This window comes from Flavobacterium reichenbachii, assembly GCF_002217435.1.
Taxonomy (GTDB): domain Bacteria; phylum Bacteroidota; class Bacteroidia; order Flavobacteriales; family Flavobacteriaceae; genus Flavobacterium; species Flavobacterium reichenbachii.
This window is the reverse complement of sequence record NZ_MUHF01000012.1, coordinates 1-115343: the sequence shown is the minus strand read 5'-3', so window position 1 is coordinate 115343 and position 115343 is coordinate 1. Positions and strand designations below refer to the sequence as shown.

Sequence of the window (115343 nt, the reverse complement as noted above, 5' to 3'; positions counted from 1 at the left end):
CAAAAGACAATTTATTGTACTCGTATTTGTACTTCAAACTATAAAAATGTTTGGCATCTCTATTAATTTTCATTAAATACTGTTCGCCAAAGCCATCAAAAAGATTGAAGGCAAAAGTTCCTGATGGTTTAGAAATTTTAATAGAATCTGTTGGCTTTTTTAGCTTAGCAATATAATCATCGCTTAAAATGGGATCTACTGTTTGATCATTTTTTTGAATATTTTGACTGGTGATTCTAATAATTGTTGATTCCAATCCTATAGCAGAAATTTTTAACTGATCACCAATTTTAACTTCAATAGTATAATTTCCATCAAAATCTGAAGTGGTGCATCTTTGCGTGTTGACTACACAAATTCTGGCGCCGGGAATTGGTGAGCCGTCTTCGCTGACATTTCCGTAATAAAAGTTTTGAGAGAATCCTGAGGCGGTTAAAAAAAGAAAAGTCAATAGTAATAATTTTTTCATAAACGAGGCTTTTATATATAGAGTACGATTCTCTGTAAAAGGTTGGAAAGGAATTGAAAATTATTAAGATTATCGCTAAAATTTTATTTTGTTATAAATTATTTTTATTTTCACGGTGTAACAAAATCCCGTTACGGTGTACTAATACCATATGAGCGAAAATCTAGAACAGTCATTTGTTGCGCAATTGCAGGCAAATCAGAATATAATCCACAAGATTTGTAGATTATATACTGCTGGCGAAGACGCTCACAAAGACTTGTTTCAGGAAATCACCATTCAGTTATGGAAAGCGTATCCTAAATTTAGAGGCGATAGTAAATTTTCGACCTGGACGTATCGCGTTGCCCTAAATACCGCCATTACCCTATACCGAAAAACCAAAAGGACCATATCTACCGTAGATTATGAAAGTCATCAGCATTTTGTAAAAGACGTTGATTACAATTATGAAGAAGAGGAACAAATTAAATTGATGTATAAAGCAGTATATCAGCTTAATGACATCGAAAAAGCATTAGTTTTTATGTATTTAGAAGACAAAGATTATCAAGAAATAGCAATAACCTTAGGAATAAGCGAAGTGAATGCACGTGTGAAAATGAACAGAATTAAAGGGAAACTTAAAAAAATATTAAATCCTTAAAGATTATTATGAAAGAACTGGATTTACTAAAAAAAGACTGGAAAAAGAACTCGGATTCTTTTGAACAAATTTCTGAGAAAGAGATCTACAAAATGATTCATAAAAAATCATCTTCCATCGTGAAGTGGATTTTGATTATCAGTATTTTGGAAGTATCTTTTTGGACTATAACAAACTACTATTCAAATATTGATGATATGATTCAAAAGATCAATCATCCTGAAATTATACTTTATATGCAGGTTTTAATGTGCTTTAATTACGCTGTAACTTTAGTTTTCATTTACTTTTTTTATAAAAATTACAAAACTATATCCACAACAGTTTCTACCAAATTATTAATGGGCAGTATTTTAAGAACCAGAAAAACAGTTCAATATTATGTATGGTATAATCTGGGAATAGTTGTAGTTTCGTGCGTGGTGAGCTTTTTTATTGGGTATGTTTATAACCCTGATATGGAGTTTATCCGCCAGAAATTAGCAGCAAACGGTATTGCTATGTTATTTTCTATTGGCGCATTTGTCCTGCTGACACTGATACTTTTAGGACTGTTCTGGTGTATTTACAGACTACTTTACGGAACACTGCTTCGCAGATTATATTCAAACTATAAAGAGCTGAAGAAGATTGATTTTTAATTGAGGTTCAAAGGCTCAGAGCGACAAAGGTTCAAAGGTTTTTAAGATACCAGCCCAACTTGAAACATGAAACTTGAAACAAAAAACTCTAAATCGTTAATAATCCCATCTTCTCATTTGATTGAGTTCTTCTTGTATTTTTAATTCTTCTGCAGGAATAACTTTCAAAAATGAAGGATGCTGCTCTATTGCATATTCTACTTTTTCAACGATTTCATCGATTGTATCATTTTCATAATCAATATCAAGAGGTTCTTTGATAATGAAAGATTGTAGAATTCCTTTCTTTTTCATGCGTAATCCTTTCTTATCAAACGAACGGCGAAAACCGTCTATCACGATCGGAATTACAATAGGTTTATGCTGTTTTATAATATGAGCTGTTCCTTTACGAACGGGTTTAAACGATTTTGTAGTTCCTTGCGGAAAAGTAATAACCCAGCCGTCTTCAAGAGCTATTCGAATATTTTCGGTGTCATTTGGGTTAACATCACGCTTTTCTGTTACATCAACACCTTTTGCGCGCCATGTTCTCTCTACAGTGATTGCTCCTACATATGCTAATATTCTTGGCAGCAACCCCGACTGCATGGTTTCTTTGGCTGCGACATAGTATAAATTCATCTTTGGCTGCCACAAATAACCGATATTCTTAATATTGTCTTGACGTCCTGATAAACTTGCGTTAAAGACATGAAACATTGCTACAACATCGGCAAAATAAGTCTGATGATTTGATATAAACAAAACATTTGTATCAGGAAGCGTTTTAATGATTTCAGATCCTTCAATCTGTAAGTCATTAAAACCTCTATATCTTCTATGAGTCATGGAACCCAAAATTCGGATCAGCCATTTCTTAATGAATAATATATGTCCAAAAGGATTTCGTTTAAACAATCCCATAGCAGTTAATCTTTATTCTTTTGTTAGTCCGCAAACATACAAAAATTATTCGTTTACTAATACTTATAACTAATTTCGGAAATAAAATCTTAATATTATGAATATCAAATTGTTATTTTTTAGTTTTTAAATTATCCCCAAAAGTTATTTTCAAAACATCTCTCAACTCACTCAAAATCATTGCTGTTGCTCCCCATACAATATGGTTTTGTATATTAAAGGCGGGAACCGAAATATTTGCGCCATAAGAAGTTGAAAGTACAGCGTCTATGATAATTTCATCATCCAAAAAAACAGAAAGAGGCAGTTCTATAATCGAAGCTACTTCTCTTACATCTGGATAAAATGAAAGCTCTTCTGTAGAAATTCCTAAAAAAGGATGCACTAAAAAATTACTTGGCGGAATATACATTGGCGTAAATTCTTTTATAATCTTAATTTTTTCTGGTAAAACTCCAACCTCTTCATGAGTTTCGCGCAAAGCGGTCTGTTCAAAACCCGTATCTGTAGTTTCGTATTTACCGCCCGGAAAAGCAATCTGCGAAGAATGAACTCCATTGTAAGCATTTCGAACTATTAAAATAAGATGTGTTTCATCATTTTTTGGATACAAAAGCATCATTACAGCTGCAATTCTAGGATTTATTGCTTCTATATCCAGATTCTTTAATGCTTCTGCCCGCTCTTTTGGAGCCATTTTTAAATGAGCTGCAACAGCTGGCAATTTTACTGGAATTATATTAGGAACATATTGCAAAAAATCTTGAAAATTCATAATCAAAGTTTATTTTTGTACTTTCATTTAAAATATAAATATACTCCAGAAAACGCGTTTCCGCAAGTTTTCTAAAATCATAGCAGTAAAAATGTACAGCAGAGAAGAATCACAACGAATAAAAAGAGAATTTTGGGTGGCTTTTGCCGAAAAATATCCGCGCAAATGGGTGCTTTATGATACTAAGATTAAAGACTTCTCTTTTAAATTTTATGTAGACAATAAAAAAGCACAGGTTTTAATTGATATTGAACATCGAAGCGACGAAAAAAGGACTGCTTATTATGAAAAAATTGAAGCCTTAAAAAATATTCTGGAAGAAGAATTTATAAAAGATTTAGTTTTCGAAAAAAATTACACTTTAGAAAGCGGTAAAACCATCAGCAGAATTTGGATTGAAAAGCTGGGCGTAGGCTTTAGTAATAAAAATAATTGGGATGCAATTTTTGATTTCTTTAATGAAAATATGCATGCTCTTGAAATGTTTTATCTGGAGTATGATGAGTTCATAAAAGATATTGAATAGTTTTTATTTTATTCCAATAAATGACAAACCCTGCAAATTATTGAATCTGCAGGGTTTGTTGTTTTTTTAAGCTGTAAAAATATTATACACAATAATATGATCGTCGTAATTAATATAAAGCTGCTTACGGTAATCTTGTTTTTTTCGGGTAATTATAGATAATTTACATTCCTTTCCGTCATTATCTTTACACATAAATGAATATGTAATATCTGTATCGTTTTCTTCTCTCTGGATGTAATCTAAGATATTAAAAAGCTGAATTTCCATCGAGTAAATCACTATTCGATGTTTATTGGTATCCAAAATTACCGAAAGATTGACCAAATCAAGATCGGACCATTCTCCCCATTTTCCTTTTTCGTTTTTTTCCAAAACACTAAATCCAGTAGTCTTAAATTGGTACGATTGTGCGTAAGAATTATGCAGACCAAAACCTAAAAAAAGAAATATTATATAGATGCGTAAAGTATTCATAGTTGTCTCTCGTGCTTTTTAAAACTCAAATTTAGTCTTTTCTTTTCTGGCAGTTTCAAAATCCGCCATCATTTCTTGTATAATTTTCTCAGCAGGCAAAATTTCATGAATCAAACCGGCTATTTGACCAATCTCTAATTCGCCTTCTTCTAAATCTCCTTCAAACATACCTTTCTTTGCTCTTGCTCTACCCAAAAGTGCTATTAATTCTTCTTTTGAAGGACTTTTTTCATATAAAGATTGTACATCATTATAAAACTTATTTTTAACCAGTCTTACAGGAGCTAATTCTTTAAGAGTCAATTGTGTATCACCTTCTTTTATTCTAACTATAGTTTCTTTGAAATTATTGTGTGCAGATGATTCTAATGAAGCTGCAAAACGGCTTCCAACCTGTACACCGTCGGCACCTAAAATCATTGCGGCCAGCATTCCTCTTCCCGTTGCAATACCGCCGGCTGCAATTATCGGAATCTGAATTTTTTCTTTTACCATCGGAATCAGCGTTAAGGTTGTCGTTTCTTCGCGGCCATTATGACCGCCTGCTTCAAATCCTTCTGCCACAATTGCATCTACTCCTGCCTCCTGCGCTTTTAAAGCAAAAACACTGCTGCTTACAACATGCACTACAGTAATTCCCTTTGATTTTAAAAACGAAGTCCAGGTTTTAGGATTTCCTGCCGATGTAAAAACAATATCAACACCTTCTTCAACCACAATATTCATAATTTCTTCAATGTTTGGATATAACATTGGAATATTGACTCCAAAAGGCTTGCTGGTTGCATTTTTGCATTTCTGAATATGCTCACGTAATACTTCAGGATACATAGAACCAGCGCCAATAAGGCCCAAACCACCAGCATTACTAACTGCAGATGCCAGTTTATAGCCACTGTTCCAAATCATTCCTCCTTGAATTATTGGATATTTTATATTAAAAAGCTCTGTAATTCTATTCATTCAAAATGTATTATTGTTTGATTATCTTTCCTGTTTTATGAAGGCTTTCGGCATCAAAAGTGTAAAAATAAAGTCCGCTTTTTAAAGACTGCAAAGAAAGTACAGGATTTTGACTCGTAATTTGTTTTTCGATCAGTTTTTGTCCTAAAATAGAATATATGGATACCGAAGCTGTATCTAATTTATCAGAAAATAAAAATGAAACCTGTGTTAAAGCAGGATTAGGATAAACTGAAAAAATTTCAGAAGAGGAATTAAAAGTTTCAGTACCCAGAGTCGATCCAAAATTTGGAATTCCGTACCCATAATTATAGTTTGGCGCAGTATATCTATCAGAGGATTCTAAAATCATTTTTCTGATTTCCTTATTTGTTTTTTCCGGAAAAGCCTGCCACAAACACGCAATCATACCCGCCATTATCGGACATGAAAAAGAAGTCCCGTTTGAAGTTCCAATAGTTCCGGATGCATTAGAAACTGCAGCAGCTGTTCCCTGCGCCATTACATCTGGTTTTATTCGATTATCAAAACTTGGTCCAACTGAACTAAAATCTGATTTTACTTTTGCAGAAGTAACAGAACCAACTGCTATTACAGAAACAGCATCTGCCGGAGCTCCAATATGCGGTTCTGCGGTTCTGCCTTCGTTCCCTGCAGAAGCCACTACAATTATTCCTCGGCTAAAAGCAATTTCTGCCCCTCTGGAAATAAAAGTCGTACTCCCATTCATATCACTGTAAGTATGGCTTTCGCCAGCCTTATCAAAACTAAAATAACCTAAAGAAGTGGTTATAATATCTACTCCAAGACTATCTGCTTTTTCAGCAGCTTCGACCCAAAGCGATTCCTCAATTGGATTTTCAGAAGCATCATTTTCTGTTATAAACAGATAATAAGAAGCATCGGGAGCGGTGCCAACCAAGGCATTTTCTTTGTAACCTCCCATAGTTGAAAGCACTAAAGTACCATGATCATCTCCGGTATAAAAATTGGCATTCCGATTAACAAAATCGTAACCGCCTAAAATTCTATTATTTGTTTGGAGATTCTGGAAAGGCTGTGCCGTATTTACACCTGGAAAACCAGCATCTAAAACAGCAATAACTTTTCCTTCTCCAGTATAATTCTGCTTATGCAAAATCTGGCCATTAAGCATTTGGATTTGGCTTGCTGCGTTTCCGTAAGCATAATCAATTGTTGTTTTTAATTTATTCTGTGTTTCTACAGTACGATTTTCACTAATTATTTTTGCAGTTATATTGAGCGTCTTATTTGCAAAAACAACTTTATCAACAAATGCTAATGATTTAAGAGCCGAAACATTGGCTTGGGTTCCCGTGATATGAAGCGCATTAAGCCATTTTGATTTAGCCAATATCGTAATTCCAGCACTGGATTTTATCTGATTTAGATAGCTTTTTTCGACAGGAACATCTATTTGATCTAAGGCAATATTTTGATTTGTTCTCCGAGTTAAAGAACGCGTTGAAAGCATATCAGACGGTTTGTCTAAAAATGACTGCGAACTTGGTTTATCTTTGAAATAAACCCATGCATCTTCTTGCGAAAACATCGCAGCTGAAAACATTAATAGTATAAATGTAAAGTAGTAGTGCTTCATAATTTACTTTTTTAAAAGGAAAACCTTATAAAAAAGTATAAAGCTAAGAAATTACTCCCGAACCAACTAATTCATTATCTAAATACCATGCAACAAACTGACCTTCTGTAATAGCAGACTGAGGTTCATCAAAGCGAACATACATTCCGTCTTCAAACTGATGCAAAACAGCTTTTTGCAAAGGCTGACGGTATCGAATTCTGGCCATAACTTCCATCGTTTGACCTGGTTTTAAAGTCATATCATTACGAACCCAGTGAACTTCAGAGTTTCCAACAAATAAAGCTTTTTTAAACAAACCTGGATGATTGCTGGACAAACCTGTGTAAATGGTATTGGTTTCTACATCTGTAGCAATTACAAACAACGGATCTGTCGTACCGCCTACATTTAAACCTTTTCTTTGTCCGTTTGTAAAATAATGAGCTCCTTGATGTTTTCCAACGATTTTTCCCATTGCAGGCTCATAATTAAGTTTTTGAGATTCAGCTTTTAATTCCTCTTCAAAAGATAATCCAGAGCTATCATGAACAGTATAAATTGGATCATTTTTATCAATCTGAACAATTTTACCTTCTTTTGGCTGTAATTTTTGCTGTAAAAATTCTGGTAAACGAACTTTCCCAATAAAGCATAATCCTTGAGAATCTTTCTTTTCTGCAGTTACCAATTCCATTTCAGCTGCAATTTTGCGTACTTCCGGTTTGGTTAAAGCACCAATTGGAAACAATGCTTTAGATAATTGTTCCTGAGATAATTGACATAAAAAATAAGATTGGTCTTTATTAATGTCATTTCCTGCAATTAATTGATAAACGGGTTTTCCGTCAACTTCAATCTCATTTTTTTGACAGTAATGTCCTGTTGCCACATAATCTGCACCAAGGCTTAAAGCAATTTTCATGAAAACGTCAAATTTGATTTCGCGGTTACAAAGTACGTCAGGATTTGGAGTTCTTCCTTTTTCGTATTCGTTGAACATATAATCAACGATTTTTTCTTTGTATTCTTCACTTAAATCGACAGTTTGAAACGGAATTCCGAGTTTTTCAGCTACTAATAAAGCATCATTACTATCTTCTAACCAAGGACATTCGTTAGAAATAGTAACCGAATCATCATGCCAGTTTTTCATAAAAAGGCCAATAACTTCGTATCCTTCCTGTTGCAATAAATAGGCTGCAACACTAGAATCTACTCCACCAGAAAGTCCAACAACTACACGTTTCATTTTAACTCGTTTATATTTTTACAAGGGTGCAAAGATACATCAAAATATAGATAGTTTTAATGTCTTTAATTAGATTAAGTAATAGCAGGGTAGATAAAACTTATTACTTATTCCATTTGTAAGTGCTGTTCCAATTATAAAATTTATCGACTTCAGCTTTATTTTTTTCATGCCATTTCAGCACATCATCACTATTTGTATTTACAAATGCGATATAAGCAAATGTTTCTATGAATTTATTTCTTTCTATTTCTCTGAAATAAGGAACAAATTTCTCCCAATAGAAACCAAAATTTTCTTTTTTTGTTTCGACTAATGAAGAGCAAACAACTTCAAACTTTCTAATGAACTTCTCCACATCAGTTTTGCTTTTATTCTCTTCACTAAAGTCTAAACTAGCCGATATTGACAAAATAAAATCAGTAGAAGAAAAATTATTTTCTTTTGTTTGAGATTTATCTTCAGCATCAGAAAGCATTGAGGAATTGATGCTGACATTAATAGACTTTTCATTTTGCTGCGTAACTCCCTGCATCATCAATTTTTGGAGTTTTTCAAGAACTACCTGCGATCTTTTGGTCTGAGGTTCAACAATTAAAAATCTGGAAAAAGCTAAAATGGCAGGAATTCGATTATTACCAGTTTCAAGAACTCCTATAGCGTTTAATGAACTTCCATGATTGGGATTAATAAGAAAAGATTTTTGAAAACTATCTGTAGCAGCCACATCCTTTCCTAATCCAGACAAACATATTCCTTTATTGTAGTACAATTGATAGTAATCAGGATATAATGCAATACCTTCATCGTATATTTTTACAGCCTCATCTGCCTTTTTGAGATGATCTAAAGCGTTACCATAATTAACATATACATTTTTAAGACCTTCGTTTTTATGTTTTGCGATAGCCTGCTTACAAGCCGCAATTCCTTGCTCATAATTCTTTGAAGCATTCAAAGTCAGAGACTTTTCGGTTAATGCGAGCAAATTATCTTTGTCTAATTTTAAAGCATCGTCATACTTATTTATTGCTCCTGTATAGTCTCCTTTATCATGAAGTTCAACCCCCTCATCAACTAGTTTTTCAGCTTCTGCTTTATTCTGAGCAAAAGCTCCTGTAAAGAACAATAGTAATAATAGCGTTTTAAATTTCATATTGGATTGGTTGTTAATATTAGCAATCAAATATAGAAATAAATTTACTCCATTTTAGGTTTTGAATCGGCTTTATAACTACTTTTTGGATCGCTCATATTTACTTCCTTAGTCAATTTTCCTTTTGTGTAAAACTGCCACATTCCCGCTTTTTTTCCATTTAAAAACTTTCCTTTTGAAGCTACGGCTCCATCAGCATCATAAAAGACTGCATCGCCATTATATTCGTTGTTTTTAAATGTAGACTGTTCTAAAAGCGTTCCATTTTGCCCTATCTTTTTGTAAACACCTTCTTTTAAACCATTTACATATCTAATTTCTTCAGCAATTTTTGCATTTGGATAATATACTGTCCTTAAACCGTCCAGTTTTCCATTTTTATAATTTTCAAGAGTCATTACCACAGTCGAAGCTTTGTGATAAAATTTCCATTCTCCTTCATGCGCTTTACCAACTTCCTTACCTTCACTTACTTTGTTTTTATTCTGATCATAAAAAACAGCATAAGAACTTCCGTCGCTTGCAGTAAAATCGCGAGTCGCTATAACGTCTCCTTTTTTAGTATCGTCAAAAAATTTAAAAATACCAGTTTCTTTACCATGGCTGAAAGTTCCTTCATAACGAGGTCTTTTAGATTCAGCATAAGTTCCTTTCCACAAACCGTCTTTCTTTCCTTCAGAATCGAGTTTATTTTCATTACTCTGTGCGGTAATAAAAAAAGCATTTAAGAAAACTAATCCCAATATGAGTTTTTTGTAAATCATGTTATTTCTATTTTTTACGTAAACGAAAATCTGTCTTATAAATTATAATGGTATAAAAAAATCCCGATAAATCGAGATTTTTTTAAGAATTTATTTCTTTTTATTTTGAGCTTTTGCTGCTTCCTGCTGTTCCATTACTTCCTGAAGACGCTGCTGAAACTTGCTTTGTTTTTTAGGCTCTTTTAATTTGTTTTCCTGAATCTGAGCATGAATTTTTTCGCTGTCAACTATATAGTTTTTAATTACAAACATAATCCCGATCGTAATTAAATTCGACATAAAGTTGTACAAACTCAAACCTGCACCATAATTATTGAAGAAAGTTAACATCAATAACGGCGAAACATAAATCATGATTTTCATCATTTTTGCCATATCCGGCATACCTTCTTGCTGAGGAGCTGCCATTTGCTGATCTCCTGATGTCATTTTCATATAAAAGAAAACTGCTATTGCTGCCAAAATTGGGAACAAACTGATGTGATCTCCGTATAACGGAATATGAAATGGTAATTTTGCAACAGAGTCAAAAGAAGATAAATCGTCTGCCCATAGGAAACTTTTTTGTCTTAACTCAAAAGCCGATGGAAAGAATTGAAATGATGCATACATAAACGGAAGCTGAATCAACGCCGGAATACATCCAGCCATTGGGTTTACCCCTGCTTTGTTATACAATTTCATTGTTTCCTGTTGTTTCTTCATTGGGTCTTTTTTGAATTTTTCACCCAATTCTGTAATCTCCGGACGCAAAACTTTCATTTTAGCCTGAGACAAGAATGATTTATATGTAATTGGCGACATAGCCAATTTAATGATAATTGTAAAAATGATAATTGCAATTCCGTAAGCAATATAAGAACTTAAGAAACCAAATAATGGAATAAAAATCCATTGGTTAATCCATCCAAAAATCCCCCATCCTAGTGGAATAATTTTCTGGAAATTTTTCTTGTATGATTTTAATGTTTTATAATCTGAAGGTCCAAAGTACCAGCTCATTTTATAATCAATTTCACCATTAGAAAATGCTAACGGTAATGTCGCTCTAAATTGTTTAGTAAAAACAGTATCAATTTTTTCGTCTTTTACTAAATCATCAGATTGCAATTTTGAAGTTTCGAATGGCTTTTCTGTAGATAAAATAGTAGTAAAAAAGTGTTGTTTGAAAGCAACATAACTCAATTTTTCTGGAGCTTCTTCTTTTCCTTGACCGTGATTATTTACATAGCTGTACTTTTCATCATTATATTCATAATTGATTTCAGTAAAACGATTGTCGTATGCAACACTTTTTTCGTTTCTATACGTTTTTAAATCCCATTGTAAATTTAATGGTTTAGCAGAATTTAAAACTTTATTTAAACCTTGAGAACGTATATCAAAACCAACTAAATAATCATTTGCTTTTAATATATACTTATATTCTAAAAATTCGTTTGCTCCGGCTTTTAAACGCATTGTTAAAACCTGATCTGCACCAACTTTAGTCAATGAAGGCTCAAAAAATAAATCTTTAGAGTTCAATGTTCTGTTATCAGTTGTTAGCAGCTGAACGTTTAAATGAGAATTATTGTCTTTAATCAATTCAACTAATTCTCCTGAACCTTTTTTAAATTTTTCGAATTCTTTTAGAGTAGCTTCAACTATATAACCGCCTTTATTAGCGATTTTAAGTTTTATCTTTTCATTTTCAATTGTAGTAAATGATTCTTTTGCAGAAGGAAGAGTTGCAGAATAAGCAAAACCTCCTAATGTTTTTTGCAATTGCGCTAATTGTACAGTATCACCGGGAACTGCAGCAGTAACAGGCAAAACAGCTGTTTTTGTTTTGTCTGCTTTAGCTTGAGCTTCTTGCTTAGCTACTAATTCTTTCTTGGCTTTTTCAGCAGCAATTTCCTTATCTGAAGGTTGATTTTGATAAAATATCCAAATCAAAATTCCAAATATCAATACAAAACCAATGATTGAATTAAGGTCTAATTTTTTTTCTTCCATTATAATTTAAAAAAGGTTATTCGTCAAGGCTATTAGTACTGACTTTAGTTTAAAAGTTACAGCCTGCCAGAATATTAATTATTATTTTTTATGCGCATTAACAGCCGCTGCAACAAAGTTTACAAAAATTGGATGCGGATTGGCAACCGTACTTTTATATTCAGGGTGGTATTGAACCCCAATAAAAAACGGATGGTTTTCAAGTTCAACAATTTCAACCAAACCTGTATCAGGATTAACTCCAGAAGCTTTTAAACCTGCTTTTTGCAATTCGTCTGCATATTTATTATTGTATTCGTAACGGTGGCGGTGACGCTCCGAAATTGTCTTTTGTCCGTAAATTCTGTGTGCCAGCGTATTTGGTTTAATATCACATTTCCAAGCTCCAAGACGCATTGTCCCTCCTTTGTCTGTAACATTTTTCTGTTCTTCCATTAAACTTACAACAGGATGAGACGTTTTCTCATTCATCTCAGTAGAATTTGCTTCAGCATATCCTAAAATATTTCTGGAATACTCGATAACAGACATTTGCATTCCTAAACAAATTCCAAAAAACGGAATATTATTTTCACGTGCAAAACGAACTGCTTCAATTTTTCCTTCAATACCTCTTTCACCAAAACCTGGAGCTACTAAAACTCCGTCAAGAGGTCCTAATTTCTCTTCTACATTATCAATATTAATATGTTCTGAGTGAATAGAAATTACGTTAACTTTTGTTTCATTAGCAGCACCTGCATGAATAAACGCCTCTAAAATAGATTTGTAACAATCCTGCATTTCTACATATTTCCCTATCAAACCAATATTTACAGTTTGCTTTGGATTTTTTAATCTGCGTAAAAAAGTATTCCACGTTTTTAAATCCGGAGATGCTTTTTTAGGCAAATCTAATTTTTTCAAAGCCACAACATCTAATCCTTCTTCGAGCATTAAATTTGGAACTTCATATATTGTTGAAGCATCAATAGATTGAATTACCGCTTCTTTCTTAACATTACAAAACAAAGCTAATTTTTGACGCAATTCCTGAGATAATTCATGTTCAGTTCTACAAACCAAAATATCTGCTTTAATACCACTTTCCATCAATGTTTTTACAGAATGCTGTGTAGGTTTTGTCTTTAGCTCTCCTGCAGCTGCCAAAAATGGAACTAAGGTTAAATGAATAACGATTCCGTTATTTTCTCCCAATTCCCAAACCAGCTGACGAACAGATTCTATATAAGGAAGTGATTCAATATCACCTACAGTTCCTCCAATTTCAGTAATAACTATATCATAATCACCTGATTTACCAAGCAATTGCATTCTATCTTTGATCTCATTTGTAATATGAGGAACAACCTGAACCGTTTTTCCTAAAAATTCTCCTCTTCTTTCTTTTTCAATAACCGAAAGATAAACTCTTCCTGTTGTAACGTTATTAGCCTGAGAAGTAGGAACGTTAAGAAAACGCTCGTAGTGACCTAAATCTAAATCTGTTTCAGCACCATCGTCAGTAACATAACATTCTCCATGCTCATATGGATTTAACGTACCTGGATCCACATTTATATAAGGATCAAATTTCTGAATAGTTGTACGGTATCCTCTTCCTTGTAACAATTTTGCTAAAGATGCCGCGATAATGCCTTTTCCTAAAGAAGAAGTCACACCGCCTGTAACAAAAATATATTTTGTTTGATTCATTCTGTTGTTGTTTGTATGTAGTTGTGTAAAAAACTTGGCAAAAGTACAAATTTAATTGGACAATTTATCAATTAGAGATTGAGATAATTTGCAAATTTTTAAACAGATTGATTACTTGTTTCCGTAATCTGTAATTTTAGATTTTAAACAGACTATTTTTTAATGAATCTATTTATTTGCATCCATTTTTTATATCACTACCAGATTATAAAAGGAAAAAATAAAGAATATGAAAGTAAAAATAATATCCAGATTAAGAACCAATTTGAAGTTTTTTAGTCTGATAATACTATTGATAAACAATCGCGCTATTAACTGAATTAGGAAGAATAAAAAAATCTTTAAGCTGTAGGGATTCAAAAGAACTGCATTTTCAAAATTAAAGCGCAGAATTTGAGAAAAAGCTCTGGTCAAACCTCTGCTCTTACAATATGCCAAAGGCAATCCCTCGCAAGAAGAACGCAGACCTGTGCTTAAAAACACTGAGAAATAACAATAAAAAAAGATAAACGTAATTAATAGAGCAAAAATTACATTTATCTTTTTATAAGAATCAATTTTATATGAAGCTTCTTTTACCACAAAAAAAAATTATTTTGCAGATTATTCAACTTTTACGGTGTCCGCTTTAATTTCAACACTGTTTTCTACAGAATCCTGAACTTTGATAGCTTCTGTATTTATTGAATCCATTGCTTTTTCGATATCATCTTTATGAGACCATGCAGCAGATCCTAGCGCTCCTGCAAAAATCACCATCCAGAGAATTACAAAACAAGTTGCAACAACTCCTAGTATTAAACCTACTTTAGGTAAAGTAGTTGCAGCATTTTCTTTTTTTGCCTGAGAAAGACCAATAGCTCCAAAAACTATTGCTAGAACTCCGAAAAGTATTGCGATTAAACCAAAGCAAGGAATAAATGCAGTAATTACTGCTATAATTCCTAATACTAAAGCAGCAATTCCCATACCCTGACCTGCGTTTGAAGAATGTAATTTGTTTTCCATTAAAATATTTTTAGGTTAATTTTTACAAAAATATAAAAACAGCTATGCGGTCAGTACTTATTAAGTATAAGTTATTAACAATTAATTAAGAGTTTTCAATACTATGGCCTAGGATACTGTTTTTTAATATTACGAATCAATTCTTCCAGTCCGTTTAATTTCAATTCGTAAATTAATTGCAATTGCTGTCCAAGTTCTCCTTTTGGAAAACCTTTATTTTGATACCACACCACATAATATTCGGGCAGATCAATTAAAAAGCGTCCTTCGTATTTCCCGAAAGGCATTTTGGTATGAGCTAGTTTTATAAGAAGTTTTTTATCTGATTCCATATTTAAAGAAAAAGAAGCAAGAAAAAAGAATATAGACTCATTCTTTCTTCTTGCTTCTAATTGCTTACAAAGCTATTATTATTTTTCTTTTATTCTTGCCACAGCTTAAAAAGATTTCCACAGATTTGAACTTTGAACCTTTGTCCCTAGAATCTTTGAACCTTTCAAAACCTTAGCGTTTTAGCCGCTCAGTCCCGAAGCTTCGGGATAGCAGCTTTTTAGTAATGCCATCTCACAAAAGCTTCCATCGCAGCATAAGTCGCCAAACCTAATTGCTGATATAAAGCTGCTGTTTCATGATTCCTGTCTTCTGCTCTCTGCCAAAACTCTCTGGCATCTGTTCCTTGAAAAACAACACCGTCTTTTTGAGATTGATGTTTGAAAATTCCGTGACGTTTCGCCAAAACTTGATCCGGACTCATTGGCACAGCCATTTCTACTTCGTCAATTCCCCATTCCTGCCAAGCGCCGCGGTACAGCCAAAGCCAGCAGTCATCCATAAATGATTTTGGTTTTAAAATTTTTACAGCTTCAAAAATAGCATCAAGACACACTTTATGTGTTCCATGTGGATCTGCCAAATCTCCGGCAGCGTAAATTTGATGCGGTTTAATTTTTTCTATTAAATCAACGGTCAGCTGAATATCTTCAGGTCCGATTGGTTTTTTCTCAATTGTACCAGTTTCATAAAACGGAAGTTCCATAAAATGAATCTGATCGTCTGACAAACCAACAAAATGACTTGTTGCTCTTGCCTCACCTTTTCTAATTAATCCTTTTATATAACGAACTTCTGGAATATCGATTTCACTATTCTTTTTATTCTTCAAAAAGTCAACTGCTTTTTCGTAAATTGCATCTGCTTCAGGGCTTTTAATTCCGAATTTTTCGTTATAATCAATCACAAAGCTTGCAAAACGAAGCGCTTCGTCATCTGCCACTGCAATATTTCCTGAAGTCTGATAAGCAACATGCACTTCATGTCCCTGCTCTTGCAGACGCATAAAAGTTCCTCCCATACTAATAATATCATCGTCAGGATGGGGACTAAAAATCAATACACGTTTTCTAACTGGTTCTGCTCTTTCTGGACGATTAGAATCATCTGCATTTGGTTTTCCGCCAGGCCAGCCTGTAATTGTATTTTGTAATTTATTGAATATCTTAATATTAATATCATACGCCGGACCAGAATCTGCCAATAAATCGCTCATTCCGTTTTCGATATAATCTGCATCTGTAAGCATCAAAATTGCTTTTTTAAGCTTAAGAGCCAAACCTAAAACTGCTTTTCGAGTTAGTTTATCAGTCCAAACTACTTTTTCTACCAGCCAAGGACTATTGATTCTTGTTAGTTTTGAAGAAGCTTCTTTATCTAAAACAAAAACTGCATTGTCATGTTCCTGCAAAAAAGATGCAGGAATCTGGTTTGTAACTTCATCTTCAACAGACTTCTTAATCACATTTGATTTTCCTTCACCCCAAGCCATCAAAATAACCTGCTTCGCTTCCATGATTTTTTTCACTCCAAGTGTAATCGCGGTTCTTGGAGTATTGCTCAATCCAGAAAAATCTTTACTTGCAGCGACTCTCGTAATATGATCTAAAGCCACCAAACGTGTTTTAGAGTTTTGCAGCGAACCTGATTCATTAAAACCAATATGTCCGTTTCCTCCAATACCTAAAATCTGCAGATCTATCCCGCCAAGCGATTCAATCTTAGCTTCGTAATCAGCACAATAATCTGCGATTTGTTCTTTTGTTAAAAGTCCGTCCGGAACATGTGCATTTTCAGGTAAAATATCAACATGATCAAACAAAAGCTCTTTCATAAAACGAACATAACTGTTGATTGAGTTTGGTTCCATTGGATAATATTCATCCAAATTAAAACTGATTACGTTCTTAAAACTCAAACCTTCTTCTTTATGAAGACGTACCAATTCTGCATATAATCCTTTTGGAGAAGACCCAGTGGCAAGACCCAGAATACAAGGCTGATTGTTTTTTTGTTTCGATTGAATTAAAGCTGCAATTTCCTGGGCAACTGCTTTAGAAGCTTCACCAGAATTTTCGAAAACCACTGTATTAATGTTTTCAAATCGTTTTTCGAAGCCTGTTGCTTTGTCTATTTTACTTTTTAACATGATATAGTTATTTTTAATTTCCTATTCGATTTACCACTTTCTATAATTTATGACTGCTTTATGAACAAATATTTGCAAGCTGGCAATACCATAAAATACGCAATCTTGATTGAGTTTTATGGACATTTGCTGAATTCCAGACTCATCGTTTGCTAATTATTTTGATTTGATTATTATATATTGCGTTTCAATCGATCAAATCCTAAAAGCAAAATGCATTTTTTTTTCAAAAAACTGCATTTTTTTTGCAATACAAATGTAATACAATAAGTTGTATTTAATTTTATTTCGATCATAAATTTTTTGTTATTTTTTTTAAAAAGCAAATACTTCTAATTATAAAAAAATATTTTACAAATGCTGACGAATTATTTAGTTCTAACCCTAAATAAATAAAAATAAATAAAATTTAGTAATGTTCTAAATATTGTATTGCAACATAATGGAGAATATCTGGCAGTAACCAAAGATTATTGTGCCGAATTATAACAGGAAGTTATTAGAAGTTTTGGTTTACGACAAACACTTATTTACCCGGATACTGCTTAAAAAAGGAAAAAAAGAAAATAGTCAAAAGAAAGTACAGACTATTCTAATTCCATTCCAGAAGATTATAAAAGACAATAAAATTACAGATACAACAAAAATGCCATCAAAATATTTATTGATGGCATCGTTATTTACAATTAATTATTTTTAAAAGCTTCGCGAATAATTGTTGATTGAAGTTTTTCTGTAAATTTTTTAATTCCTATTGTATAGATTTCAGAATCTGTAGGAAGTGCTGCAGGTATTCTTTCCAGCAAAGGCAGCAATTCCGGATCGATTGCCCGTTTATCTCCATCTTGAAGCGCATAAGAATACGTAAATAAAGCTGGAACTTCCAGCAATGAAGTACTTGTTTTTTTAGTATAATTGTCTACTGCTTTTACTGTTCCTCTTATCGTAATATCTTTGCGTAAATCAATAATTTGTAACCGGCTTTTTATCATTCTGCCTCTGGAATATCCTAATCTTCTGGATTCATCTGTCCGGTTTTATTGAATGATGATTTCCTTTTCCTTATCATAAACCGTTCTTTGTATATCTCCTTTATTAATGTTTACATCTGTAATATCTATGGTAAAATTAACATCATACTTTCCTTTAGCATCTTTTCCTATTGTAATCCATCTTCCAAGACCTAAAACAGCGAGTATATTTTTCTCGATATCCTTATATTCTTTTAATGTAGTATTAATCTGGATTGCAATATAACTTTGTCCTTTTTTATACGCTTCATCTTTAAGTTTTATAACTTCGGCTTTTTTATAGGTGTTATCAAAGTCCTGAATCATAACATAAATATCATATGCTTCTTGATAACCATTTTTTTCATCATATGACAATGAATTTACCAAGCCATCCGTATGACTTTTTGCTGCTCTAAATAAAAAATCACTGTACTTGTCTCTGGTTTTTCCAATAAGTTCTGAATAATTTTTTTTTGAAAAAACCAACTCTCTTCCTGCATAATGCAATGGAACTATATTCTTAAGTTGCCTTTGAAAATAGTCATAATCTTCTTTTAGTTTAAGACTTCTTTTATAAATATTCTTTGTCGCATTATTTTCCAGATTTAAACGACTATAATCTCTATCATTTTGAGTTTTTAAAAGATATTCTAATGTAGTTTCTTCTTCTTCAAGATATTTTGAGTAAGCACCTTCTATAATCGAAAGTGCTTCTTCTTTTTTTTCATCTGATTCATTTTTTTCTATAATCTTAACGGCACTATTAAATGCAGGAAAATAGTTTTTTGATGAATAATCCCAAGATATACTGTTAGGTTGAGATGATCTGTGTGTTTTACGCCCCAAACAAGAAGTTAGTAATAAAACAATTAACATTGCAGAGAATAAGATAGTTTTCATTTTTAAGTAAAGAATAACATATAATATGCAAGATAAACAAAATTATCAAACAGAAAGAATAATCTTACTTTTTAACTTTTGAGATTTATTTTAAAATGATATAAAAACAAAAGCCATTCCTTTATGGAATGGCTTTAAATTTATTACCGGAGTCATTACTTCCAGTTGAAAGTAATTTTCTTTTCAATTTCACTGCTTAAACTCAAAAATACAGGACAAGTCATTGCTGCACGTTCTAAAATAGTTCTGCTTTTTTCATCAGCAACACCTTTCATTTCAAACACAATTTCAATTGTCCCAATTCTTCTTGGCTCTGCGTTCATGATTTTTGTTACTTCTGCTGTAGAACCAACAAAATCAGCCTCTAAATCACGAGCTTTAATTCCCATAATTGTCATCATACAGCTTGCCAAAGCATTTGCAACGGTATCGGTTGGAGAAAAAGCCTCGCCTTTTCCATTATTATCTAATGGTGCATCAGAAATGATTTCACTTCCTGACTGCACATGAATTGATTTTGTTCTTAAATCGCCTAAATAGGTTACTTTGGATGTCATTAGTTTGCTTCTTTTAAAGTTAAATCAGTGTCGTAATATAAAATGTAAACACCTTTATTGGCGTGCCCGCCATCTTCTTTTTTGTAATATTGAAATTTATTGTCAACCTGTTGTGTTGTCATTAAATCTGTAGTTTCCTGATACGTTTTACCTTGAACCAAACGCATCATGGTATCAAAAGTTACATCAAATCCTCTTGTTGCATAAGTATTAGGATTCACTTTATTTTTTAGTCGGTATTGTTTTTCAAAAATTAAAACTCCTGGTTCATCACTGTCACGGGTTACCGATGGATACATTAATTTTAATTTTACTAAATTTTCATAGCTGATTTCATCTGTATCTAATGTACTGTTTGGCTCTAAAATTACCAACTGCACCTGACATGATTTCTGCGCATCGATCAAAGCCTTAATTATTGTTTTAATCATGGCTGTATTTGCCGTTTCCATAACCACATAATTCATTCTATTTGGAATTAATAGACTTTTTAGGTTTGCAACATCTATACCTCCTGTTTCTGTTAAAGCTGCAAAAACAACTCCCTTTTGATTTTGTTTGATGTAGGTTATAACAGACTCTTTTTTCTTATCAACAACTGCAACAATATTTCCGTTTTTAGAACGCATATAGTCAAAAATTGCATTTCTCACTACATCATTAGAAGGTATTGTCTGGTATAAATTATCAATAGGATTTGCTTTATCTTTAGACAAAGGAGAAATTACTGGAACATTATACAAGCGAAGTGTATTTGCAGCAGCTTCTGCATTATTTTGATAAAACGGACCTATAACAGCGTGAGCATCCTGCAATTTATTTTGAGCAATTAATCCTGAAATATTTGATGTTGTTTTGGTTTCCTGAGAATCATAAATAGAAACATCAATAGGAAGTTTTAATGTCTTCGCCGAATCAATAGCCATCATAGCACCTGAATAAAAATCAAGAGTCATATTAAAAAACTTGTCATTTTTTACTCTGGTGCTGATACTTGTAGTATCATTTTGCATTTTAGCCAAATTAAAAGGCAGTAATAAAACAAGTTTTTTACGGTCGTTTTCTCCTCTCTTTTTAGTTAAAGCTACAACTTCAGGATCTGCTTCATCAGATTTTACGGTTCCGATAATTTTGATACCGCCTCCAGAAGGTCTGTCTTCTATTTTTTCAGCTGTTTTCTCTACAGATTTTTCAATTGGTTTTTCTGCAGTTCTTTCAACTGGTTGTTGCTGCGCTACAATAGGAACTGCCGCAACATATCCAGAAGGAACTTTTAACACCATTCCTTCTTTTACCCCTTCAGCAAGTGACGGATTTAATTCGGTTAATTCTTCCTGAGTTAAATGAAATGTTCTTCCTAAACTGTAAAAAGTTTCCTTTGGTTTTACTTGATAATCCATATAAGTAGTTACTTTTCTTGGACTATCTGCCGGTTTTTTAACTTCGGCTGGTTTGGCTGAATTGGTCACCGCCGAAACATTATTTTCTGTTTTGGGTGCAGTACCCTTTATAGTCAATCGGTAACCAACAGGAAGACTGGAAACAATTTCCGGGTTACGCTTTTCTAAATCTTCAATTGTAGTATTATACTGTTTTGCGATCGAATACTTTGTTTCTTTTGCCTGAACATCGTGATAAACATATTTCTCCGGGCCTTTTTCTTTTGTCGTTTTTTCGGCTGCGATTTTTTTAGGCGCTGCACCTTTTGCCGGAATAACTAATTTCTGTCCGATTTGAACACCATTTTTTTCCAAAAAAGGATTGGCTGCTTTTAAAGCTTCATCAGAAATACCATATTTTTTCTCAATACTATAAAAGGTTTCTTTTGGTTGTACTTCATGAATTATTTCTTTTCCTCCGGCTGTAGATTTTGCTGTTTCTGCATTTGCTTTTGCATCTTTTGTTGGAATCAGCAATACGGCGTTTGGAGTTAATCCTGCTCTTGCATCCGGATTTAATTCATAAATATCGTGAGGCGTAATCTTAAACTTTACGGCAATCTGACTAATTGTTTCCCCGCTTGAAACCTTGTATTTTACAACTTTCTCCTGCGAAAAAGCATTACAGGTAACAAAAAAAACTAAAGACAATAATGTTGAATAATATTTCATAATAAGGCTTAAAACAATTTAATTTCTAATTAAAAAACAATTTACTAATTTCCCTAACACAAGATTCGAGCCACTAGTTAATTTTGTACTAAATATTATCTAAGATCAATCTCTGCCTTAGCAATAATAACGTTTTTATATAACTCATCTTCTTCTTTTTTCTTGCATTGATATAAAACTTCTTCCATATTTTGGAACCTTTCTGAATAAACATAATAAGAAAGACTGTTTACATTAAAAAAGAAGCTAGCGTTAAAATCACCAGAATCAATAAGTTTCATTATCAGCTTATCTCTTAATTCCGCGTCTGTAAATATACCTAAAACTAAGTAATAGCCATTTGAAACTTCTTTAAGATTATCAAAAACTTCAACCTTTACTACTTTATCACTTCGCAGCGGATTTTCTTTCAGCTCACGTTTCATCTCTTCTAAGGAAACTATTTTTGAAACTTCTGCTTTATTCTGATTTTTAACTGCTTCATCCTGATATTTTTTCAATTTCACCAAAGCCAGTTTATCATCAAATTTTCTGGCTTCCATACTATAATAAGAGGCTTTACTAATTTGTCTTTTTACTTCGATTTTTTTCTGATTATCGAGCGAATCGATTTTTGCAATTAAAAGCAGATTTTGCGTATCACCTTGCTCCTGCTCTATTTTATATCGTTTTATTTCGTCAAGCGAAAGGCGTTGCTGCAGCGAAGTGACATTTTTATTTTTTTCGCTTTCGCGGAGTTTCTTTTTGTATTCCTGATTTTCCTCAACGGCGATTTTTTCTACTTTGTTCATTAAACCAGCATAAGCTTTTCGGTTTTCTGCCAATTCTTTTTTTAGCTGCGAAGACAACTCACTGGTTTTTCCGATGCTTTCGTAAGAATGTTTTTCCAAACGTCTCGATTCATCAACATTCAAAACATCCATTCGCTTCAATTCTACTAAATCATTATTCATCGTATTGACCAACGAATCTAATTTTGCCATTAAAATATCCTGAACATTTTTATTGGCTTCTAAAACCAATCTTAATTTTTCAACAGAATTTTCTTTAGAACCATTCATGTCATTTAGATTCACTTTCAGATCATTAATTTTTATAATCTTCTGATTCATTTCTCTCTGAATCACTAAGCGGTCTTTCAAATCATCAATTTCAACGGTTTTGGCTTTTGTTTTTTCAACCACAACTTGCTTTTCGGCAAGAGCCAGCATTAACTCCTCGTTCTCGTTTGCTGGTTTTATTTCTTTTGTATTGATGGCTAATTTATTACCGACAATTAATCCGTTTACAATTTCAGGATTCTGAGATTCTAACTGATCGATTGATATTCCGTATTTCTTAGCAATAGAAAATTTGGTCTCTTTAGGTTCAACCACATGAAAAATAGTTTCCTGATTGATCACTCGAACTCTGCCGTCAAGCGTTTTTCGTTTGTTGGGAATTGAAATAGTCTGCCCAATCTGTAATCCGTTTTGAAGCAGTTCTTTATTTAAATTTTCTAAATCCTGAACCGAAACATTATACTGTCTCGCAATACTGAATAAAGATTCTTTTGCTAAAACCTGATGTGTTATTTTGGAATTTAAAACTGCTTCTGGTTTTTGAGGTATTACCAATTCCTGACCAATTTGAAGTCCGCCAGTCAAAATTTCCTGATTAGCATTCTGAATTGCTTCTACAGAAACATGATATTGCTTTGAAAGACCAAACAGAGTTTCTTTGGCACCAACAATATGTGTAATTTGATTTTGTTTTGTTTTTTCTGAAGAATGAACCGGAATCTTAATAATCTGATTGTCTTTAATTCCGCTCTGAGATTCGGGGTTGAGTTTATAAATCTCATCAATAGAAACCTTATATTTTTGTGCAATAAAGTAAGCGGTTTCTCCTTTCTGAATTGTATGTTCAATTATTGAATCTTGCGCAGTTATTTTGTTAAAAGACAAAACAATGGCAAGAGAAATCATTAAAAGTTCTCTCATAAATAGTAGGTTATAAAAAATTAAGGCCTTACAAATGTAAGACCTTAATTTTAAAAATGGTACTATTCCCACTCAATTGTTGCAGGTGGTTTTGAACTAATATCGTAAACAACACGATTCACACCTTTTACCTTGTTAATGATGTCGTTTGAAACTTTCATCAAGAAATCATAAGGTAAATGAACCCAGTCTGCAGTCATACCGTCAGTAGATTCTACAGCTCTCAACGCAACTACTTTTTCGTACGTACGCTCATCGCCCATCACACCAACACTATTTACAGGAAGCAGAATTGCTCCAGCCTGCCAAACTTTATCATATAATCCCCAAGATTTTAATCCGTCAATAAAAACGGCATCAACATCTTGCAAAATTTGTACTTTTTCTGGAGTAATATCTCCTAAAATTCTGATTGATAATCCTGGTCCAGGAAAAGGGTGTCTTCCTAATAATTCAGGATCTATTCCTAAAGTAGCCCCAACTCTTCGAACCTCGTCTTTAAACAACATTCTAAGTGGTTCTACAATTTTTAATTTCATATAATCTGGCAATCCACCCACATTATGGTGCGATTTGATCGTTGCAGATGGTCCTTTTACAGAAACTGATTCAATTACGTCTGGATAAATAGTTCCCTGTGCCAGCCATTTTACGTCTTCGATTAAATGTGATTCATCATCAAAAACTTCAATAAATACACGACCAATAGTTTTACGCTTGGTTTCAGGATCACTGATTCCGGCTAATTCAGAAAGAAAACGATCTCCGGCATCTACACCTTTCACATTCAATCCCATTCCTTTGTATTGATCTAATACGTTTTGGAATTCGTTTTTACGAAGCAAACCGTTATTTACAAAAATACAGTATAAGTTCTTTCCAATTGCCTGGTGCAATAAAACTGCAGCAACAGTAGAATCTACTCCGCCAGAAAGTCCTAAAACTACTTTATCGTTTCCTAATTTTTCTTTTAATTCTCCCACCATTTCTTCTACGAAAGCATTTGGTGTAAAGTTTTGAGGAACTTCGGCAATGTTTACTAAAAAGTTTTCCAGCATTTTTGATCCGTCAGTAGAATGAAAAACTTCTGGATGATATTGAATTGCATAAGTTGTTTCACCTTCAATTTTGTAAGCTGCATATTCTACGTCATGCGTACTTGCTAATTTTATAGCATTTGTTGGCAAAGCTTTGATACTATCACTGTGGCTCATCCAAACCTGGCTGTTTTCTGAAACGCCATTAAAGAAAACCTCATTCTCCTTAATATAAGACAAATTCGCTCTTCCGTATTCTCTTGTGTTTGAAGCTGCTACTTCGCCACCGCTAAAGTGAGCTAAATATTGTGCTCCGTAACAAACTGCTAACATTGGAAGTTTGCCTCGAATTTGAGATAAATCAGGATGTGGAGCATCTTCTGCACGAACAGAAAATGGGCTTCCTCCTAAAATTACGGCTTTATAAGGTGATAAATCACTCGGGAAGTGATTGTAAGGAAAAATTTCGCAGAATATATTTAATTCGCGAACTCTACGCGCAATAAGCTGTGTATATTGCGATCCGAAATCTAAAATAAGTACGTTGTGTTGCATGCGCAAAAATACTTTTTATATTCGAAATTGAAAAATCGGAACAATGAAAAAATATATTTTTTTTTCATCTTTCCGATTTTCACGTTTCAAAGACTCAAAGCAACAAAGGTTCAGAGGTTTATAATTTGATTTTTAACTTCTTTTCTCTTAACCTTTTCAACTTAAAAAATTTTGAATATCAAAAAAAATCCAAAGAACTTGAATTTTCGTATCTACAGAAAACCCAATAAATATAACTATGAAATCAAAATTAATTGCCTTGTCTTTATTTTTAGCAGTATCTGTAAGCTCTTGTGATGCTGTAGATGATTTATTAAGTTTTAATATTTCAAATCAGACTTCAATAAAAATCAAAAGTACTTCTCCTGTAAATCTGCCTACTGAAATTATTACACCGGACGTGACAACAAATTCTTCCGCTGAATTTGAAAACAACAAAACAAAAGCCAGTTTAGTAAAAGATGTAAAACTACGATCGCTGAAACTCACGATTGAAAATCCGGAAGCAAAAACTTTTACTTTCTTAAAATCAGTTCATTTATACATTTCTACAACAAATTCTGACGAAATAGAATTGGCTTATCAAGAGAATATCAATTCGTCAATGAATACAATTGATCTAATCTGCACCGATAAAAAACTGGATCAATATATTAAAGCAGACAGCTATAAAATTAGAACACAAGTTACCATAAAAGAAACTTTAACTCAAGATGTAACTGTAAAAGCAGATATGAAGTTTAAGGTTACGGCTGATCCGTTTTAGAATTAAGGCTCTAAGGTTCTAAGTTGCCAAGTTTCTGAGAGATTTTTTTTTTAAAATATTTAGTTTCAATTTCAAACTAAAAAGGTTCTAAAATGCTGCATTTTTTCTCAGCATTTTAGAACCTTTTAGCTTAGTATCTTTAAAAATCACTCTTTGGTAACAACAATCGAAGCTTTAAAACCTGCTGCCAAATTATTCCAATAATCATTGGTAACCAGAGTGCCTTTGTCATCATACACTCTTATTTCGGCCGTATTTCCTCCGAGGGAACCAATATTTAAGGCTTCAAAATCTAATTTATTAAAACCTTCTGTAAGATTTATTTTTACTTCCTGAAAATAAGAATCTAATAGTATCTGACTTTTAATAACTTTATCATTAGACGAAACTTTTACTAAATCTCCATCGATAGCTCCAAAGTCCCGGAACTTCACAACAAAAAACTCAGATTTGGTTTTAAAGTCTCCCAGCGAAATATTTTTCTTTACCAATTCGCCGCGTCCTTCCTTTAAGCCCGCTTCTTTTAAGGCTTTATCCAGATCTTTTTCCATTTTATCTACATAACGATCTCCGGGGTTAGCAAAGTCATTTTCTGTAGACATACTAAATTTACTTTTTTGTTCACCTATCTGAAATTGAGATTTTGGTGTAATACTCTTATTCTCAAAAACATTTGGCGTTTTTATACCGGGCATATCCAGATTATCTGCCTGCGGATCTTTAACTTCAGGAATTGGAGTTTTCTTAGGTTTTGCACCAAATTTTGGTGCCGGAATAGGTTTATATTTAGTACCAAACTCAGTTTGAGCTGATACTGAGACAGCTGTAAAAAATAATATGAAAAATAAAATGTGCTTCATTGAAAAGGTTTTATCGAATCGGCTTTTATAATTGGAATAATTAAGTAACAAAGCAAAAATAACATAATTTAGTTACTCACTTCTACTTTAAGACTTTTATAACACTATATTAGGCTAATTTTTGGAAATCAAAAAACCTGCCAATATTTTATAAAAAAACCGATTTGTCATAAACAAATCGGTCTGCCATTAATAATATAAAATATTTCACTATTTATCTTTAATGATGACTGCGGTAAGCGTTGTGAGATCTAATGTCTTTGTTGGACTATAATCTAGAAAAGTGAAACCGCTATAAGTTACTCCTGCATCAATGTACGGAATGTGATCAACCTGTTGATATATAACACCATCAGTACTTTTAATTGTAAATTTAATCGAATAAGAACCTTGGGTATAGTCATTGTAGGAATTTGCAGAAGTGTTTTTTAAGTCGTACACAATCTTCAAACCAACAGTTGCAGTCACTTCTTTCTTTGTAATTGTTAATGCAAAATCAGCCGGATTAAAAGTTTTGTTATTTGTTGGTACATCATCATCATGACTTGAACTGCAATTAATGAACAGCATTGACAGAGTCAATATAACCATAACACTCATTGTCGATTTTAAAAAAGATAATTTTCTCATAATTATAAATTTGAAAGGTTAATTTTTGTAAGTTTATATTTGTAATTTTAAAATAATTAACTAAACTAACCTACTTTAATGTAAGATTTAACTTAAAAATAATTAAACTTTACTGTTTTTATTAAAATCAAACATTTAAAATGAAAAATTGTATAATTAATTTGACATTACATAAGTTATCATTAACTTCAATATTTTATTTTTTACCTGATAAAAACTAAAGCAATGGACTATATCGATTACTATAAAACCTTAGATGTCAATAAATCAGCCACAGAAGCTGAGATAAAAAAAGCCTATCGAAAAGCAGCACGAAAATATCATCCTGATTTAAATCCGAATGATAAAGAAGCTGAGAAAAAGTTTAAGGAAATAAATGAAGCCAACGAAGTTTTGAGCAATTCAGAAAATCGTAAAAAGTACGATAAGTATGGAAAAGACTGGAAACATGCAGACGAATTTGAAAAATCTGGTTACGACCCAAATCAGCAGCAATATTCAAAACAGCAAAGCGGGCAGGATTTTTCTGGTTTTGGCGGCGATTTTTCAGGAAGTGATTTCTCAGATTTCTTCAACTCTATGTACGGATCGGCTCAAGGCAGCAGAGGTCAATCTAAATACAGAGGACAGGATTTTAATGCAGAATTACAAATGGATTTAGCTTCGGCTTACACAACCCACAAACAAAGCTTGACTGTAAATGGCAAAAACATAAGAATCACAATTCCGGCAGGAGTTGAAAACGGCCAGATAATAAAAATTCCGGGACATGGCGGTAACGGGGTAAATAGCGGGCCAAACGGCGACTTGTATATCACTTTTTTAATCTCTAATAATTCTGACTTTAAAAGAGAAGGAAATAATCTGCACTCTACTATTGATCTGGATCTTTATACAGCAGTTTTAGGCGGAGAAATCAGCATCAATACATTTGACGGAAAAGTAAAAATAAAAGTTGCGGCCGAAACTCAAACAGGAACAAAGGTCAAACTAAAAGGAAAAGGCTTTCCTATTTATAAAAAAGACAATCAATTTGGGGATTTATACGTGACATACAATCTAAAAATTCCAACCAGATTATCTGAAAAAGAAAAAGAATTGTTTACAGAATTATCTAAAATTAGAAATCATGAGTAACAAGAATTTAATCCAAATAAAACAATTTTGTCTGTATCACGAAATTGAAAATACTTTTATAAAAGAGCTTCATAATTATGGTTTGGTTGAAATTATTATAGAAGAAAATGACGAATATGTACAGCCGGAACAACTGCCGGAAATTGAGAAAATGATGCGTATGCACTACGATCTCAATATTAATCTGGAAGGAATTGACGCCATATATCATCTGTTGAATAAAATTGAAGTTTTACAACAGCATTTAACCAATACACAAAATAAACTTCGAATTTATGAGGAGCTGTAAATCAAATAAAGCGTAAAATTTATTTCTAAAATATCACAAAAAAGAAAGATTCGCAGTGTGATTTCAAACTATAAAAATTCTTTTTGACCGGCTTATTTTATAAATTGCAGCGCATTAATTAACCTGAATTATTTCTTTAAACCACAAAGAAAGAATTCTAAAAACTCATAAAATGAAAAGAGAAAATATCTTAACAGGATCACCGTGGGAAGACAAAATGGGATACTGCCGTGCTGTAAGAATTGGCAATATTATCGAAGTATCTGGAACTGTTGCAATTGTTGACGGCGAAAAAGTTAAAGCCGATGATGCTTATGCGCAGACTTATAATATAATTGAACGCGTTGAAAAAGTTCTGGAAGATTTGAATGTTGGAATAAAAGATGTCATCAGAACACGAATATTTACCACAGATATTAATTCTTTTGAGGAAGTTGCAAAAGCACATGCTGCTTTTTTTAAAGATGTAAAACCTACAACGGGGTTTTATGAAATAAGTAAATTGGTTGCTCCTGAATATTTAGTTGAAATTGAATTTACAGCTGTTATACAGTAATATTTTTCGCCGCGAATTGCACGAATTTCAACTAATAATGTTTTTTTTACAACAGATTAAAAGAATAAAAAACATTTCTTCTTTATTCTTCAATTAAAACCCTTATTAATTCGTGAAAATTCGTGAAATTCGTGGCTGATAAAAATCACAAAATAATTAATGGCTTTTCAAAACCCGAAGCAAATAGCACTGACAATTTTCAAATGGATTCTCATTTGCATTTTGATAGGCATTTTTTCAGGTTCAGCATCTGCATTTTTTCTTGTTTCTTTAGAGTGGGTTACACAATTTAGAATACAGCACGAATGGATTATATGGTTTTTGCCTTTCGGCGGACTTTTAATCGGTTTGAGTTATTATTATTGGGGAGATTCTGTTGTAAAAGGGAACAATTTGCTACTCGAAGAATATGAAAATCCTCAAAAAGTCATTCCATTTAAAATGGCTCCATTAGTTCTTTTAGGAACATTACTTACGCATCTTTTTGGAGGTTCTGCAGGACGCGAAGGTACAGCAGTACAAATGGGAGGCGCAATTGCCGATCAATTCACCAAGATTTTTAAACTTGACAATTCAGAACGTAAAATTTTAATTATTCTTGGAATCAGTGCAGGTTTTGCATCGGTTTTTGGAACACCTTTAGCAGGAGCAGTTTTTGCTTTAGAAGTTTTATATTTTAGTAAAATCAATTTCAAAAGTATATTTCTTTCTTTTTTAGTGGCCTACGCAGCTTATTTCACAGTTGAATTTTGGCAGGTAGAACACAGACAATATTACATTTCTGAAGTTCCGGAAATTTCAATTGAGAGTATTGAATGGGTTGTAATCTTAGGAATAATATTTGGTTTAGCTTCTATGCTTTTTGCCAGAAGCACTCATTTTTGGACTTTTATTTTTTCAAAAACTATCAAATATCCACCACTTCGTCCTGTTATTGGCGGAATAATTCTAGCCATAGCTTTTGCTGGTTTTGGACTTACAAAATTCTCTGGTTTGGGAGTTCCTGTTATTGCTGAATCTTTTTGGACACCCAATCCTTGGTATGATTTTCTGCTGAAAATTTTATTTACAGGATTTACTTTAGGAGCAGGTTTTAAAGGAGGAGAGGTTACGCCTTTGTTTTTTGTAGGCGCAACTTTAGGAAGCGCATTATATTTAATTGTCCCACTTCCTATTGGATTTTTGGCAGGTTTAGGATTTGTAGCTGTATTTTCTGGCGCAACCCACACTCCTATCGCCTGTACTATTATGGGAATGGAATTATTTGGCGTTCAACCCGGAATTTTCATCGCAATTGCCTGTACAATTGCCTATTTTTCTTCTGGTTCGGTAGGAATTTATAAATCGCAGATTGTCAAAGGAGCCAAATTTAAATTGTACCAAAGAATAAATTCCAAATTTTTAAAGTTTAAAGTTTAATGTCAATGTAGAATGCCAAATCCAATTCACAAACTCATAACTCAAACCCAATTCCCTAAAAGTGTGTTAATCTGTAAAATGATTTCAACATTACATTAAAAAAATGTAAATTCGCACACTATGAAAATACAAGACATTCAAGCGATACAACAGCTCCTTGCAAGCCCAAAAAAAATCGCGATTATTCCGCATAGAGGCCCAGATGGTGATGCCATGGGTTCTACGCTGGGTTTATACCATTTTTTATTAAAAAACAATCATCAGCCAACGGTGATTGCACCTAATGATTTTCCTGATTTTTTAGCCTGGCTTCCGGGTTCTGAAACAGTAAAAGTATTTGAAAAAGACACCGAAAACTGCACCAGAATATTAGAAGAAGCTGAGTTAATTTTTACTCTTGATTTTAATGCTTTTCATCGTACAGGCGAGATGGAACATACTTTAGCCAAGCTGACTGCTCCGTTTATTATGATTGATCATCACCAAAAACCAGATGATTATGCCGCGTATACCTATTCTGACACCTCATTTGGATCGACATGTGAAATGATCTACAACTTTATTTCTTTTTTAAACAAAAAAGAAGATATTGACAAAACTATTGCTACTTGTATTTACACTGGAATTTTGACCGATTCGGGTTCGTTTCGTTTTCCCGGAACAACAGGAAATACGCACCGAATTATTGCTGAATTAATTGATTTGGGTGTTGAAAATACGCAGATTCCAGTTTTATTATTTGACAATAGTTCTTACAGCCGTCTTCAATTACTTGGACGCGCTTTGCAGAATATGAAAGTTTTTGAAGCACATAAAACTTCTTACACCACTTTAACCCAAGCCGAATTAGACTCCTTTGATTATATAAAAGGAGATACAGAAGGAATTGTAAATTATGGTTTAAGTATAAAAGGTATTGTTTTTACTGCTATTTTTATAGAAAATAAAGACGAGAAAATCATCAAAATTTCATTTCGTTCTCAAGGCGGATTTGATGTAAATCAATTCTCCAGAGATCACTTTAACGGAGGCGGACACAGTAACGCAGCCGGCGGAAGATCTGAAACTTCGATGGAAGAAACGGTGAAAAAATTTGAAGATTTAGTAACTAAACTAAAAATATAACCCCAAATGAACTACCTAAAACTAAGCATTTACGCCCTGCTTTTTTCTGTTTTATTGGCTGGATGTAAACAACATGAAGATGCTAGAAGACCTATCTCTAGAACTTCAGGAACGTTTATGAAAAAATCGGCCGACCGAAACAAAAAACTAGTAGCCAGCGAAGAAGATGTTATTAAGAAAATCATTAAGAGCAATCCGAAAATAAAATATTACGCGACCAGAAAAGGATATTGGCTTTATTATGAGGAAAAAAACACAACAGATCTTGCTACACCAAAAAAAGGTGATATCGCTTACTACAATCTGGAAGTAAAGGATATTAAAGGTAAAATCATTTACTCAGAAGCAGATCTTGGTCCGCAGACGTATTATGTAGACAAACAAGATATCATGATGGGATTGCGTGATGGTATCAAAATGATGCACAAGAACGAAACTGTAACATTCTTATTCCCGTCGCATATTGCTTACGGATATCATGGAGACAATAAAAAAATTGGAACTAATGAATCCTTAATCTGTAGTGTAACACTCCGTAATTTTGTTCCAGACGAATCTCAAGCAACTCCCGTTGCGGCCACTGCAACAACAGAACAAACTCCAAAAACAATAGCAAGACCTACAGCCCCAAAACCTGCAGCTCAAACTAAAAAAGACACGATAAACCCTTAAAAAAAAACATTTAAAGAAAATGAAAAAGAGTATTTTATTATTACTACTAGCCGTTACCTCATTTTATTCTTGTAAAGACGAACACAGTAATTTACCAGATGGTCTGTATGCAGATATTGAAACTAATAAAGGACATGTTATTGTTGAACTAGATTACAAAAAAGCACCTATTACAGTGGCTAATTTTGTAACTTTAGCAGAAGGCAAAAATGAATTTGTAACTCAGGAAAACCTAAAAAACAAACCATTCTATGATGGATTAAAATTTCATAGAGTTATTGAGAATTTCATGATTCAAAGCGGTGATCCGTTAGGAACTGGTTCGGGAGATACAGGATACAAATTTAAAGATGAGTTTTCTGATTTGAAATTTGACAAAGGCGGTGTTTTAGCAATGGCAAATAACGGACCTGGAACAAACAGCAGCCAGTTTTTTATTACGCATGTAGAAACACCTTGGTTAGAAGGAAAACATACGATTTTTGGCCATGTTGTCGAAAAAGGAATGGAAGTAGTAAACAAGGTTATTCAAGGAGATAACATTACTAAAGTAACTATTATCAGAAATGGTGAAGCTGCGAAAAAGTTTGATGCTGTTAAAGTATTTCATGATTATTTTGCAGACATCGCAAAAGAACAAGGCAAATATGCTGATGTTCAAAAAGAAAAAGTTGAGTACTATGCTTCTGTAAAGCCAAAAGTTACTAAAACAAACAGCGGTTTAGAATTTTTAATTACAGAAAAAGGTAATGGTAAAAAGCCTGCTGCGGGAACTCAAGTATACATTCATTACGCAGGATTTCTTGAAAATGGAACATTGTTTGACACCAGCATTGCAGATGTTGCTAAAGCTTTTGGAAAATATGACGAACAAAGAGCTGCTGCAAATGCATATCAGCCGATTCCTTTTCAGGCAGGAAAAAAAGATGGATTAATCCCTGGATTTATAGAAGGAATTGAGCAATTGTCATTTGGAGACAAAGCAATTCTTTTTATCCCTTCTCACTTGGCTTACGGAGAAACGGGAGCTGGTGGTGTGATTCCGCCAAATGCTAATATTATTTTCGAAATTCAATTATTAGAAAAACAACAATAGTTTATAAAGATTATTTGTTTAGACTTAAATTAGAAACACGATGAAATTTAAATTTCTATTCTTATTTTGTTTGGCTGTAGTGAACATTCAGGCACAATCAACCAAAAAACCTGCTGCAAAACCAAAGGCAGCGGTAACAAAAACAGCTGCAAAAGCAGTTACAAATCCTACTGATGGAATTTTTGCTACTATCTCAACAACAAAAGGAGATATTGTATTGTCTTTAGAATATGTAAAAGCTCCGGTAACGGTTGCGAATTTTATCTCTTTGGCAGAAGGTAAAAATCCTAATGTAAAAGTGGACAGACTTAAAGGGAAACCGTTTTATGACGGATTAAAATTTCATAGAGTAATCAATGATTTTATGATTCAGGGTGGAGATCCAGACGGTAATGGTTCTGGAGGACCGGGATATTCTTTTAAAGATGAATTTGTTGATGATTTAAAATTTGAAAAAGGCGGTGTTTTAGCAATGGCAAATTCAGGTCCAGCAACAAACGGAAGCCAATTTTTTATTACACACAAAGACACTCCGTGGTTAAACGGAAAACACACGATTTTTGGACACGTAGTTTCTGGAATGGATGTCGTTAATAAAATTGTTCAGGATGATGTAATGAAAAAAATCACCATTACACGCAAAGGTGCAGCAGCAAAGAAATTTGATGCTGTAAAAGTTATTGGTGACGATGCTAAAAAAGATGAAGCTAAAAAGGCCGAAGGACAGAAAGTCGTGACTGCAAAAGCAGCGTATTTTGCAGCAACAAAAGCAAAAGCAACGGCAACAGCTTCTGGTCTAAAATATGTAATTACACAAAAAGGAACTGGAGTAAAATCTGCTGAAGGATCTACTATTTATTTTCATTATGCAGGTTACTTTGAAGACGGAAATCTTTTTGACAGCAGTATTCCTGCTGTAGCAAAAGCATATGGTAAATATGATGCAAACAGAGATGCGCAGAAAGGATATCAGGCTTTTCCTTTTACAGTAGGTAAAAAAGACGGAATGATTCCTGGTTTTATCGAAGCTTTGGACATGATGACTGATGGAGAAAAAGCAATTTTCTTTCTTCCTTCAAATTTAGCCTACGGAGAAAAAGGTGCTGGTGGTGTAATTCCGCCAAACGCTACTCTAATTTTCGAAATCGAAACATACAATACTCAGCCTGCGAAATAATAATTTTCAGATTGAATTTTTTAAATAAAACAAAACCATCAAGATTTATTTTTGATGGTTTTGTTTTTTATATATTCTGTCAAATCTGCAATTTCGTTTAAAATTTCAAGCTTCACATTAAAGCAATAATAAGGTTTTTGGCGATTTTATATTAAATCCTAAACAAAATAACTTACCTTTGCCGGCTTGATTTTTTAAAATAAACAATAATAAGATGTTACAGAATAATGTATTAAAAGGAGTATTTTTAGTTGCACTTGGTGCTACAACTTACGGGATGTTGGCCACTTTTGTAAAAATTGCTTACTCAGAGGGATATACAACTGCAGAAGTTACTACTGCTCAATTTATATTAGGAATTATTGGAATTCTGCTTATTAATGCATTTCAAAAAGTTAAGAATAAAAATAATGTTGTAAAAGCTTCTACAAAAAATATTGTCAGCTTAATGACTGCCGGAACTTCTCTCGGAATGACAAGTTTATTCTATTATCTGGCTGTAAAATATATCCCGGTTTCTATAGGTATTGTTTTGTTGATGCAGACTGTCTGGATGGGTGTTTTGCTTGAAATGATTTTAGAAAAGAAACTGCCGTCAAAACAAAAAGTAATTGCTGTTTTTATTGTACTTATAGGAACTGTATTGGCAACAAACATTTTAAATAATGAAATCAACCTGGATTGGCGCGGGCTTGCTTGGGGAATTATGGCTGCAGCATCTTTTACTACAACCATGTTTACTGCTAATCGCGTCGCAACAGAAATATCTTCTGCACAGCGTAGTTTATATATGCTTTTGGGTGGTGCTGTAATTGTTTTTTCGTTTGCATTTGCAACACAAGTAACTCCATTTAACCTGGAAATTTTTATGAAATGGGGAATTGTATTATCACTTTTCGGAACCATTATTCCTCCCCTATTAATGAATGCAGGTTTTCCTTTAACCGGAATCGGATTAGGAAGCATTGTTTCTGCTCTTGAACTTCCCGTTTCTGTGATGATGGCTTACGTTTTATTGAACGAAAAAGTAATCTTTACACAATGGGTTGGAATCGTATTAATTATTCTTGCCATAATTATTATGAACGTAAATTTTAACCGCAAAAAGTAGACCGCTCTTTGCAGCGTTAAAAAAACTGTACTGTAACGATAATTGCCGATTTTTTTATAAATTCGTTACAAACTATACTATCATGAATTTACCCTGGCACTTATATTTAATGGCTTTTCTTTATATATGTGCTGGTATTAATCATTTTAAAAATCCAGGAATGTACGTCAGAATCATTCCGTCTTATCTGCCCAATCCTCAATTATTAAATATTTTAAGTGGAGCTGCCGAAATTATTTTAGGCATTCTCCTGATCTTTCCACTTACAACCGTCATTGGTGCATGGGGAATTATAGCTTTATTAATTGCTGTATTTCCTGCAAACTGGAACATGTATTGTAAGAAAAAAGGTAAATTTTCTTTGTTAAAAATTATTTTATTAGTACGTTTGCCCTTACAAATTGTATTGATTCTATGGGCATACCTATATACCCTTTAACAATCAGATATTAATTAAAATTATTTACTATGAAAAAATTATTTGCTGAGTTCTTCGGAACTTATTGGCTGGTTTTTGGCGGTTGCGGCAGTGCCATCTTTGCAGCAGGATATCCTGGATTAGGCATTGGATTTGCAGGCGTAGCACTTGCTTTTGGTCTTACTGTACTTGCAATGGCTTACGCCGTGGGACATATATCCGGCGGCCACTTTAATCCCGCAGTATCTTTTGGTCTTTGGGCTGGAGGTAAATTTCCTGTAAAAGATCTTGTACCATACATTATAGCGCAATGCGTTGGAGCGGTTGCAGCTGCCGGAACTCTTTATACCATAGCATCAGGAAAAGCTGGTTTTGTCATTGATAGTGCCAAAGCGGGAGCTTTTGCTTCTAATGGATATGGTCCCTTTTCTCCAGACGGATATTCTTTGCAATCTGCCTTTATTGCTGAATTTGTATTGACATTATTCTTTGTCTTAATTATCTTGGGAGCCACAGATAAATTTGCTAATAGTAATTTCTGTGGAATCGTTATTGGTCTTACATTGACTGTTATTCACTTAATCAGTATTCCAATTACCAACACATCTGTAAATCCTGCACGATCTTTATCTCAGGCTATTTTTGCTGGCAGTGATCAATTAGCGCAGGTATGGTTATTTTGGGTCGCTCCTATTTTGGGCGCAATCTTAGGCGGATTTATCTATAAGAATTTATTACAAAATCATGCCGAGGCTAAAAATAATCCCCAAACCTTAGATTAATAAACTTTAAAAAATAAAATTATGGCATTTTTATATTTTTTACTTATTGGGGCAATTTCAGGATGGCTGGCTGGACAATTATGGAAAGGCGCTGGCTTTGGTTTAATTGGTAATATAATTGTTGGTATAATTGGTGCAATCTTTGGCGGTTGGATTGCCGGAAATCTTGGTATTGGCGGAGGCAGTTTATTGTGGCAGATTATTATTGCTGCAGGAGGCGGATGGATCTTATTATTTGTCATCAGTCTTATAAAAAAATAGTAAACAGTAACTTCTGAAAATAAAAAGAGAAAAAGTTTAATTACTTCTTCTCTTTTTTTGTACACAGTAAAAAATATATAAAAACTAACACCCAATTTTACAAATTCAACAAAATAATATATAATATTTCATCAATTTAATTAAATTTGAGTAAAAATTTTATTTAATTATGAATGAGATCATTTCATATTTTAGTACAATTCCTTCTTCGCATCGAAGTTTAATTTTGGTTGGAGGAATAACTATTTTCTGGCTGATAGAAAATAGTTTTCCGTTTTTTCTGATGCAATATAGAAAATGGCATCATGCAGGAATAAATTTCTTTCTTACTTTTACTACAATAATTGTCAATTTTATTCTTGCCTTCATTTTAATTAAAACTGCAAGCTGGACAACCGAAAATCATTTTGGAATATTGCAATGGATTCCAAAACTTCCTATTTGGCTTTATACAATCATCGGATTACTTTTGTTAGATCTGATTGGCGCTTATTTAGTTCATTTTATTCAGCACAAAGTAAAATTTTTATGGCGGTTTCATCTTATCCACCATACAGATACCTGGATAGATACAACAACTGCCAACAGACATCATCCCGGCGAAAGTGTAATGCGTTTTATATTTACCACTTTAGGTGTTTTAATTGTAGGAAGCCCAATGTGGATGGTGTTTTTATATCAATCGCTATCGGTTATAGCTTCACAATTTAATCACGCCAACATTTCACTCCCTAATAAACTGGATGTTTTCCTTAGTTACTTTATCGTTTCTCCAAATATGCATAAAGTGCATCATCATTATGTTTTACCTTACACAGATAGCAATTATGGAAATATTTTTTCGGTTTGGGACCGTCTTTTCGGTACATTTACGACGCTTTCAAAAGACAAATTAATATATGGAGTAGATACTCATATGCTGCCGGAAGAAAACAATAAATTAAAAAAATTACTGCAAATTCCGTTTCAAAAATCAAGATCTGCAAAAAATACCGAAAATCACTAAAAAAAACATGGATGATCGAACCAAGTAATTATTTTTTTTATTAATATTGAAACAGAAATTGAAAATCAATCTATTAATCATTAACCCCTATTTTTGAATTAATTTTCACGAGATGAAAAAGAGTAACCGCAAAGAATTAAATTGGGAACAAACCGAAAAACTTGTTTCGCTGGCTTTAGAAGAAAGAAATCCATTTGAAATCATAAAGAAAGAATTTGGATTGGCAGAAAAAGAAGTATTGGAGATCTTGAAAAAGAAAATGCCACTTGAAAAGTTTGAAATGTGGAAAAAAAAGGCTCTTGCAAATAAACCAAAACCAAAACCAGTCAAAATTGATGATTTTGATGAAGATTTGGATGGCAAATATTATATAAAAAATAAACTAGACTAAAAAAAACTCCTGAAAAACAGGAGTTTTTTTTTATATTTTCACTTTTGTGTAATTATATCATTAACTTCATGTAACTTTTTGAATTTTCAAGAGTCAAATAGAAATAATTAAACATTAATAAATGAAAAAAATAGTTTACACCTTAGCTCTGGCGGTAACGTTTTGGAGCTGTAAAACTGGAACTGGAACTACTAAAAGCAATGTAGTAGAAGTAAATATTAATCTTACTGATGTAAAAGATGATAAAGTACTCGTTACTGTAACTCCTCCCGCAATAAAAACAGACGAAGTTATTTACAGTATTCCGAAAACAGTTCCCGGGACATACTCTACAGACAATTATGGTAAATATTCAGATGATTTTAAAGCTTTTGATGCAAAAGGAAATGCATTAACAGTAAAAAGAATCGACGATAATTCATGGTCTATTGCAAATGCTAAGGCACTGACAAAAATCACCTATTTAACGGGAGATACTTTTGATACTGAAAAAGGAACTGGTTTTGGTAATGACGATATATTTTCTCCAGCAGGAACTAATATTAATGCAGGAGTAAACTTTATGGTTAATACACATGGATTTGTAGGGTATTTTAAAGACAAATTAGACGTTCCATACAAAGTTACCATTACACACCCGGAAACGCTTTGGGGAGCTACTTCTATGACAGATGAAGATGCCAGCAAAACAAGTGATGTATTTACTACTCCTCGTTATGCTGTTTTGGTTGAAAATCCTATTATGTATTCTAAACCAGATTACACAACATTTAACGTAAATGGAATGGATATTTTAATTGCTGTGTATTCTCCAACCGGAAAATATACTGCCGAAAGTATTACTCCAGAGATGAAAACGATGATGACAGCGCAGAAAAACTTTTTAGGAAAAGTAAATTCTACTAAAAAATATACTGTTTTATTGTATTTGTCAAGTATGGCCAAAGATGATGCACACGGTTTTGGAGCATTAGAACATCCTACCGCTACAACTGTGGTATTACCAGAGTCTATGCCTAAAGAAAAATTGGTTGAATCTATGAAAGATGTTGTTTCGCACGAATTCTTCCATATTGTAACGCCTTTGACTGTTCACTCAAAAGAAATTCAGTATTTTGATTATAACGCACCAAAAATGTCTGAGCATTTATGGATGTATGAAGGTGTAACAGAATATTTTGCAAACCTTTTCCAAATTAACCAAGGTTTGATAAATGAAGATGAATTCTATACTCGTATCGCTGATAAAATCGAACAGTCTAAAAGTTTAGACGATACAATGTCATTTACTAAAATGAGTGCCAATGTTTTAGAACAGCCTTACAAAGACCAATACTTAAATGTGTACCAAAAAGGAGCTTTAATAGGCATGTGCGTTGATATCATTATTAGAGAAAAAAGCAACGGAGAAAGAGGAATTCTTGATTTGATGCATAAATTATCTAATGAATATGGTATTGAAAAACCATTTAACGACAACGAACTTTTTGCTAAAATAACACAGTTGACGTATCCTGAAGTAGGAGAATTTTTGACTAAATATGTAGCGGGAACAACTCCAATTCCTTATGATTTTTATTTAGCTAAAGTTGGAGTAACTAAAGCAAAAGAGAAAAAACCAGGTCAGGTTTTCTTAAAGGGACAAACTCCTTATATTTCTATTGACAAACAAACTAAAGAAATTGCTGTTCGTTCGGATATTGAACCAAATGAATTTTTCAAAAACTTAAATTTAAAAGGTGGTGATAAAATTTTAGCAGTAAATAATAAATCTTATTCTCTAGATAATATTTATGATTTAATTGGAGAAAGTGAAAACTGGAAAGAAAATGATCCTATCACAGTTAAAATAAAACGTGCTGGTAAAGAAGAAACTATAAAAGGTACTGTAAAATTACCTTTTGAAGAGGCTGAAACATTTAAAGCTACAGACGCTTCTAAAGAGAAACTTAAAAATGCCTGGTTAAAAGGGTAAATTCTTTTTTAATATTATCATAAAAAAACCGACAAGTGATTGTCGGTTTTTTTGTTTATTTCTTAACGGGGAATTTCCAGTCAAATTCGTCTTTGTCGTTGATTATTGCGCCAACCTCAAACTTTACCACCTCATCAAATTCGGTTTGCAGAATAAACCAATTGTCTTCATTGAAATAATTTTCAAAAGTATCAAAAGTTTCCTGATTGTATTTTGTAATTCCTTTAGTAGCCAGATCTTTCTTTACGTCTGTAATTTTTCTTCCGATTAATTTGAAACCAAAAACTTCAAGATCATTGCTCGAAGCTACCAGATAACCTAATTTCAAGTCTTCTTCCTGATAAAAAGTCAATCTGATTTTATGAGCATTATAAACAAAAATAACATTATCATCTTCGTCTTTATAGTTTTTATCAGGTTTTCCTAAAGCAGCCGTTACATCGTTTTGCTTCATTCCGAAAAGCAATTTATCGATTCCTGATTTTAAATTTATTTTCATATTTGATTTTCTTTAATTGAAATGCAAATTTCGTGAAGTTTTTTGTTGTTCCGCCACGAATTACACAAATTTTCTCGAATTTAATTTTGTACTCATGTCAGGCCTAGTGTCCAGAGAATTCGTTCAGGGTGGTAAAAGAAACCTAACAGGTTTTAGAAACCTGTTAGGTTTAGCTCATCAATTCGAATAATTCTTCTTATTAGGTTTAGAACTCATATAAAACGTAATTTTTCCGCCATTTATAATATCTGAATGTTTTAAGAAAGGTCTGGAGAGTTCTTTTCCGTTCAATAAAACTTTACTCACAAATACATTTTTATCGGATTGATTAACGGTTTCAACTTCAAAGTTTTTTCCGTTTTCTAGGTTAAAAACCGCTTTTTTAATCAATGGACTTCCTAGAGCATATTCATCAGAACACGGCGCAACTGGATAAAAACCTAAACTGCTGAAAATATACCAGGCGCTCATTTGTCCGAAATCATCATTTCCTCCTAAACCGTCTGCTCCGTTGCGGTACATTTTTTTCAAAATCATTCTGATTTTGTCTTGTGCTTTCCAAGGTGAATTGGTCCAATTGTATAAATAAACAACGTGGTGAGAAGGCTCGTTTCCATGAACATAATTTCCAATGATTCCTTCTCTGGTAATATCTTCTGTATTTTCAAAATATTTATCCGGAAGATGCATATTAAATAAAGAATCCAGCCGAACATTAAATTTTTCATTCCCTCCCATCATTTTTATCATTTCAGCCGGGTCTTGTGGGACATACAAACTGTAATTCCACGAATTCCCTTCAATAAAACCTTGTCCGTGCGTGTCTAACGGATCAAATTCTTTCTTAAAAGTTCCGTCGTTTAATTTAGGACGCATGAATCCTGTTTTTTGATCGTAAACGTTTTTATAATTTTTGGATCTTTCTGTGAATTCATTATAAATATCCGTTTTACCTAATTTCTTTGCAGCCTGAGCAATTGCCCAATCGTCATAGGCATATTCTAAAGTTTTAGAAACGGAAGATCCGTTTTTATCTTCAGGAACATAACCCATTTTCATATAATATTCTAATCCGTCATAATAAGGCACTTTTGCCGTATTAACACACGCCTGAAGCGCTTTTTCGGCATCAAAATTAATATTCCCTTTTACAATCGCATCTGCAACCACTGAAACCGAATGATACCCAATCATACACCAGTTTTCATTAGCATAATGCGACCAGACAGGAAGCATTTTATGCACACTCTGATCGGAATGTGCCAGCATAGAACTCACCATATCTGCATTTCTTTTCGGCTGCACAATATTAAACAACGGATGCAAAGCTCTGTAAGTATCCCAAAGCGAGTAACTGGTGTAATTTGTAAAGTTCTCGGCTTTATGAACATTCATATCCAAACCTTTGTAATTTTTATCTAAATCCATGTATTCTGTCGGGCCAAGAAAGGAATGATACATTGCGGTATAAAAATTAACCAGATCTTCTTTTTGAATCGTTTCAATCTGGATTTTATTCAATTCTTTATTCCAAATTTCCTGACTTTGTTTTTTTACACTTTCAAAATCCCAATTCGGGATTTCTTTTTTCATGTTTTCTAATGCACCAGCTGAACTTACTGGCGATAAAGCCATTTTAATTTTGATTTTCTCGCCTTCTTTTGTATCAAAATCAAAAAACAATTTTAAGTTTTGACCAGCCATTTCCGGAAAGTTTTTGGTTTGATCAAATCTTCCCCAAAAACCTCTGTAAACACTTTTTTCCAGTTGAGCCTGTCCGTAACTTTTAATTGGTTTGCTAAAAGACATTGCAAAATAAACTGTTCTCGTTCTTGCCCAGCCGTTGGTCTGGCGATAACCAGTAATTAAAGTATCGTTTTCAACACGAACAAATGTCCAAACATTTTTTTTATCATAGTTATAAATTCCAGAAGTTAAATCCAGAATAATATGCGCGTCATCAGATTTAGGAAAAGTATATTGATGCATTCCTACTCTAGTCGTCGCAGTCAATTCAGCTTTAATGTTATGATCTTCCAGAAGTACGCTGTAATAAGCCGGTTCTGCTTTTTCTGTCGAATGAGAAAATGCTGAACGATAACCTGATAATGGTTTTGATGCTGTTCCGGGATTTAATTGTAATTTTCCGGTTGTCGGCATGATCAGAAAATCACCTAAATCAGAATGTCCGGTTCCGCTGAAATGGGTATGACTGAACCCAACAATTGTTTTATCTTCATATTGATAACCGGCACAATATTTATACACTTCGCCGTTATATTTTCCGTTTAATCCGTACGCAATTGTATCCGTTTCCGGACTTAACTGAACGCTTCCAAACGGAACTGTTGCTCCCGGATACGTGTGTCCCATTTTTGCTGTTCCAATCATCGGATCAACATATTGAATAAGATTTTTAAGTTCGCCAGCCTTTTTCTGCGCATTTATACTAATTGTAAAGACAAATAGCAGCATTCTAATCACAAAACGAAAATCAGTTTTTTGCAGCATATTGATGAAAATATTTAATTACTTTTTATTTTAGAAAATTACAATAAATTTAAATTTTAAACTAAATACATTTGAATATCTTTGAAATTCTAAAAATAAAAGCCTCATGAAAAAAATATTTTTGTTCCTGTTTTTAATTACTTCAATATTTGGTTTTTCTCAGAAAGTTGAAAGTTACAGATTAACAAAAGAACAAATAATACAGAGAGAGCTTAACGAAGTTTCTGATTTTCCTATTTACAAAGCTTTTGAATACAGCGATAAAGGTGGCGTTTATGATTTAATTTTAACTGAAAATAAAAAAATAATTTCAAAAAAAGATACTTTAAACACTAAGATTCAAGCAATTTGTGTGATGAATGATCATGGAGGATTTTTGGAAAAATGGAGAATTAATGATTTTCTCGAAGATTATATTCCGAAGGAAACTACCATTTGGTTCTGGACAAAATACTGCAGTACCAAAGATCTTGACGGCGATGGATTTATTGATCCAGTAATTGTGTATGGAACCAGAACAGAATATGGAGAAATAAGACGCGTAAAAATTATTACACTACATAATAACAAAAAATATGCAATACGCGCTGTTGAGTGTGATTTAGATCATTGCAGAAGTTTTAAGAAAGACCAAAACTTGAATTTATTACCTGAAAAAATACAAGTATATCTTGATCTCTTAATTGTAAAATTACGCAAAGAACAAAATCTTTTATTGACAGACGGATAAAATTAATTGTGAATTATCAATTGTTAATTGTTAATTGTTAATTAATTTTACTCATTCATTTCATCGTAACGCTGAGGAACTTGCGGATCATATAAAGGGCATTTGAATTCTTCCATCACATCGACCAATTTATTCATGGTTTTTCCTTCTGTTCCGTAGCAGTCAATTTTTACACTTTGAGTTGTTGTAGTTACCTGAAATGCGCCTTTCCCTTTTGGATTTTTCCAGCTGTTTTCGTCGACTCTTTCCCATTCTGAGAAAACAGAATTGATTCTATTTACGATTACTTCAATTTGAAGAACAGCCAGACCATCAACCTCTTCTTTTTCAACAAGGGCTTCGTAAACCTCCTGATTGTTCAGGTAAATTTCTTCTAAATATCTCCAAAAAAGTAATTCGTACATAGTATAAGTATTTTAAACCATATAAGTGATATAAGTTCATATTAAAGATTAGAAATTAAATGAACTTATATCACTTATATGGTTAATTTTATTTAATATTGAAATGTTCCGTATTCGCTGGTAATAGTAAGCTTTTTTGAATCTGAAGCTTCTACTCTACCCACAATTTGTGCATCAACATTAAATGACTTTGAAATTTCAATAATATCCTGTGCAATATTCTCCGGAACATAAATTTCCATTCTATGCCCACAGTTAAAAACCTGATACATTTCTTTCCAATCTGTTTTTGACTGTTCCTGAATTAACTTAAACAAAGGCGGCACAGGAAACAAATTGTCTTTTATAACGTGTAAGTCTTTAACGAAATGTAAAATTTTAGTCTGCGCTCCTCCACTGCAATGCACCATTCCGTGAATTTCGTCTGGTGTGTACGTATCTAAAATTTTCTTGATAATCGGCGCATACGTTCTGGTTGGAGAAAGTACCAATTGACCCGCGTTTATCGGGCTGTTTTCAACCTCATCGGTTAAATTTACCTGTCCAGAATAAATCAATTCTTCCGGTACAAGAGCATCGTAACTTTCTGGATATTTTTTAGCTAAATATTTTCCGAAAACATCATGACGCGCAGAAGTAAGTCCGTTACTTCCCATTCCGCCATTATAGCCTTTTTCATAAGAAGCCTGACCAAAAGAAGCCAAACCAACAATTACATCACCAGCTTTAATATTTGCATTATCTACTACTTTAGAACGTTTCATACGAGCTGTTACAGTAGAATCTACAATAATAGTACGAACAACATCTCCAACATCTGCAGTTTCTCCGCCAGTGGAATGAATCGTTACGCCAAAAGATTTTAATTCGTTGATTAATTCTTCTGTTCCGTTGATAATTGCCGAAATAACTTCTGCAGGAATTAAATTTTTATTTCTCCCAATCGTTGAAGAAAGTAAAATGTTATCTGTTGCTCCAACACATAATAAATCGTCGATATTCATGATTAAAGCATCCTGAGCAATTCCTTTCCAAACCGAAATATCGCCAGTTTCTTTCCAATACATATACGCCAAAGACGATTTTGTACCTGCGCCGTCTGCGTGCATAATTAAGCAGTAATCAGAATCCTGAGTTAAATAATCAGGAACAATTTTACAGAATGCCTGCGGAAATAAACCTTTATCGATATTTTTTATGGCGTTGTGTACGTCTTCTTTTGATGCCGAAACACCTCTTTGTGCGTACCTTTTGCTAGAATCTGAACTCATGAAAATTAGTTTGTGTTGATGTGGTGCAAAGATAATCCCTTTTTTTAATTCTTTGAATGATTCCTTATATTGATTGTGAAAAAGTTTTTGCCACGAATTGCACTAATTTTCACTAATTAAAATTATTTTATGGATTAAGGGATTGTGTAGAATTATTTACCACAAATTACACAAATCAGCACAAATTTTTATAAAGCAAAAATCATCCTTTGAGGATGATTTTTGTTCATGACTATTTAGAAAATTAAAAATAGAATTTGTAAAAATTTGTGCAATTCGTGGCAAAAAAATTATTTAGTAAATAACAGTTCTCTGTATTTAGTAAGTGTCCAGCTCTCGTCGTCTACTAATAATTCTAGTTTGTCGCAATGATTACGAATGTCTTCAAAATAAGGTTTTACTTTGTTGCAGTACGCTTCTGCCATTTTTTGAGCATCTGTCAGATGATTGGCTGTTCTTCTTTCGTCTGTCATGGCTAATACCTTAGAATTAATTCCTTCTATATGACCTGAAATTTCTTTAATTAAAACAATCTGCTCTTTTGCAATGGTTTCAAATTCTTTTCCGAAGATCTCTTTTAGACCTTTTACATTTTCAATTAAAGTATTTTGATAACGAATTGCCGTCGGGATTACATGATTTCTGGCAATATCTCCTAAAACCCTTCCTTCAATTTGGATCTTTTTGGTATATTCTTCTAATTCAATTTCGTAACGCGCTTCAGCTTCAACATGATTAAAAATTCCTAATTCGGCAAATAACTCTAATGCCTGTTTAGAAACTTTGGCTTTTATCGCTTCCGGCGTAGTTTTAAAATTACTCAAACCTCTTTTTGCTGCTTCTTTTTCCCATGCATCACTGTAGCCGTCTCCTTCAAAAAGAATCTTTTTAGACTGCTTAATATATTCTCTCAAAACATTGAAGATTGCATCGTCTTTCTTCATGTCTTTGGAGTCAATTAAATTATCGACTTCTATTTTAAAGTCTTTTAATTGTTTTGCTACAATAGCATTCAAAGTAGTCATGGCATTTGAGCAGTTTGCATTGGATCCTACTGCTCTAAACTCAAATTTATTTCCTGTAAAAGCAAAAGGCGATGTTCTGTTTCTGTCTGTATTATCCAAAAGTACATCTGGAATTTTACCCACAACGTTTAGTTTTAAATCTGTCTTTTCTTCTGGCGAAAGTTTTCCTGTGGTAACACTTTCTAATTCAGACAAAACCTTAGTCAGTTGTGCTCCGATAAAGACTGAAATAATTGCCGGCGGCGCTTCATTCGCACCCAATCTATGATCGTTGCTTGCTGTCGCGATAGAAGCTCTTAACAAGGTTTCGTAATCATTAACCGCTTTTATAGTATTAATAAAGAAAGTTAAAAATTGCAAATTACTCATTGGTGTTTTACTCGGACTCAACAAATTAACTCCGGTATCTGTTGCCAATGACCAGTTATTGTGTTTTCCTGAACCGTTTACACCTTTGAATGGCTTTTCGTGAAATAAAACTTTAAAATCATGTCGTTCTGCAACTCTTTGCATTACATCCATTAATAAAGAATTATGATCTACAGCCAGATTTGTTTCTTCAAAAATTGGTGCCAATTCAAATTGATTTGGCGCTACTTCGTTATGACGGGTTTTTACCGGAATTCCCAACAACATACATTCCTGCTCTAAATCTCTCATATAAGTAAGGGCGCGAGTCGGAATAGATCCAAAATAATGATCGTCTAACTGCTGTCCTTTTGCAGAAGTATGTCCTAATAATGTTCTTCCTGTCATCATTAAATCCGGACGAGAATTAGCCAAAGCTTTATCTATTAAGAAATACTCTTGTTCCCAGCCCAAAGTCGCAGTAACTTTTTTTACATTTTTGTCAAAATATTTACATACTTCTGTTGCAGCTTCATCCATAGCTGATAAAGCTCTCAATAACGGAATTTTATTGTCTAAAGCCTCTCCAGTGTACGCAATAAATACAGTCGGAATACAAAGTGTTGTACCGTATATAAAAGCAGGAGAAGTTGGGTCCCAAGCTGTGTAACCTCTGGCTTCGAATGTATTTCTGATTCCTCCATTCGGAAAACTTGATGCATCTGGTTCTTGCTGCACTAATTGTGCGCCTCCAAATTTTTCTACAGGATCGCTTCCGTCATAAGATGTTTCAAAAAAAGCATCGTGTTTTTCGGCAGTTGTCCCTGTCAAAGGCTGAAACCAGTGTGTATAATGTGTAACACCTTTTGCTAAAGCCCATTCTTTCATTCCCATAGCAATATAATCTGCCAGTTTTCTTTCTATCTTAGTTCCGTGCTGAATGGCGTCTCTTACTCCCTTAAAAGCATCAGAAGTCAAATACTGCTTCATCGCTTTTTCATTAAACACATTTAAACCAAAAAGATTTGATTTTCTATCGATTTCTTCAAAATGCACAGGCTTTCTTGTAGAAGCTTCTTTTAGAGCTTGGAAACGTAATGTTGACATTGTATGTAAATTTAAAATTCGTAATAGTTTTCACTAAAAAAATGAGGAACAAATATAAACAATAAAAAAGCCTGTTTTGAATATAAATAGCACAAATTTCCTCGACGATTTTTCAACAGAAGAAGCTTTTTTCGAAGAATAATGAATTGAAAGCAAAAAAATATAACAAATTCCCACAGCAATATCGATTAAATAAACATTTTTTCATAATTTCTTAACCATGAAATTCAAAAAAGTACCGTGTTTATTACGAATTTATTTTTTTAGGGTGTTAAAATTTGCTTTTTTTAAAACATACCCCCATGAAAATTACACTTATCTAAAAAATTATACATCCGTAAACAAAATAGCCCCCTAATTTTTAAGGCTGAAAAAATAAATCTATATTTGACCCAACGAAAAAAAACAAAAAAATTAATTTATATTATTATGGCTAAAATTAAGTTAGAGTACATTTGGTTAGATGGATATGAACCAACTCAAAATCTTAGAAGTAAAACTAAAGTTGAAGAGCATGAAAATTTCAAAGGAACACTAGAAGAGCTTGGAAACTGGTCATTTGATGGTTCGTCAACTAAACAAGCGGAAGGCGGATCTTCTGATTGTCTTTTGGTTCCTGTTGCTATTTACCCAGATCCAACTCGTATCAATGGATATTTAGTAATGTCTGAAGTTATGTATGCTGACGGAACTCCACACCCATCTAACGGTAGAGCTACAATTGATGATGATAATGATGATTTTTGGTTTGGTTTCGAACAAGAGTATTTCATCATGGATACTAAAACTTTATTGCCATTAGGTTTCCCTGTTGGAGGTTATCCTGCTCCACAAGGTATGTACTACTGTTCTGTTGGTGGAAAAAACACTCACGGAAGAAAATTAGTAGAAGAACATGCTGATTTATGTATCGCTGCCGGAATTAACTTTGAAGGTATTAACCAAGAGGTTGCCTGCGGACAATGGGAATTCCAATTATTCGCTAAAGGTGCTAAAAAAGCCGGAGACGAAATTTGGGTTGCTCGTTACTTATTAGATCGTTTGACTGAAAAATATGGTTACTATATTGAATATCACCCAAAACCTCTAGGAGATACAGACTGGAATGGTTCTGGAATGCATGCTAACTTCTCTAACGAGATTTTAAGAACATGCGGAGACCAGGCTACTTACGAAAGAATCTGTGAAGCTTTCCGTCCTGTTACTGCTGAGCATATTGCAGTTTACGGAGCTTACAATGACCAACGTTTAACTGGTAAACACGAAACTGCTTCTATTCACGATTTCTCTTATGGAGTTTCAGACAGAGGATGTTCTATCAGAATTCCTTTAATGACTGTTCAAAAAGGATGGAAAGGTTGGTTAGAAGACAGAAGACCAGCTTCAAACGGAGATCCATACAAAATTGCTGCTAGAATTATCAAAACTGTAAAATCAGCGCTATAATTCAAAGCTTAAATTATATCCTAAAAGTGCCAACTTAACTGTTGGCACTTTTTTTATTTATATCAAGCCGTATTTTTTCTTAATTTTAATAATAAAAAGACTTACTTTTTTTTTTAGAAAAAGGCTATTTAATTTTAGAAATAAATTTTTAAGTCTAAATCCAAAACCTATCTTTGTAAATCACTAAAAAATTGTATCATGATCGTCTGGATTTTATTTTTATTAGCCGTAGTTTTTATTCTTGCTTTGGATTTGGGAGTTTTTAATAAAAACCCTCATATCATCAGCACTAAAGAAGCAAGCAAATGGACGCTTATCTGGGTTACTTTATCCTTTCTTTTTTCTGGAGTAATTTATTGGCTTTACACTACAGATTATATTGCAAATCCTGACAATCTAAAACCAGCAGTAGCTTCTATGAAGTTTATTACCGGTTATTTAATCGAGTTGTCTTTAAGTGTTGATAATATCTTTGTAATTGCTATTATTTTTGCTTCTTTCAAAATTCCGCAAAAATACCAGCACAGAGTTTTATTCTGGGGAATTTTAGGCGCAGTAATTTTTCGCGGGTTGATGATTTTCTTTGGTGTAATGCTGATTAATAAATTTGCATGGACCACTTATGTGTTTGGACTTTTCCTTCTTTTTACTGCAATAAAAATGTTATTCTCGGGAGAAGATGATGATTTTGAACCTAAGAATTCTTTTGTATATAAAACATTGGGAAAAATTATTCCGATTACAGCCGAAATGGATCATGAGAAATTTTTTATTTCTACCAAAACAGCAAAAAGAGCTGCAACGCCTTTGTTTGTTGCTTTGATTGTAATTGAAGTTATGGACGTGCTTTTTGCTGTAGACAGCGTTCCCGCAATTCTTGCCATTACTTCTGATCCGTTTTTAGTATTCAGTTCTAATATATTTGCCATTCTTGGTTTACGTTCTATGTACTTTTTCTTAGCTAATATGCTGGAAAAATTCAGTTATTTAGAATACAGCTTAGTTGCAATTTTAGCCTTTGTAGGTTTAAAAATGCTTTTACACGAATGGATTCATATTCCAGAATGGGCATCGTTAGGATTTATTGCACTTTCTCTTTTAGTTGGTGTATTAGTTTCTTTGAAATTTGGAAAGGAAAAAGAACTTACTGATTCAAGCGAAGAATAAGTTTTAGAAACATTCATATATAAAAAAAGGAAATCTTACGATTTCCTTTTTTTATGCTTTTATTAAAGATGAATTAGAAATTAATTTTCTGAACTTCACTTTCTTTAATATTCAATTTAGTAATCACGTCTAAGTAACTATTTTTATTTACTTTAGAAGCAAAATCAGCCGGAACTACTACAATTCTAAAAATCTGATTTACTCTATAATCAGCTGGAACAGTTGCACGATCGTTTCCATCCAAATAAATATCTACATAATTATATGTGAAAACATATTTTAAAGAAAAATCTCTAGTTCCATCATCAAAGAAGTAAGTTTCTGGCAAAGCTTGCCAAACTGGTCTATTTGATGAATCCACTCCGCCAAAACGGTAAACTAAAACTACATCCGAATCGTAGATTCGAGTTGGAAAAGTAAATCTAACACTATAATTAGGAGATGTAAAATTATAATAATTTGGCGCTATATTTTCATAAACAGCTCCCAGAACATTAGTACCATCTTCTCCCGGAGGTCCTTCTGGTCCTTCACAACTAGAGAAAACAATTAAGCCGACAATGGCAAAAAGTGATAATATCTTTTTCATAATATTTTTTTTAAGGTTTGTACTATATATAAAGGTATTCCAAAAATCAAACCAAAAAAAGTAATTGGACTATTTTAAACTTATTTTTTTTATTATTTTTTAACAACTGCCTGATTTTTAAGCAATATTTTGTTAAAAAATAATACGTGGTACGGCAGCGAATTTTCCCAATAATCCCAAGTATGTGCGCCGGGACGCTCTGTATAGTCATGATCTACCTTACTGTAAACTAATCTTCTGTGAAGTTCTCTGTTGGGCTCTATAAGAAAATCATCAACACCGCAATCTATAATTAGGGGCAATTTGTTGGCTTTGAGTTTGTCCAGCATTCCTAAAACAGCGTGTTGTTCGTACATTTCGGTGCTGCCGCTTTTATCGCCAAATACGGGCTGCATCAATTTTACGATCTGCGCAGACGAATCTCGATTTAGCATAGCACTCATATCTACGGCACCGCTCATACTTCCTGCAGCACAAAACAAATCGGGATGTCTGGCCGAAAGATAAAGCGCTCCATGTCCGCCCATAGAAAGCCCTGTAATTACTCTGCCGTTTCTATTGCTTATGGTTTTATATGTTTTATCTACTTTCTGAATAACTTCCTGTGTGATAAAGGTCTCAAACTGACTTTCTTTGTTTACCGGACTATCTATATAAAAACTAAAAGTTTCTCCCTCCGGCATAACTATTATAATATTATATTGATCTGATAAAGTCTGAACTAATTTTTTGTTTGGAGTATTTTTCAGCCAATCACTAAAGTGGCCGTACGCACCGTGCAGTAAATACATTACCGGAAAGGCCCCTTTGCTTTTTGTATAGGAATTAGGTAAAACAACTGCGGCTTTGTAGGTTTTGCCCATAGCTGTACTCGCAACTTGTAAAGTATCTACTTTCGCCGCATATGACATTGCTGAAATGCATAAAAAGAATGCGAAAACTAAAATCTTAAAGTTTTTCATATTTATTTTTTTTCGATTAAGGATTGTAAATATAACTTTTCAAAATATATTATATGAAAAATCCGACTGGTTTTTTGCCAGCCGGATTTACTTTTAACTTAAATATCTTACCAGATTACTACTTGTTTGTCTTTTGGCACAAACATTTTATCACTTGGTTTTACATTAAATGCTTTATAAAACTCAGGCATATTAGTCAATGGGCCATTTACTCTAAATTTAGCTGGCGAATGTACATCTGTCATAATCGACCTTAAATTAGATTCGTCTGTTCTATTGATCATCCAGGCATAAGCATACGAAAGAAAATAACGCTGTTCTGGAGTCAGTCCGCTGATTTTTTCGTGTTTTTTATACTGTTCTGTTTTCTTAAAAGCATCAAAACCAACTACTACACCACCCAAATCGGCAATATTTTCTCCTTGTGTGGCTTCACCATTTATATGTTTACCAGCAATCTCAAAATTATTATATTGAGCAACTACTGCTTTTGTTTTTTCTTTAAATTTTTTCAGATCATCAGCTGTCCACCAATCTCTTAAGTTTCCATTTTCATCATATTTACTTCCCTGATCATCAAAACCGTGCGTAATTTCATGACCAAAAGTTGATCCTCCTATAATTCCGTATAAAACAGCATCGTCCGGCAGTCTTCCTTCAAAACCAGGAACAATAACATTACAAGCAGGAACTACAATCTCGTTATTATTTGGACTGTAATAAGCATTGTAAGTCTGAGGATAAATACTCCATTCTGTTTTATCTACTTTTTGACCAAACTTAAGAACCATATCATTATAATGCCAGATATTGGCATTCATTACATTTGCGCAGTAGGTTTTTCTGTCAATTGAAAGTGCACTCATATCTTTCCATTTATCCGGATATCCCACTTTCATCACAATTTTGTTAAGCTTTTGCAATGCCTTTTTCTTAGTAGCTTCGCTCATCCAATCCAGTTTTTTGATGTGCAATGCATAAACATCTTTAACATTGTTTCCAATTTCAAGCAATTTTTCTTTAGAGCCTTTTGGCAGATATTCGGCTACATATACCTGACCAATTAAATTTCCTAACAAATTATCTGTTTGCTTAACTGTTCTTTTCCATCTTGGTTTTTGCTCTTTAACACCATTCATAACAGTACTAAAAAAGTAAAAATCCTGTTTTTCAAAGTCTTTACTCAAAGAAGAAGCATAGGTATTAACAAGCGTCCACTTTAAATAGGTTTTCCATTCTTCAATAGAATATTTTTTTAATAATGTATTCAGATTTTTAAAAAATTCTGGCTGGGCTACAATTAAAGAATCGCCTTTTGGAATTCCTAAAATTGGCAAAACAGCTTTCCAATCTATATTAGGTGTCATTGCATTAAATTGTGCAACGGTCATTTTATTGTAGTTCTTAGCAGGATCTCTAAGATCTTCCAGTTTTCTCGAAGAAGATGCCAGATCAGTTTCCAGTTTCATGATCAGAGCAGCATTTTTTACTGCTGCTTCGTCATTTTCACCCGTTAACTTCATCATCGCCGCAACATGCTTCACGTATTCTTTTCTTATATTGACATTTCTTTCCTCGTTATCAAAATAATAATCCCTTTCTCCAAGACCTAGTCCGCCCTGATAGAAATACATAGCGTACTCAGAACTTTTTTTACTGTCCTGATATACATAAAATGAAAATGCCGGAGCTGCACTAACTGTTTGTAAATATGCGATAGATTTATTTAGGGAAGGAATATCATTTATGGCCTGAATTTTTTTCAATTCTGTATCAAGAGGTTTAATTCCAGCTTTATTTATAGTTACTGTATCCAATCCTGAAGCATAAAAATCGCCAATTTTCTGCTTATTGCTTCCTTTGGCTGCATCTTGTTCTTTTGCAGATTTTTGGCAGATTTGATTTATCTGAGAATCAATTGTATCTTGAATTGTTCTCCAGATTCCATTACTGCTTTCAGATTTTTTAATTGGATTTTTCTTGAACCAGCCATTATTTGCATACTTAAAAAAGTCTTCGGCTGGGTTAATTGTTGTGTCACGATTGGTGATTAAAGGATCAGGAAAATTTGTTTCTTTTTTACTACAGCCAGTCAAAGCAGCGATAGAAAGAACCAGAAGAGAAGTTCTTATAAAATTCATAGATATTTTGGGTTTAGTTTATTTTAGGGATTAAAAATAATCAATAAAACCAAACATAACATATAAATTTAAGGATTATTCCTATTTTATAATAATCTTATGTTCATGCCTGTACTGAGAAGCACTTTTACCGGTATACTGCTTAAATGATTTACTAAAGTGGCTGAAATTATTAAACCCGCTTTCGTAACATACTTCATTTATACTTATCGCTTTTTCGGCCAAAAGTTTTGAAGCATGCACCAAACGATATTCGTTTACAAATTCGGTAAAGGTTTTATTGGAAATTTTCTTAAAATAACGACAGAAAGACGGCGTAGTCATACTAACAAGACTCGAAACTTCGTCTAAAGCAATAGATTCCTGAAAATGATCTTTTACATAATTAAAAACTACATTAATTCTGTCATTATCCTGCGTCTGCAATTCTAACGAAAATCCGTCGGCGTTTAAAATAGTATATTCTTCAGAAGATTCTAATTCGTTCAAAATACTTAAGAGCGAAAGCAGACGTTCAAACGGAAGCTGATCTTCCATCATTTCGATTTTCTTTCCAATACGCTTTTTAGTTTCACCACCAAAAGCAATTCCGCCTTTTGACTGACTCAAAATACTTTGAATCTTTTTCATTTCCGGCACCGCAAAAAAGTCATTGCCTAAAAATTCTGGTTTAATATGAATAACGGTTTCATTTATGTTTCCAGTATCTTCATTCGTAAAACCACAATGCGGCAAATTTGAGCCAATGAGTAATAGACTTCCATTCGTATAATAAGAAACATGGCTTCCTATTTGTCTTTTTCCTGCCCCGCCATTAATAAAGACCAACTCAATCTCTGGATGATAATGCCATAAATGAGCTTTGCTATTGGTCTTTTCGGCGTGTTTTGTGTAGGTAAAAGAACTTCCGTATGAGTTAGTTATCACTTCAAGAGCTGGGGCTAATGTCTTCATGATAAAATCTTTAAAAAATAATAGCAAATTTAACAAAATTACCTAAAATAATTCAAACTTTAACCTACATCGGTTTCGTTAATGAGAATTTCACATCAAAATTAAAAAAATTAGCTTGTCACATCTTCATGAAACTGATCCTTTTTTGGACGACCCGTATTTTTTATCGATTATTTTTTCTGATATCGCATTTTAACCATCTTTTTTATAAAGATCTCTCATTTTGTAAGAAATAATGAAGATTTTAGTAATTCTTAATTTAAACAAATCATTAAAAAATAGTAACTGAATTAACACAAACATCGAATATAATTCAAATTTTAACCTATAACGGTTTCGTAAATGAGAATATAGCATATAAATTGGAAAATTGAGTTGTGCAAAAAAAGCAGCTGCTGAAGTAATTTTACATCAGAGAAATGAACTAAAAATTTAAACATTGAGAATTATGAAAAAGATTATAAAATTAAGTTTAGTATGTGCAGTGCTTTTATCAGGAATGAGTACTTATGCAATTGATGGTAAAGATGATTTTAATCTTCATGTATTAAAAGGAAACGGAAGATATATTACGTTTGCTTTAAATCAGACTCAAAAAGCAAGTTTAAGTATTTATGCTGCAAATGGAGATTTACTTTATTTTGAAAACGCATCTGGTAAAGACGGAATCTTAAGAACTTTCAGCTTAGAAGAATTTCCAACAGGAACTTATTTCTTGGAAGTTGATGACAACAACAAAAAAGTAAAATACGAAATCACAGTAAAAGGAGATACTTCTGTTTTATCAAGAAAAGCAGTTGTACTTTAATAAAAATATAAGCGAAGCAGTTCGCTAAAAGAGTTTATACTTGTAATACAGTATAAAGTGAGGTTAGATAGTTAGTAAGTTTAAAAACTTTTAAAGTTTTAGAAACAGCTCTTTGTGGTTATTGAGCTGTTTTTTTTTGTTCTTTACTTTTTTTTGATTCTTAATTTTTTTAAATCATATTTAATACTATCATTTTTTACAGATATAACAATTGTAAGAAAATTTAATATTTAAGAAATATTAAATTTTAAAAAAACATTAAAAAATAATAACCGAATTAACAAAAACGTAATATATAATTCAAATTTTAACCTATAACGGTTTCGTAAATGAGAATTTAGCATCGAAATTGGAAAATTCAGTTGTGTAAAAAAAGTAAGGATCAGAGTAATTTAGCATCAGAGAATTAGAACTATTAATTTAAAACTAAATACCATGAAAAAGATTGTAAGATTGAGTTTAGTATGTGCTGTACTTTTATCAGGAATAAGTACTTATGCAATTGATGGAAAAGAAGATTTTAATCTTCAGGTAATTAAGACTGACGGAAAGGTGATTACTTTTGCTATTAACAAACTGCAAAAAGCCAGCCTATCTATATATGACAAAGAAGGCTCTCTAATTTATTCTGAAAGAGCTTCTGGTAAAGAAGGAATTTTAAGAACTTTTAGCTTAGAAGAATTTCCGGAAGGAACTTACTTCCTGGAAGTTGAAGACAATACAAAAATAGAAAGACACGAAATTACAATTACTGATGATGCTTCGGTTTTATCAAGAAAAGCATTTTCATCTGTTTACAAATCAGGTTCTGATAAAAATACAAGCGTAGCAGTACGCTAAAAAAGTTTTATACTCGTAATAAGTATAAAAGTGAGGTTAGATAGTTAGTAAGTTTAAAAACTTTTAAGTTTTAGAAACAGCTCTTTGTGGTTATTGAGCTGTTTTTTTTGTGCCTTATTTTTTTGAATTTCCTGCTCATTTCTTAATCTTGAAATGTTATTAAAAAGTTAGACAAAAGTAAAGCCAATCAGAACAAAACGTTGAAATATAATAACTGAATTAACAAAAACGATAAATATAATTCAAAATTTAACCTATAACGGTTTCGTAAATGAGAATTTAGCATCGAAATTGGAAAATGCAGTTGTGTAAATACATACATTTCATAAGTAATTTAGCATCAGAGAATTAGAACTAATAATTTAAAAAAACTATTGCTATGAAAAAGACGTTTAAAATGAGTTTAGCAGCAGCGATACTATTCAGCGGAATTAGTGCGTATGCAATTGATGGGAATGCAGATCTGAATGTTCAGGTATTAAAAGCTACCGGAAAGCGAATTACTTTTGCACTTAATCAGATTAAAAAAGCAAACTTGACAATTTATGATGAAGAAGGTACTTTAATTTATTCTGAAAGTGCTTCTGGTAAAGATGGAATTTTGAGAACTTTCAGTCTTGAAGAATTTCCAGAAGGAACTTACTTCTTAGAAGTTGAGGATAATGTAAAAAAGGTAAGACACGAAATTACGATTGTAAACAATTCGTCTGTTTTGTCCAGAAAAGCAATTTCGTCTGTTTACAAAGATGGATTTACTAAAAATTCAAGCATAGCAGTACGCTAAGAAGTTATGATCTCATTATTTAAAAAAACGAGATTAAAAGTCGAAAAAATGATTTTTTAAGAACAGCTCTTTATGGTAATTGAGCTGTTTTTTTATGCTATTTTTTAAACAAACAGCACTTGAATTTTTCTTTTGAAAAATTATTCTTAATAAATATTCAGGCTTAAATTTTTATAACAAAAAAAATATAAAATAAATAAATCCGAAACCTCAACATTTACGTACATAGCGTAGAGAAAGTACAGAAATAGTTTTAATTCAGCATTTTAGAAGTCAAAAAAGTTGATTTTCTTGCATAAAAATTAAAATTGTATTTGTAGTTTTGGATGTTCCACATTTAGTAATATTAGTAATAAACATTAAAAAAACATGACAAAATTTACCAAGAACGGGTTGGTTGCTGCCTTTTTTTTAGCAACAATTTTTACTTATGCCATTGATGGAAAAGGCGACTACATTTTAAACATTCAAACCGGAAACGGAAAAGTAGTAAGCTTTACTTTAGACACGTTTGAAAAATCATCTTTTTCTATCTATGACGAAAATCACAATTTACTTTATGCGGGAGATTCTGCAGCAGACAAACTAGAAATTTCAAAAACAATAAGTTTAGAAGGTTTTCCAGCCGGAACTTATGTTTTAGAGGTTAAAGCAAACGAAAAAGTTGCTACTCATGAAATTAAAGTTGCTGTAAAAAAGGTCAAAACAGTGAAGTTAGACAATTCAGTAAACGAACATCCTGGATTTCGTCGTTAAACCACCTTTTTTGCCCTAAAAAGTTAAAAAGCAGTTCTGGGATGGAACTGCTTTTTTGTTTAAATACCTTTTGAGAATATTATTTGTCTTTTAATAATTTTTCTAAATATTCGATTTTGTGTTGGGCAGGTTGTTGGTGAATGATTTTCTTTTTTTTTGCTATTCCAAAGCGTTATAAACATAGCTCGTGGTTTCAACCACGGGAACGTAATATTGTCTTTCTTATATTGTGTCCCCCGTGGTTAAACCACAGGCTATATTTGACAATTGGATTTTGTAGTTTTGATGGTGTGAGTATCTCACTCGTAATATCCGGAATTCAGCACTACTTTTTTAACTCCGTTTTCTTCATTCGATCAGCAATATCACTAACTCTTTTTGATAGTACTGAAAGTATAATAATTAAGAACAAAATACTTCCTAAATAAAGTGAAATACCGTCAGCACCATACGCTTTATAAAATAATTCTCTGGGTGAAGAATAATTTGTAAAGTAGAATAGAACTTCTCCCCAAATAAATAAAAATAGAACGTAAGCTAAACGCTGTAAACTTTTTGATATTTTAATAAGTAGATTTATTTCATACATAGAAAATAATATAACTTCTCTCTTGAAAACTATTTTTGATTTTTTAAATACTTATAGATTGTCATTACTAATTTGCTTTTGGACTATATAATATTTTGTCTTTTAGTGCTTGAGTAAGAATTGAATGTAAATCTTCAAACATCCATAGCTTCATTGGAACTATTTGAATATGCTCAACCGGAAGCCAAGCTTTGCAAGAAAATCTCAAAAGAGCTTCGCTAGCTCTTTCTTTATTATCAATTTTAATATATAGCCTTGCAGCATTAATATGATGATCTTCATTCTTTATTTTATCTGCATAAATTTCGTAATATTTAAGAGCTAATATTGTATTATACTTTTCGAACATAAAATGAAGGAGATATTCAGCTCCTTCTACACTACTATAATCTAACTTTGGTCGATACTTTTTTAATTGCTCTACAAACTCTTCCTGTTTATTTCCATTTTCAACGATATCCAACTCTTTAGGATAGCCTTAAAAATTCAATTACTACTAGCGATTATCTAAATTTTGATTCAACCCTGAACAAAGCAGTGAAAATTATCAAAACAGAAAAAAATTATAAACTAGGATTTTTAATAGTTTTTGGGATAAATGCTGGATTGCGAATTTCTGATATCCTAAAATTAAAATTTGAAGATTTAGAAAATGATTCAATTTCATTGGTAGAATCTAAAACTAATAAGAAACGTGTTATTCGATTAAATGACAATATAAAGAATGCATATGAGCTTCTTAAAACAAGAACAGATGTAAGAGCTGGTTACATTTTCACTTCAAACCAGTCAACAGTAATAACTGTTCAATATGTAAACAGAAAACTAAAAGAAATATTTGGAACTAAAAATATTGCAATTAGTAGTCATTCACTAAGAAAAACTTTTGGTCGCCAAGTTTGGTCTAATAATAATGAAACAGAAAAAGCACTACTTTATCTTAGTGAATTATTCAATCATTCATCTCCATCGATAACAAAAAGATATTTAGGTATTAGACAAGAAGAATTAGATGACATTTATATGAATTTATAATACTACTTAATAAAATATTTTTTCCTTCTAACTTTAATTGTAAAATTTAGTTCATTATTATTACCTAACTATCTAATTCAAATAACCACGTCCTCAACTACAAGCTTTTGGGGCAAGTTTATTGTACTTTTCTACAATATTTAATTAATCCTGCAGACTGGCTAAGTAACGGTTAATTCAGGCATCGGTAACTCAATTTACATTGAACCCGTTTAACAAAATTTGTATTTAATAAAAAAAATCGCATCTTTATTACCAATATCTATGATGAGTTCTGGATATATAGCAAAGAAATCCAAACAAAAATGAGTAATGACAAATTCTTCAGCAAATCAAATATATATCCAACAGTTTGGGCAATTATTGTTGGTTTAATTGCTTTTATTAGTGGACTTATTTGGAAAGAAATTAGTGGTCCAGACGAAGTTCTTGTTCTAAATAAAGGAATATCAAAAGATACAACAGTCACTATTATTCAGTTCAAGCCAGACCAAGAATATTTTGATAATTTAACTAAAATGACCTCTAAATCTATTCAGAAACAATATTCAACTAACCAAACTTCTGAGAAGAAAAAAACCATAGATTCACTGACATTAGCGATAGCGAAAGACTATCAGCTAAAATTTGATTCATTTAGACTTAATACGAAAGGAATTTCTACTCCATTTTTAAATGATAAAATAGTTTCAATTCCATCTACTGAAACAGAAACAAATACCTCACGAATACAACGCCCTTTATTAAAACTTCCCTCCATTGTTGAAGGTTACATTGATGACAAACCAAATTCTTTTGCAACAATATCAATTAACTCAAAGGAATTTACTAGAAAAGACAATCTCACTATCAATGTGAACTTCTTTTCAAAATCTACATTAGAAAAAATAACTCCCTTGTTCATTGACATTGTTGAACCAAAAACAGCAAATAGTGTCTATCAAATTTGGAGCGAACAATATGCAATAAATAATGTGAAGAATATAATAACTTTTTCCACTGACTTTAAACCAGGGAAATACGTTCTAACAGTTGGCTTTTATATAAAAGACGACCTAAATAAAAAATATCCAACAAGATATTCCAGAAAATACAATATAGAAATTAAATAATTTTTTTATTAAAGCACTCTTTAACGCAATAAAATATTAGTTTTGATTAAAATATGTTTTTGACGGAAATTTATGTTTAAATAAAAATATTGCATCTTTAATCCAAATCATACTTAGCGCCAAAATATTTTGTACAATAATGAACGTCACTTTGTTTGGACATTATGTTTTAAATCCATTATTATAAAAAACTCAAAAATTGCCATATGGCGAAACAGATAGGAGCCTTTAATTTTCAAGACATTTTTGAAGAACATCCGATTAAATCTTGTATTGGATGCTTTTTAACAGGGATTGGTCTAACCTATACTGTTCTTTCTTTTTTATATGAAGATAAAATTCAAAACATCAAAGATAGATATGAAGACAAAATTGAAATGTTAAAGAAAACTCATGAACAAGATTTGGAAATTAAAGAAATTAAACTTTCAAAAGAAGAAGGGACAAATTATTATCTCAACGTAAAACCTGATAGCAAACTTGCTAAAGATTTAAGCAAATTAATTAATCCAGACAAAGAATGAAAAATGAAATAAAAATCTTTATCATTTTAATACTTGTCTTGTTGCTAGGCATTACCGCTACAATGTTATTTTTTAACTATCGCGAAAATGAACATCTAAGTACTGAATTGTATTCCAATAAAAAAACAAATGATAGCATTCAAATTAAACTTTTGAAAAAGAATGAAGAACTGATTAAGTTATTAAAAGAATCAAAAGCGAAAATTAATTCTTCAGAAGGCACATCTACCAATCAGCTTATTGATGGTATCCTGATTGGAGACAAACCAATTTCAATAGAAGAATTGATTAAGATTGCAAATAATTATCAAGACAATAATATTTTTTTAAAGAATAAAACAGCAAATGACAGTTTAACAATACTTAGGCTGAATAGAATAATCAATCAACTAGATAGAGACAAGGTTATTACCAAACACGAAGATGGCGAAGTTTCTTATAGACCAAAAATTGATAGCCTCTATAAATTAAAAATTTCAGAATTACAAAAAGCAAAAGGAGACTTACAAGCAAAAAATATGCTTTTAGATTTAATTAAAAAAAATTATGGTATAGGCACTGAAATCGAAGATAAAAATGATAATCTCACAGTAAGACTAACTAATACAAAAAAAATAGATTCAGCACTTTGGATATTTCCATATTACAAACACAAAATTAAGAATAATCGAAAAGGCGAAACAATCATACGATAAATAACATTATGATAATTGAACTTCAAAATTTTAAAGACATATTAAACAATAATTACATTTTGTTGATTACATCGAACAGTATTGAAAAAGATGCCGTTAATAATATTTTTTTATCCAAAACTAAGGTTAAGATTAATTTAGAAACCAAGGGATGTTACATAGGTCTTATTGAAAGTCATATTGTGGTACATCTTTCAGGAACTAGTGGTATTACTTCAGAAGATTCAATAGGAAGATTAGTAATTGAATTTATTAGCAATAATGAATTTCCCAAACCAAAAGTCGTTTTAATGAGTGGCTTCTGTTGGGGAAATCCTAATAATACACACACAGGTCAAACAATTATAAGCAATACTGTTTACTCATTAAATAGTGACATTATTAATGATAAAAATAGAACGTTTAAATTAAGGTTATTTCAAAGTAAATTGCAAAAAGAATATTTGACAGATTTCTGTATAAATGGTGAAGTTGCTAGCCTTGAAACTTTAATTGCAAATAATCATTATAGAGATGATATTATTAACCAGTATCCATCAATTTTAGGAGGCGAAATGGAGGGATTTGGGTATATACCTACACTGCATTCAAAAAAAATCCCTTGGCTCATATTAAAAACAATTTCAGACCTTGCTGACAGCCAATTTACACGTGAAAATCAAAAAAAATGTGCCGAAAAATCAGCAAATCTCATACCACTGCTTATTAATGAATTAGATTCCGAATTTGAAGAAGATAACAACCTAGATACAGACCACTTTAAAAATGTATTAAGAGGGAATATTCTACATATAAAAAAAACTGATTTTTCAGAAGAGAGTTTAAATGATTTTTTAAATGATAACATTGGTGTAATTTTAGAATCAAAATTGAAAGAATATTTTTTTACTGTGGACCAACAAACAGGGGATAGTAATTTTGTCAGATACTTTTGTGATGTAATCCTAGAAATTTGTCAAAACTCATTTAAACATGGAAAATCGACAGATTTTACCATTTCTTTTCTTCCAAAAGATATTATACTTGAAGACAATGGAATTGATTTTGACATATCCAAAATTCAGGGAATAAAAGGTGGTTCGACAATTTGGAAAAAAATTGACACTAATTTTTTAAAAACTGGGATTGCACGATATTCACATCAGCCTAATATATATACATTTCATCTTGAAACTGTTAAAATTTCTTTGCGTAATCTAAGAGAACAGTGCAGTGTCAAAATTGTGTCTGGTACAATTGGAGCAATACAATCAAGAAATCAAATTTTAGAATATAATAAAGATTGTACTTCTGTTTATTTAAAAGACAAATTTAACAGAATGACATCAAGAAGACTTACTATTATTGAAGAAGTTAAAAGTTTATTAGAAAAAGATTTAACAGTTTACTTATCAGTTCATAATCAAAGTGAAGCAGAGGAATACCAAAATGCACTTATTAATTTTGGCGATAAGTTAATCATCCTATACGATTAAAATACAATAAACAAAGCTACTAACCCACCTGATAGACAAAGAAATAACATTCATCAAAAAGATTACAATGCGTCAACGTTTTTAACCTTTAAAACCAATTTTTGCTAGCTTTATATCTACCACATTAACTGCTTTTAGAGAATTCATTGGATTATTTTTACCACTCACATCATCATTCAGCATGGGATTTATCATCGATTGAACTGTTGTTGCTTTCGCTCCAATAATAGCACTTAAAACTGTCGCCATACTGTTTACAGAAGTATTAAATGGTTCTTGCATTTTTAAAAATCTAATAACTCCAAGTTTTTCCAAAAAAACAATTCTACTAGAAATAAAAGTATCACTAAAATCTATAAGTTCTTCTTAAATATTATCTTTAGATAATTCAGGATTTTTGGAAAGTTTATGGCTTCTTCTTACTAAATCATCCAATTCATATAAAAACTCAGATGAATCTTCAATAACATCTCTAAAAACCTCGTAATCAATACTAAAGAAATTAGAATTAAAAAAATTGACTAGACTTCCACTTTTGCCATCAATTGGTATATAACCTACTTCACGCTCATCTTCATCTTTAATTTTTATATCCTTGTCAACTACAAGCCTATTTGCCTGTATATCTTTATCTAGTAATTCCTTACTGAAACCACCATTTTTATCTGAATATTCGACTAGTTTTTCAATCATTCTATCTCGAAAAAAAGCAGTTGCCTCGTCTCTTAATGCCTCAATTAAATAACTATTAAAACCATTAGTTAATTCATATATCTTTTTTTTTCTTTCAAAAGAAGACATAAAATAAACATTATCAAAAAACTCTTTTAATTCTGGACTAACCATTTTTTTCTGTATTATTTATCTAACTGTGCTAATTTACTAAAATAATCATCCATAAGAAAAGCATTATCATACTGCGTTTTTCCAATATATTTTAAAAACATTTCCTCTGTACTATGTCCTGTTGTATTCATCAAAACCGCAGTAGGAATATCTCCATAAAAATTAGTGGCAAATGACCGCCTACAGACATGAGAACTTATAACTTGCCACTTCTCATACATACCAACTGTCAAAGTTCGTTTGTCATCAATGCGCATTTTTCCCTTAACCAACTTATTAATTTTAGCTTCTCTACAGACTTCTTTACTATAGCTGTTGAAATGCTCTAAAGTTATCTTATAAGGCAATCCATCTTCTATTATTTTTAGAGCATTGGGATGTAATGCAATTACAACCTGTTTACCTGTTTTCTTTTGTTTCAATTCAATAACCTTCAAGTTTTTTATCTTCTTAATATTACTTTCTTTAATATTGAGTAAATCACTTGCCCTCTGCCCAATCAAACAGCCTAGTAATAGCCATTTTCGAGCATTAATATGCGCTTCACGTACTAAATCTACATTTCTAATGAGTTCTTGCTCCTCACGCGTTAAAATGATAATCTCTTCAGGCTCTTTAATTTCTTTAATTACTTTGATTTGTTTGAACTGTGGATGAGTTGGAATCCCATTTAAAGAAGCCTTATTAATGACTGCTCGTATTATTGTGATATAAGTACCAATGTAATTGATAGAACGTCCTTTCCCTTTATGATACTTTTTAAAAACATCAATAAAATTTAAACCTATATCTCTAATTAGTACTTGCTTACCCTTTAAACAATCTGCTTCATATTTTATTATAAATTTTTTAAGATTTTCCAAGTTTTTCACTGACCCACTACTTAAATTATCGCCAGAATTGATATAAAAATCAATTGAATTAGTTAATATATCTAAGTCAACAATAATAATTTTATTATTAAATAGGTCAATTTGGTGTTGTAACCAATCCCCTGTAAACTCTATCCCTTTATCTATGGCATTATTATATGCATCATTAACGAATACAGACAGTTTATCTAATTTCAACTTAAGAGTTTTTAATTCTTGATTTTTTTGAATTGGTTGCCCTTTATCCTTACTCCATTCACTTGGATTTATTACATAGCCACTTTTACGCTTCAAGACCAAACCTTTCTTTATTGAATATCTAAGATAGATATTTGAATTTTCTTTTTGACTTTGAAGTAAGTATTTGATAGTTGCCATGATATTTATTTTAATCATCCCAAAGATAAACAAAAAATACACTTTTAGTTAACATTTAGTCAACCAAAAGTGTATTTGCTCGAATTTACAAAATACAAAATAACCCTTAAACCCTATTACTATAAGGGTTTTGATTTATCCAGATTTACATAAATAATACTTTCTACATATTCCTTCTATATTGCCCGCCAACTTCAAACAATGCCGAAGTAATCTGGCCTAAAGAGCAAACTTTTGTAGCTTCCATTAAATGGTCGAATAAGTTTTCGTTTTTAATGGCGGCTTCTTGTAGTTTGTTTAAATGCTCGTTTACTTTTGCTTCGTGAAACTGATGCAGATTATCCAGCATCGTAATCTGATATTGTTTTTCTTCTTCGGTGGCACGAATTACTTCGGCTGGAATTACCGTAGGAGAACCTTTTGAACTAAGGAATGTATTTACACCCACAATTGGGAAATCTCCGTTGTGTTTTAAGGTTTCGTAATACAAACTTTCTTCCTGAATTTTAGAACGCTGGTACATCGTTTCCATTGCACCCAAAACTCCGCCACGTTCTGTGATTCGGTCGAATTCTTGTAGAACGGCCGCTTCAACCAAATCAGTCAATTCTTCGATGATGAATGAACCTTGAATTGGGTTTTCGTTTTTCGCCAAACCTAATTCTTTATTGATAATCAACTGAATTGCCATTGCTCTACGAACTGATTCTTCTGTTGGCGTTGTAATGGCTTCGTCATATGCATTTGTATGTAGAGAATTACAGTTGTCATAAATCGCATACAAAGCCTGCAAAGTCGTTCTAATATCATTAAAATCAATTTCCTGCGCGTGCAACGAACGTCCCGAAGTTTGAATATGATATTTCAGCATTTGCGCTCTTTCGTTGGCTCCGTATTTGTTTTTCATGGCTTTCGCCCAAATTTTACGCGCCACGCGGCCAATAACCGAATATTCAGGATCAACTCCGTTCGAGAAAAAGAACGATAAGTTTGGTCCAAAATCGTTGATACTCATACCACGGCTTAAGTAATATTCCACGTAAGTGAAACCATTAGAAAGCGTAAATGCCAACTGCGTAATTGGGTTTGCTCCCGCCTCTGCAATATGATATCCAGAAATAGAAACCGAATAAAAATTACGAACGTTTTTGGTAATAAAATATTCCTGAACGTCTCCCATTAATCTTAGAGCAAATTCGGTAGAGAAAATACACGTATTCTGCGCCTGATCTTCTTTTAAAATATCGGCCTGAACCGTACCGCGAACTTGCGATAATGTTTTGACTTTTATGTCATTATAAACTTCCAAAGGTAAAACCTGATCTCCGGTAACGCCCAAAAGCATTAATCCTAAACCATTATTTCCTTCTGGCAGATCGCCTTGGTATCTTGGTCGTTCTGTTCCTTTTTCTTTGTATATTTTGTTGATTTTATCTTCAACTTCTTTTTCTAATTCATTCTCCTTAATATAATACTCGCATTGCTGATCGATTGCGGCATTCATAAAAAAGCCTAACAACATTGGCGCCGGCCCGTTGATCGTCATACTTACAGAAGTCAAAGCATGAACCAAATCAAAACCAGAATACAGTTTTTTAGCATCATCTAAACAACAGATTGAAACTCCTGCATTCCCGATTTTCCCATAAATATCGGGACGAATATCCGGATCGTTTCCGTACAGAGTCACACTGTCAAAAGCTGTCGAAAGTCTTTTTGCAGGCAATCCTGCACTTACATAGTGAAAACGTTTATTGGTTCTTTCTGGTCCGCCCTCTCCCGCAAACATTCTCGACGGATCTTCGCCTTCACGCTTAAACGGATACAATCCTGAAGCAAAAGGAAATTCTCCAGGAACATTTTCCTGTAGATTCCAACGTAAAATATCACCCCAGGCTTCATATTTCGGTAAAGCAATTTTTGGGATTTGCAAATGCGATAAACTTTCAGAATGTGTCGCAATCTTGATTTCTTTATCACGAACTTTAAAGGAATAAACCGGATTTTTGTATTTCGCTACTTTTTCATCCCAATTCAGGATAATCTCCCAATTGTATGGATCTAAATCCATTTTTACTTTATCGAACTGATTGAGTAAAAGGTTTAAAAAGATTCTGTTTTCGTCATGCGCTTCTGTTGCACTTGGTAAAACAGTAGAATCATCAATTCCGGCTTTATTAATTTGCGGCACTTTCCCCGAAACCGATTCTATGGTTTTAAAGATTCCGTATAATTTCTGTGCTACTTTTTGCTGCGAAAGTGCACTTTCGTCATAAGATCTGTTGTTCTCTGCAATTTCAGATAAATAACGCGTTCTGTGTGGCGGAATCACAAAGATTTTCTCGCTCATTTCTTTGGTAATCTGGAAAGTCGATTGCAATTCAGATGCTGTTTTTTCGACAATCTTATCCATAATCGCTTTGTAAAGCGTGTTCATTCCGGGATCATTAAACTGCGAAGCAATCGTTCCGAAAACTGGCATATCATCAGGGTTTTTATCCCAAAGATTATGATTGCGCTGGTATTGTTTTTTAACGTCACGAATCGCGTCTAAAGCACCTCTTTTATCAAACTTATTCAAAGCCACTAAATCGGCAAAGTCAAGCATGTCGATTTTCTCCAATTGCGTTGCGGCTCCAAACTCTGGCGTCATTACATATAAGGATACATCAGAATGATCCATAATTTCGGTATCAGACTGCCCGATTCCGGAAGTTTCCAAAATAATCAAATCGTATTTTGCTGCTTTCAGAACTTGAATCGCTTCGGCAACATATTTCGACAAAGCCAAATTGGATTGACGTGTCGCCAATGAACGCATATAAACGCGAGGATTATTTATGGCATTCATTCTAATTCTGTCTCCCAAAAGCGCTCCTCCGGTTTTTCTCTTAGAAGGATCGACAGAAATTAATCCGATTGTTTTTTCTGGAAAGTCAATTAAAAATCGGCGGACCAATTCATCTACCAAAGATGATTTTCCGGCACCACCCGTTCCGGTAATTCCTAAAACAGGAATTTTAGAATCGATATTGCTTTTGTGTATTTTATCAAAAACAGGCTGTGCAATTTCCGGAAAATTTTCTGCAGCAGAAATTAAACGTGCAATTGCGGTTGAAACTTTATTTTCGATGTGATCGATTTCTCCGTTTAATTGATCTCCTATAGGAAAATCGGACTGTTCCACCAAATCATTAATCATTCCCTGAAGTCCCAAAGAACGGCCGTCATCTGGAGAATAAATTCGGGTAATACCATATTCATGCAGTTCTGAAATTTCACTTGGCAGAATGACACCGCCTCCGCCGCCAAAAATCTTGATATGCTCCGCTCCTTTTTCTCGAAGCAGATCATACATATATTTAAAGTATTCATTATGACCTCCCTGATAAGATGTCATAGCAATTGCATTTGCATCTTCCTGAATTGCGGTATTCACTACTTCTTCTACACTGCGGTCGTGCCCTAAATGTATTACCTCAACACCAGTTGACTGTATAATTCGACGCATAATATTGATCGCAGCATCATGTCCGTCAAAAAGCGAAGCAGCTGTGACAATTCTTACTTTATTTTTAGGAATATATGTTTTTTGTTGTTCCATTTTATGAATATGATAATTTTTGAGGGCAATTTACAAAATATTTTAATATTCGAACACACCGCGAGCCTTTATGTTCTCTAAAAAAGAACTCTTTTTAACATAAATAAGAGGTAACAATCTCGATATGAATCTTATATAGTTAAAGAAACCTTAAAGACATGGCAATTTCGCAACATTTAAAGAAAATATAAAAACATGTCTTACAGACTACTACAGTAATTTAGCAATGTAGAAATGCCCCAAATTTTTGCCAAAACTAGAAGCTTAAATAGTAACGTAAAAATTAATTTAAAATGAAAACTTTATCTTCAATCACCACCATAATTATTGCAAGTTTTTTTATGACTTCTTTCAACACAATTGAAAGCAGCAATCTTTTAGATAAAAAACTAAACGCTGCAGCCGCGTACAATACTGATGAAGACAGCGAGACTGCAAATGACTTTTTCAGAAGATATTCTGATTTAAAAAAATACAAATCTGATGTCATGTCATTATACAAAACCAGAACCTTGGGTACTATTTGGTATGATGAGAATGAAATCAATGAATTTGGATCTGTATTATATGAAAAAGCAAAAAAATCAAATGATTTAGTTATTCCTTACCAAAAAGAAATTGATCAGCTTTTTGATTCTTCATCAGAATCAAATCTTTCTAAAACAGATGCTGATATGCTTTTGAGTTCCTTATATGTAGTGTACGCTAAAAAAAATAATCCAGACACAAAAAAGCTTTCTTATGATGCTCTGCTGAAAGATTTTCTAAACTACAGTACTATTGAACAATCTACTGCAACTGCATCAACAGATGCAAAAGTGCAGTATGATCAATATTACAAATTGCAGAATGTTTTAAGTAAATATAAAAAATTAGATCGTTCTCACAAATGGAAACCAATTGTTGCAGAAACTCCATATAAAGAGCTTCGTCCAGATGCAGTTTCAAGCACAATTGCACAAGTTAGAAATCGTTTGTATTTATTAGGAGATTTAAAAGAAGATTCTAAAAGCGATGTTTACGACCGTGAATTAATGGATGCCGTAATGAAATATAAAGTTCGTAACGGATTTAAACCAAACTATATTCTTGCAGAAGAACACATTAAAGAAATGAATGTTCCGCTTTCTGAAAAAATGGAAACTTTACAGTTAAACATGGAAAGATGTCGTGCTATTGCTGCTCAAATTGCAACAAATGATGAATATGTTTTAGTAAATGTTCCTTCTTATGAAATGGTATATGTTAAAAATGGAAAAGTACAAATGACTTCACCAGTTTTTGTTGGAGCGCCATTAACTAAAACAACGATTTTTAACGGTGAAATTGATAGAATTGTTTTTAGTCCATATTGGACAGTACCGCAAAGTATTGTACAAAACGAATTAAAATCTAAAATTGCATCAGATCCAAATTATCTTGCAGAGAAAAATATGGAAATGGTAAACGGTCAGGTAAGACAAAAACCAGGTCCGGATAACTCATTAGGTTTAGTAAAATTTATGTTTCCGAATCCAGATGATATTTATATGCACGATACACCATCTAAAACATTGTTTGATTTTGAAAAAAGAACATTCAGCCATGGTTGTATCAATGTAAAAATGGCAAAAGAACTGGCTGTAGCAATGCTGCAGGATTATCCAGAATGGACTCAGGAAAAAATCGATAAAGCAATGGCTGGTAAAACAGAAAACAGCTTTAAATTATCTAAAAAAGTGCCAATCTATATTTGTTATTTTACTTCATTAGTAAATGAAAATGGCGAAGTTGGATTCTTTCAGGATGTATATGAAAGAGACCAGGAATCAGTCGGTCAGAATGCAGTTGTAGCTCAATAATATAATTCTATTAAATTTTAGTGAGAATTTATCAATATATGATAAGTTCTCACTTTTTTAATCTCTTTACATACCAAACAAAAACATAATTTAATACTTTTAAATCCTTTACAGGTAATTTTCTACCTAAAAAATTATGATTTTTGGACTCAAATTATAATTCTTTTTTATAATATTTAAAACCTACATTATTATGAAGACAAATAATATCGAAGGCCTAACAATGTTTGAAATAAACGTCTTAATTCAACAGGGAGCAAAATTTGTTGCCTTTCCTTTTATCTTTTCTAAGATGGTAAAAAGAATTAAGCAATCTAATATTTACTTTATCCGCCCAAACGAAAGTACTTTCAAATTTGCTTTGAAACACTTCTATTTAAACTTATCTACGGGCTGGAGAATATTTCCATACGGACCAATCTATGTCGTAAAATCACTCTTTTACTTAATAAAAGGAGGTAAAGATTATACCGATGCAATTCTAATAGATTTAAATACAAATAAATCCATTTACAATCCTCATTAGAATTACATCAGGCACAAGTTAAGTTATAAATAAAAGAAGTATATAAAAGCGCTTATATATTAAAAATTAGAGATAAGCTATTTCAAATTTGCAATTCCTATTGTTTCATAAGTACTAAACCACTTGAAGAAATTGCTTTTAGTAATCGCTAATTTAAATCAGAAAATCATCTTATAATTATAAGGTGATTTTTTTTAGGCAGAATTTTAAAATAATGCTTTAGTATTAAAAATAATAATATCTTTCTGCTTATTAATTAAAAACACATTTTAAAAATGGAAGACGATTATTATCAACCTAGAAAAAGCTGGTGGGACAGAAACTGGAAATGGTTTGTACCGACAGGTTGTTTAAGTCTTATTTTACTTTTTTGCCTGCTTATCGGAGGCCTTTTCTTTGGCGTTACTTCTATGATGACCAATTCTGATGCTTACAAACAGGCTATGTATGAAGCACAGCACAATCAAGAAGTGATTCAGAAACTGGGAAATACTATTGAGAAAGACGGAATGGTTTCTGGAAATATTAATGTAAGCAATGAAACTGGTAACTGTAATATAGAAATTCCTATAAAAGGATCTAAGGGAACAGGTATTCTCTTTGTCAACGCACACAAAAAAGTAAAATGGAAATTTGATGAATTGACTGTTTATGTTAATGATACTAAGGAGGAAATTGATTTACTGAAGAAATAAATCCTATCAATGAAATTTACACACAATAAAAAACTTAGAATTCTATTTATTTTGCTGGCATTGTGCAGCGTTATAGGTATAAAAGCCCAAAATACACCTATTAATTATGTCAATCGTATTACCTCGTTTTCTAAACCATTCAGAATTTTATACAATAATGTCGACAAAGAAGGGAATGGATCTATTGAACTTACAAATAAACAGAATCAGATATTACGATTCCAGCTTTTAAATTATAAACTGCAGGTACTTCATGGCGGTATTGCCTTTCAGCTTTTTTATTATGACAAACATTACCTCCAGCGTCTGGAAACATTTGACCAAAACGGAAAACCTGCCGGCGAACATGAATCACAAAATGAAGCCGCAGTTATTTTTATGATCGAAAAACCGGATATTTATCTTCAAAAAAAGAAACTAATTGATGATGCCGAAGGAAATATAAATATGAGAGACGATACTTCTGAAAAAATCATTAGAATTAAATTTTTAGATGAAAACAATCTCGCTATTCCAGAACAAAAAACATTATATATTTCTACCAAAACATATTGGAATTACAATCACAGAATGTATTGGCCCTGATTAAAGATTTATAACAAATCCTATAGTTCACGACTTATTTTTATCTCTTTTGAAAGCAAAAACTTCTAATCTGGACCCAAGTGTTAATTATGAAACAAAATATCGCTGCTCCCCAAATAAAATTGTGGCTTTATTTTTGAATAAGTAGTATTTTTGAAACTTAATAAAACCTGCCTAATGAAAAAGATTTTAATTTTATCGCTTGTATTTTCTCTCAGCTCATATGCTCAAGTAAAAGAAACTTTAGCTCAAAAACTTGCAAAGTTATCCACTCAAATTACAGCAGTTGGAGGCGTTGATATTGCTTCTGGATTAAAAGAAGCTCTAAACAAAGGAATTACGCAGCAAGTGAGTAAATTGACCGCCGAAGATGGTTTTTATAAAAATGAAGCTGTAAAAATTTTAATGCCGGAAGAATTAAAAAAAGTAGACGCTACTTTACGTAAAGTAGGTTTAAGCTCTCTTGCAGACGAAGGAATTAAAGTGCTGAACCGCGCAGCGGAAGATGCTGTAAAAGAAGCAACTCCAATATTTGTTTCGGCTGTAAAAAATATGTCTTTTACCGATGCTAAAAATATTTTGTTGGGAAGTGAAAATGCTGCAACTACCTATTTACAAAAAGGCACCAATGCTGCTTTGTACACGAAGTTTAATCCGGTGATTAAAAGTTCTTTCGAAAAAGTGGGTGCCGATGTGGTTTGGAAAAACATCATCAATAAATACAACACGCTTCCCTTAGTGAAAAAAGTAAATCCCGATTTAACAGACTATACTACGAATCAGGCTTTGGCAGGGGTTTTTAAAATGATTGCTGTTGAAGAAAAAGATATTCGTACTAATATTAATGCAAGAACGACACCTTTACTGCAAAAAGTATTTGCTATGCAGGATAAAAAATAATTTTTACTGTTAAACTTTTTTATCGTTTAGTGGAGTAATCGCAATTACAATCAAGCGCTAAACGATTAAAAAGAGCAGCAATTAACCGATTAACTAATAAACCAAAATGCAAAAAATAACTATTCTGATTCATTGCAGAGACCAAAAAGGAATTATTGCTGCAGTGACTACTTTTATTGCAAAAGTTGAAGGAAACATTACTTACATTGACCAGCATGTAGATGTGGAACAAAATGTTTTTTTTATGCGTCTTGAATGCGAATTTAATAATCAGAATAGTAGTCTTGATCTTATAAAAGAAGAGTTTAACCAAACTCTCGCTGTAGATTTTGATATGTCATGGGATGTATATAATCAGGAACAGAAACCAAAAATGGCTTTGTTTGTATCTAAATACGATCACTGTCTGTTTGATATTTTGGGTCGTTACAGTGCTGGTGAATTAAGCGTTGAAATTCCCGTAATTATAAGCAATCACAATGATTTGCGATCTATTGCAGAGCGTTTTGATATTCCGTTTCATTGTGTGCCATTTACAAAAGACAACAAAGAAGAAGGCGAAGCCAAACAGATTGAACTGCTAAATAAATATCAGATTAATTTTATTGTCTTAGCGCGCTACATGCAGATTATTACGCCAAAGTTGATTTCGCTTTACGAGAATAAAATTATCAATATTCACCATTCTTTTTTACCTGCCTTTCCGGGTGCAAAACCCTATCATTCTGCTTTTAAACGCGGCGTAAAAATTATTGGAGCTACAAGTCATTATGTAACCGAAGAATTAGATGAAGGTCCAATTATTGAACAAGATATTGCCAGAGTTTCACACATACATTCTGTAGAAGATTTTATTATGAAAGGAAGAGATTTGGAACGTATTGTTTTGGCAAGAGCTATCAAACTTCATGCTGAGCGTAAGACAATGGTTTATAGTAATAAAACAGTTGTTTTTTCTTAAGGTTTTTTTCTAAGATACTAAGATGCTAAGTTGCTAAGATGCTAAGTTTTCTTAATTGAAATTATATAAACCGGACTGAAGTCCGGCCCTGCAATATAGTTCGAGCCAAAGGCTCTTTTATAGTTCCGAAGAAACAAATGATATTGTAGAGCTGGACTTCAGTCCAGTTTAAATAAAAGATTATAAAGCAGACAAACCCGACAGGCTTTGAAACCTGTCGGGTTTAATTTTAAATCAAGAACCTTAGCGCCTTAGCACCTCAGAACCTTTTTTTTACCTCACTTCAATCAACAATCTTGGATCAGAAAAATTATTTACCTGTTCCATTGTCAGACCCAGTGCATTTGCTACGCCTTCTCCGTAAGCAGGATCTGCTTTGTAGCAGTTTCTGATGTGGCGGATTTGGATAAATGGCTGTGCTCCTCCTACCTGTCCTGCAGTATTTTTGAACAAAAGTTGTTTTTTCTCTTCTGTCAATAAACGGAAAAGTAAACCTGGCTGCGTAAAGTAATCATTATCATCATCTCTAAAATTATGCGCGTACGCATCTCCATGAAGTTTTAATGGCGGTTCTTTGAATTCTGGCTGTTCTTGCAGCTCTCCAAAACTATTTGGCTCATAATGTTTTTTAGATCCATTATTTCCATCTACGCGCATGGCGCCATCTCTATGAAAAGTATTGTAAGGACATCTGGATGAATTTACCGGAATTTGAAAATTGTTTACACCCAAACGGTAACGATGTGCATCTCCATAAGAGAACAAACGCGCCTGAAGCATTTTATCTGGTGAAAAACTAATTCCAGGAGGAACGTGTGCCGGATTAAAAGCCGCTTGTTCTACCTCTGCAAAATAGTTTTCAGGATTTTTATTTAGTTCAAATTCTCCTACCGGAATTAACGGGAAATCGCTTTTCAACCAAACTTTAGTCAAATCGAAAGGGTGAAAACGATAATTTTCTGCTTGTTCTTCGGTCATGATCTGAACGAACATTTTCCATTTTGGAAAATTACCTTCTTCAATAGCATCAAATAAATCTCTTTGGTGGCTTTCGCGATCGCCTCCAACTAATTTCGCTGCTTCTTCATCAGAAAGATTATCGATTCCTTGCTGCGTTACAAAGTGAAATTTCACATAATGTCTTTCGTTTTGATGATTGATAAAACTAAACGTATGACTTCCAAATCCGTGCATTTGTCTGTAAGATCTCGGAATACCGCGATCACTCATTACAATAGTAACCTGATGCAAAGCTTCTGGCAGTAATGTCCAAAAATCCCAATTGTTATCAGCACTTCTTAAATTGGTTTTTGGATCACGTTTTACTGCGTGATTAAGGTCTGGAAATTTCATTGGATCACGGAAAAAGAATACCGGAGTATTATTTCCTACCAAATCCCAATTTCCTTCATTGGTATAAAATTTCAAAGCAAAACCGCGAATATCTCTTTCGGCATCAGCTGCTCCTCTTTCTCCTGCAACGGTAGAAAAACGTGCAAACATTTCTGTTTTTTTGCCAATTTCAGAAAATATATCGGCTCTTGTATATTTTGTAATGTCGTGAGTAACAGTAAAAGTTCCGTATGCGCCTGATCCTTTAGCGTGCATTCTTCGTTCTGGAATTACCTCACGATCAAAATGGGCCATTTTTTCTAAAAACCAAAAATCTTGTAACAAAACTGGTCCGCGAGGGCCTGCTGTTTGTATATTTTGATTGTCTGGAACGGGAGTTCCTGTTGCTGTTGTTAATTTTTTGTTTGAATCCATATTGCTGATATTTAATGTTCTATCAAATATACAAACTAATCTTTACGTTATTGATAATCAAAATTGATTGTTATTATGTTTTAATAACCAAAAGTTATTTAACGCTGCTAAAAGCTCAGAACGGCATGTTTTAGAATCTTAACTTTAGTCCAACAAAGTAATAACAAAACCTTAACAGCAATAGATTCATATATGTCGGATCTTTGTAATGTAATAAACTGGTTATTTATTATTTTGGTTTTGGTTAGTTAAATGATGCCGGCGTCTTCGAGATGCCGGCATTCTTTTTTTATGGAAACTCTTGTTTCTGGTTTCATGTTTTTCCTCGTTTCAGGTTTCAGGCTTCAAAGTTTCAAGCGAGTTTTTTGAACATAATTTTACCGCAAAGCTCGCTAAGGTTTATTGCAAGGTTCGCAGAGAAATTAACTTTGTGTTCTTAGCGTAAATCTTAGCGAACTTTGCGGTTAAATACACAATCCAACAACTTGAAACCTGAAACCTGAAACCTAAAACAAAGAAAACCTGAAACAAAAGAAAACAAAAAACCTCATTTTGGATACAACTACACGAGATTTAGATACTTTATAAAAGTAATACTGCCAGATCTTTGCTGTATCAATTTTCATTTAAAATCAAACAGCAATTATGAGCACAATACAAACAATTAAATTAGGAAATCAGGGACTTATAGTTCCCAATATAGGTTTAGGGTGTATGGGAATGACACAAATTGCCGGAATGGACATTTACGGCAAAGCCGATGAAAAAGAAGCCATTGCAACTATTCACCGTTCACTCGAATTAGGAGGAAACTTTTTGGACACAGCAGATTTGTACGGTCCATTACACAATGAAAGATTGATTGCTAAAGCCATAAAAGGCAATCGCAACGCTTATACTATTGCCACAAAATTCGGTTACGAAATCGATGATAACGAACAGCTTACCTGGAAATTTAACGGAAGTAAAGATTACGTAAAAAAAGCAGTAGAACGTTCGCTTAAAAACTTGGGAACAGATTTTATCGATTTGTACTATTTACACCGATTAGATCCTAACACTCCTATTGAAGAAACTGTTGGCGCTATGGCTGACTTGGTAAAAGAAGGAAAAGTAGGTTATATCGGATTATCTGAAGTTTCATCGGAAACGATTCGTAAAGCACATAAAATTCATCCTTTGACTGCTGTACAAACAGAATATTCTTTGTTTGAAAGAACGGTTGAAGAGTCTGGTATTTTAGATACGTTAAACGAATTACAAATCGGTTTTGTAGCGTATTCTCCGCTTGGTAGAGGTTTTATTTCCGGAGATATCAAAAGTCCTGATGATTTTCCTGAAAATGATTTCAGAAAAGCGATTCCGAGATTTCAGGGCGAACAGTTTCAAAAAAATATTGAGCTGGTGAACGAAATCAAGAAATTAGCCGATGAAAAACATATTACGGCTTCCCAATTGGCATTGGCGTGGATTGCTTCCAAAAATATTTTAGCGATTCCGGGCACGAAACGAGTAAAATATGTAGAGCAAAATATAGCGGCTGCTCAAATGGTTTTAACTTCCGATGAAATAAATCGATTAGAAAAAATCATTCCGCTTGGCACTTCAACCGGCGCCAGATATGACGAAGCTAATATGGCTGGCATCGATCAATAAAAATTCTCAGGAAAAGCTATCTTTACGAAAGCTTTTCCTTTTTTATATTTCTTTAAATATTTGTTATGAAAAAAGAAGTCCACATTCCGTACACGATACAGTCCATAACTGAATTGCATGCTTTGCTTAAAATTCCGAAACCAGAACATCCTTTGGTTAGTTTTGTGGATTTAAGCAAAATCTCATGTCATTTTGATGATAATTTAAAAAGCGTTGTCTACTCTTTTTATACGGTTTGCATCAAAAAAGGCTTTACCGGAAAAATGAAATACGGACAAAATTTTTATGATTTTGACGAAGGCGTAATGACTTTCATGTCGCCCGGACAAGTCATCTCGACTGAAGTTTCTGTTGATACTGCTGTTTACGGGGCTATGTTAGTGATTCATCCTGATTTTATTCAGAATTATGCTTTGGCTAAAAAAATTAAGGAATACGGTTATTTTTCCTATTCTGTCAACGAAGCACTGCATCTCTCTGAAAAAGAGCAAACAATGATTACCGGAATTATGAAAAACATTGAGCAGGAATATTGCTCTTCGATCGACCCATTTAGTCAGGATGTTATGGTTTCTCATATCGAACTACTCCTTAATTACTGCAACCGCTTTTACAACCGACAATTTATTACCAGAAAAAGTGCCAATAATACCCTTTTAATTAAACTCGAAAATCTTTTGTCTGATTATTTTGAAGGTGATAAAGTGCAAAAATTTGGATTACCTACAGTAGTCTATATTTCAGACGAATTAAATGTTTCTCCCAATTATTTAAGTGACATGTTACGTTCCTTAACGGGGCAAAGCACACAGCATCACATTCACAATAAAATCATCGAAAAAGCCAAAGAACTGCTTACCACAACTTCATTGAGTGTGAGCGAAACTGCTTTTCAATTGGGTTTTGAATATCCGCAGTCTTTTAATAAATTATTTAAAAGCAAAACCAATGTTTCTCCTTTAGAATTTAGAAGTTCGTTCAATTAATTTTAAATAAAGTTGGATATTTTACCGCAAAGTTCGCGAAGTTTTATACACAAAGCTTTGCGAACCTTCACTTTTAAAAGCTTCTAAAATAAAGAAATTTGCGAACTTTGCGGTTAAATCCCCAATTCAATAAAATTGAAATTTAATTTCTTAATCTTTCATGCAGGATTTTAAAATATCCGAAAGCCTTTAATAATCGGCTTCCGTGCCAGGAAAACATTTCACCGTCTACAAAAACCGTTTTGGCGTGGTGCGTAAATCTGCCAATTTCAAAAGCGTCTTCTTCTTTAAAGGGATACGGTTCTGAGGAAAGAAATACAATATCCGGATCGCCTTCCAGACGCATTTTTTTGAGTTCGATTTCGGGATAACGGCCTTTGTCTTCGTAGATGTTTTTAAAATGATTCAGTTTTAATAATTCATTTATATAAGTATCATTTCCTGCGGCCATGTAGGGATTTTTCCAAATAAAATACGCTGCTTTTTTTATCTCGATATCCTGAATATATTTTTTGAAATCGTTTAAGGCAAAAGCCAGTTTGTCGTTCCATTTTTGAGCTTCAGTTCTGCAGTTGAACAATTGTCCGAAGTCTGAAATCATCTGAAAATTATCTTCTACAGAAACAATATTAGTAACCCAAACCGGACAGATTTCACTAAGCTGCTTTACGATTTCTTCTGTATTTTCTTCTTTATTACAGATGATAATATCGGGCTCTAGTAATTTTATTTTTTCAAAGTGAATTTTCTTGGTTCCGCCGACAATCTTTTTAGTAGATTTTAAATGATACGGATGCACACAAAACTTCGTAATTCCGATAATTTTTTCTTCTAAACCTAAATCATATAATAATTCAGTTTGCGAAGGAACCAGCGAAATTATTCGTTTTGGAGCGGTTTCAAAAGAATGAAGGATTCCCAGCTGGTCTTTGATTTGTTTCATGTTTTTTTGTTTCAGGTTTCAGGTTTCAGGTTTCAGGTTTCAAGTTGTTGGAGTGTGTATTAACTGCAAAGTTCGCAAAGATTTACGCTAAGAACACAAAGTTATTTTCTCTGCGAACCTTACGAAAAGCCTTAGCGAACTTTGCGGTTAAATTATGTTCAAAGAAAGCCGCTTGAAACTTTAAACCTGAAACTTTAAACCAATAATCTCTTCCATTTCCTGTTGTACTTTCAAAGCTTCTTCTCTTGCTTTTTCAGCAAAATCAGTTCCTTTTGAAGCATAGATAATGGCTCTGGCAGAATTTACCAAAAGCCCCACTTTATCATTCATTCCGTATTTACACACTTCAGACAAGCTTCCGCCCTGCGCGCCAATTCCTGGAACCAGCAAGAAACTATCCGGAACAATTTTTCTTATTTCTGTAAAATATTCAGCTTTTGTAGCGCCGACAACGTACATCAGATTTTCGCTGTTTTTCCATGTTTTAGAAGTTTCTAAAACTTGTTTGTATAATTCTTTTCCGTTTGTTGTCAAAGTCTGAAAATCGAATGCACCTTCATTAGAAGTCAATGCCAGCATGATAGTATGTTTGTTTTCGAAAGCCAGAAAAGGCTCAACAGAATCTTTTCCCATATAAGGTGCAACGGTTACACTATCAAAATTCAAATCTTCAAAAAAAGCCTTTGCATACATGCTCGAAGTATTTCCGATATCGCCGCGTTTTGCATCGGCAATGGTAAAAATATCAGGATGATTTTCGTTAATATAATTAATTGTTTTTTGGAGCGAAAGCCAGCCTTTTAGACCGTAAGCTTCAAAAAAAGCAGTATTAGGTTTATAACCAACAGTTAAATCGTGAGTGGCGTCTATTATGGCTTTATTAAACTCAAAAATAGGATCTTCAGACTCTAATAAATGTTGCGGTATTTTAGTTAGATCAGGATCTAATCCAACGCATAAAAATGATTTTTTTTTAAGAATTTGGTCGTGTAGTTGTTGTGTTGTCATATTGTATTTTGATAGTCCGGCAAAATTACAAATAATATTATTGGTTTGCGAATTTACACGCGACATTGAAGTCCTGTAACATCTGCCGAAAATTATGTAAAAAACAAATCGGTGATGTTTTTATCTTTGAAAAAATCCATAAAACAAATAATTATGAGCCCAAATATTGGTATATCACCAAAGAATCTTAAGAAAAGCGCAACTATATTAGCCACAATTTTATCTAATGAAATGACTTTGTATGTAAAAACAAGAAAATTTCACTGGAACATTTCAGGAAATAGTTTTATGGAACTTCATAAATTGTTTGAAGATCAATACCGTGTTTTAGAAGCAAACATTGATGAAGTTGCAGAACGCATCAGTCAGCTTGGAGAAAAAACAATCGGAACGATGAAGGAATTTATTGAAAATTCTACTCTTAAAGAATCTCCAAAAGAATATGCTTCGCAAAAACACATGCTGGAAGAACTTTTAGACAATCACGAACAAATGGTGACTGAGTTTAGAGATTATATTCCGGTATTTGAAAAAGACAATAACGATTTTGGATCTGCAGATTTTATTACAGGATTACTGCAGGAACACGAAAAAATGGCTTGGATTCTGAGAAGATATCAAGTGTAAAAATGTGAATTATGCAGCGTCGAATAAAATAAATGTAAAGTAAAAACGACGCAAAATTTGCAATTTTACAATTCAAACAAACATAAAAAACTACTATTATGAATACTACAGAAATAAAAGGAAATTGGAATGAGTTAAAAGGAAAACTTAAACAAAAATATGCAGAAATTACAGATGATGATCTAATGTTTGCAGAAGGAAAAGAAGACGAAATGTACGGAAAACTTCAGCAGAAATTAGGTAAAACAAAAGAAGAATTTCATCAAATTCTGTCTGATTTGTAAATTCCTTACAACTCAATTCAGAAAATACCGTCTAGTACAAATTATTAGACGGTATTTTTTTAACAATTTAATACAAAAAAAATAATATTTGCATAATTCTACACACAAATTTAGCTTTAACCACAAATAAAATAAGTATCTTTAAACAAAAAACAAGAAATGAAACTATTCATAAAGTTCGATATAAACACGATCTGTTCACTTTATTTAAAACAAAATCTCGAACAGCTTAATGTAAACTTTACTTCTCTGGGCTTTGGAGAAATCGAAATTAATGATAATATTGATGCTGACGCCTTAGATAATTTAAAAACCAAATTGAGTCCATGTGGTTTTGAAATTGTTGAAAATCAAAAAAGTGTACTCGTTCAAAAAATAAAAGATGCAATTATAGAATTGGTCTTTATGGATGACAGCAACAACTATAAAAGTTCTGTTTTTCTGGCAGAAAAGCTCAATCACAGTTACGGTTATTTGTCAAATGTTTTCTCTGAAGTTACTTACTCTTCTATAGAAAATTTCATAATTTTACAAAAAATCGAAAGGGCAAAACAATTAATCATTATTAATGAAATGAGCCTTACCGAAATTGCTTTTTTACTTAATTACTCAAGTGTTGCGCATTTGAGCACACAGTTTAAAAACACAACCGGAATAACGCCGTCTGCTTTTCAGCGCATTATTAAGAAACGAAGAGAAAATTTAAAATAAAAACCAAAAACCTACACTAAAATGCAGAAAAACGCATTATATATTTTATTGGCCGATGATGATGAAGATGACCGTCTTTTCTTTAAAGACGCTTTTGAGGAAATCAAGATACAAACTAATGTTGATTTTGTTCATGACGGAATGCAGCTGATGGATCACTTAAATAATCCTGATAATAAACTTCCGGATATCTTATTTCTGGATTTGAACATGCCTAAGAAAACAGGTAAAGAATGTTTGGTCGAAATAAAAAAAACAGATCGACTAAAAGATATCATCATCGCGATTTACTCCACTTCATCTTCTGAAGAAGATATTGAAGATACTTTTATACAAGGAGCCAATATTTATATTAAAAAGCCAAGCGACTTTAATACGCTTAAAAAAATAATTAATGAAGTTGTGACAGTAAATTGGCATTATCATACCTCAGGGTTAAACCGTGATAACTTCTTGCTGCGACTCAAATAATATGCATACTAATGAAATGGATACCAAATTTTAATTCTTCAAACTCATTGAGAGTTATTTTTGTAATCGCAGTTTTCATTCTGTTATTTCTTTCTTCTATTGCTTACCGACATAACCAGGACTTGAACGACTCAAGTAAAGTGGTTATGCATACGTATGAAATAAACATTCAGCTGGAACGCTTAATGTCTGCAATAAAAGATGCCGAAACTGGTCAGCGTGGTTATATTATTACGAGAAATGCCCGTTTCTTAACACCTTATATCTACTCTCGCGATAAGGTGAATAAATCATTTATTAATTTAAAAAAATTAACTGCTGATAATCCTAAACAGCAGCAAAATCTTAAGAATCTCTTTAAGCTGATCATTCAGCGTTTCAACTCATTTGAATATTGTTTAAAATACAGCGATCCCAAAACATATGATAAGAGGAAACTAGACAATTATATGTTTAGCGGGCGCATCTTAATGGATAACATTCGTTTTAAGGTAGACGAAATGAATGATATTGAACAGACGTATTTAAAAAACAGGCTTAAAATCTATGATGACGAAATTTCCTTAAGTCCGCTGTTTTCGATTTTATTGTTTCTGGTTGCTTTATCTTTTATTTTGTTAGCATACAGACAAATCAGCCGTGATATTGAACGATTAAAAATATTCAACAAAAAGCTTCTTATCTCAAACGGTCTCATTTCCGAATCTGAAATTATTGGAAAATTCAGCACCTGGCAATGGGATTTAGATTCTAATAAAATAGATTATTCAGACAATCAATATCGTTTATTAGGTTACGAGCCTCACTCGTTTGTTCCGGAACAGGAAACCTTTTTAAACTTTGTACATCCTGATGACAAAGATATTGTGGCATCTTCTATGGAGGGAATTCTAAACAATAAAATACTTCCTTTTGTATATTACAAGATTTTACTGCCCACCAAAGAAATCAGGTATTTTAAATCTACAGGAAAATTATTGACCGATCAGCAGGGAAGTAAAATTCTACTCGGAATTAATTTTGATATCACAGACGAGCATTTATTAAATATCGAACTTCAGGACCGATACAGAGAATTAGAAAAAAGCAACAAAGAACTGGCTTCTTTTAATCACGTTGCCAGCCACGATTTACAAGAACCGCTTAGAAAAATTCAGACCTTTATATCGAGAGTTTCAGATGCTGATAAAGATATAATGTCTGACAGTGCCAAAAACTACATCATCAAAATAGAGGCTTCTGCAAAAAGAATGCGTGTTTTAATAGACGACTTACTTTTATTCTCCAGAACCAATACTACCAAGAAAGAATTTATAAAAACCGCTCTTACAGAATTATTATCTAATGCTGAAGCTGAACTGGCGGAAGTCATTTCTGAAAAAGAAGCAGTAATCACAGCAGGAAAACTTCCTAAACTAGAAGTTATTCCGTATCAGATCGAACAGCTTTTTATCAACTTAATCGGAAATTCGCTAAAATACAGCCAGCCGGATAATATTCCGAAAATTACAATTGAAAGCGAAAAAATAGACTCTTCTGACTATCCTGAAATTTTAGATCAGTCGATTAAAAAATTCCATAAAATTACTTTTACGGATAACGGAATGGGATTCGATCCTCAATTTAAAGAAACCATATTTGTACTTTTTCAGCGTCTCCATTCTAAGACAGATTATCCAGGTACAGGAATCGGATTGGCCATTTGCAAAAAGATAACCGAGAACCATAAAGGGTACATTACTGCAGACAGCATTCCGGGCAAAGGCTCAGTGTTTACGGTGTTTCTGCCGGAATAAATCATTCAAAAAAACTACTCAAAAAACGTTATATAAATCCATTATGGGAATTATATAACGTTTCTTTTTTATGCTGTAAAGAAAAATCTTTCATTCGTTAGCATCTTTGTAATGTAATACTTTATGAAGTAATAATGAAAACAGCTTACCGTTTAAAAGCACAAATTTTAAGACTAATAATCATATCGACAATCATACTTTTTACAGCTTCTTGCAAAGAAAGTAACCCGATTGACACTTCTCTTAAAAACGGTGTTTTTAATAAAAATAAAACTGAAGAAACAGAAGCTTATTTTTTTATTCAGACGGCAAATGTGAGTAATTCAATTATTTCTAAAAGTCTAATTGCACAACAAAAATGTTCAGAAAATACGATCTTAGAATTAAGCCGAAAAATTGCAGATCATCAGGAAAAACTGCAGCAAGAAGTAAAAAAACTAGCCAATAAAAGGATGGTGGTCATTACAGAAATAAATGCAGCACACAAAAGAGACCTTTACGACTTGATCGATGCCAATAATGCCAACTGCGAAGAAGTTTATTTGAATTCTGTTACAGAATCTATAAAAGAGCAGATTGTATTGCTGGAAAAAATCTCTAAAGAAACAGATGATCAGCCCATTTTAAAACTTGTTTTACAGTATTTACCTGATCAATACAAACTCTTACGAGAAACGGAGAGTTTTAAAAAATAATATAAATGCCAAATTAATCATTCAATTAACTAAAATTTTTAACTATGAAAATGCAAACAAATTTTTTATGCGCCTTAACACTTTTTTTAACAGCTTCATTCGGAATGCTGCACGCTCAAGACAATAATGTAAATACCGAGTTTGGTGTAAAGGGAGGATTCAACATGTCTAACTTATACGGAAGCGGAGAAGACGTTGATGACAATAATATTTTATACGGATTTAACGCAGGGGTTTATGCAACTTTACCAATCTCAGATTTTGTTGCAATCCAGCCAGAGATTTTATTCACTACAAAAGGAGCTGAATTAGAATACAATAATGCTTTTGCATCTGGAAACACTAAATTCAAATTAAACTATATCGAAGTTCCATTGTTAGTAAGAGTAAACATTACTAAAAACTTTAATCTTCAGGCCGGTGGATATGCATCATACTTAGTAAGTTCTAAAGTTACAGGAAGCGGTGATGTAGATTTTGATCAAGAGATTGACAGAGATGACCTTAACAAATTTGACGCTGGTATCGCTGCAGGTGTTGGAGTAGACTTTAGCCCAGTTAGCATCGGTATTCGTTACAACTACGGTCTTACAACAGTTGGTAAAGAAAGAACTGTATTAGGACAAACTTACACAGCTCCAGACGCAAAAAACAGCAATTTAACTTTATACTTATCATATAAATTAAATTAATCAACAATTAATTATTAACCATATAATATAAAAACCATGTCAAACTTATTATACACAATCGCAGTAATATTAGTTATTCTTTGGGCTTTAGGATTCTTTGTTTACAGCCTCGGAAGTATTATTCACATTTTATTGGTAATTGCCATTATTGCGATCTTATTCAGACTTATCAAAGGTCGAGACATTTAAAATCAACAAACTATTAAATATTAATCAATTAAAATCAATCATTATGAAAACTAGCACAACAGTATTAGGAATTTTAGGAGCCGCAGCGGCGGGAGCATTTTTAGGAGTATTATTTGCACCAGATAAAGGTTCAAATACACGTAAAAAAATCACAGATAAATCTAAAGATTACAAAGATAATCTAAAAGGTAAAGTAGACGGAATCATCAGCACAATTACTTCAAACGGGAAAGAACTTGTAGAAGAAGGAAAAGCTAAATTCAACGCTGCAAAAGAAGACTTTAATACTATTAAAGACGAAGCTAAAGCTGTAAAAACGAACTACTAAAAAGTGAATTTTTCAAACCATAAAACCCTATATCATGGAATCAAATGCAACAACAAATGAAAATCTTAATCTTTATGAGAAGGCAGAAGACTATGCTAAAACAAGTTTAGAATTAATTAAACTTAAAACTATCGCAGCCGCTGCCGACGCACTGTCTACAGTAACATCAAGAATAGCGGTTGGAGCTGTTGTTGCATTTTTTACCCTATTCCTTAATATAGGGATTAGTTTATGGCTGGGAAAACTGCTTGGTGAGTATTATTACGGCTTTTTTGCCATGGCGCTTTTCTACTTAATTGTAGCCGTGGTTTTGCATAAAACACAGCATAGAATCATTAAAACTCCAATTGGAAACATGATTGTTTCCAGTATTTTAAAAGAAGAAACTAAAAACTGATTTATATATTAAAAATATTCTTATGGGAACTATTTATGACATTAATACCTTAAATCAGAGGATTCAGTTACTAGAAAATCGACAAGATGAGGAATGGTGTGCAATAAAAGATGAGATCGATGATATCAAAGAAAATTTGAAACCTCTAAATCTTATCCGCAATACGGTCGAAGAAATCAACGAAACAATCGGTTTCAAAAGTAATCTGGCACAATCAGTAATGAGCATCGGAATCGGATATCTTGCCAAAAGATTTATTGTCGGCAAAAGCGACACTATGTTCAAAGGCATATTAGGATCTGTATTACAGCTTATTGTAACCAATTTAGTTTCTAAACCACATGAATCTTCTGAATCTTCAAACGAAGAAAATGAACAAAAAGAAGAATCATTACAATACGAATCATCGCAAGAGTAATTGTCTGACTTAAATACATGCATTATGGAAAAGTTAAATACAATAATTATCAAAAATGGTGTGACCATTTACTCTAACATATATAAATGTTTTGAATTTACGAGAGTATTTCTAGGTATCTAACTCGTTTATACGTTCTTAAAAAACGGTTAATCAGTTAATACTTCACTATATATTTTTAAGGTTAGGTGCTTAGGCACTGAGGTTTTAAGACTAAAAAACGAGAATTCGAACTTTGTTCAGATTCTCGTTTTTTTATATATGATAAATCCCTCAAGATTTTAGCACCTCAGTCCCTTTTCAATTATAAATTGGAATCTTCAAACCTGCATACAAATTAATTGCTTTGGAGTTGTTGGAAACAAAATTAGAAACAAGAGATCCGGAACCAATAAATAATGGTCCAGCTCTAAATCCGGCTCCTATCTGTGTACCGCTGTATTCCATCCAGGTAATTGGGAGATAAAAACTAAACTGCCTGGTTTCGTATCTTGGCGTAAATGTAACCGAATTTGCGATTGTGGCGGCGTTGATTTTTTTAGCGTCAATTAATCCGAAATCGCTGCTAAGATTCAAGTAAAACATGTTGTCTATATTCCAGTCAAAGTTGGTGTGTACAGTTGTTGGTAAATTTGCCTTCACTCCTTTTCTCGAGGAAACCTTTGTATAATTAGAGTCAAAAAAATCGAAAACATCATCAGCATTATCAATATCATTCTGAGTTACTCTTCCCGTTAGATTGTATGTGTTTTCGACAATATTTTTATAATTAACCTTACCGATGTCAGTCACAGATGCCGCAACCCTAAATTTATATCGGTTGCCAGCACAATTATGGCAGTTGGTACGGTATTCATACGTAAAACCCAGATCCATACCTACACCAGCCGAAGCGGCATCAAACCCAGCATTTTCTCCGTTTTGATAATCGTAACTTGCCGCTGTTTTTAATGTTCCAGTCGAATAATATTCGCTCAAAGCAGGATTTGCATTATTTCTATTAAATGCTACACTCAAATCACTTCCGTTGATATAACCGTTTACCCCCGCCATCAAATATTTTAAAGTAAGACCGCCTTTAATAAAATGCTCCTCACGATCTAACAATACAGTAGCGTAGCTGGCTCCAATCTCTGCCCATGAATTGGTAACTGCATTGGGGTTGCCACCAGTGATCAAAAAACTATTAGATCCATCAATTTTTTTATTTACCTCATCTATAAGCTCACCGTTTATATCGACAAGACTGGTTACACTTCTAACTCTTGAGAAAACAGCTACACTATGCTTAGGCGTAATTTCCATCATAAACGACGGACCTAAGGCATCTATATTAAAGTTTCCTTTATTATTGGTTTTAAAATGTTTATTTGCACTGGTCTCCAGATCATAACCGCGGTCCAGAACATGAATAAAATTAACACCATACAAATCATTTTGGCCTGTTGCACTAATAGATGAAATAATAATCTCGGCTTTATATTTAGATTCAACAATCGCAGACGGATTAAATATTGCACCTTGAATTCCGGCATAATTATCATCTCTGTATCCAAAATACGATTGCCCTTCGGCATAGAAAAAGCTTCCAAAGAAGAAGCAAAAAAGTAAAGTTTTCTTCATAAATTAATTTTAATTGGTTGATTAGTTTCGTAAATATCAAATAAAAAAAATAAAAAAAAAACTTAACCAGAACATATGTAGGTTAAGTTTTTTCTATGAAAGTATAAGATTATAAGCGAGTTATAAAAAAGAAAGAAGGCTCTTTCTTTTTTTAAGAAACAAAGGTTTAAGAGACGAAATTCAAAGGTAAATGTGATTCTTTATCTTATTTCAAACAAAAAAACCGAACAAAAGTTCGGTTTTATCTTTATAAACAGTCTAAAAAACTTAGAATCCTAGCAATTTAGTACCTCAGAACCTTAGTAAACTTCAGACGCTTCCTTTAATTTCTCCATATTGTTTACCAATTGTAATTCGGCAACAATTTTCTGAATGTCTCCATTCATGATATTTCCCAGATCGTACAAAGTCAAACCAACTCTGTGATCCGTTACACGACCCTGAGCGTAGTTGTACGTACGAATCTTAGCAGAACGGTCACCAGAACTTACCTGAGATGTACGTTTTGTAGCATCTTCGGCTTCTTTTTTGGCCAATTCCTGTTCGTACAAACGAGAACGTAATACATTTAACGCTTTGTCTTTATTTTTATGCTGCGATTTCTGATCCTGACACTGCGCCACCAATCCTGTCGGAATGTGTGTTAAACGTACCGCAGATTTCGTCGTATTTACAGATTGTCCTCCAGGTCCAGACGAACAGAAGAAATCTACACGAACATCGTTCATATCGATCTGTACATCAAACTCTTCTGCTTCTGGCAAAACCATTACCGTAGCAGCAGATGTATGCACACGACCTTGAGTTTCCGTCTGAGGAACACGCTGTACACGGTGAACACCAGCTTCAAACTTCAAAGTTCCGTAAACATCTTCTCCAGAAACCTCAAAAATTACCTCTTTAAAACCTCCAGAAGTTCCCTCGTTCATATCTACAACAGAAGTTCTCCAACCCATGCCTTCGCAATATTTGGTATACATTCTGAATAGATCTCCCGCAAAAATACTGGCTTCGTCCCCACCCGTTCCGGCGCGAATCTCTACCATAACATTTTTAGCATCTTCAGGATCTTTTGGGATCAACATAAATTTGATTTCCTCCTCAAGCTGAGGCAGACGCTCTTTTGCTTCATCCAATTGCATTTTGGCCATTTCGGTCATATCTGCATCACTTCCGTCAGCAATAATTTCGTTTGCTTCGTCAATATTGGCTAAAACAAGAATGTATTCTTCTCTCTTTTCAACCAAAGCTTTTATGCTTTTATATTCCTGGTTGAGCTGCACATAACGCTTTTGATCAGCAATAACATCCGGCTGAATAATCAAATCCGAAATCTCATCAAAACGCTGCTTTACATATTGAAGTCTATCTAACATTTTCTAATTCCTTTTATTGGACTGCAAAATTACGAAATTTTTGTGGAAAATTCTATCATAAAGCTTTTGAGTTTTTTAGGTAGATTTTTTAGCAGAATTATAATGGTTTTTGGGAGCTGTTTCCTCCCGACGCTTCGGGATTCGTTACAATATTTTGTGCCTCCCGAAGCCTCGGGACCGGCACAAAAGGATTTTCACTTCTATCAGGGCTAGAGATTTTCGATTTTTTAATTGGCTTTTATGGATTTCCGTAAAATCAGCCACTTAAGGGGATTTAATTTTGATAAACGAAGAAATTTTACTTTTTAAACCGAAATAATAATCTCATAAAAATTAATTATGTCTAAAACATTTACTCACCCCGATTTATTATTAACAGTAAAAGGAAATGTACTTTCAAATCACGAAGAAAATTTAGATTCTTCTATGTATGAAGATGCTAAAAATGATGGGAAAAATTTAGCAGTAAATATCCTAAACAAGCTATTTAATAAAATAGAGTATGGAAAAATTGAAAGTGATTTCAATACTGAAAGATTAAACTCAAGTAATTTTAAAAATATAAGGGAACAAATCATCAAATTACATTTTCAAAGAGAAACGGTAGGAACTGAAGCAATTAAATATTCTAAAAGTCTTGATTTTCTTTCTCAGGAGCTTAACAAAACGCAAAAATCTTTTTTTAGATTTTTGTTCAAAAAGAAAATTCAAAGATTAACATATGAAGTTGAGCAAAATAGAAATGACTTAGATGCTATTAAAGAAGTTGAAAAAGAATCTTATTTAAACATAACTTACGAATACAGTTCCATAAAATTAAAAGAAAAATACTCTGATCTTATAAGTGCATTTACGACGCTTAAAGGCTCTTCTAAAATATGGGATATGACTTATTCCGAAAGAAATATGGAAACAAAATCTGCTGCACAAACGTCAATGTCAAGAAATGAAGTTGAATTCTCTTTCAATTCAATTAAAGGTCTCCAAACAAATGAAAAGTCATTTCAATTTGAAAATTTTAATGGAGGTGATTTTTATTTCTATCCAAATTTTGTCATTTATTTTAAAACTAAGGAAGATATCGCTATTTTAGATTATAACGATCTTCAATTAGATTACTCTGTGTCTAGATTTTTAGAAGAAAGTCAAGATATCCCCGCTGACACTAAAATAGTTGGAGAAACTTGGTATCGAGTTAACAAAGATGGTTCTCCTGACAAAAGATTTGTAAATAATTATACAATCCCAATTGTAGAATATGGTTCTATCCATTTAAAAACTGAATCTGGAGTAAATGAATTGTATTACATAAGTGATATACAAAAAGCTAATCATTTTTCTGAACAATATAACTTTTACCAAGAATTGCTAAAAAATTCATAATCATTTATAATTCGTTTTATATATTTTCCGTAAAACAATTCAATTAAAAGGATTTATTATAACAAAACTATTTTAAATAAATCAGGTATTTTTACTTGGTTTTTTATTTAAAATAAAGTCGATGTTTGTCATTATTGTCAATTGTGTTTTTTATTTGTTAAAAAAATTAAAATATGTGGATAGCACAAAAAAATGGATGGAATAGTTCCCACACAGACTTATCAAAGTATTTTATAGAAAGGGTTAAACAAAAAGTTGATTTTGAAGAAATAATTTCAAATAGACATAGAACATCAAATGGCTACACATTAATTGAAGAAATTTGTGAAGTTAGCCAATTAGCTTTAAAACGTATTAAATCAATTAATCGACTACTAAGTCTTTTAAACGAATCTAAGTCAGAAAATATTAAAGCAAGCATTATTAATGATTTTATTTTAAACAAGTATCACGGTGATATTGTATTGTACTACAAAAACGTAAATCATAATAAAATCAAAGAAAGTGCAAAAGATTTAACTGATCTTCATAATAAGTCCAGAATAAATTCTAAGAGACTTGAAATTGAATACTTAAACAATATTATAAGTGAAATAAATTTAATAGATTTTCAATCAACAAATTTCGAAAGATACGCTAAAAAAATTGACTTAATAATTGATTGTTTAATTCCATACTTAATTTTTAAAGGTTATTCGACAACTAGCATTAGCGATATTTCATTTAGATTTATTGACAAGGCAAATGGCAACAAATCTGCTTTAAGAATCGTAAGTAAATTTAAAAGTCAACTTTCAAATTACACTTTTTTAATAAAAACAAAAGAAAAAAGCATTGAAATACAGACTATTTCGGATTATTTAAATAATAAATCTGTTCCTTTTAATATTGTAAAATATACAGACATAAAAACTAATTATCTATTTCCTCGTCTTAAAGGAGATAAAGATGTTTTTTTTAAAATTGAACGTTCTACAATAGATCCCCATAACTACCTAAGAAATCTTTATGAGATTTGTTTAAAAAAATATGTTATTTCTAGAGATCGAATGGACTTAACACCTCTTAATGATTTTTTCGAACGAGTATTTTGGAAATTTACTGATGCCCCAAAACATAACTTTCAAAAATCTAATTTTAACATTGATCCACTAAATGTAAGTAAAAGAAAAAGTTCGTTATTAGAAACATTACAGTCATTAAGTAAATCATTTGATTATGATTTTAATGATAAAACCGATATACCTTATATCGAAGATATATCCGATAGTTTATATTATTATAATTTGGCATTAGGATCTAAATCAATTGAAAATTCCTTATCATTACTTTGGACATCATTGGAAACTTTATTACCATATAGAATGCAAGATAATGATATAATGAATGTGCAACATTTTGTATCAAAATCGTTAAGTGTAGGTACAATTGGTAGAGAAATCACATCATTTGCATTAAGGTATTCCAATTGTAATTGGTTAAATGGCAAATGTTTTGATCCTATCGGGATTCACACTAACTATCTAAATTACACTTCTGACGGCTTAAAAATCTATTTGTATTGGCTTTGTACAACATTTAATGCAAGTAATGATCCTTTTAATCTCATAAAAGAGAATTCTAATCTATTATGTAATGACTTTTGCAATTTAAATGATAAATATACCGGTAAGAATAATATAAAGGTTCAATATTGGATCGACAAAATAAATTCATCAGAAGAGCTAATAAAATTTCAATTAGATCGAATTTATCTACATCGAAACCAAATTGTTCATTCAGGTAAATTTATTAATGAATATTCAAATCTTTGGAATCACTTAGAATGGTATATTGGTAAACTACTTTCTTATTGCGTTTTTAGATATATTAAATGTGAAAATAAAGAAGCGTTTAGCAAAGTGGAAATATTTTATGAACTAGAAGCATATTGCGACAATATAAAAAATCAACTAAAAGTAAACTCTAATAAAAAAATAAATGAAATAGAACATTTGTATGATGAAATACTCAAACAATCTTGGCAATTTTCATAACCCCGCTGCACGAAGTCTCCAAATAGCTGTGCAAAGTCTCCCGACTTCGTACCCGCCCAATATCTACAAAGTGAATCAAAAAAATTAATTTTGGAACGGAATATAGGAACGTGTACGAAGTCGGGAGACTTCGCACAGCGTAGGGAATTAGTTTTTAGAAGAAATTTATACTAAAAAAATTGATTAAATCATGACATCAAACGAAATAACATTTTTTTTTACAAACAATAAGGACACATTAACAATTTTGATTTCATCATTTGTAGGCCTTTTAACATTCTGTACCTTACTAAAAGCAATTATTGAATATAGACTCCAAGGAAGACAAAAAAGAGCCGAGCTTTTTGATAAATTCAAAACAACATTAATGACGGAAAATAGAATTATAACAATAAACAGTTATCTCGAAGATGACGATATTAACTTAATAAATATTCCTTTAATAGATAGATACTATTTTTTAGGTTATTACGAACAAATTGCTATTGCAGTTAATTCTGGACTAATCAAAAAAGATGTTGCACACTATATGTTTGGCTATTTCGCCATATGTTGTTGGAAAAGTGATAATTTTTGGGCAGGTATAAACAAAGAAAGCTATTATTGGAGTATTTTTAAAAAATATGTTGATAATATGCAAAGCTTAGAAGATCGAAACATAAATAAAAGTAATTTGAAAAAAATGTTAGATAATTTAACTGGTCGAAGTAATTTTAAATATTGATTAAATTAAAAAATCCTCTCTACGAAGTCTCCAAATAGTTATGCGAAGTCTCCCGACTTCGTACCCACTCCAATAATCAACAAAGTGAATCAAAAAAATTAATTTTGGAACGGAATATAGGAACTTGTACGAAGTCGGAAGACTTCGCACAGCGCAGTAGGTAATAATAATATTTTTAATATAAAACAATATTAATATGGAAAAAATTGAAAAATTGATGCAATTACTACCACTTGGAAGTATATTCATCTTATTATGTAGTTCAATTAAACTAGTTATTTATTATAAAGCATTTAATATTTCAATTGTAGATTATATTGGAATACAAGAATTTATTACAACATTCATTGATGACATATTACTATATTTATGCATTTTTGGAATTAGCATTTTTCTATCTTTATTTGACATAGCTCAAAATAGAGCTCAAAATTTAGCTCTTAAAAGTGACACACCAATAAAGTATAAAAATCAACGCAAAATTTCTTTAAGTTTAGCAATCTTGACGTTAATATTAATTAGTTTCCTTTCTTATTATTACAGTAATTCTACAGTTAAAACTATAGAAATTATATTTGTTGGTTTGTTCATATTCCTTGGTTTTTTACGCATATTTTTATCTTCTACAAAATTAACTTTACCATTTGGACTATACATTTCTATAAGCGTTATATTATACACGGTAATGTATGGATATACTGATGCTTACAAAATTATCGAGAATAAAGATAAATTAAATTATGTCATTTTATTTAAAGAAAAGACTTATTATACAGACCGAAGTCTCAAATATATTGGCAAAACAGAAAACTTTTTATTTCTTTTTAATTTAAAATCTAAAAGAACTACAATTTTGAAAAATGATGATTTAATAAAAATCAGTATTAAATAAATGAAATATTTATTAGTGCAGATTTGCAACCTGCTATACGAAGTGTTCTTATCGCTGTGCGACGTCTCCCGACACCCAATACCCGATAGCGCGGATTTGCAATCCGTGCCCGCAACAATAAAACACAATACAAATCATCAAAAACAAGCTAATACAGATCATGTAGCTTTTTTATATTTACAAAACACAAACCAATCTTTGCGGGCACGAATTGCAAATCCGCGCTATCGTGGAGAAACAATAAATGCATTAAGTAAAATAAACCCGCCGATTGAAAGCTTGAGAAAAATTTATAAAGCAGCTTTAGAAAATGAAGACTATGAAACGTGTGATGCTATAAAAGCATTTTTTGAAAGATTTTAAAGATCATAATTTTGTAATTCCGAAAGAGTTTGAAGTAGCAACTGAAAAATCAATTGAATTAGCAAAGTCCTATTACTACACAAAAGAAGGTGATGTCAAACTAATTTTATATGAATGGAATGTCGCGGATACGGCAGAAGTCGAAAGTGGAAAGTTTAAAGCAATATTCGCTGCCATTGAAAAAAAAGTTTCCGACAAAATTGGTCAGGCAGCTTCAAAAGAAATTGAAAGCAGTAAAATTAGAAACGACGAAACTTTCCGCGATGATATAAAGTGGAAAACTTCAGAATTAAATGCCTATTTATTTAGATTTGGAGATAGAAACAATAGCTATAATCAAATAAGATTAGCAATTTATAAAGATTAATATTATGGATTTAGAATCCGTGCCCGCAACAATAAGACACAATACAAATCATCAAAACAAAAGCTGCAAAATCATGTAGCTTTTATTATATTTATACACAGAACAAACCAATCTTTGTGAGCACGGACTGCAAATCTACGCTATCGGGAATAAAATATACCGTAACAAAAAATGAAAAAAATTGTATTTAGGTTTTGGATCATTAATTTTTTGATCAGTATTGCATTATTTTTTATTTATAGAATTGTGATTGCAGCAACAAAGACGTTTGATGGGAATTTCTTTGAAGAATTGATCCAGATTTTAGAACTGCTGTTAAATATAGGTTTTGCACTTATATACCTTATTGCAATGGTTATTTCTTCTTTTGCAATTCTTTTAAATTTGATAGAAAAAATTAGAAATAATTTCTATTGGTCTCTTTTAGCATTTGTAGGAATACCATCATTTTGGGTTATTTTTATCATTATTAAGGCATTGATTGATGCTTTAGCAGACAATTTGAGTATTTTGACAACGCTTGCCATTTTTTCAATACTTTATCTCTTTCTTACGACCATACAATTTTTATTATTCAGAAAAAAAATTAATAAAACTCTCGACATAGAAACCAAAATTGAAGTAACGAATTAAGCTTTAAAGAAAATACTTTTTATGAAAAAATAGCATGAATTTAAACGAAAAAGCAATTACGAAGTTAGTCTGTGTCTTTACACTAATCTTTGGTTTATCGGTAATCTTTTTTAATATCAAAAGCGGCTATAAGTCATTGGGTTTGTATTTAATTCCTACGATTTTTGTAATTATTGCACTATTAGGTATTTTTAAAGAAAATATTTCAAAATGGTATGATGAAAAAAAATTGGTACCTCTAAGGAGATGGATAATGAAACATTCGCTTTCTGTTTTTTTTATTTTCCCTCTTTCTGTATTTTCAATGATAGGGTTTTTATTGCTGTTTTTTGCCCTTAAACTAAAATGGAATGTTGATTTATTAGGATGGATAACCATTTCTATATTTGCTTTTTTTCCTTTATTTATAATTTATGGTTTAATATTCGGGTTTTCAATTTCCGAAAAACAACAAAAACGAATAGCCGAAAGACAAAATAAAATGTTTTTTGATGCTAACGGAATTAGAATTGAAATGCCATTATTTGACAAAGATTGTTTTATAAGCCAGCAATCTATTGAGGCTGTTATTTATTACAATTATATTGTCAGCAGTGATTTTACAGAGCATTATGAGGGTTATAAGTTCTATCTGAATACAATTCCTGTTTATACTAAATACGAAAAACAATCGTGGTTAAATAAATTATTCCCAAAAGACTCCCAAAGCAAAATAATTGACATTGACAATAAAACAAAATACTTTTGGGAAATACCAAAAATGGTAAAAATCTATTTTAACTCAAAAGCAGAAATTGATTTTAAAGATCCAATAAAAGGCACATTAATTTCGAGTGAAACTTACCAAAATAAGAATAAAACCACAACCATTGAAAAATGGAAACCAAGTAATCATGAGGCTGAACAAATTGTTTTTGACAAATTTAATAGAACCCTGGACGAGATTAAAAAAGGGTACCGCTAGGGATTTTGCAAAATCATATCGCTTTTGTTTATATTTACAAAACACAAACCAATCTTTGCACGCAAGGGTCTCCCGACTCTTCACTGCGAGGATAGTAAAAGTTACTGATGAAGAAAGAGAAAAACTGGCTCAAAATAATTGTCATGAATTTACTGGATTTCATTTTAAGCTGAAGGTAAGACCATATCTTAAAGATTTGTATCAGATTTTAAATAAACCTTATGCAAATCATCCAGCAGCTCCATTTCTTCTTCTGGTAATAACTGCAGGGCGATTTCCAGCAAAGTCATTACATTAATAGCATTATCTTTTGTAAAACCGGACAAACTTTTTGCATCTGGATGAAGCAGCGTAATACTTGCTGTAAGCAAATCTGAAACCATACGATTTAATTCGTAATACGAAGATACTTTTAGCGATACACTAAACGAATTTCCTATTGTATGCTCTGTTTTTAGCTTCGTAAAATAATTTACTTTACTCATCAATTGTACTAAGTTTTCTGCTTGTTCTTTATTTTGTATTTGCATGATTTAATATTTTTTTCTTTGAAGCAAAATTAGAAATAACAAATAGTTTTTAAGTGATTGTATATAACCGAGTGTATACAACCGATATTATTAACCTGCATTTTTTGTCATCCCGACAAAGGAAGGATCACAATAGAAGCTCGACAAAGATTACGCAACCAAACCCGACAGGTTTTTAAAACCTGTCGGGTTTACCGAAAACATTTTCTTTACGGAGTTACGCCTGTCATCCCGACAAAGGAAGAATCACAAAAGAAGTTCGACAAAGATTACGCAACGAAACCTAACAGGTTTTAAAAACCTGTCGGGTTTACCGAAAACATTTTCTTTACGGAGTTACGCCTGTCATCCTGATGCAGAAAGGATCACAAAAGAAGCTCGACAAAGATTACGCAACGAAACCTAACAGGTTTTAAAAACCTGTTAGGTTTACCGAAAACATTTTCTTTACGGAATTACGCCTGTCATCCCGACAAAGGAAGAATCACAAAAGATGCTCGACAAAGATTACGCAACAAAACCCGACAGGTTTTTAAAACCTGTTAGGTTTACCGAAAACATTTTCTTTACGGAGTTACGCCTCTCATCCCGACGCAGAAAGGATCACACCAGAAGCTCGGCAAAGATTACGCAGCGAAACCCGACAGGTTTTTAAAACCTGTTAGGTTTACCGAAAACATTTTCTTTACAGAATTACGCCTGTCATCCTGACGCAGAAAGGATCACAATAGAAACTCGGCAAAGATTACGCAGCGAAACCCGACAGGTTTTTAAAACCTGTTAGGTTTACCGAAAACATTTTCTTTACAGAATTACGCCTGTCATCCTGACGCAGAAAGGATCACAAAAGGAGCTCGACAAAGATTACGCAACCAAACCCGACAGGTTTTAAAAACCTGTCGGGTTTACCAAAAACATTTTCTTTACGGAGTTACGCCTCTCATCCCGACGCAGAAAGGATCACACCAGAAGCTCGGCAAAGATTACGCAGCGAAACCCGACAGGTTTTTAAAACCTGTTAGGTTTACCGAAAACATTTTCTTTACAGAATTACGCCTGTCATCCTGACGCAGAAAGGATCACAAAAGGAGCTCGACAAAGATTACGCAACCAAACCCGACAGGTTTTAAAAACCTGTCGGGTTTACCAAAAACATTTTCTTTACGGAGTACGCCCGTCATCCTGACGAAGGAAGAATCACAAAAGAAGTTCGACAAAGATTACGCAACAAAACCTAACAGGTTTTTAAAACCTGTCGGGTTTACCGAAAACATTTTCTTTCCAGAGTTCCATGTGTGATCCTTCGTTCCTCAGGATGACAAGATTGTGGTTAACTATTGCTTCTCAATAAAAAAAAGCTGTAAACTAAGTTTACAGCTTTTTAAGGTTGGTTTAATCATATGCCTAAAAACTTAAACATGTTTTTATCCTTATTTTGGCATAAAGACAATATTGATGTATGAATCAAAATTGGCAGGTTTAAGGATTTTGTAAGTCAAAAGTCCATTTTCGTCCAGACTGATGATTTGAATTAGAGTTTCATCATAATACGTGATATAATAATGCAGGTCTTTGGCATTGCCAAAAAAAGGGATCCCTGCAGGTGCTCCGTCGCTGGCCATTTTTGGACTTCCAAATTCGCTGGCATATTGTCCGTAAAGATCCTTGGTACGGGTCTGCCCAACCAAAGTGTTACTGGTTTCGATATTGATAGACGGCATGTAGAAAGACTTGCGGTTTACCAACAAGGCACTTTCCCATTTTGGAACGTCAGGTGTTCCGTTGTTTACAGAAATACAATTTTCTTCTGTATCAAAAACCATTAGTCCGGCAGCCGGAGTGGGAATCGCATTTTTTTGATCTGTTGTAACTTTAGGAACAAGAAGTCCTTTGGTTGTACTGCTTATGTCGAGCGCTGCACTCGCATCTGGTGTCAGAGTGCCAATACCAGTTTGTGCATGAGCCCCAGAAATAGAAAGCAGTATAAATAGTACCGAAAAAACCCATTTGTATATATTGAATCGTGTTTTCATCTTCGATTTTTTTATGAATTATGGCTATAGACCTGATTTTGTATTTACATTCTGCAGGTCTACCCTGATCTGCGGGTTGGTTCTGATACTGCAATCTACAACGTACGCTGTAACCGTGCTTGGTGTCAATGTAACGCCTCCGCTCTTAACAGGAGTAATGATAACGGTATAAGTTCCTGAATTTTGATAGGTATGAGCAATCTGGTAATCAGTTTGTCCTGAAACAAGAGGAACAGTTGTGCTTTTGGTATCTCCAAAATCTATTTTTAAGCTTACAGGGGCATCAATACCACCAGACATATCTACCTTTGTGGTAAATTTATAGTCATACCCTGTACAGGCAAATTTCTTAGCTGCTGGGGTCATGTTAAACCAGTTGGGCGCAAAGTTAGGTAGTCCATATTGAGCTGTTGCACCTCCGGATATAAATCCTGTTCCCGTTTTATAAATCTTTGGGCTGTCAAAATTATTGGGATCATCAATAACCCACATATATGTTTGATCAGGAGTAACCATATACAGTCTCCCATCAACAGCTTGTTGTATACCCTCAAGTCCTGAGTAAGGAGGAGCAGGAAATACTAAATTATAACTTTTTTGAGTAACTGTATCTAAGCTGGGCTTTGTAAATATTTCATCAACGTTATAGATTACAACCCGTGCATCAGCGAAACTTACATAAAGTAATTTACCATTTGGTGAAAACTCTAAACCATAAGGACTAATCATCCAATTATTAGTATCGCCTGGGTATTGAAAATTTTTAACATTGCTGGCAAATCCTGTGTTCATATCAAAATCACCATAGACCAGCCTGTATGGAGGCCATCCACCCACCGTCATGACAAAATGTCTACCATCAGGCGTTAGTTTGATATGACCCGAAGTCCTGTCCTCTTTAATTACTACTCCTAAAGAAGTTTTTGCAGGAGCCTGCGGACCTGCCGCTGTAAACTTCCAAGCATATAAAGTGCTTGGAGATGATACTTTCGTAGGAGCAATTACCCAATAGTCTTTAGTATTGGGAATTGCTATTGAAGTCAAACTTTCTGTAAATAGTCCAGCAGCACCTTCGGGGAAAGATTGGTTTTTTTGTGCAGCTACGACATCACCCGCGCCCGATCTTAAAGTCATATCTATAATTGAGTAGGCGATTCTTGGGCTACTATTCTCTGTTTCTCCCATTGTAACCTCTACGTACTTATTTGCAACATTTGGATAAGGAAATAATATACCCGACTGAGTTGATGAGCTACCTCCCGCTAAACCTGTACCGTTAGTCATAGTTGCCCCGGTTTTATCCCATACATTTACCCCGTCAGAATAAAACAATAAAGCTCCATTGGAGTCTGAAAGGGTAAAACATCCTTCATAGTTGTGATTTGAACTCATTTTTGGCGAGTTTGGTAATCCATCTAAAGAGGTTAGTGTAGCACCCGTACTGCTAACCGGAGTTACTGGAAAACTGCGAGTGGTATTCCATGTTAGAAATGCATTATAACCAAATGTCCAGTTATTAGCTTCTTTCTGTGCGTGTACAGAAAGACCGGATATTAATATTGTAAAAAATAATAGTGTCTTTTTCATGTCTGTTTCTTAATTATTTAACTACGAAAACCACATTCATAAACGAGGCATAATCTGCGGCTTTGATAATATCGTAATTTAAAACTCCAGTGGCAGATATGCTGTTTACTTTAATTACTGAGGTATCGCAGTTGGTCACGTAATAATACAATTTATCGTTTGTATAAAACGGTATAGATCCGGGCGCGCCTGTACTTGCTGTTTTTGGTGCATTAAATTGAGATTTATACACATCATACAAATCAAGTGTTCTGCTGGCTGTTGTTACCGCAGAAGCATCTACCGCTACAGCCGGCATATAGAAGAAACTGGTCAGCATGTCTCTGCCCAGACAGATCCAGTTTGGTACAGCAGGCGTTCCTGCATTTTGCGAAACGCAGCGCTGCGTGGTATCGTATACCATAAGTCCTGTGGCAGGCGATGGAATAAGGAGTTTTTGAGAAGTAGGTACACGAGGAATCAGCAGTCCTGTTTTTTGGTCTAGTGATTTTACCTCGAGTGCGGCACTAATATCTGGAGTTTGAGTATTAACACCAGTTTGTGCATGCGAGACATTGCTGAAACATGCAAAAAGCAGTGCAGTAAAAAGTAGTGAGGTTAATTTCGATTTATTCATTTTTTATTTATTTAATTGTACGGTCATGTATTAAAAGCAGCACAATTGCGGCTTCTTTATTATTTTTATTCTGCTATAAAGCAGTACATTTTTTTGGATAATTGTTTTTGTAGTACACGATCAGGAAGATCGCTTTTATACCAGATGAGCTTGTATTTGTAAACTCATTACCAAAATCTTAGGGTCTGGAGTGGTATTGACCGCTAATGTGCAGGCTTTATTATTTAAAACAGAAGCTCTTGGGTCTGCCCTCTTGGACTAATTTGAACTTGAGTCCGGAGTGGTATTTTAATTAAACTAAAATGCAGTTTTTCTCTTCATATCATTAGGATTTAAGTTTTTAGAGCCTTAATACAGAACATTATTCAATAAGTTTTGAGATCGTTTCTTTGATCTTCTTTTCCATTATAAGATAATCTTTTTTAATACTATCAGGTTTTATGCCTTGTGCATTTCCAGCCAGACACTTACGGATGTAATATTTTGATACTCCATATTTTAAAAACAAGGCTTCTAAAATATGAGAATCATAAGAATTGTAAATTTTCGGTTTGCAATTTTCCATGATACATTAGATTTAAAAATCGCAGCAAGTGTAAGTGATAATTTTCAACACACAAAACAAATATGAAGATAATTTCTTACAATGTTATTTTTTATGTTTTTTTAAAGACGAAATAAAATACACTTAAATAACTACAAAACAAATAATTAAACCAAAACACAAAAAAACATATTTTTATAATAACTTTCTCGACGAGATTTGTAAAAATTACAATTGATGATAATTATGTTCTTAAAAACAACTAAATACATTTAAAAAAAAATTACAATATTCATTGGTTTTATAATCTTTTTCAGCGCTTTAAAAAATGATTTTTTTGAAATAAAATTTCTAAAATGTTGAAGTATAGAATTTGTAATTTTTTGTTTTACTTTTACCAATTCTTTACATTGTTTCAAATATTGGAACAAAAAAGATGATAATTTTCATCTTAACGTAAGATGATGATAATTTTTCTATACAGATGAATAGCATTCTTGATCACATAAAACAATTAGCTATAAATGAAGGTGTAGCCATAACCAAACTAGAACAGGTTATTGGCGCCAGCAAAGGGGTTTTGTCTCGTGCTATAGCAAACAAAAGCGATATACAAGCCAAATGGATCGTAAAGATTATTCAAAATTATCCTCAATACAGCTGCGAATGGCTCATAAAAGGCGAAGGTCCGATGATCAAACCTTTGGCAGCAAATTCTGAACTGGAAGGATCTGCTGCAGTTTATGAAATAAATTACAAAGACCTCGCAGAATCCAGAAAAGAAACCATAGAAAGCATGAAGAGCCAGATTCGTCATCTGGAGGAGAAAATTGCTCTTAACGAAAAGAAATAATCTAATCGGGCTTTAATGTAAAGCTGCGCTACTTTTACGCAGCAGAAATTCTATAAAAAACTACACGAAAAATATTTTTACCGTTTTTTTTATACACAGAAAAAGTCAATCTTTGTCTGCAAAAGAATATTCAAAATAAATCATAACCTCATGAAAAACATCTTACAGATCATTGGTGTCATCTGTTTAATTGGCAATATAATGATCTCTGTACTGGTTACTTCTTTGGATGTTTATTCTAATCGGTATTTTAGAGAATATGAAAATATAAAAAGCTTTAAAAATACAAAATCAAACATGACTACAGATTTTTTAGTAATCGAAAGAGCGTATCAGGATACAGGACCAGAAAACGGAATAGGAACTTTTGTTATTGAAGGCGAATTATCTAGTAATCATTCTAAAATAAGATTGTCTGTAGGGAAGCAAGAATATCTGGGTTCAAATTTAAATGAACACGCCCTTTACAAAAGTAAATTAACAAACGATTATTTTTTGAAAGATGCCCCTCAGGAATATTATAATTATGAGTTGTGTTCTTTTTATATGGGGATTTATTTTAAAGTTTCTTTTTACATCATCATCGCAATTCTACTTTATTTCCTGATCAATTATATAAAAGCAAGAAGATACCGACTCTATTAAATGTTTTTTATCTTGCATCAAAATTTCCCGCCTTATGAAGTATTGGGCGACAGTGCAAAACCAAAAAAATTATCCAAAACAAAAGCCACAACAAATACTCTTACCCTTTATGAGAACAACCGTATTGTTTCTATTTCTATTCATCTACAATTTATCTTTAGCGCAAAATAAACCTGCAAATGAACTCACCATAAGGAATGATCCAGAACAACGCCTTGGAACTTGTTTTTCTAATAGTCTTTGGGGAATCCAAGAAGGTAAAAAATACGGATTGTATGATGACAAAAACAAAAAAATTGTTATTCCCGTACAATATGATAATGTAATCGCGGTCTATGATAATGGAAAAATCGTATCTGTTGAAGCAGATAAGAAAAGTTTTTTGGTAGATCTTCAAAATAAGCCGGTTTCTAAAAAATATGATGGTATAAGATCTACTTCATCACTCTCAACTTTAATTGCAGAAAAAGACAACAAAAGTATCCTGATCGATTTTAACGGAAAAGAAAAAGGTCCGTGGTATGATAAAATAGATTCTACATATGGCTCAGAAATTTTAATGGCACAATCCAATACCCTATATGGTGCAATTGACCTAAATGGAACTATCAAAATTCCTTTTAAATATCAATCTATTGAATTGGGCAGCTCTAAAAAAATCAAGGCTCAACTAAACAATCAATGGGGCGTTATAGACGAAAACAACAAGGTTTTGGTTGATTTTAAGTATGATGATATCGAACCGCGTTCTGACGAATATATTGTAACAAAAAACAGAAAAAAAGGGGTTTTGGACAATAAAAACAAACTGATAATCGATTGCGTATACGATGGCATTTACGGGACAAGTGATAAACTAGACAAACACAGCAAATACAGACAGGTTAAATTAGAAGACAAGATTGGATTAATTGATTCTACTGCCAACACCATTATTCCTGCCGAATATGAAAATCTTAATTTCTTTGAGGATTTAAAATTCAATAAAAGAATTATGGCTTTAAAGAATAATAAATGGGGAATTATAGATTTTGACAATAAGGTGATTGTACCGTTTGAATATGAAAAAATTAAAAGAGGCGGTTACAGCGAAATAATAGAATATTTGAATGCAGTTCCTACTGAAAAATCCAAAGTAAAGAATTGGTCGTTTAATGAAAATGATTTTGTCTATTTTGTGAAATCAAATGGAGAATATATCATCATAAATGAAAAACAAAAAGTCTTATACAAAAAATAAAAACTGAGTTTAACTGCCGTGCGAAAGTCTCCCAACTTTCTAACTGCTCCAATAACCTGCAAAGAAGAAAAAACTTATATTTGAAAAGAAATACGGCTGCCATAAATACGCTTTGGTTTCTGAAGCATTAATTTTACTGATCTGATTGCATAACTCAATAAAAATACATGAAACTATTTTCGATTTTATTTTTTATTTTTTCTGTTCACTTTTCGTATTCACAAACCATTGATTTTAAAACCGAAAAAGAAATTATCAGTCAGACACTCAGTCAATATTTAAACGAGAATCCCAATTCGATGGCGAGTTTTTTAAAAGGAAAAAAGGGTTACAAAATGGCTGCTTTTGGTTTAAAAATGGGAGTTGCAATGGAGGATGATCCGGTAAAAAAAGAAGCTGCCAAAAAGGATTTGATTCATTTGGATTCTTATTCTGATTCTATTGCTGCAGTTTTAAAAACAAAAAAAATTAAAGTATTGATCAGCGATACTTTATTTGCTTACAAATATACTCCTGCCGCATCCAACTTACAGAATGAAACCGACTGGAAACAAAACTACGAGTATTTACTTGCTGATTTTAGAGACAACAGCATGGCCCGAATGGATACCATTATAGGCGAAGAATACATCGATTTGATAAAAAAACAATTGCATTATAAAGGCCAGGACAAGCCGTTTTTGAGAGCGGAATTAAACGATTCGTATTACCAATACGAAAAAGAAAATACTTCCTCCAAAGACGAGCTTTGTGTCAGAGCTTCTAAAATATATCGTTTGGTTTTAAATAAAAATAATACCAAAGGCTGTTATTTGTTTTCGTTTTATTGCAATGAAAACAAGATCTGCAGAAGTTTTATTTTTATTAAAAAAGAAAAGAATAAATGGGTATATGTAGAGGAATATCCATCTTGGATTGTCGATGAATCTTAGTGTGATATAAAGAAACACAACGAAACCTAACAGTTTTAAAAACCTGTTAGGTTTACCGAAAACATTTTATTTACGGAGTTACGCCTGTCATCCTGACGAAGGAAGGATCGCAAAAGAAGCTCGACAAAGATTACGCAACGAAACCTAACAGGTTTTAAAAACCTGTTAGGTTTACCAAAAACAAAACTTAACCAAAATCCAAATAATGAAATCTAAATTTAAGCTCGTAATTGTTATTGCAATACTTCTCACAATCACTTATAATTTAATTTCGTTTTTTTCTACTTTCCACATTTATGCTGCGGGAAGCTATCCTTATGCAGAAACGTATTATCTCAAGTATCCGGAAAAGGATATTATCAAGGCATTAGAAAAAATGAATCTTAATCATGCAGATTTAAAAGATAAAAATCCTACCGACTATTGGCATGATATTTCTTTTAATCTGGATGGCAAAAGAATAGATGCCTGGACAAGACCTGGTTTTGACGAAGGGACAAATATTGGTTTTGTGGCGGTATATAGAAACAGAGAATCAGGATGGCAGCTGATCAATCAGGATTTAGGTTTATATAGAAACATAATGATAAAAAGAGAATTCAAAAAGAAGATCATCGAAAGACTCAAAATCGAATTAGAAAAATAAAAGGTTTTTTGTAAAGAACTCCAAACAGACTTGGGCATAAAAAACGAATACCAAACATAAGATCTTAAAGCATGAATTTGTTTAAACAGAAAAAAATTATTTACAGCCTTTTAGATAAAAAAGATTTTACAGAAGTATTAAATAGAAACGTAGAGTCTTTTAAAAAGGATAACTCAAAGATCTTATTTGAAGGAAAAGTAGATGTTAATGGAAATTTTGTTATTTATCCCTCTTTCGATTCTAATGCGAGAAATCAAATTAGACCAGTAATTGAAGGCACTGTATCTGAAAAGGACGCAAAAGAATTAGTAATTGAACTTACTTTTGATCTGCCCGGCATGATGAAAAATTTAATTGCTTTTGTAGTGATCCTTAATTTAATACTATCCTGCTTTCTTTATTTTAATACCTTGTTTTTAAAATGGTATCTGGTTTTATTTTTCATGGTTATTTTTTGTGCAGGAATATATATAACGTACCTTGATAAGGTTAAAAAATCATTTGCCATTCTAGAGCGATTATCAAAATAACTTCTAACTAATCTTTATAAAAGCTAAATTATGAAATTACTACTCTCTGTCCTCCTACTAATCTCAAATCTAACGCTTTTAGCTCAATCCAATCAATTTGCTGGTGATTATAATCGTAATCTTAGCGAAGAAGGAAAACATGTCATTGAATACAAACTGACCTTAAATCCAGACGGAACATTTGTATTTCATTCGTATTCGAAAATGCAGGGAGGAACTCCGCCGGAAGTAAATACGTACGGAAAAGGAAAATGGAGTGCAAAAGACAATATAATTACTTTTTCTTCTAATAAAAAAGAGGATTTTGATGCAAAATATACATTAGATTTTAATAATTCTACAGCACGATTTGCAGCTAAAAATCCGAGAGATAAAAGTGATAAAATAGTCAAAACCAGACTTACGTTTTTAGAATCTGGAATTTCCTGGATCAAAAGACTTGATATTTTTAAAATCTAGATTCTGTTTTATTCAAATCGCTTTCCTACTTTTAACATCATCAAACAATCCAATCAAAAAATGAAAACCTATTTTGTTGACTCGTTTACAAATGAAAAATTCAAAGGAAATCCTGCTGCAGTTTGTCTGCCCGAAAGTGCATTAGATACCGAAACCATGCAAAGTATTGCGACAGAAATTGGCTTTTCTGAAACTGCTTTTATCAGACAATTAAATGGAAATACGTACAGCATCAGGTTTTTTTCGCCAAAAACCGAAATTCCGTTATGCGGGCATGCGACACTTGCTTCTTCTAAAATTGTTTTTAAAACCACTTCATTCGACACCATAAAATTCATCAATTATAACAATGTTGAATTGCTGATTGAAAAAGAAGGCGATAAAATCAAAATGCAATTTCCTGTGTATGAGACAGAAGAAACAACCGTACCGCAAAAGATGCTGGATGCACTTGGAATTTCTGAAATTACAGCCAAAAGATACAGTCCCAACAATCAAATAATTTTAATAGAAATTGAAAGTGCACGTGAATTGGCGGATTTAAAACCCGATTTCACCGCGCTGCTCAATTCACATTCCGGAATAAGCGGTGTTTTGGTAACGGCTGTTTCAGATCACGAAAATTTCGATTTTGAGTACCGTTATTTTTGGCCGTGGGCAGGAACAGATGAAGATCCTGTAACGGGCGGCGTTCAGACCTTTTTGACAAAATACTGGGCTGTAAAACTCAATAAAACAAAACTCAATGCGTATCAGTCTTCAGCACGAACCGGAACAATGCGCACAGAACTTTTGCAAGATAAAGTCTGCATTCTGGGAGAAGCGGTAATTATTTTGGAGGGAGATTTTATTTTATAAATTAACTGATTTACTTAAATCAATTTTGATCAAAATAAAACCATTTTTTATCTACGGAACATTTTTTATCCTCTTTATTGCAGCATGTTTGCTGTGGATGATAAAAAAAGATGCATTCAAAGAAAACGCGACTTTTATTGGTTATCGCGATAAAGAGTTCGAAAAAATAATAGGATATACTCTGGAGGAATATGTGAAAAAAAAATCTATTACGACATTGGAGCTTAACGGAAATGAAAAATACGATGACAGTATTTTAGATCGTTTTAGACTGGAAATTCAGAATATCATAAATTTACAAGATCCTGCTAAAGGCATTCATTTAAAATTCAGTAAAAAAACAACGTATGAAAATGTGATTCGTTCTTTTCAGATTTGCAAAGAAGAACGCTGCCCGACATATGTTCCGGATGGATATGACTTTTGGGTTTTTCCTTATTATAAAAAGAGACATTATGAGCAAAGATAAAAACCAGTATTAGAATGGAATTTGATAAAAAATCTGGAATTATTATACTGATTCTCTTTATTTTCTTTGGTTTTTACAAACCTGTAGTGTGCTTCTTAATCGTAGGAAGTTTAATTTTATACCACGGAATTCATTATCTGGAATTTCTAAACTCCATAACAAAAAACGGAATTGAAAGCCTGGGAAAAATTGTGTCGCATGAATCTGACGAGGGTTATAAAATACCCATTATAGAATTTAAAACTCTTGAAGAAAAACTGATCACAGGAAAACCATATTATTACGCCTCAACAGATGCAAGCTTTTTCAGATCGTATAAAAATGACATCAATAAGAATATCAAAATTCTATACAGCTCTAAAAATCCAGAGCGATTTGTTGTCAAGGCAGAAAAGAGCTTTAATTACGGTACTCTTATATTTTCGGTTATAATTGGAGCTGCCTTTACTTCTATGGCAATCGCACAGCTTTTAGGATACGTAAATGTGATTCATAAATAAGTGCAGGTTAAAAAAACCTGCACTATACCTAACTAATTCATTCTAATTACGTATTAAAAATTGTCTGGCTCTGTTTTTTGAGAAGTAGCAATGGCGTTAGAAAATTTGTTGTCAAAATTTAAAAGCAGCATTTCTGTAAATCTTCCGTGATAAACGCCATAAATTTTATCTGTCATTTTAAATTTTTTGTTCGCCAAAATTCCAAATCTTAATTCTCCCGGGCGTATAGCAGGTATAAACCATGCTTTTGACTTCCATTGATCTGATGTGTGGGTAAAATCGCCATCACAATCGTACGACCAGTTTTCAATATTTTTTGAACTAATTTCCTGCTTTATTAAACTTAAAAGCTCCAACGGATTATTTGTTTTAATTATAACTGCCATGCTAAAAGTATTTATAATTTTCTGTTTTGTAATTTTCAAATACAACAAATTTATTTTCAGGCAATTATACCAATTAATTCAATTATAGCAACCCGTATTTTTACGTGATTTGCATTGAAAGAGTGTAGTTTAACAAAAACGATTGTATTTGCAGAAATAATTTAATGGCTATAGAATTTCGCTAAAAAAAAGTGAGACTTCAAATCGGTTCCATCGACTTAAAATCTCACTTTATAATTCCAAAAAAATGACAAAATTTACCAAAGTTTGTTTTACGGAAAGTATATTCTAAAATTGTAATTATTGTGAAGCAATTTTAGTCATAAATAATTTCACGACAACACGTATAAATACCTGTTTTAAAATAAGTTAAAAATAATTTACTTTCTTAAAACAAGAACTTATGGAGTTGATCTGCCGTTTTAAATGTAATTATAAAACCTCTTCTTCTTCCTGCCATCGCCAGAGCCGCAAAAACTTTATGATCCTAATGTCTTAACGGCAAACCAAAAAAAATGCCTAATTTCGCTTTCAAATTTAGAAGGAGAAAATGAAGGTATGTATTGCTGAAAAACCAAGTGTAGCGCGCGAAATTGCATCTGTTTTGGGTGCAAATACCAAACACGATGGATATTACGAAGGCAACGGTTATGCCGTAACATACACTTTTGGGCATTTATGCACCTTAAAAGAACCCAATGATTACAGACCACACTGGAAAAGCTGGGATTTGAACAACCTCCCGATGCTTCCTGAAAAATTCGAAACCAAAGTCGTTCAGAATTCAGGAATTCAAAAACAGTTTAAAATCATTAAAAGTCTCTTTGACAAAGCCGAACTGGTTATCAACTGCGGGGATGCCGGACAGGAAGGAGAATTGATTCAGCGCTGGGTCATGAACGAAGCGCATTATAAAGGCGAAGTAAAACGTTTGTGGATTTCGTCCTTAACAACAGAAGCCATAAAAGAAGGTTTTGACAATTTAAAACCTTCTGAAAACTACGATAATTTGTTTTATGCCGGTTTTTCCAGAGCAATTGGCGACTGGTTATTAGGAATGAATGCAACGCGTTTGTATACCGTAAAACACGGCGGTTACAAACAAGTTCTCTCTATTGGCCGCGTCCAGACGCCAACTTTGGCAATGGTTGTAGACCGTTTTAAAGAAATAGAAAATTTTAAACCGCAGCCGTATTGGGAATTGCAGACTTTATACAGAGAAACTCTTTTTAGTTATGAAGATGGTCGTTTCCTGAAAAAAGAAGACGGAGAAATCCTGGCCGAAAAAGTAAAAGAAAGTGATTTCGAAATTGTTTCTGTTGATAAAAAGAACGGTAACGAATATGCGCCAAAACTTTTTGACTTAACAGGTTTACAAGTATACTGCAATCAAAAGTTTGGATTTTCTGCAGAAGAAACACTGAAAATTGCACAGACTTTGTACGAGCAGAAAGTAATTACGTATCCCAGAGTTGATACTACTTTTTTACCGAATGATATATATCCGAAAGTACCGGGAATTCTGCAAAAATTAACCCCATATGCCGAATTGACGCAGCCACTTTTAGGAAAGAAAATCAAGAAATCGCCAAAGGTTTTCAACGACAAAAAGGTTACAGATCACCACGCTATAATTCCAACAGGAGTACAAAATAATCTGGCTTACAATCAGCAGCAGGTTTACGATATTATTACAAGGCGTTTTATTGCCGTATTTTACGACGATTGTCTGGTTGCCAACACTACAGTAATTGGAAAAGCAGCCGATGTGACTTTTAAAACCACAGGAAAAGAAATCTTGAAAAAGGGATTTCGCGTTGTTTTTGAAGATCCGAATGCCAAAGAAAAAGAACCCGATTTACTGCCGAGTTTTGTGGTAGGCGAAAAAGGACCGCACGAACCTTCGTTTCTTCAAAAAGAAACCAAACCGCCAAATCAGTTTACTGAAGCGACTTTACTGCGCGCCATGGAAACCGCAGGCAAACAAGTTGACGACGAAGATTTACGAGAACTAATGAAGGAAAACGGAATCGGACGTCCGTCTACGCGTGCGAATATTATTGAGACTCTTTTTAAGCGTCAATATATTGTTAGAAATAAAAAGCAGGTTTTGCCCACTTTAACCGGAATTCAGTTGATTGATACGATTCAGAATGAATTGGTCAAATCTGCGGAACTTACGGGAACCTGGGAAAAGCAATTGAAAGATATTGAGAAAGGAACTTTTACGGCTGCTGCTTTTATTAAAAACATGAAACATATGGTTGAAGCTTTGGTATATGAAGTAAGAAGCGAAACTAAACATGCTAATATTTCTCATGCCGCAACGATTCAGAAACCAGTTGTAAAAGCAGAGAAAAAGAAAGCTGCCGGAATTTTGGCAGAAACTTGTCCAAAATGCCAGAAAGGAAATCTAATAAAAGGAAAATCGGCTTTTGGATGCAGTGAATACAAATCGGGCTGCGACTTTGTGCTGCCGTACGTTTTTGCAGAAAAAAAAATAACAGAAAGCCAATATTTGCGTCTGGTGCAAAAAGGTTCTACGGTAAACATAAAAGGCTTTAAAACTGATGCCGGAACTGTTGAAGGTTTGATTCGTTTTGAAGAAAATTACAAGCTAAAACTAGAACCCAAAAAAACGGATAAAACTGCCGAATCAAAAGCAAGCTCAGATTCATTAAGCTGTCCGAAATGCAAAAAAGGAACCATTCTGAAAGGGAAAACCGCTTATGGCTGCGCCGCCTATAAATCGGGCTGTGACTTTAAAGTAACTTTTGACGAAGTCCGCTCAAAACTAAAAGACCAAAAACCGACTAAAGAATTGGTATATTCGATTTTACAGGGAAGCGTCTAGTTTTTTTTAAGCCACAGATTTATAAGCATTTTTTAGCTTTTGCCACGAATTACACTAATTATTACTAATTATTTTTCTAGCTGATTTTATATAAATTAAACCGTTGAGTGTAATTATATTCAACACATAGAAACATAGATTTTGTAAATTTATAAAAGGCGTTTTACTTGT

At 32.7% G+C, this 115343-nt stretch carries 116 protein-coding genes (1 of these 116 running past the window's edge); 69 read left to right on the top strand and 47 right to left on the bottom strand.

Annotated elements, in window-relative coordinates:
• A protein-coding gene (locus B0A68_RS11985; RefSeq protein ID WP_035683982.1) for a carboxypeptidase-like regulatory domain-containing protein crosses the window boundary here: on the bottom strand, positions 1 to 469 show its start. The gene continues 2303 nt to the left of window position 1, outside the view; 469 of the gene's 2772 nt are visible here — the first part of the coding sequence; its start codon is at positions 467 to 469; its stop codon lies off the left edge, out of view.
• A 151-nt stretch (positions 470 to 620) separates the two neighbouring features.
• On the opposite strand from B0A68_RS11985, the gene B0A68_RS11980 reads away from it, so the two are divergent.
• Positions 621 to 1115, top strand: a complete 495-nt coding sequence (locus B0A68_RS11980) for an RNA polymerase sigma factor (RefSeq protein WP_035683986.1) — start codon at positions 621 to 623, stop codon at positions 1113 to 1115.
• Positions 1116 to 1123: 8 nt separating this feature from the next.
• A complete protein-coding gene (locus B0A68_RS11975) occupies positions 1124 to 1756 on the top strand; it encodes a hypothetical protein (RefSeq protein WP_035683987.1) in 633 nt (210 codons plus the stop codon).
• Between the two features lie 96 nt (positions 1757 to 1852).
• On the opposite strand, the gene B0A68_RS11970 is transcribed toward B0A68_RS11975, so the two are convergent.
• The gene (locus B0A68_RS11970; protein ID WP_035683990.1) at positions 1853 to 2662 is read right to left on the bottom strand and encodes a lysophospholipid acyltransferase family protein; all 810 of its coding nucleotides are present in this window, start codon (positions 2660 to 2662) and stop codon (positions 1853 to 1855) included.
• A 112-nt stretch (positions 2663 to 2774) separates the two neighbouring features.
• Entirely contained in the window at positions 2775 to 3437 is a 663-nt protein-coding gene (locus tag B0A68_RS11965; RefSeq protein WP_035683992.1) for an NUDIX hydrolase, read from the bottom strand.
• Positions 3438 to 3528: 91 nt separating this feature from the next.
• Here B0A68_RS11965 and B0A68_RS11960 point away from each other — a divergent pair, with 91 nt between their 5' ends.
• Entirely contained in the window at positions 3529 to 3963 is a 435-nt protein-coding gene (locus B0A68_RS11960; RefSeq protein ID WP_035683994.1) for a DUF4268 domain-containing protein, read from the top strand.
• Between the two features lie 66 nt (positions 3964 to 4029).
• Here the strand turns inward: B0A68_RS11960 and B0A68_RS11955 are convergent, their stop codons facing one another.
• The 17 genes from B0A68_RS11955 to guaA all read right to left on the bottom strand — a co-directional run bounded on the left by B0A68_RS11955 (position 4030) and on the right by guaA (position 25510).
• Positions 4030 to 4440, bottom strand: coding sequence for a hypothetical protein (locus tag B0A68_RS11955; protein WP_035683997.1), 411 nt, complete (start codon positions 4438 to 4440; stop codon positions 4030 to 4032).
• Between the two features lie 18 nt (positions 4441 to 4458).
• Complete coding sequence (locus tag B0A68_RS11950) at positions 4459 to 5403, bottom strand: NAD(P)H-dependent flavin oxidoreductase (protein WP_035683999.1); 945 nt, start codon at positions 5401 to 5403, stop codon at positions 4459 to 4461.
• A 10-nt stretch (positions 5404 to 5413) separates the two neighbouring features.
• Positions 5414 to 7024: a S8 family serine peptidase gene (locus B0A68_RS11945; protein WP_035684002.1), complete on the bottom strand. Its 1611-nt coding sequence runs from the start codon at positions 7022 to 7024 to the stop codon at positions 5414 to 5416.
• Between the two features lie 43 nt (positions 7025 to 7067).
• On the bottom strand, positions 7068 to 8255 hold the full coding sequence (mnmA, locus tag B0A68_RS11940) for a tRNA 2-thiouridine(34) synthase MnmA (protein WP_035684004.1): 1188 nt from the start codon (positions 8253 to 8255) through the stop codon (positions 7068 to 7070).
• A gap of 103 nt (positions 8256 to 8358) precedes the next feature.
• Positions 8359 to 9411, bottom strand: coding sequence for a tetratricopeptide repeat protein (locus tag B0A68_RS11935; RefSeq protein WP_035684007.1), 1053 nt, complete (start codon positions 9409 to 9411; stop codon positions 8359 to 8361).
• A gap of 44 nt (positions 9412 to 9455) precedes the next feature.
• Positions 9456 to 10175: a toxin-antitoxin system YwqK family antitoxin gene (locus B0A68_RS11930; RefSeq protein ID WP_035684009.1), complete on the bottom strand. Its 720-nt coding sequence runs from the start codon at positions 10173 to 10175 to the stop codon at positions 9456 to 9458.
• Between the two features lie 90 nt (positions 10176 to 10265).
• On the bottom strand, positions 10266 to 12173 hold the full coding sequence (gene yidC, locus B0A68_RS11925; RefSeq protein WP_035684012.1) for a membrane protein insertase YidC: 1908 nt from the start codon (positions 12171 to 12173) through the stop codon (positions 10266 to 10268).
• 81 nt (positions 12174 to 12254) lie between these two features.
• Positions 12255 to 13868 carry a CTP synthase gene (locus B0A68_RS11920; protein WP_035684014.1) on the bottom strand — a complete coding sequence of 538 codons (1614 nt, stop codon included), beginning with the start codon at positions 13866 to 13868 and terminating at the stop codon, positions 12255 to 12257.
• A 603-nt stretch (positions 13869 to 14471) separates the two neighbouring features.
• Positions 14472 to 14876, bottom strand: coding sequence for a DUF4190 domain-containing protein (locus B0A68_RS11910; RefSeq protein ID WP_051892556.1), 405 nt, complete (start codon positions 14874 to 14876; stop codon positions 14472 to 14474).
• A 101-nt stretch (positions 14877 to 14977) separates the two neighbouring features.
• The gene (locus B0A68_RS11905) at positions 14978 to 15208 is read right to left on the bottom strand and encodes a DUF3820 family protein (protein ID WP_035684019.1); all 231 of its coding nucleotides are present in this window, start codon (positions 15206 to 15208) and stop codon (positions 14978 to 14980) included.
• 218 nt (positions 15209 to 15426) lie between these two features.
• Positions 15427 to 17355 (bottom strand): glucosamine-6-phosphate deaminase, encoded by a 1929-nt coding sequence (gene nagB, locus B0A68_RS11900; protein ID WP_035684021.1) that lies wholly within the window; start codon positions 17353 to 17355, stop codon positions 15427 to 15429.
• 686 nt (positions 17356 to 18041) lie between these two features.
• The gene (locus tag B0A68_RS11890; RefSeq protein WP_035684027.1) at positions 18042 to 18347 is read right to left on the bottom strand and encodes a hypothetical protein; all 306 of its coding nucleotides are present in this window, start codon (positions 18345 to 18347) and stop codon (positions 18042 to 18044) included.
• 45 nt (positions 18348 to 18392) lie between these two features.
• Positions 18393 to 19268, bottom strand: a complete 876-nt coding sequence (locus B0A68_RS11885; protein WP_035684029.1) for a hypothetical protein — start codon at positions 19266 to 19268, stop codon at positions 18393 to 18395.
• Between the two features lie 155 nt (positions 19269 to 19423).
• Positions 19424 to 19825 carry an OsmC family protein gene (locus B0A68_RS11880; RefSeq protein WP_035684032.1) on the bottom strand — a complete coding sequence of 134 codons (402 nt, stop codon included), beginning with the start codon at positions 19823 to 19825 and terminating at the stop codon, positions 19424 to 19426.
• The gene (locus B0A68_RS11875; RefSeq protein ID WP_035684035.1) at positions 19825 to 21936 is read right to left on the bottom strand and encodes a PBP1 and LysM peptidoglycan-binding domain-containing protein; all 2112 of its coding nucleotides are present in this window, start codon (positions 21934 to 21936) and stop codon (positions 19825 to 19827) included. The genes B0A68_RS11880 and B0A68_RS11875 overlap by 1 nt, the downstream gene beginning before the upstream one ends.
• A gap of 95 nt (positions 21937 to 22031) precedes the next feature.
• A complete protein-coding gene (locus B0A68_RS11870; protein WP_035684037.1) occupies positions 22032 to 23918 on the bottom strand; it encodes a lytic transglycosylase in 1887 nt (628 codons plus the stop codon).
• Positions 23919 to 23980: 62 nt separating this feature from the next.
• Entirely contained in the window at positions 23981 to 25510 is a 1530-nt protein-coding gene (gene guaA / locus B0A68_RS11865) for a glutamine-hydrolyzing GMP synthase (RefSeq protein WP_035684039.1), read from the bottom strand.
• Positions 25511 to 25748: 238 nt separating this feature from the next.
• On the opposite strand from guaA, the gene B0A68_RS11860 reads away from it, so the two are divergent.
• Positions 25749 to 26276 carry a hypothetical protein gene (locus tag B0A68_RS11860; protein WP_035684041.1) on the top strand — a complete coding sequence of 176 codons (528 nt, stop codon included), beginning with the start codon at positions 25749 to 25751 and terminating at the stop codon, positions 26274 to 26276.
• A 146-nt stretch (positions 26277 to 26422) separates the two neighbouring features.
• Here the strand turns inward: B0A68_RS11860 and B0A68_RS11855 are convergent, their stop codons facing one another.
• Together B0A68_RS11855 and B0A68_RS11850 are read right to left on the bottom strand one after the other, a co-directional pair.
• The gene (locus B0A68_RS11855) at positions 26423 to 27136 is read right to left on the bottom strand and encodes a hypothetical protein (protein WP_035684043.1); all 714 of its coding nucleotides are present in this window, start codon (positions 27134 to 27136) and stop codon (positions 26423 to 26425) included.
• Positions 27137 to 27346: 210 nt separating this feature from the next.
• Complete coding sequence (locus B0A68_RS11850; RefSeq protein WP_035684045.1) at positions 27347 to 27766, bottom strand: hypothetical protein; 420 nt, start codon at positions 27764 to 27766, stop codon at positions 27347 to 27349.
• Between the two features lie 225 nt (positions 27767 to 27991).
• Between B0A68_RS11850 and B0A68_RS11845 the strand changes: the two genes are divergently transcribed.
• From B0A68_RS11845 to B0A68_RS11775, 15 genes are all read left to right on the top strand, one after another.
• A complete protein-coding gene (locus tag B0A68_RS11845) occupies positions 27992 to 28903 on the top strand; it encodes a DnaJ C-terminal domain-containing protein (protein WP_035684047.1) in 912 nt (303 codons plus the stop codon).
• A complete protein-coding gene (locus tag B0A68_RS11840) occupies positions 28896 to 29192 on the top strand; it encodes a chaperone modulator CbpM (RefSeq protein ID WP_051892558.1) in 297 nt (98 codons plus the stop codon). The genes B0A68_RS11845 and B0A68_RS11840 overlap by 8 nt, the downstream gene beginning before the upstream one ends.
• A gap of 172 nt (positions 29193 to 29364) precedes the next feature.
• On the top strand, positions 29365 to 29748 hold the full coding sequence (locus tag B0A68_RS11835) for a RidA family protein (RefSeq protein ID WP_035684053.1): 384 nt from the start codon (positions 29365 to 29367) through the stop codon (positions 29746 to 29748).
• 159 nt (positions 29749 to 29907) lie between these two features.
• Complete coding sequence (locus tag B0A68_RS11830) at positions 29908 to 31167, top strand: voltage-gated chloride channel family protein (protein WP_035684055.1); 1260 nt, start codon at positions 29908 to 29910, stop codon at positions 31165 to 31167.
• A gap of 120 nt (positions 31168 to 31287) precedes the next feature.
• Complete coding sequence (locus tag B0A68_RS11825) at positions 31288 to 32292, top strand: DHH family phosphoesterase (RefSeq protein ID WP_035684058.1); 1005 nt, start codon at positions 31288 to 31290, stop codon at positions 32290 to 32292.
• 6 nt (positions 32293 to 32298) lie between these two features.
• The gene (gldI, locus tag B0A68_RS11820; protein WP_035684060.1) at positions 32299 to 32964 is read left to right on the top strand and encodes a gliding motility-associated peptidyl-prolyl isomerase GldI; all 666 of its coding nucleotides are present in this window, start codon (positions 32299 to 32301) and stop codon (positions 32962 to 32964) included.
• Positions 32965 to 32983: 19 nt separating this feature from the next.
• The gene (locus B0A68_RS11815; protein ID WP_035684063.1) at positions 32984 to 34060 is read left to right on the top strand and encodes a peptidylprolyl isomerase; all 1077 of its coding nucleotides are present in this window, start codon (positions 32984 to 32986) and stop codon (positions 34058 to 34060) included.
• A gap of 40 nt (positions 34061 to 34100) precedes the next feature.
• Positions 34101 to 35237 carry a peptidylprolyl isomerase gene (locus B0A68_RS11810; RefSeq protein ID WP_035684065.1) on the top strand — a complete coding sequence of 379 codons (1137 nt, stop codon included), beginning with the start codon at positions 34101 to 34103 and terminating at the stop codon, positions 35235 to 35237.
• Positions 35238 to 35451: 214 nt separating this feature from the next.
• Complete coding sequence (locus B0A68_RS11805) at positions 35452 to 36348, top strand: EamA family transporter (protein WP_035684068.1); 897 nt, start codon at positions 35452 to 35454, stop codon at positions 36346 to 36348.
• Positions 36349 to 36430: 82 nt separating this feature from the next.
• Entirely contained in the window at positions 36431 to 36787 is a 357-nt protein-coding gene (locus B0A68_RS11800; RefSeq protein WP_035684071.1) for a DoxX family protein, read from the top strand.
• Between the two features lie 29 nt (positions 36788 to 36816).
• Entirely contained in the window at positions 36817 to 37548 is a 732-nt protein-coding gene (gene aqpZ, locus B0A68_RS11795) for an aquaporin Z (RefSeq protein WP_035684074.1), read from the top strand.
• Between the two features lie 21 nt (positions 37549 to 37569).
• Positions 37570 to 37809, top strand: a complete 240-nt coding sequence (locus tag B0A68_RS11790; RefSeq protein WP_035684077.1) for a GlsB/YeaQ/YmgE family stress response membrane protein — start codon at positions 37570 to 37572, stop codon at positions 37807 to 37809.
• A gap of 169 nt (positions 37810 to 37978) precedes the next feature.
• A complete protein-coding gene (locus B0A68_RS11785; protein ID WP_035684079.1) occupies positions 37979 to 38815 on the top strand; it encodes a sterol desaturase family protein in 837 nt (278 codons plus the stop codon).
• 112 nt (positions 38816 to 38927) lie between these two features.
• Complete coding sequence (locus B0A68_RS11780) at positions 38928 to 39206, top strand: DUF2805 domain-containing protein (protein WP_035684082.1); 279 nt, start codon at positions 38928 to 38930, stop codon at positions 39204 to 39206.
• A gap of 121 nt (positions 39207 to 39327) precedes the next feature.
• On the top strand, positions 39328 to 41181 hold the full coding sequence (locus B0A68_RS11775; RefSeq protein ID WP_035684085.1) for a M61 family metallopeptidase: 1854 nt from the start codon (positions 39328 to 39330) through the stop codon (positions 41179 to 41181).
• Between the two features lie 55 nt (positions 41182 to 41236).
• On the opposite strand, the gene B0A68_RS11770 is transcribed toward B0A68_RS11775, so the two are convergent.
• Both B0A68_RS11770 and B0A68_RS11765 read right to left on the bottom strand, forming a co-directional pair.
• On the bottom strand, positions 41237 to 41680 hold the full coding sequence (locus B0A68_RS11770) for a hypothetical protein (RefSeq protein WP_035684088.1): 444 nt from the start codon (positions 41678 to 41680) through the stop codon (positions 41237 to 41239).
• A gap of 177 nt (positions 41681 to 41857) precedes the next feature.
• Complete coding sequence (locus B0A68_RS11765; protein WP_051892786.1) at positions 41858 to 44155, bottom strand: GH92 family glycosyl hydrolase; 2298 nt, start codon at positions 44153 to 44155, stop codon at positions 41858 to 41860.
• A 142-nt stretch (positions 44156 to 44297) separates the two neighbouring features.
• Here B0A68_RS11765 and B0A68_RS11760 point away from each other — a divergent pair, with 142 nt between their 5' ends.
• Complete coding sequence (locus B0A68_RS11760; protein ID WP_035684093.1) at positions 44298 to 44921, top strand: M949_RS01915 family surface polysaccharide biosynthesis protein; 624 nt, start codon at positions 44298 to 44300, stop codon at positions 44919 to 44921.
• 47 nt (positions 44922 to 44968) lie between these two features.
• On the opposite strand, the gene B0A68_RS11755 is transcribed toward B0A68_RS11760, so the two are convergent.
• The 3 genes from B0A68_RS11755 to B0A68_RS11745 form a co-directional block, all read right to left on the bottom strand.
• The gene (locus B0A68_RS11755) at positions 44969 to 45325 is read right to left on the bottom strand and encodes a hypothetical protein (protein WP_035684095.1); all 357 of its coding nucleotides are present in this window, start codon (positions 45323 to 45325) and stop codon (positions 44969 to 44971) included.
• Positions 45326 to 45417: 92 nt separating this feature from the next.
• Positions 45418 to 46596, bottom strand: coding sequence for an AIR synthase related protein (locus B0A68_RS11750; protein ID WP_035684096.1), 1179 nt, complete (start codon positions 46594 to 46596; stop codon positions 45418 to 45420).
• A gap of 290 nt (positions 46597 to 46886) precedes the next feature.
• Positions 46887 to 49076, bottom strand: a complete 2190-nt coding sequence (locus B0A68_RS11745) for a glutamine synthetase III family protein (RefSeq protein ID WP_035684098.1) — start codon at positions 49074 to 49076, stop codon at positions 46887 to 46889.
• 429 nt (positions 49077 to 49505) lie between these two features.
• On the opposite strand from B0A68_RS11745, the gene B0A68_RS11740 reads away from it, so the two are divergent.
• Both B0A68_RS11740 and B0A68_RS11735 read left to right on the top strand, forming a co-directional pair.
• Positions 49506 to 50522, top strand: coding sequence for a glutamine synthetase beta-grasp domain-containing protein (locus B0A68_RS11740; RefSeq protein WP_035688072.1), 1017 nt, complete (start codon positions 49506 to 49508; stop codon positions 50520 to 50522).
• A gap of 198 nt (positions 50523 to 50720) precedes the next feature.
• Positions 50721 to 51689 (top strand): TerC family protein, encoded by a 969-nt coding sequence (locus B0A68_RS11735; protein ID WP_035684101.1) that lies wholly within the window; start codon positions 50721 to 50723, stop codon positions 51687 to 51689.
• Between the two features lie 73 nt (positions 51690 to 51762).
• Here B0A68_RS11735 and B0A68_RS11730 read toward each other — a convergent pair whose 3' ends face one another.
• The 4 genes from B0A68_RS11730 to B0A68_RS11715 all read right to left on the bottom strand — a co-directional run bounded on the left by B0A68_RS11730 (position 51763) and on the right by B0A68_RS11715 (position 56335).
• Entirely contained in the window at positions 51763 to 52278 is a 516-nt protein-coding gene (locus tag B0A68_RS11730) for a hypothetical protein (protein WP_035684104.1), read from the bottom strand.
• 92 nt (positions 52279 to 52370) lie between these two features.
• A complete protein-coding gene (locus tag B0A68_RS11725) occupies positions 52371 to 53240 on the bottom strand; it encodes an alpha/beta hydrolase (RefSeq protein ID WP_035684107.1) in 870 nt (289 codons plus the stop codon).
• A 107-nt stretch (positions 53241 to 53347) separates the two neighbouring features.
• Positions 53348 to 55381 carry a M13 family metallopeptidase gene (locus B0A68_RS11720; protein WP_035684110.1) on the bottom strand — a complete coding sequence of 678 codons (2034 nt, stop codon included), beginning with the start codon at positions 55379 to 55381 and terminating at the stop codon, positions 53348 to 53350.
• An 81-nt stretch (positions 55382 to 55462) separates the two neighbouring features.
• Complete coding sequence (locus B0A68_RS11715; protein ID WP_035684113.1) at positions 55463 to 56335, bottom strand: AraC family transcriptional regulator; 873 nt, start codon at positions 56333 to 56335, stop codon at positions 55463 to 55465.
• A gap of 448 nt (positions 56336 to 56783) precedes the next feature.
• Between B0A68_RS11715 and B0A68_RS11710 the strand changes: the two genes are divergently transcribed.
• The 4 genes from B0A68_RS11710 (at position 56784) to B0A68_RS11695 (ending at position 59523) form a co-directional block, all read left to right on the top strand.
• Positions 56784 to 57143 carry a T9SS type A sorting domain-containing protein gene (locus B0A68_RS11710; protein ID WP_035684116.1) on the top strand — a complete coding sequence of 120 codons (360 nt, stop codon included), beginning with the start codon at positions 56784 to 56786 and terminating at the stop codon, positions 57141 to 57143.
• Between the two features lie 435 nt (positions 57144 to 57578).
• Positions 57579 to 57983: a T9SS type A sorting domain-containing protein gene (locus B0A68_RS11705; RefSeq protein ID WP_035684119.1), complete on the top strand. Its 405-nt coding sequence runs from the start codon at positions 57579 to 57581 to the stop codon at positions 57981 to 57983.
• Positions 57984 to 58362: 379 nt separating this feature from the next.
• Positions 58363 to 58767, top strand: coding sequence for a T9SS type A sorting domain-containing protein (locus B0A68_RS11700; RefSeq protein ID WP_035684122.1), 405 nt, complete (start codon positions 58363 to 58365; stop codon positions 58765 to 58767).
• 369 nt (positions 58768 to 59136) lie between these two features.
• Entirely contained in the window at positions 59137 to 59523 is a 387-nt protein-coding gene (locus tag B0A68_RS11695) for a hypothetical protein (protein WP_035684125.1), read from the top strand.
• 656 nt (positions 59524 to 60179) lie between these two features.
• Here B0A68_RS11695 and B0A68_RS11685 read toward each other — a convergent pair.
• Positions 60180 to 60575, bottom strand: a complete 396-nt coding sequence (locus B0A68_RS11685) for a hypothetical protein (protein WP_035684132.1) — start codon at positions 60573 to 60575, stop codon at positions 60180 to 60182.
• Between the two features lie 74 nt (positions 60576 to 60649).
• On the opposite strand from B0A68_RS11685, the gene B0A68_RS11680 reads away from it, so the two are divergent.
• From B0A68_RS11680 to B0A68_RS11660, 5 genes are all read left to right on the top strand, one after another.
• A complete protein-coding gene (locus B0A68_RS11680; protein ID WP_205623782.1) occupies positions 60650 to 61147 on the top strand; it encodes a tyrosine-type recombinase/integrase in 498 nt (165 codons plus the stop codon).
• A gap of 305 nt (positions 61148 to 61452) precedes the next feature.
• A complete protein-coding gene (locus tag B0A68_RS11675) occupies positions 61453 to 62259 on the top strand; it encodes a hypothetical protein (RefSeq protein WP_035684138.1) in 807 nt (268 codons plus the stop codon).
• Between the two features lie 206 nt (positions 62260 to 62465).
• Positions 62466 to 62783: a hypothetical protein gene (locus B0A68_RS11670; protein WP_035684141.1), complete on the top strand. Its 318-nt coding sequence runs from the start codon at positions 62466 to 62468 to the stop codon at positions 62781 to 62783.
• Positions 62780 to 63478: a hypothetical protein gene (locus tag B0A68_RS11665; protein ID WP_035684143.1), complete on the top strand. Its 699-nt coding sequence runs from the start codon at positions 62780 to 62782 to the stop codon at positions 63476 to 63478. The genes B0A68_RS11670 and B0A68_RS11665 overlap by 4 nt, the downstream gene beginning before the upstream one ends.
• Before the next feature lie 8 nt (positions 63479 to 63486).
• Positions 63487 to 64953, top strand: a complete 1467-nt coding sequence (locus tag B0A68_RS11660; RefSeq protein WP_035684145.1) for a nucleoside phosphorylase-I family protein — start codon at positions 63487 to 63489, stop codon at positions 64951 to 64953.
• 81 nt (positions 64954 to 65034) lie between these two features.
• On the opposite strand, the gene B0A68_RS11655 is transcribed toward B0A68_RS11660, so the two are convergent.
• From B0A68_RS11655 to B0A68_RS11640, 4 genes are all read right to left on the bottom strand, one after another.
• The gene (locus B0A68_RS11655) at positions 65035 to 65235 is read right to left on the bottom strand and encodes a hypothetical protein (protein WP_123947500.1); all 201 of its coding nucleotides are present in this window, start codon (positions 65233 to 65235) and stop codon (positions 65035 to 65037) included.
• 84 nt (positions 65236 to 65319) lie between these two features.
• Entirely contained in the window at positions 65320 to 65799 is a 480-nt protein-coding gene (locus B0A68_RS11650) for a hypothetical protein (RefSeq protein ID WP_035684151.1), read from the bottom strand.
• Positions 65800 to 65810: 11 nt separating this feature from the next.
• Complete coding sequence (locus B0A68_RS11645; RefSeq protein WP_165571332.1) at positions 65811 to 67049, bottom strand: phage integrase SAM-like domain-containing protein; 1239 nt, start codon at positions 67047 to 67049, stop codon at positions 65811 to 65813.
• Between the two features lie 163 nt (positions 67050 to 67212).
• Positions 67213 to 70653, bottom strand: a complete 3441-nt coding sequence (locus B0A68_RS11640) for a methylmalonyl-CoA mutase family protein (RefSeq protein WP_035684156.1) — start codon at positions 70651 to 70653, stop codon at positions 67213 to 67215.
• A gap of 293 nt (positions 70654 to 70946) precedes the next feature.
• On the opposite strand from B0A68_RS11640, the gene B0A68_RS11635 reads away from it, so the two are divergent.
• From B0A68_RS11635 to purU, 6 genes are all read left to right on the top strand, one after another.
• Complete coding sequence (locus B0A68_RS11635; protein ID WP_035684159.1) at positions 70947 to 72494, top strand: L,D-transpeptidase family protein; 1548 nt, start codon at positions 70947 to 70949, stop codon at positions 72492 to 72494.
• 193 nt (positions 72495 to 72687) lie between these two features.
• Positions 72688 to 73020 carry a hypothetical protein gene (locus tag B0A68_RS11630; RefSeq protein ID WP_035684163.1) on the top strand — a complete coding sequence of 111 codons (333 nt, stop codon included), beginning with the start codon at positions 72688 to 72690 and terminating at the stop codon, positions 73018 to 73020.
• A gap of 275 nt (positions 73021 to 73295) precedes the next feature.
• The gene (locus B0A68_RS11625) at positions 73296 to 73715 is read left to right on the top strand and encodes a cytochrome c oxidase assembly factor Coa1 family protein (protein WP_035684166.1); all 420 of its coding nucleotides are present in this window, start codon (positions 73296 to 73298) and stop codon (positions 73713 to 73715) included.
• A 9-nt stretch (positions 73716 to 73724) separates the two neighbouring features.
• Positions 73725 to 74300 carry a hypothetical protein gene (locus B0A68_RS11620; protein ID WP_035684168.1) on the top strand — a complete coding sequence of 192 codons (576 nt, stop codon included), beginning with the start codon at positions 73725 to 73727 and terminating at the stop codon, positions 74298 to 74300.
• Between the two features lie 177 nt (positions 74301 to 74477).
• On the top strand, positions 74478 to 75200 hold the full coding sequence (locus tag B0A68_RS11615; protein ID WP_035684170.1) for a DUF4197 domain-containing protein: 723 nt from the start codon (positions 74478 to 74480) through the stop codon (positions 75198 to 75200).
• 106 nt (positions 75201 to 75306) lie between these two features.
• Positions 75307 to 76161, top strand: coding sequence for a formyltetrahydrofolate deformylase (gene purU / locus B0A68_RS11610; protein ID WP_035684172.1), 855 nt, complete (start codon positions 75307 to 75309; stop codon positions 76159 to 76161).
• Positions 76162 to 76434: 273 nt separating this feature from the next.
• Here purU and B0A68_RS11605 read toward each other — a convergent pair whose 3' ends face one another.
• On the bottom strand, positions 76435 to 77928 hold the full coding sequence (locus tag B0A68_RS11605) for a catalase (protein ID WP_035684175.1): 1494 nt from the start codon (positions 77926 to 77928) through the stop codon (positions 76435 to 76437).
• A gap of 645 nt (positions 77929 to 78573) precedes the next feature.
• On the opposite strand from B0A68_RS11605, the gene B0A68_RS11600 reads away from it, so the two are divergent.
• Both B0A68_RS11600 and B0A68_RS11595 read left to right on the top strand, forming a co-directional pair.
• Positions 78574 to 79584, top strand: a complete 1011-nt coding sequence (locus tag B0A68_RS11600) for an aldo/keto reductase (protein WP_035684178.1) — start codon at positions 78574 to 78576, stop codon at positions 79582 to 79584.
• A 65-nt stretch (positions 79585 to 79649) separates the two neighbouring features.
• Positions 79650 to 80570 (top strand): helix-turn-helix domain-containing protein, encoded by a 921-nt coding sequence (locus B0A68_RS11595; RefSeq protein WP_035684183.1) that lies wholly within the window; start codon positions 79650 to 79652, stop codon positions 80568 to 80570.
• Positions 80571 to 80712: 142 nt separating this feature from the next.
• On the opposite strand, the gene B0A68_RS11590 is transcribed toward B0A68_RS11595, so the two are convergent.
• Both B0A68_RS11590 and pyrF read right to left on the bottom strand, forming a co-directional pair.
• Positions 80713 to 81513 (bottom strand): ABC transporter substrate-binding protein, encoded by an 801-nt coding sequence (locus B0A68_RS11590; protein WP_035684186.1) that lies wholly within the window; start codon positions 81511 to 81513, stop codon positions 80713 to 80715.
• Positions 81514 to 81693: 180 nt separating this feature from the next.
• Positions 81694 to 82521, bottom strand: a complete 828-nt coding sequence (pyrF, locus tag B0A68_RS11585; protein ID WP_035688074.1) for an orotidine-5'-phosphate decarboxylase — start codon at positions 82519 to 82521, stop codon at positions 81694 to 81696.
• A 153-nt stretch (positions 82522 to 82674) separates the two neighbouring features.
• Between pyrF and B0A68_RS11580 the strand changes: the two genes are divergently transcribed.
• The 11 genes from B0A68_RS11580 to B0A68_RS11535 all read left to right on the top strand — a co-directional run bounded on the left by B0A68_RS11580 (position 82675) and on the right by B0A68_RS11535 (position 89129).
• Positions 82675 to 83148, top strand: coding sequence for a Dps family protein (locus B0A68_RS11580; protein WP_035684189.1), 474 nt, complete (start codon positions 82675 to 82677; stop codon positions 83146 to 83148).
• Positions 83149 to 83246: 98 nt separating this feature from the next.
• Positions 83247 to 83432 carry a CsbD family protein gene (locus tag B0A68_RS11575; RefSeq protein ID WP_035684192.1) on the top strand — a complete coding sequence of 62 codons (186 nt, stop codon included), beginning with the start codon at positions 83247 to 83249 and terminating at the stop codon, positions 83430 to 83432.
• A gap of 159 nt (positions 83433 to 83591) precedes the next feature.
• A complete protein-coding gene (locus B0A68_RS11570; protein ID WP_035684194.1) occupies positions 83592 to 84143 on the top strand; it encodes a helix-turn-helix domain-containing protein in 552 nt (183 codons plus the stop codon).
• Positions 84144 to 84164: 21 nt separating this feature from the next.
• The gene (locus tag B0A68_RS11565; protein ID WP_035684196.1) at positions 84165 to 84614 is read left to right on the top strand and encodes a response regulator; all 450 of its coding nucleotides are present in this window, start codon (positions 84165 to 84167) and stop codon (positions 84612 to 84614) included.
• Positions 84615 to 84625: 11 nt separating this feature from the next.
• On the top strand, positions 84626 to 86410 hold the full coding sequence (locus tag B0A68_RS11560) for a sensor histidine kinase (protein ID WP_035684198.1): 1785 nt from the start codon (positions 84626 to 84628) through the stop codon (positions 86408 to 86410).
• Positions 86411 to 86544: 134 nt separating this feature from the next.
• Positions 86545 to 87105, top strand: a complete 561-nt coding sequence (locus B0A68_RS11555) for a DUF4142 domain-containing protein (RefSeq protein ID WP_035684200.1) — start codon at positions 86545 to 86547, stop codon at positions 87103 to 87105.
• Positions 87106 to 87149: 44 nt separating this feature from the next.
• The gene (locus B0A68_RS11550; RefSeq protein ID WP_035684202.1) at positions 87150 to 87797 is read left to right on the top strand and encodes a porin family protein; all 648 of its coding nucleotides are present in this window, start codon (positions 87150 to 87152) and stop codon (positions 87795 to 87797) included.
• A gap of 36 nt (positions 87798 to 87833) precedes the next feature.
• Positions 87834 to 87986 (top strand): lmo0937 family membrane protein, encoded by a 153-nt coding sequence (locus B0A68_RS24330; protein ID WP_117600455.1) that lies wholly within the window; start codon positions 87834 to 87836, stop codon positions 87984 to 87986.
• A gap of 43 nt (positions 87987 to 88029) precedes the next feature.
• Positions 88030 to 88314 (top strand): YtxH domain-containing protein, encoded by a 285-nt coding sequence (locus B0A68_RS11545; protein WP_035688077.1) that lies wholly within the window; start codon positions 88030 to 88032, stop codon positions 88312 to 88314.
• Between the two features lie 34 nt (positions 88315 to 88348).
• Positions 88349 to 88711 (top strand): hypothetical protein, encoded by a 363-nt coding sequence (locus B0A68_RS11540; protein ID WP_035684205.1) that lies wholly within the window; start codon positions 88349 to 88351, stop codon positions 88709 to 88711.
• Between the two features lie 22 nt (positions 88712 to 88733).
• Positions 88734 to 89129, top strand: a complete 396-nt coding sequence (locus B0A68_RS11535; RefSeq protein WP_035684207.1) for a hypothetical protein — start codon at positions 88734 to 88736, stop codon at positions 89127 to 89129.
• A 300-nt stretch (positions 89130 to 89429) separates the two neighbouring features.
• Here B0A68_RS11535 and B0A68_RS11530 read toward each other — a convergent pair whose 3' ends face one another.
• Both B0A68_RS11530 and prfA read right to left on the bottom strand, forming a co-directional pair.
• A complete protein-coding gene (locus B0A68_RS11530; protein WP_035684209.1) occupies positions 89430 to 90752 on the bottom strand; it encodes a DUF5723 family protein in 1323 nt (440 codons plus the stop codon).
• 299 nt (positions 90753 to 91051) lie between these two features.
• Positions 91052 to 92128 (bottom strand): peptide chain release factor 1, encoded by a 1077-nt coding sequence (gene prfA / locus B0A68_RS11525; protein WP_035684212.1) that lies wholly within the window; start codon positions 92126 to 92128, stop codon positions 91052 to 91054.
• A gap of 339 nt (positions 92129 to 92467) precedes the next feature.
• On the opposite strand from prfA, the gene B0A68_RS11520 reads away from it, so the two are divergent.
• The 8 genes from B0A68_RS11520 (at position 92468) to B0A68_RS11485 (ending at position 99490) form a co-directional block, all read left to right on the top strand.
• Positions 92468 to 93511: a hypothetical protein gene (locus tag B0A68_RS11520; RefSeq protein WP_035684214.1), complete on the top strand. Its 1044-nt coding sequence runs from the start codon at positions 92468 to 92470 to the stop codon at positions 93509 to 93511.
• A 173-nt stretch (positions 93512 to 93684) separates the two neighbouring features.
• Positions 93685 to 95547 carry a hypothetical protein gene (locus B0A68_RS11515; RefSeq protein ID WP_035684217.1) on the top strand — a complete coding sequence of 621 codons (1863 nt, stop codon included), beginning with the start codon at positions 93685 to 93687 and terminating at the stop codon, positions 95545 to 95547.
• A 190-nt stretch (positions 95548 to 95737) separates the two neighbouring features.
• Complete coding sequence (locus B0A68_RS11510) at positions 95738 to 96271, top strand: hypothetical protein (protein ID WP_051892561.1); 534 nt, start codon at positions 95738 to 95740, stop codon at positions 96269 to 96271.
• 196 nt (positions 96272 to 96467) lie between these two features.
• Positions 96468 to 97163: a hypothetical protein gene (locus B0A68_RS11505; RefSeq protein ID WP_035684220.1), complete on the top strand. Its 696-nt coding sequence runs from the start codon at positions 96468 to 96470 to the stop codon at positions 97161 to 97163.
• On the top strand, positions 97164 to 97526 hold the full coding sequence (locus B0A68_RS11500) for a hypothetical protein (protein WP_123947498.1): 363 nt from the start codon (positions 97164 to 97166) through the stop codon (positions 97524 to 97526).
• Positions 97513 to 97893, top strand: coding sequence for a hypothetical protein (locus tag B0A68_RS11495; protein WP_035684224.1), 381 nt, complete (start codon positions 97513 to 97515; stop codon positions 97891 to 97893). The genes B0A68_RS11500 and B0A68_RS11495 overlap by 14 nt, the downstream gene beginning before the upstream one ends.
• A 171-nt stretch (positions 97894 to 98064) precedes the next feature.
• Complete coding sequence (locus tag B0A68_RS11490; protein WP_035684225.1) at positions 98065 to 98526, top strand: hypothetical protein; 462 nt, start codon at positions 98065 to 98067, stop codon at positions 98524 to 98526.
• A gap of 34 nt (positions 98527 to 98560) precedes the next feature.
• A complete protein-coding gene (locus B0A68_RS11485; protein ID WP_035684226.1) occupies positions 98561 to 99490 on the top strand; it encodes a hypothetical protein in 930 nt (309 codons plus the stop codon).
• A 188-nt stretch (positions 99491 to 99678) separates the two neighbouring features.
• On the opposite strand, the gene B0A68_RS11480 is transcribed toward B0A68_RS11485, so the two are convergent.
• From B0A68_RS11480 to B0A68_RS11460, 5 genes are all read right to left on the bottom strand, one after another.
• On the bottom strand, positions 99679 to 100020 hold the full coding sequence (locus B0A68_RS11480) for a hypothetical protein (RefSeq protein ID WP_035684230.1): 342 nt from the start codon (positions 100018 to 100020) through the stop codon (positions 99679 to 99681).
• Positions 100021 to 101450: 1430 nt separating this feature from the next.
• Positions 101451 to 102053 carry a hypothetical protein gene (locus B0A68_RS11475; protein ID WP_051892564.1) on the bottom strand — a complete coding sequence of 201 codons (603 nt, stop codon included), beginning with the start codon at positions 102051 to 102053 and terminating at the stop codon, positions 101451 to 101453.
• A gap of 24 nt (positions 102054 to 102077) precedes the next feature.
• On the bottom strand, positions 102078 to 103640 hold the full coding sequence (locus tag B0A68_RS11470; protein ID WP_035684232.1) for a hypothetical protein: 1563 nt from the start codon (positions 103638 to 103640) through the stop codon (positions 102078 to 102080).
• Between the two features lie 13 nt (positions 103641 to 103653).
• Positions 103654 to 104256 carry a hypothetical protein gene (locus tag B0A68_RS11465; RefSeq protein ID WP_035684235.1) on the bottom strand — a complete coding sequence of 201 codons (603 nt, stop codon included), beginning with the start codon at positions 104254 to 104256 and terminating at the stop codon, positions 103654 to 103656.
• 361 nt (positions 104257 to 104617) lie between these two features.
• Positions 104618 to 104821, bottom strand: a complete 204-nt coding sequence (locus tag B0A68_RS11460) for a hypothetical protein (RefSeq protein ID WP_035684238.1) — start codon at positions 104819 to 104821, stop codon at positions 104618 to 104620.
• Between the two features lie 463 nt (positions 104822 to 105284).
• Here B0A68_RS11460 and B0A68_RS11455 point away from each other — a divergent pair, with 463 nt between their 5' ends.
• The 10 genes from B0A68_RS11455 (at position 105285) to B0A68_RS11410 (ending at position 111932) form a co-directional block, all read left to right on the top strand.
• Entirely contained in the window at positions 105285 to 105653 is a 369-nt protein-coding gene (locus B0A68_RS11455; RefSeq protein WP_051892566.1) for a hypothetical protein, read from the top strand.
• A 150-nt stretch (positions 105654 to 105803) separates the two neighbouring features.
• A complete protein-coding gene (locus B0A68_RS11450) occupies positions 105804 to 106298 on the top strand; it encodes a hypothetical protein (protein ID WP_035684240.1) in 495 nt (164 codons plus the stop codon).
• A gap of 109 nt (positions 106299 to 106407) precedes the next feature.
• On the top strand, positions 106408 to 107538 hold the full coding sequence (locus B0A68_RS11445; protein ID WP_165571333.1) for a WG repeat-containing protein: 1131 nt from the start codon (positions 106408 to 106410) through the stop codon (positions 107536 to 107538).
• Positions 107539 to 107705: 167 nt separating this feature from the next.
• Entirely contained in the window at positions 107706 to 108470 is a 765-nt protein-coding gene (locus B0A68_RS11440; protein WP_035684246.1) for a hypothetical protein, read from the top strand.
• 205 nt (positions 108471 to 108675) lie between these two features.
• Entirely contained in the window at positions 108676 to 109116 is a 441-nt protein-coding gene (locus tag B0A68_RS11435) for a hypothetical protein (protein ID WP_035684249.1), read from the top strand.
• 71 nt (positions 109117 to 109187) lie between these two features.
• Complete coding sequence (locus B0A68_RS11430) at positions 109188 to 109646, top strand: hypothetical protein (protein ID WP_035684251.1); 459 nt, start codon at positions 109188 to 109190, stop codon at positions 109644 to 109646.
• A 30-nt stretch (positions 109647 to 109676) separates the two neighbouring features.
• The gene (locus B0A68_RS11425) at positions 109677 to 110105 is read left to right on the top strand and encodes a copper resistance protein NlpE N-terminal domain-containing protein (RefSeq protein WP_035684253.1); all 429 of its coding nucleotides are present in this window, start codon (positions 109677 to 109679) and stop codon (positions 110103 to 110105) included.
• Positions 110106 to 110165: 60 nt separating this feature from the next.
• Entirely contained in the window at positions 110166 to 110963 is a 798-nt protein-coding gene (locus B0A68_RS11420; protein ID WP_035684254.1) for a PhzF family phenazine biosynthesis protein, read from the top strand.
• Positions 110964 to 111060: 97 nt separating this feature from the next.
• Entirely contained in the window at positions 111061 to 111432 is a 372-nt protein-coding gene (locus B0A68_RS11415) for a hypothetical protein (protein WP_035684256.1), read from the top strand.
• Between the two features lie 14 nt (positions 111433 to 111446).
• A complete protein-coding gene (locus tag B0A68_RS11410; RefSeq protein WP_035684259.1) occupies positions 111447 to 111932 on the top strand; it encodes a DUF3592 domain-containing protein in 486 nt (161 codons plus the stop codon).
• 53 nt (positions 111933 to 111985) lie between these two features.
• Here the strand turns inward: B0A68_RS11410 and B0A68_RS11405 are convergent, their stop codons facing one another.
• Positions 111986 to 112318, bottom strand: a complete 333-nt coding sequence (locus tag B0A68_RS11405) for a hypothetical protein (protein ID WP_035684261.1) — start codon at positions 112316 to 112318, stop codon at positions 111986 to 111988.
• A gap of 550 nt (positions 112319 to 112868) precedes the next feature.
• Here B0A68_RS11405 and B0A68_RS11400 point away from each other — a divergent pair.
• A complete protein-coding gene (locus B0A68_RS11400; protein WP_035684265.1) occupies positions 112869 to 115172 on the top strand; it encodes a type IA DNA topoisomerase in 2304 nt (767 codons plus the stop codon).
• Positions 115173 to 115343: the final 171 nt, after the last annotated feature.

What these genes read in the sequence shown, in the direction of transcription:
- B0A68_RS11790 (WP_035684077.1), top strand. Translation starts at nt 37,570, where the DNA reads ATGGCATTTTTATATTTTTTACTTATTGGGGCAATTTCAGGATGGCTG.
- nagB (WP_035684021.1), bottom strand. Translation starts at nt 17,355, where the DNA reads ATGTTAAAAAGTAAAATAGACAAAGCAACAGGCTTCGAAAAACGATTT.
- B0A68_RS11410 (WP_035684259.1), top strand. Translation starts at nt 111,447, where the DNA reads ATGGAATTTGATAAAAAATCTGGAATTATTATACTGATTCTCTTTATT.
- B0A68_RS11780 (WP_035684082.1), top strand. Translation starts at nt 38,928, where the DNA reads ATGAAAAAGAGTAACCGCAAAGAATTAAATTGGGAACAAACCGAAAAA.
- gldI (WP_035684060.1), top strand. Translation starts at nt 32,299, where the DNA reads ATGAACTACCTAAAACTAAGCATTTACGCCCTGCTTTTTTCTGTTTTA.
- purU (WP_035684172.1), top strand. Translation starts at nt 75,307, where the DNA reads ATGCAAAAAATAACTATTCTGATTCATTGCAGAGACCAAAAAGGAATT.
- B0A68_RS11705 (WP_035684119.1), top strand. Translation starts at nt 57,579, where the DNA reads ATGAAAAAGATTGTAAGATTGAGTTTAGTATGTGCTGTACTTTTATCA.
- B0A68_RS11960 (WP_035683994.1), top strand. Translation starts at nt 3,529, where the DNA reads ATGTACAGCAGAGAAGAATCACAACGAATAAAAAGAGAATTTTGGGTG.
- B0A68_RS11580 (WP_035684189.1), top strand. Translation starts at nt 82,675, where the DNA reads ATGAGCCCAAATATTGGTATATCACCAAAGAATCTTAAGAAAAGCGCA.
- B0A68_RS11700 (WP_035684122.1), top strand. Translation starts at nt 58,363, where the DNA reads ATGAAAAAGACGTTTAAAATGAGTTTAGCAGCAGCGATACTATTCAGC.
- B0A68_RS11465 (WP_035684235.1), bottom strand. Translation starts at nt 104,256, where the DNA reads ATGAATAAATCGAAATTAACCTCACTACTTTTTACTGCACTGCTTTTT.
- B0A68_RS11845 (WP_035684047.1), top strand. Translation starts at nt 27,992, where the DNA reads ATGGACTATATCGATTACTATAAAACCTTAGATGTCAATAAATCAGCC.
- B0A68_RS11810 (WP_035684065.1), top strand. Translation starts at nt 34,101, where the DNA reads ATGAAATTTAAATTTCTATTCTTATTTTGTTTGGCTGTAGTGAACATT.
- B0A68_RS11670 (WP_035684141.1), top strand. Translation starts at nt 62,466, where the DNA reads ATGGCGAAACAGATAGGAGCCTTTAATTTTCAAGACATTTTTGAAGAA.
- guaA (WP_035684039.1), bottom strand. Translation starts at nt 25,510, where the DNA reads ATGCAACACAACGTACTTATTTTAGATTTCGGATCGCAATATACACAG.
- B0A68_RS11640 (WP_035684156.1), bottom strand. Translation starts at nt 70,653, where the DNA reads ATGGAACAACAAAAAACATATATTCCTAAAAATAAAGTAAGAATTGTC.
- B0A68_RS11775 (WP_035684085.1), top strand. Translation starts at nt 39,328, where the DNA reads ATGAAAAAAATAGTTTACACCTTAGCTCTGGCGGTAACGTTTTGGAGC.
- B0A68_RS11815 (WP_035684063.1), top strand. Translation starts at nt 32,984, where the DNA reads ATGAAAAAGAGTATTTTATTATTACTACTAGCCGTTACCTCATTTTAT.
- B0A68_RS11455 (WP_051892566.1), top strand. Translation starts at nt 105,285, where the DNA reads ATGAATAGCATTCTTGATCACATAAAACAATTAGCTATAAATGAAGGT.
- aqpZ (WP_035684074.1), top strand. Translation starts at nt 36,817, where the DNA reads ATGAAAAAATTATTTGCTGAGTTCTTCGGAACTTATTGGCTGGTTTTT.
- B0A68_RS11450 (WP_035684240.1), top strand. Translation starts at nt 105,804, where the DNA reads ATGAAAAACATCTTACAGATCATTGGTGTCATCTGTTTAATTGGCAAT.
- B0A68_RS11655 (WP_123947500.1), bottom strand. Translation starts at nt 65,235, where the DNA reads ATGCAAGAACCATTTAATACTTCTGTAAACAGTATGGCGACAGTTTTA.
- B0A68_RS11800 (WP_035684071.1), top strand. Translation starts at nt 36,431, where the DNA reads ATGAATTTACCCTGGCACTTATATTTAATGGCTTTTCTTTATATATGT.
- B0A68_RS11555 (WP_035684200.1), top strand. Translation starts at nt 86,545, where the DNA reads ATGAAAACAGCTTACCGTTTAAAAGCACAAATTTTAAGACTAATAATC.
- B0A68_RS11535 (WP_035684207.1), top strand. Translation starts at nt 88,734, where the DNA reads ATGGGAACTATTTATGACATTAATACCTTAAATCAGAGGATTCAGTTA.
- B0A68_RS11935 (WP_035684007.1), bottom strand. Translation starts at nt 9,411, where the DNA reads ATGAAATTTAAAACGCTATTATTACTATTGTTCTTTACAGGAGCTTTT.
- B0A68_RS11735 (WP_035684101.1), top strand. Translation starts at nt 50,721, where the DNA reads ATGATCGTCTGGATTTTATTTTTATTAGCCGTAGTTTTTATTCTTGCT.
- pyrF (WP_035688074.1), bottom strand. Translation starts at nt 82,521, where the DNA reads ATGACAACACAACAACTACACGACCAAATTCTTAAAAAAAAATCATTT.
- B0A68_RS11505 (WP_035684220.1), top strand. Translation starts at nt 96,468, where the DNA reads ATGGAAAAAATTGAAAAATTGATGCAATTACTACCACTTGGAAGTATA.
- B0A68_RS11595 (WP_035684183.1), top strand. Translation starts at nt 79,650, where the DNA reads ATGAAAAAAGAAGTCCACATTCCGTACACGATACAGTCCATAACTGAA.
- B0A68_RS11425 (WP_035684253.1), top strand. Translation starts at nt 109,677, where the DNA reads ATGAAATTACTACTCTCTGTCCTCCTACTAATCTCAAATCTAACGCTT.
- B0A68_RS11740 (WP_035688072.1), top strand. Translation starts at nt 49,506, where the DNA reads ATGGCTAAAATTAAGTTAGAGTACATTTGGTTAGATGGATATGAACCA.
- B0A68_RS11445 (WP_165571333.1), top strand. Translation starts at nt 106,408, where the DNA reads ATGAGAACAACCGTATTGTTTCTATTTCTATTCATCTACAATTTATCT.
- B0A68_RS11785 (WP_035684079.1), top strand. Translation starts at nt 37,979, where the DNA reads ATGAATGAGATCATTTCATATTTTAGTACAATTCCTTCTTCGCATCGA.
- B0A68_RS11650 (WP_035684151.1), bottom strand. Translation starts at nt 65,799, where the DNA reads ATGGTTAGTCCAGAATTAAAAGAGTTTTTTGATAATGTTTATTTTATG.
- B0A68_RS11905 (WP_035684019.1), bottom strand. Translation starts at nt 15,208, where the DNA reads ATGGAATCAGATAAAAAACTTCTTATAAAACTAGCTCATACCAAAATG.
- B0A68_RS11545 (WP_035688077.1), top strand. Translation starts at nt 88,030, where the DNA reads ATGAAAACTAGCACAACAGTATTAGGAATTTTAGGAGCCGCAGCGGCG.
- B0A68_RS11475 (WP_051892564.1), bottom strand. Translation starts at nt 102,053, where the DNA reads ATGAAAACACGATTCAATATATACAAATGGGTTTTTTCGGTACTATTT.
- B0A68_RS11870 (WP_035684037.1), bottom strand. Translation starts at nt 23,918, where the DNA reads ATGAGAGAACTTTTAATGATTTCTCTTGCCATTGTTTTGTCTTTTAAC.
- B0A68_RS11760 (WP_035684093.1), top strand. Translation starts at nt 44,298, where the DNA reads ATGAAAAAAATATTTTTGTTCCTGTTTTTAATTACTTCAATATTTGGT.
- B0A68_RS11755 (WP_035684095.1), bottom strand. Translation starts at nt 45,325, where the DNA reads ATGTACGAATTACTTTTTTGGAGATATTTAGAAGAAATTTACCTGAAC.
- B0A68_RS11825 (WP_035684058.1), top strand. Translation starts at nt 31,288, where the DNA reads ATGAAAATACAAGACATTCAAGCGATACAACAGCTCCTTGCAAGCCCA.
- B0A68_RS11750 (WP_035684096.1), bottom strand. Translation starts at nt 46,596, where the DNA reads ATGAGTTCAGATTCTAGCAAAAGGTACGCACAAAGAGGTGTTTCGGCA.
- B0A68_RS11965 (WP_035683992.1), bottom strand. Translation starts at nt 3,437, where the DNA reads ATGAATTTTCAAGATTTTTTGCAATATGTTCCTAATATAATTCCAGTA.
- B0A68_RS11975 (WP_035683987.1), top strand. Translation starts at nt 1,124, where the DNA reads ATGAAAGAACTGGATTTACTAAAAAAAGACTGGAAAAAGAACTCGGAT.
- B0A68_RS11570 (WP_035684194.1), top strand. Translation starts at nt 83,592, where the DNA reads ATGAAACTATTCATAAAGTTCGATATAAACACGATCTGTTCACTTTAT.
- B0A68_RS11955 (WP_035683997.1), bottom strand. Translation starts at nt 4,440, where the DNA reads ATGAATACTTTACGCATCTATATAATATTTCTTTTTTTAGGTTTTGGT.
- B0A68_RS11500 (WP_123947498.1), top strand. Translation starts at nt 97,164, where the DNA reads ATGAAATATTTATTAGTGCAGATTTGCAACCTGCTATACGAAGTGTTC.
- B0A68_RS11805 (WP_035684068.1), top strand. Translation starts at nt 35,452, where the DNA reads ATGTTACAGAATAATGTATTAAAAGGAGTATTTTTAGTTGCACTTGGT.
- B0A68_RS11460 (WP_035684238.1), bottom strand. Translation starts at nt 104,821, where the DNA reads ATGGAAAATTGCAAACCGAAAATTTACAATTCTTATGATTCTCATATT.
- B0A68_RS11945 (WP_035684002.1), bottom strand. Translation starts at nt 7,024, where the DNA reads ATGAAGCACTACTACTTTACATTTATACTATTAATGTTTTCAGCTGCG.
- B0A68_RS11745 (WP_035684098.1), bottom strand. Translation starts at nt 49,076, where the DNA reads ATGTCAACATTACGTTTCCAAGCTCTAAAAGAAGCTTCTACAAGAAAG.
- B0A68_RS11675 (WP_035684138.1), top strand. Translation starts at nt 61,453, where the DNA reads ATGAGTAATGACAAATTCTTCAGCAAATCAAATATATATCCAACAGTT.
- B0A68_RS11645 (WP_165571332.1), bottom strand. Translation starts at nt 67,049, where the DNA reads ATGGCAACTATCAAATACTTACTTCAAAGTCAAAAAGAAAATTCAAAT.
- B0A68_RS11970 (WP_035683990.1), bottom strand. Translation starts at nt 2,662, where the DNA reads ATGGGATTGTTTAAACGAAATCCTTTTGGACATATATTATTCATTAAG.
- B0A68_RS11600 (WP_035684178.1), top strand. Translation starts at nt 78,574, where the DNA reads ATGAGCACAATACAAACAATTAAATTAGGAAATCAGGGACTTATAGTT.
- B0A68_RS11575 (WP_035684192.1), top strand. Translation starts at nt 83,247, where the DNA reads ATGAATACTACAGAAATAAAAGGAAATTGGAATGAGTTAAAAGGAAAA.
- B0A68_RS11415 (WP_035684256.1), top strand. Translation starts at nt 111,061, where the DNA reads ATGATAAAAAAAGATGCATTCAAAGAAAACGCGACTTTTATTGGTTAT.
- B0A68_RS11715 (WP_035684113.1), bottom strand. Translation starts at nt 56,335, where the DNA reads ATGAAGACATTAGCCCCAGCTCTTGAAGTGATAACTAACTCATACGGA.
- B0A68_RS11930 (WP_035684009.1), bottom strand. Translation starts at nt 10,175, where the DNA reads ATGATTTACAAAAAACTCATATTGGGATTAGTTTTCTTAAATGCTTTT.
- B0A68_RS11765 (WP_051892786.1), bottom strand. Translation starts at nt 44,155, where the DNA reads ATGCTGCTATTTGTCTTTACAATTAGTATAAATGCGCAGAAAAAGGCT.
- B0A68_RS11665 (WP_035684143.1), top strand. Translation starts at nt 62,780, where the DNA reads ATGAAAAATGAAATAAAAATCTTTATCATTTTAATACTTGTCTTGTTG.
- yidC (WP_035684012.1), bottom strand. Translation starts at nt 12,173, where the DNA reads ATGGAAGAAAAAAAATTAGACCTTAATTCAATCATTGGTTTTGTATTG.
- B0A68_RS11420 (WP_035684254.1), top strand. Translation starts at nt 110,166, where the DNA reads ATGAAAACCTATTTTGTTGACTCGTTTACAAATGAAAAATTCAAAGGA.
- B0A68_RS11490 (WP_035684225.1), top strand. Translation starts at nt 98,065, where the DNA reads ATGAAAAAAATTGTATTTAGGTTTTGGATCATTAATTTTTTGATCAGT.
- B0A68_RS11480 (WP_035684230.1), bottom strand. Translation starts at nt 100,020, where the DNA reads ATGCAAATACAAAATAAAGAACAAGCAGAAAACTTAGTACAATTGATG.
- B0A68_RS11695 (WP_035684125.1), top strand. Translation starts at nt 59,137, where the DNA reads ATGACAAAATTTACCAAGAACGGGTTGGTTGCTGCCTTTTTTTTAGCA.
- B0A68_RS11835 (WP_035684053.1), top strand. Translation starts at nt 29,365, where the DNA reads ATGAAAAGAGAAAATATCTTAACAGGATCACCGTGGGAAGACAAAATG.
- B0A68_RS11890 (WP_035684027.1), bottom strand. Translation starts at nt 18,347, where the DNA reads ATGATAAAAAGCCGGTTACAAATTATTGATTTACGCAAAGATATTACG.
- B0A68_RS11470 (WP_035684232.1), bottom strand. Translation starts at nt 103,640, where the DNA reads ATGAAAAAGACACTATTATTTTTTACAATATTAATATCCGGTCTTTCT.
- B0A68_RS11520 (WP_035684214.1), top strand. Translation starts at nt 92,468, where the DNA reads ATGTCTAAAACATTTACTCACCCCGATTTATTATTAACAGTAAAAGGA.
- B0A68_RS11560 (WP_035684198.1), top strand. Translation starts at nt 84,626, where the DNA reads ATGAAATGGATACCAAATTTTAATTCTTCAAACTCATTGAGAGTTATT.
- B0A68_RS11515 (WP_035684217.1), top strand. Translation starts at nt 93,685, where the DNA reads ATGTGGATAGCACAAAAAAATGGATGGAATAGTTCCCACACAGACTTA.
- B0A68_RS11880 (WP_035684032.1), bottom strand. Translation starts at nt 19,825, where the DNA reads ATGACATCCAAAGTAACCTATTTAGGCGATTTAAGAACAAAATCAATT.
- B0A68_RS11630 (WP_035684163.1), top strand. Translation starts at nt 72,688, where the DNA reads ATGAAGACAAATAATATCGAAGGCCTAACAATGTTTGAAATAAACGTC.
- B0A68_RS11875 (WP_035684035.1), bottom strand. Translation starts at nt 21,936, where the DNA reads ATGAAATATTATTCAACATTATTGTCTTTAGTTTTTTTTGTTACCTGT.
- B0A68_RS11980 (WP_035683986.1), top strand. Translation starts at nt 621, where the DNA reads ATGAGCGAAAATCTAGAACAGTCATTTGTTGCGCAATTGCAGGCAAAT.
- B0A68_RS11840 (WP_051892558.1), top strand. Translation starts at nt 28,896, where the DNA reads ATGAGTAACAAGAATTTAATCCAAATAAAACAATTTTGTCTGTATCAC.
- B0A68_RS11850 (WP_035684045.1), bottom strand. Translation starts at nt 27,766, where the DNA reads ATGAGAAAATTATCTTTTTTAAAATCGACAATGAGTGTTATGGTTATA.
- B0A68_RS11625 (WP_035684166.1), top strand. Translation starts at nt 73,296, where the DNA reads ATGGAAGACGATTATTATCAACCTAGAAAAAGCTGGTGGGACAGAAAC.
- B0A68_RS11660 (WP_035684145.1), top strand. Translation starts at nt 63,487, where the DNA reads ATGATAATTGAACTTCAAAATTTTAAAGACATATTAAACAATAATTAC.
- B0A68_RS11540 (WP_035684205.1), top strand. Translation starts at nt 88,349, where the DNA reads ATGGAATCAAATGCAACAACAAATGAAAATCTTAATCTTTATGAGAAG.
- B0A68_RS11530 (WP_035684209.1), bottom strand. Translation starts at nt 90,752, where the DNA reads ATGAAGAAAACTTTACTTTTTTGCTTCTTCTTTGGAAGCTTTTTCTAT.
- B0A68_RS11950 (WP_035683999.1), bottom strand. Translation starts at nt 5,403, where the DNA reads ATGAATAGAATTACAGAGCTTTTTAATATAAAATATCCAATAATTCAA.
- B0A68_RS11920 (WP_035684014.1), bottom strand. Translation starts at nt 13,868, where the DNA reads ATGAATCAAACAAAATATATTTTTGTTACAGGCGGTGTGACTTCTTCT.
- B0A68_RS11485 (WP_035684226.1), top strand. Translation starts at nt 98,561, where the DNA reads ATGAATTTAAACGAAAAAGCAATTACGAAGTTAGTCTGTGTCTTTACA.
- B0A68_RS11910 (WP_051892556.1), bottom strand. Translation starts at nt 14,876, where the DNA reads ATGGAAAACAAATTACATTCTTCAAACGCAGGTCAGGGTATGGGAATT.
- B0A68_RS11725 (WP_035684107.1), bottom strand. Translation starts at nt 53,240, where the DNA reads ATGAAAAACTTTAAGATTTTAGTTTTCGCATTCTTTTTATGCATTTCA.
- B0A68_RS11405 (WP_035684261.1), bottom strand. Translation starts at nt 112,318, where the DNA reads ATGGCAGTTATAATTAAAACAAATAATCCGTTGGAGCTTTTAAGTTTA.
- B0A68_RS11565 (WP_035684196.1), top strand. Translation starts at nt 84,165, where the DNA reads ATGCAGAAAAACGCATTATATATTTTATTGGCCGATGATGATGAAGAT.
- B0A68_RS11860 (WP_035684041.1), top strand. Translation starts at nt 25,749, where the DNA reads ATGAAATCAAAATTAATTGCCTTGTCTTTATTTTTAGCAGTATCTGTA.
- B0A68_RS11885 (WP_035684029.1), bottom strand. Translation starts at nt 19,268, where the DNA reads ATGAAAACTATCTTATTCTCTGCAATGTTAATTGTTTTATTACTAACT.
- B0A68_RS11590 (WP_035684186.1), bottom strand. Translation starts at nt 81,513, where the DNA reads ATGAAACAAATCAAAGACCAGCTGGGAATCCTTCATTCTTTTGAAACC.
- B0A68_RS11440 (WP_035684246.1), top strand. Translation starts at nt 107,706, where the DNA reads ATGAAACTATTTTCGATTTTATTTTTTATTTTTTCTGTTCACTTTTCG.
- B0A68_RS11550 (WP_035684202.1), top strand. Translation starts at nt 87,150, where the DNA reads ATGAAAATGCAAACAAATTTTTTATGCGCCTTAACACTTTTTTTAACA.
- B0A68_RS11720 (WP_035684110.1), bottom strand. Translation starts at nt 55,381, where the DNA reads ATGAATTTTATAAGAACTTCTCTTCTGGTTCTTTCTATCGCTGCTTTG.
- mnmA (WP_035684004.1), bottom strand. Translation starts at nt 8,255, where the DNA reads ATGAAACGTGTAGTTGTTGGACTTTCTGGTGGAGTAGATTCTAGTGTT.
- B0A68_RS11730 (WP_035684104.1), bottom strand. Translation starts at nt 52,278, where the DNA reads ATGAAAAAGATATTATCACTTTTTGCCATTGTCGGCTTAATTGTTTTC.
- B0A68_RS11855 (WP_035684043.1), bottom strand. Translation starts at nt 27,136, where the DNA reads ATGAAGCACATTTTATTTTTCATATTATTTTTTACAGCTGTCTCAGTA.
- B0A68_RS11615 (WP_035684170.1), top strand. Translation starts at nt 74,478, where the DNA reads ATGAAAAAGATTTTAATTTTATCGCTTGTATTTTCTCTCAGCTCATAT.
- B0A68_RS11635 (WP_035684159.1), top strand. Translation starts at nt 70,947, where the DNA reads ATGAAAACTTTATCTTCAATCACCACCATAATTATTGCAAGTTTTTTT.
- B0A68_RS11770 (WP_035684088.1), bottom strand. Translation starts at nt 41,680, where the DNA reads ATGAAAATAAATTTAAAATCAGGAATCGATAAATTGCTTTTCGGAATG.
- B0A68_RS11430 (WP_035684251.1), top strand. Translation starts at nt 109,188, where the DNA reads ATGAATTTGTTTAAACAGAAAAAAATTATTTACAGCCTTTTAGATAAA.
- B0A68_RS11830 (WP_035684055.1), top strand. Translation starts at nt 29,908, where the DNA reads ATGGCTTTTCAAAACCCGAAGCAAATAGCACTGACAATTTTCAAATGG.
- prfA (WP_035684212.1), bottom strand. Translation starts at nt 92,128, where the DNA reads ATGTTAGATAGACTTCAATATGTAAAGCAGCGTTTTGATGAGATTTCG.
- B0A68_RS11435 (WP_035684249.1), top strand. Translation starts at nt 108,676, where the DNA reads ATGAAATCTAAATTTAAGCTCGTAATTGTTATTGCAATACTTCTCACA.
- B0A68_RS11605 (WP_035684175.1), bottom strand. Translation starts at nt 77,928, where the DNA reads ATGGATTCAAACAAAAAATTAACAACAGCAACAGGAACTCCCGTTCCA.
- B0A68_RS24330 (WP_117600455.1), top strand. Translation starts at nt 87,834, where the DNA reads ATGTCAAACTTATTATACACAATCGCAGTAATATTAGTTATTCTTTGG.
- B0A68_RS11510 (WP_051892561.1), top strand. Translation starts at nt 95,738, where the DNA reads ATGACATCAAACGAAATAACATTTTTTTTTACAAACAATAAGGACACA.
- B0A68_RS11620 (WP_035684168.1), top strand. Translation starts at nt 73,725, where the DNA reads ATGAAATTTACACACAATAAAAAACTTAGAATTCTATTTATTTTGCTG.
- B0A68_RS11710 (WP_035684116.1), top strand. Translation starts at nt 56,784, where the DNA reads ATGAAAAAGATTATAAAATTAAGTTTAGTATGTGCAGTGCTTTTATCA.
- B0A68_RS11400 (WP_035684265.1), top strand. Translation starts at nt 112,869, where the DNA reads ATGAAGGTATGTATTGCTGAAAAACCAAGTGTAGCGCGCGAAATTGCA.